Origin of the sequence: Streptomyces sp. R-74717 (genome assembly GCF_047305335.1) — a bacterium.
GTDB lineage: Bacteria > Actinomycetota > Actinomycetes > Streptomycetales > Streptomycetaceae > Streptomyces > Streptomyces atratus.
This window is the reverse complement of sequence record NZ_CP102361.1, coordinates 5,596,718-5,710,448: the sequence shown is the minus strand read 5'-3', so window position 1 is coordinate 5,710,448 and position 113,731 is coordinate 5,596,718. Positions and strand designations below refer to the sequence as shown.

General features: G+C 69.7%; 105 protein-coding genes and 8 pseudogenes (2 of these 113 cut by a window edge). 48 read left to right on the top strand and 65 right to left on the bottom strand.

All coding sequences use genetic code 11. From position 1 onward, the window contains the following. Both NRF20_RS26160 and NRF20_RS26155 read left to right on the top strand, forming a co-directional pair. On the top strand, positions 1–451 hold the 3' portion of the coding sequence (locus NRF20_RS26160; protein ID WP_398632562.1) for a DNA polymerase ligase N-terminal domain-containing protein. 194 nt of this gene lie to the left of the window's left edge; 451 of the gene's 645 nt are visible here — the last part of the coding sequence; its start codon lies off the left edge, out of view; the stop codon is at positions 449–451. Beyond that, the gene (locus NRF20_RS26155) at positions 448–1,134 is read left to right on the top strand and encodes an endonuclease (RefSeq protein ID WP_413753369.1); all 687 of its coding nucleotides are present in this window, start codon (positions 448–450) and stop codon (positions 1,132–1,134) included. The genes NRF20_RS26160 and NRF20_RS26155 overlap by 4 nt, the downstream gene beginning before the upstream one ends. Before the next feature lie 41 nt (positions 1,135–1,175). Here NRF20_RS26155 and NRF20_RS26150 read toward each other — a convergent pair. Further along, positions 1,176–1,340: pseudogene (locus NRF20_RS26150) on the bottom strand (GNAT family N-acetyltransferase); the annotation flags it as partial. Positions 1,341–1,483: 143 nt separating this feature from the next. On the opposite strand from NRF20_RS26150, the gene NRF20_RS26145 reads away from it, so the two are divergent. From NRF20_RS26145 to NRF20_RS26135, 3 genes are read left to right on the top strand one after another with little or no spacing between them, the layout of a single operon-like run. Beyond that, the gene (locus NRF20_RS26145) at positions 1,484–1,969 is read left to right on the top strand and encodes a DUF3995 domain-containing protein (RefSeq protein ID WP_398632560.1); all 486 of its coding nucleotides are present in this window, start codon (positions 1,484–1,486) and stop codon (positions 1,967–1,969) included. After that, the gene (locus NRF20_RS26140) at positions 1,959–2,477 is read left to right on the top strand and encodes an RNA polymerase sigma factor (protein ID WP_398632559.1); all 519 of its coding nucleotides are present in this window, start codon (positions 1,959–1,961) and stop codon (positions 2,475–2,477) included. The genes NRF20_RS26145 and NRF20_RS26140 overlap by 11 nt, the downstream gene beginning before the upstream one ends. Beyond that, positions 2,474–2,956 carry a hypothetical protein gene (locus tag NRF20_RS26135; RefSeq protein ID WP_398632558.1) on the top strand — a complete coding sequence of 161 codons (483 nt, stop codon included), beginning with the start codon at positions 2,474–2,476 and terminating at the stop codon, positions 2,954–2,956. The genes NRF20_RS26140 and NRF20_RS26135 overlap by 4 nt, the downstream gene beginning before the upstream one ends. A gap of 51 nt (positions 2,957–3,007) precedes the next feature. Here the strand turns inward: NRF20_RS26135 and NRF20_RS26130 are convergent, their stop codons facing one another. The 7 genes from NRF20_RS26130 to NRF20_RS26100 form a co-directional block, all read right to left on the bottom strand. After that, on the bottom strand, positions 3,008–4,573 hold the full coding sequence (locus NRF20_RS26130; protein WP_398632557.1) for an APC family permease: 1,566 nt from the start codon (positions 4,571–4,573) through the stop codon (positions 3,008–3,010). Positions 4,574–4,820: 247 nt separating this feature from the next. Continuing rightward, entirely contained in the window at positions 4,821–6,284 is a 1,464-nt protein-coding gene (locus NRF20_RS26125) for an aldehyde dehydrogenase family protein (RefSeq protein ID WP_413753368.1), read from the bottom strand. After that, positions 6,281–8,020, bottom strand: coding sequence for an amidohydrolase family protein (locus NRF20_RS26120; RefSeq protein WP_398632555.1), 1,740 nt, complete (start codon positions 8,018–8,020; stop codon positions 6,281–6,283). The genes NRF20_RS26125 and NRF20_RS26120 overlap by 4 nt, the downstream gene beginning before the upstream one ends. A gap of 280 nt (positions 8,021–8,300) precedes the next feature. Next, positions 8,301–9,428 (bottom strand): LLM class flavin-dependent oxidoreductase, encoded by a 1,128-nt coding sequence (locus NRF20_RS26115; RefSeq protein WP_398632554.1) that lies wholly within the window; start codon positions 9,426–9,428, stop codon positions 8,301–8,303. A 108-nt stretch (positions 9,429–9,536) separates the two neighbouring features. Then, positions 9,537–10,322: an SDR family NAD(P)-dependent oxidoreductase gene (locus tag NRF20_RS26110; protein ID WP_266360721.1), complete on the bottom strand. Its 786-nt coding sequence runs from the start codon at positions 10,320–10,322 to the stop codon at positions 9,537–9,539. 10 nt (positions 10,323–10,332) lie between these two features. Further along, entirely contained in the window at positions 10,333–11,277 is a 945-nt protein-coding gene (locus NRF20_RS26105) for a TIGR03619 family F420-dependent LLM class oxidoreductase (protein WP_398632553.1), read from the bottom strand. Between the two features lie 328 nt (positions 11,278–11,605). Continuing rightward, the gene (locus NRF20_RS26100; RefSeq protein ID WP_413753367.1) at positions 11,606–12,469 is read right to left on the bottom strand and encodes an isocitrate lyase/PEP mutase family protein; all 864 of its coding nucleotides are present in this window, start codon (positions 12,467–12,469) and stop codon (positions 11,606–11,608) included. A 655-nt stretch (positions 12,470–13,124) separates the two neighbouring features. On the opposite strand from NRF20_RS26100, the gene NRF20_RS26095 reads away from it, so the two are divergent. Continuing rightward, positions 13,125–13,616 (top strand): hypothetical protein, encoded by a 492-nt coding sequence (locus NRF20_RS26095; RefSeq protein ID WP_398632657.1) that lies wholly within the window; start codon positions 13,125–13,127, stop codon positions 13,614–13,616. A 155-nt stretch (positions 13,617–13,771) separates the two neighbouring features. On the opposite strand, the gene NRF20_RS26090 is transcribed toward NRF20_RS26095, so the two are convergent. The 3 genes and pseudogenes from NRF20_RS26090 to NRF20_RS26080 all read right to left on the bottom strand — a co-directional run. Next, positions 13,772–14,593, bottom strand: a complete 822-nt coding sequence (locus tag NRF20_RS26090; RefSeq protein WP_398632551.1) for a M23 family metallopeptidase — start codon at positions 14,591–14,593, stop codon at positions 13,772–13,774. Between the two features lie 326 nt (positions 14,594–14,919). Then, entirely contained in the window at positions 14,920–15,072 is a 153-nt protein-coding gene (locus NRF20_RS26085) for a hypothetical protein (RefSeq protein WP_398632550.1), read from the bottom strand. Positions 15,073–16,878: 1,806 nt separating this feature from the next. Next, positions 16,879–17,040, bottom strand: a pseudogene (locus NRF20_RS26080) (SH3 domain-containing protein); the annotation flags it as partial. Between the two features lie 484 nt (positions 17,041–17,524). Between NRF20_RS26080 and NRF20_RS26075 the strand changes: the two are divergent. Then, positions 17,525–18,700 carry a glycosyltransferase gene (locus NRF20_RS26075; protein ID WP_413753366.1) on the top strand — a complete coding sequence of 392 codons (1,176 nt, stop codon included), beginning with the start codon at positions 17,525–17,527 and terminating at the stop codon, positions 18,698–18,700. 85 nt (positions 18,701–18,785) lie between these two features. Here NRF20_RS26075 and NRF20_RS26070 read toward each other — a convergent pair. After that, positions 18,786–19,833 (bottom strand): annotated as a pseudogene (locus NRF20_RS26070) (AMP-dependent synthetase/ligase); the annotation flags it as partial. An 82-nt stretch (positions 19,834–19,915) separates the two neighbouring features. Between NRF20_RS26070 and NRF20_RS26065 the strand changes: the two are divergent. Continuing rightward, positions 19,916–20,467 (top strand): annotated as a pseudogene (locus NRF20_RS26065) (MaoC/PaaZ C-terminal domain-containing protein); the annotation flags it as partial. A 10-nt stretch (positions 20,468–20,477) separates the two neighbouring features. On the opposite strand, the gene NRF20_RS26060 reads toward NRF20_RS26065, so the two are convergent. After that, positions 20,478–21,113, bottom strand: coding sequence for a TetR/AcrR family transcriptional regulator (locus NRF20_RS26060; protein WP_413754605.1), 636 nt, complete (start codon positions 21,111–21,113; stop codon positions 20,478–20,480). 242 nt (positions 21,114–21,355) lie between these two features. Here NRF20_RS26060 and NRF20_RS26055 point away from each other — a divergent pair, with 242 nt between their 5' ends. Together NRF20_RS26055 and NRF20_RS26050 are read left to right on the top strand one after the other, a co-directional pair. Next, positions 21,356–22,552, top strand: a complete 1,197-nt coding sequence (locus NRF20_RS26055) for an alpha/beta hydrolase family protein (RefSeq protein ID WP_413753365.1) — start codon at positions 21,356–21,358, stop codon at positions 22,550–22,552. A gap of 67 nt (positions 22,553–22,619) precedes the next feature. After that, on the top strand, positions 22,620–22,826 hold the full coding sequence (locus tag NRF20_RS26050) for a hypothetical protein (RefSeq protein WP_398633512.1): 207 nt from the start codon (positions 22,620–22,622) through the stop codon (positions 22,824–22,826). Positions 22,827–22,910: 84 nt separating this feature from the next. Here NRF20_RS26050 and NRF20_RS26045 read toward each other — a convergent pair whose 3' ends face one another. The 5 genes from NRF20_RS26045 to NRF20_RS26025 all read right to left on the bottom strand — a co-directional run bounded on the left by NRF20_RS26045 (position 22,911) and on the right by NRF20_RS26025 (position 27,476). Then, positions 22,911–24,266, bottom strand: a complete 1,356-nt coding sequence (locus NRF20_RS26045; RefSeq protein ID WP_398633513.1) for a dicarboxylate/amino acid:cation symporter — start codon at positions 24,264–24,266, stop codon at positions 22,911–22,913. Between the two features lie 412 nt (positions 24,267–24,678). Then, the gene (locus tag NRF20_RS26040) at positions 24,679–24,933 is read right to left on the bottom strand and encodes a DUF4229 domain-containing protein (protein ID WP_266365497.1); all 255 of its coding nucleotides are present in this window, start codon (positions 24,931–24,933) and stop codon (positions 24,679–24,681) included. Between the two features lie 171 nt (positions 24,934–25,104). Continuing rightward, a complete protein-coding gene (locus NRF20_RS26035) occupies positions 25,105–25,644 on the bottom strand; it encodes an N-acetyltransferase family protein (protein ID WP_413753364.1) in 540 nt (179 codons plus the stop codon). Between the two features lie 122 nt (positions 25,645–25,766). Then, complete coding sequence (mqnE, locus tag NRF20_RS26030; protein ID WP_327274613.1) at positions 25,767–26,930, bottom strand: aminofutalosine synthase MqnE; 1,164 nt, start codon at positions 26,928–26,930, stop codon at positions 25,767–25,769. A 90-nt stretch (positions 26,931–27,020) separates the two neighbouring features. Then, positions 27,021–27,476 (bottom strand): Lrp/AsnC family transcriptional regulator, encoded by a 456-nt coding sequence (locus NRF20_RS26025; protein ID WP_266360698.1) that lies wholly within the window; start codon positions 27,474–27,476, stop codon positions 27,021–27,023. A gap of 132 nt (positions 27,477–27,608) precedes the next feature. Between NRF20_RS26025 and NRF20_RS26020 the strand changes: the two genes are divergently transcribed. Further along, positions 27,609–27,743: a hypothetical protein gene (locus tag NRF20_RS26020; RefSeq protein WP_256102855.1), complete on the top strand. Its 135-nt coding sequence runs from the start codon at positions 27,609–27,611 to the stop codon at positions 27,741–27,743. Between the two features lie 8 nt (positions 27,744–27,751). Here NRF20_RS26020 and NRF20_RS26015 read toward each other — a convergent pair whose 3' ends face one another. Beyond that, entirely contained in the window at positions 27,752–28,426 is a 675-nt protein-coding gene (locus NRF20_RS26015; RefSeq protein ID WP_329834155.1) for a UbiX family flavin prenyltransferase, read from the bottom strand. Between the two features lie 124 nt (positions 28,427–28,550). On the opposite strand from NRF20_RS26015, the gene NRF20_RS26010 reads away from it, so the two are divergent. Further along, complete coding sequence (locus tag NRF20_RS26010) at positions 28,551–29,177, top strand: rhomboid family intramembrane serine protease (protein ID WP_114245113.1); 627 nt, start codon at positions 28,551–28,553, stop codon at positions 29,175–29,177. A 12-nt stretch (positions 29,178–29,189) separates the two neighbouring features. Here NRF20_RS26010 and mqnP read toward each other — a convergent pair whose 3' ends face one another. The 8 genes from mqnP to NRF20_RS25970 form a co-directional block, all read right to left on the bottom strand. Beyond that, positions 29,190–30,107: a menaquinone biosynthesis prenyltransferase MqnP gene (gene mqnP / locus NRF20_RS26005; protein ID WP_398633515.1), complete on the bottom strand. Its 918-nt coding sequence runs from the start codon at positions 30,105–30,107 to the stop codon at positions 29,190–29,192. Next, positions 30,104–31,561, bottom strand: coding sequence for a menaquinone biosynthesis decarboxylase (locus NRF20_RS26000; protein WP_266365495.1), 1,458 nt, complete (start codon positions 31,559–31,561; stop codon positions 30,104–30,106). Before NRF20_RS26000 ends, mqnP begins: the two co-directional genes overlap by 4 nt. Positions 31,562–31,619: 58 nt before the next feature. Further along, positions 31,620–32,465 (bottom strand): urease accessory protein UreD, encoded by an 846-nt coding sequence (locus NRF20_RS25995; RefSeq protein ID WP_413753363.1) that lies wholly within the window; start codon positions 32,463–32,465, stop codon positions 31,620–31,622. Continuing rightward, positions 32,462–33,154 carry an urease accessory protein UreG gene (gene ureG / locus NRF20_RS25990; RefSeq protein ID WP_398633517.1) on the bottom strand — a complete coding sequence of 231 codons (693 nt, stop codon included), beginning with the start codon at positions 33,152–33,154 and terminating at the stop codon, positions 32,462–32,464. The genes NRF20_RS25995 and ureG overlap by 4 nt, the downstream gene beginning before the upstream one ends. Before the next feature lie 53 nt (positions 33,155–33,207). After that, complete coding sequence (locus NRF20_RS25985; protein WP_413753362.1) at positions 33,208–33,882, bottom strand: urease accessory protein UreF; 675 nt, start codon at positions 33,880–33,882, stop codon at positions 33,208–33,210. Between the two features lie 65 nt (positions 33,883–33,947). Next, a complete protein-coding gene (locus NRF20_RS25980) occupies positions 33,948–35,885 on the bottom strand; it encodes an urease subunit alpha (protein WP_413753361.1) in 1,938 nt (645 codons plus the stop codon). After that, the gene (locus NRF20_RS25975) at positions 35,878–36,597 is read right to left on the bottom strand and encodes an urease subunit gamma (RefSeq protein ID WP_413753360.1); all 720 of its coding nucleotides are present in this window, start codon (positions 36,595–36,597) and stop codon (positions 35,878–35,880) included. Before NRF20_RS25975 ends, NRF20_RS25980 begins: the two co-directional genes overlap by 8 nt. A 388-nt stretch (positions 36,598–36,985) precedes the next feature. Then, positions 36,986–37,150: a DUF397 domain-containing protein gene (locus tag NRF20_RS25970; RefSeq protein ID WP_398633520.1), complete on the bottom strand. Its 165-nt coding sequence runs from the start codon at positions 37,148–37,150 to the stop codon at positions 36,986–36,988. 398 nt (positions 37,151–37,548) lie between these two features. On the opposite strand from NRF20_RS25970, the gene NRF20_RS25965 reads away from it, so the two are divergent. The 4 genes from NRF20_RS25965 (at position 37,549) to NRF20_RS25950 (ending at position 42,365) form a co-directional block, all read left to right on the top strand. Continuing rightward, positions 37,549–37,953: a PLD nuclease N-terminal domain-containing protein gene (locus tag NRF20_RS25965; protein WP_398633570.1), complete on the top strand. Its 405-nt coding sequence runs from the start codon at positions 37,549–37,551 to the stop codon at positions 37,951–37,953. 126 nt (positions 37,954–38,079) lie between these two features. Then, positions 38,080–38,508, top strand: a complete 429-nt coding sequence (locus NRF20_RS25960; protein WP_398633571.1) for a nucleoside deaminase — start codon at positions 38,080–38,082, stop codon at positions 38,506–38,508. 115 nt (positions 38,509–38,623) lie between these two features. After that, positions 38,624–40,807, top strand: a complete 2,184-nt coding sequence (locus tag NRF20_RS25955; protein WP_398633521.1) for a hypothetical protein — start codon at positions 38,624–38,626, stop codon at positions 40,805–40,807. Continuing rightward, positions 40,800–42,365 (top strand): ABC transporter substrate-binding protein, encoded by a 1,566-nt coding sequence (locus tag NRF20_RS25950; protein ID WP_413753359.1) that lies wholly within the window; start codon positions 40,800–40,802, stop codon positions 42,363–42,365. Before NRF20_RS25955 ends, NRF20_RS25950 begins: the two co-directional genes overlap by 8 nt. A gap of 7 nt (positions 42,366–42,372) precedes the next feature. Here the strand turns inward: NRF20_RS25950 and NRF20_RS25945 are convergent, their stop codons facing one another. From NRF20_RS25945 to hemL, 8 genes are all read right to left on the bottom strand, one after another. Then, positions 42,373–42,900 (bottom strand): SRPBCC domain-containing protein, encoded by a 528-nt coding sequence (locus tag NRF20_RS25945; protein WP_398633523.1) that lies wholly within the window; start codon positions 42,898–42,900, stop codon positions 42,373–42,375. Positions 42,901–42,955: 55 nt separating this feature from the next. Then, on the bottom strand, positions 42,956–44,044 hold the full coding sequence (gene ccsB / locus NRF20_RS25940; protein WP_398633524.1) for a c-type cytochrome biogenesis protein CcsB: 1,089 nt from the start codon (positions 44,042–44,044) through the stop codon (positions 42,956–42,958). Beyond that, complete coding sequence (locus tag NRF20_RS25935) at positions 44,041–45,816, bottom strand: cytochrome c biogenesis protein ResB (RefSeq protein WP_413753358.1); 1,776 nt, start codon at positions 45,814–45,816, stop codon at positions 44,041–44,043. Before NRF20_RS25935 ends, ccsB begins: the two co-directional genes overlap by 4 nt. Before the next feature lie 5 nt (positions 45,817–45,821). Beyond that, positions 45,822–46,586, bottom strand: a complete 765-nt coding sequence (locus NRF20_RS25930) for a cytochrome c biogenesis CcdA family protein (protein WP_398633526.1) — start codon at positions 46,584–46,586, stop codon at positions 45,822–45,824. A 4-nt stretch (positions 46,587–46,590) separates the two neighbouring features. Continuing rightward, positions 46,591–47,202 (bottom strand): TlpA family protein disulfide reductase, encoded by a 612-nt coding sequence (locus NRF20_RS25925; protein ID WP_398633527.1) that lies wholly within the window; start codon positions 47,200–47,202, stop codon positions 46,591–46,593. 67 nt (positions 47,203–47,269) lie between these two features. Continuing rightward, positions 47,270–48,514, bottom strand: a complete 1,245-nt coding sequence (locus NRF20_RS25920) for a hypothetical protein (protein ID WP_398633528.1) — start codon at positions 48,512–48,514, stop codon at positions 47,270–47,272. A gap of 391 nt (positions 48,515–48,905) precedes the next feature. Beyond that, positions 48,906–49,598, bottom strand: coding sequence for a histidine phosphatase family protein (locus NRF20_RS25915; RefSeq protein ID WP_398633529.1), 693 nt, complete (start codon positions 49,596–49,598; stop codon positions 48,906–48,908). Beyond that, positions 49,595–50,911, bottom strand: coding sequence for a glutamate-1-semialdehyde 2,1-aminomutase (gene hemL / locus NRF20_RS25910; RefSeq protein ID WP_398633530.1), 1,317 nt, complete (start codon positions 50,909–50,911; stop codon positions 49,595–49,597). The genes NRF20_RS25915 and hemL overlap by 4 nt, the downstream gene beginning before the upstream one ends. Before the next feature lie 129 nt (positions 50,912–51,040). On the opposite strand from hemL, the gene NRF20_RS25905 reads away from it, so the two are divergent. Then, positions 51,041–51,631 (top strand): hypothetical protein, encoded by a 591-nt coding sequence (locus NRF20_RS25905; RefSeq protein ID WP_266360658.1) that lies wholly within the window; start codon positions 51,041–51,043, stop codon positions 51,629–51,631. Between the two features lie 67 nt (positions 51,632–51,698). Here the strand turns inward: NRF20_RS25905 and NRF20_RS25900 are convergent. From NRF20_RS25900 to NRF20_RS25850, 11 genes and pseudogenes are all read right to left on the bottom strand, one after another. Then, positions 51,699–51,890 (bottom strand): annotated as a pseudogene (locus tag NRF20_RS25900) (site-specific integrase); the annotation flags it as partial. 182 nt (positions 51,891–52,072) lie between these two features. Beyond that, complete coding sequence (locus NRF20_RS25895) at positions 52,073–53,008, bottom strand: L-tyrosine/L-tryptophan isonitrile synthase family protein (RefSeq protein WP_413753357.1); 936 nt, start codon at positions 53,006–53,008, stop codon at positions 52,073–52,075. 130 nt (positions 53,009–53,138) lie between these two features. Beyond that, positions 53,139–54,395, bottom strand: coding sequence for a cytochrome P450 family protein (locus tag NRF20_RS25890; RefSeq protein WP_413753356.1), 1,257 nt, complete (start codon positions 54,393–54,395; stop codon positions 53,139–53,141). A 12-nt stretch (positions 54,396–54,407) separates the two neighbouring features. Beyond that, complete coding sequence (asnB, locus tag NRF20_RS25885; RefSeq protein ID WP_398633533.1) at positions 54,408–56,234, bottom strand: asparagine synthase (glutamine-hydrolyzing); 1,827 nt, start codon at positions 56,232–56,234, stop codon at positions 54,408–54,410. A gap of 15 nt (positions 56,235–56,249) precedes the next feature. Further along, on the bottom strand, positions 56,250–57,650 hold the full coding sequence (locus tag NRF20_RS25880) for an MFS transporter (protein WP_398633534.1): 1,401 nt from the start codon (positions 57,648–57,650) through the stop codon (positions 56,250–56,252). 266 nt (positions 57,651–57,916) lie between these two features. After that, on the bottom strand, positions 57,917–58,732 hold the full coding sequence (locus NRF20_RS25875; RefSeq protein WP_398633535.1) for an ABC transporter ATP-binding protein: 816 nt from the start codon (positions 58,730–58,732) through the stop codon (positions 57,917–57,919). Then, entirely contained in the window at positions 58,729–59,802 is a 1,074-nt protein-coding gene (locus tag NRF20_RS25870; RefSeq protein ID WP_413753355.1) for a FecCD family ABC transporter permease, read from the bottom strand. Before NRF20_RS25870 ends, NRF20_RS25875 begins: the two co-directional genes overlap by 4 nt. A gap of 2 nt (positions 59,803–59,804) precedes the next feature. Beyond that, the gene (locus NRF20_RS25865; RefSeq protein ID WP_398633537.1) at positions 59,805–60,869 is read right to left on the bottom strand and encodes an ABC transporter substrate-binding protein; all 1,065 of its coding nucleotides are present in this window, start codon (positions 60,867–60,869) and stop codon (positions 59,805–59,807) included. A 155-nt stretch (positions 60,870–61,024) separates the two neighbouring features. After that, positions 61,025–61,984 (bottom strand): GlxA family transcriptional regulator, encoded by a 960-nt coding sequence (locus NRF20_RS25860; RefSeq protein WP_413753354.1) that lies wholly within the window; start codon positions 61,982–61,984, stop codon positions 61,025–61,027. Between the two features lie 86 nt (positions 61,985–62,070). Continuing rightward, positions 62,071–62,688: a sigma-70 family RNA polymerase sigma factor gene (locus NRF20_RS25855; RefSeq protein WP_413753353.1), complete on the bottom strand. Its 618-nt coding sequence runs from the start codon at positions 62,686–62,688 to the stop codon at positions 62,071–62,073. A 181-nt stretch (positions 62,689–62,869) separates the two neighbouring features. Beyond that, positions 62,870–63,556 (bottom strand): hypothetical protein, encoded by a 687-nt coding sequence (locus NRF20_RS25850; protein WP_398633539.1) that lies wholly within the window; start codon positions 63,554–63,556, stop codon positions 62,870–62,872. 51 nt (positions 63,557–63,607) lie between these two features. On the opposite strand from NRF20_RS25850, the gene NRF20_RS25845 reads away from it, so the two are divergent. Further along, entirely contained in the window at positions 63,608–63,997 is a 390-nt protein-coding gene (locus NRF20_RS25845; RefSeq protein WP_413753352.1) for a hypothetical protein, read from the top strand. Positions 63,998–64,022: 25 nt separating this feature from the next. Here NRF20_RS25845 and NRF20_RS25840 read toward each other — a convergent pair whose 3' ends face one another. From NRF20_RS25840 to NRF20_RS25810, 7 genes are all read right to left on the bottom strand, one after another. Beyond that, positions 64,023–64,535: a copper chaperone PCu(A)C gene (locus NRF20_RS25840; protein WP_398633541.1), complete on the bottom strand. Its 513-nt coding sequence runs from the start codon at positions 64,533–64,535 to the stop codon at positions 64,023–64,025. Beyond that, the gene (locus NRF20_RS25835; RefSeq protein WP_398633542.1) at positions 64,532–66,784 is read right to left on the bottom strand and encodes a heavy metal translocating P-type ATPase; all 2,253 of its coding nucleotides are present in this window, start codon (positions 66,782–66,784) and stop codon (positions 64,532–64,534) included. Before NRF20_RS25835 ends, NRF20_RS25840 begins: the two co-directional genes overlap by 4 nt. Next, complete coding sequence (locus NRF20_RS25830; protein WP_398633543.1) at positions 66,784–67,056, bottom strand: hypothetical protein; 273 nt, start codon at positions 67,054–67,056, stop codon at positions 66,784–66,786. Before NRF20_RS25830 ends, NRF20_RS25835 begins: the two co-directional genes overlap by 1 nt. A 229-nt stretch (positions 67,057–67,285) precedes the next feature. Next, on the bottom strand, positions 67,286–68,548 hold the full coding sequence (locus tag NRF20_RS25825; RefSeq protein WP_398633544.1) for a mannosyltransferase family protein: 1,263 nt from the start codon (positions 68,546–68,548) through the stop codon (positions 67,286–67,288). A gap of 80 nt (positions 68,549–68,628) precedes the next feature. Next, complete coding sequence (locus NRF20_RS25820) at positions 68,629–69,006, bottom strand: hypothetical protein (RefSeq protein ID WP_398633545.1); 378 nt, start codon at positions 69,004–69,006, stop codon at positions 68,629–68,631. After that, the gene (locus NRF20_RS25815; protein ID WP_398633546.1) at positions 68,999–69,496 is read right to left on the bottom strand and encodes a SigE family RNA polymerase sigma factor; all 498 of its coding nucleotides are present in this window, start codon (positions 69,494–69,496) and stop codon (positions 68,999–69,001) included. Before NRF20_RS25815 ends, NRF20_RS25820 begins: the two co-directional genes overlap by 8 nt. A gap of 471 nt (positions 69,497–69,967) precedes the next feature. Further along, the gene (locus NRF20_RS25810) at positions 69,968–70,528 is read right to left on the bottom strand and encodes an NAD(P)H-dependent oxidoreductase (RefSeq protein ID WP_398633547.1); all 561 of its coding nucleotides are present in this window, start codon (positions 70,526–70,528) and stop codon (positions 69,968–69,970) included. 114 nt (positions 70,529–70,642) lie between these two features. Here NRF20_RS25810 and NRF20_RS25805 point away from each other — a divergent pair, with 114 nt between their 5' ends. Both NRF20_RS25805 and NRF20_RS25800 read left to right on the top strand, forming a co-directional pair. Continuing rightward, positions 70,643–71,296, top strand: a complete 654-nt coding sequence (locus NRF20_RS25805; RefSeq protein WP_413753351.1) for a TetR/AcrR family transcriptional regulator — start codon at positions 70,643–70,645, stop codon at positions 71,294–71,296. Between the two features lie 76 nt (positions 71,297–71,372). Continuing rightward, a pseudogene (locus NRF20_RS25800) lies at positions 71,373–71,543 on the top strand (IS200/IS605 family accessory protein TnpB-related protein); the annotation flags it as partial. Positions 71,544–71,697: 154 nt separating this feature from the next. On the opposite strand, the gene NRF20_RS25795 reads toward NRF20_RS25800, so the two are convergent. Both NRF20_RS25795 and NRF20_RS25790 read right to left on the bottom strand, forming a co-directional pair. Further along, the gene (locus NRF20_RS25795) at positions 71,698–74,205 is read right to left on the bottom strand and encodes a glycoside hydrolase family 65 protein (protein ID WP_413753350.1); all 2,508 of its coding nucleotides are present in this window, start codon (positions 74,203–74,205) and stop codon (positions 71,698–71,700) included. After that, entirely contained in the window at positions 74,205–74,966 is a 762-nt protein-coding gene (locus NRF20_RS25790; RefSeq protein WP_398633555.1) for an HAD family hydrolase, read from the bottom strand. Before NRF20_RS25790 ends, NRF20_RS25795 begins: the two co-directional genes overlap by 1 nt. A 199-nt stretch (positions 74,967–75,165) precedes the next feature. Here NRF20_RS25790 and NRF20_RS25785 point away from each other — a divergent pair, with 199 nt between their 5' ends. The 5 genes from NRF20_RS25785 to NRF20_RS25765 all read left to right on the top strand — a co-directional run bounded on the left by NRF20_RS25785 (position 75,166) and on the right by NRF20_RS25765 (position 80,311). Continuing rightward, entirely contained in the window at positions 75,166–75,627 is a 462-nt protein-coding gene (locus NRF20_RS25785; protein WP_413753349.1) for a cyclic nucleotide-binding domain-containing protein, read from the top strand. Between the two features lie 152 nt (positions 75,628–75,779). Then, the gene (locus NRF20_RS25780) at positions 75,780–76,781 is read left to right on the top strand and encodes an Acg family FMN-binding oxidoreductase (RefSeq protein WP_413753348.1); all 1,002 of its coding nucleotides are present in this window, start codon (positions 75,780–75,782) and stop codon (positions 76,779–76,781) included. 84 nt (positions 76,782–76,865) lie between these two features. Continuing rightward, a complete protein-coding gene (locus NRF20_RS25775; protein WP_398633558.1) occupies positions 76,866–77,759 on the top strand; it encodes a universal stress protein in 894 nt (297 codons plus the stop codon). 284 nt (positions 77,760–78,043) lie between these two features. Further along, positions 78,044–79,204 (top strand): hypothetical protein, encoded by a 1,161-nt coding sequence (locus NRF20_RS25770; protein ID WP_398633559.1) that lies wholly within the window; start codon positions 78,044–78,046, stop codon positions 79,202–79,204. Positions 79,205–79,777: 573 nt separating this feature from the next. Continuing rightward, positions 79,778–80,311, top strand: coding sequence for a GNAT family N-acetyltransferase (locus NRF20_RS25765; protein ID WP_413753347.1), 534 nt, complete (start codon positions 79,778–79,780; stop codon positions 80,309–80,311). Between the two features lie 422 nt (positions 80,312–80,733). On the opposite strand, the gene NRF20_RS25760 is transcribed toward NRF20_RS25765, so the two are convergent. Continuing rightward, positions 80,734–81,171 (bottom strand): GNAT family N-acetyltransferase, encoded by a 438-nt coding sequence (locus tag NRF20_RS25760; protein ID WP_266360634.1) that lies wholly within the window; start codon positions 81,169–81,171, stop codon positions 80,734–80,736. 304 nt (positions 81,172–81,475) lie between these two features. Between NRF20_RS25760 and NRF20_RS25755 the strand changes: the two genes are divergently transcribed. Next, positions 81,476–82,318, top strand: coding sequence for an NAD(P)H-binding protein (locus NRF20_RS25755; protein WP_413753346.1), 843 nt, complete (start codon positions 81,476–81,478; stop codon positions 82,316–82,318). A gap of 61 nt (positions 82,319–82,379) precedes the next feature. Further along, complete coding sequence (locus NRF20_RS25750; RefSeq protein ID WP_398633562.1) at positions 82,380–83,174, top strand: Mut7-C RNAse domain-containing protein; 795 nt, start codon at positions 82,380–82,382, stop codon at positions 83,172–83,174. Here NRF20_RS25750 and NRF20_RS25745 read toward each other — a convergent pair. Beyond that, positions 83,148–83,654, bottom strand: a complete 507-nt coding sequence (locus NRF20_RS25745) for a MarR family winged helix-turn-helix transcriptional regulator (protein WP_398633563.1) — start codon at positions 83,652–83,654, stop codon at positions 83,148–83,150. The two genes, NRF20_RS25750 and NRF20_RS25745, sit on opposite strands and share 27 nt — an antisense overlap. Before the next feature lie 127 nt (positions 83,655–83,781). On the opposite strand from NRF20_RS25745, the pseudogene NRF20_RS25740 reads away from it, so the two are divergent. The 3 genes and pseudogenes from NRF20_RS25740 to NRF20_RS25730 form a co-directional block, all read left to right on the top strand. Next, positions 83,782–84,255, top strand: a pseudogene (locus NRF20_RS25740) (FAD-dependent monooxygenase); the annotation flags it as partial. A 119-nt stretch (positions 84,256–84,374) separates the two neighbouring features. Further along, positions 84,375–84,710: a YnfA family protein gene (locus tag NRF20_RS25735; protein WP_398633564.1), complete on the top strand. Its 336-nt coding sequence runs from the start codon at positions 84,375–84,377 to the stop codon at positions 84,708–84,710. 54 nt (positions 84,711–84,764) lie between these two features. Further along, complete coding sequence (locus NRF20_RS25730) at positions 84,765–85,523, top strand: SDR family NAD(P)-dependent oxidoreductase (protein ID WP_266360625.1); 759 nt, start codon at positions 84,765–84,767, stop codon at positions 85,521–85,523. 155 nt (positions 85,524–85,678) lie between these two features. Here the strand turns inward: NRF20_RS25730 and NRF20_RS25725 are convergent, their stop codons facing one another. After that, positions 85,679–86,872, bottom strand: coding sequence for an RtcB family protein (locus NRF20_RS25725; RefSeq protein ID WP_413753345.1), 1,194 nt, complete (start codon positions 86,870–86,872; stop codon positions 85,679–85,681). Between the two features lie 170 nt (positions 86,873–87,042). Between NRF20_RS25725 and NRF20_RS25720 the strand changes: the two genes are divergently transcribed. From NRF20_RS25720 to NRF20_RS25710, 3 genes are all read left to right on the top strand, one after another. Beyond that, positions 87,043–87,891: a DUF3558 domain-containing protein gene (locus NRF20_RS25720; protein WP_413753344.1), complete on the top strand. Its 849-nt coding sequence runs from the start codon at positions 87,043–87,045 to the stop codon at positions 87,889–87,891. 191 nt (positions 87,892–88,082) lie between these two features. Continuing rightward, positions 88,083–88,898 carry a DUF3558 family protein gene (locus NRF20_RS25715; protein ID WP_413753343.1) on the top strand — a complete coding sequence of 272 codons (816 nt, stop codon included), beginning with the start codon at positions 88,083–88,085 and terminating at the stop codon, positions 88,896–88,898. A gap of 207 nt (positions 88,899–89,105) precedes the next feature. Continuing rightward, positions 89,106–90,443: a DUF2637 domain-containing protein gene (locus NRF20_RS25710; RefSeq protein WP_413753342.1), complete on the top strand. Its 1,338-nt coding sequence runs from the start codon at positions 89,106–89,108 to the stop codon at positions 90,441–90,443. A 93-nt stretch (positions 90,444–90,536) separates the two neighbouring features. On the opposite strand, the gene lysS is transcribed toward NRF20_RS25710, so the two are convergent. Next, positions 90,537–92,297: a lysine--tRNA ligase gene (gene lysS / locus NRF20_RS25705; protein WP_413753341.1), complete on the bottom strand. Its 1,761-nt coding sequence runs from the start codon at positions 92,295–92,297 to the stop codon at positions 90,537–90,539. 157 nt (positions 92,298–92,454) lie between these two features. On the opposite strand from lysS, the gene argS reads away from it, so the two are divergent. Beyond that, positions 92,455–94,227: an arginine--tRNA ligase gene (gene argS / locus NRF20_RS25700; protein WP_398634248.1), complete on the top strand. Its 1,773-nt coding sequence runs from the start codon at positions 92,455–92,457 to the stop codon at positions 94,225–94,227. A gap of 47 nt (positions 94,228–94,274) precedes the next feature. Here the strand turns inward: argS and NRF20_RS25695 are convergent, their stop codons facing one another. Then, the gene (locus NRF20_RS25695) at positions 94,275–95,687 is read right to left on the bottom strand and encodes a helix-turn-helix domain-containing protein (protein ID WP_398634249.1); all 1,413 of its coding nucleotides are present in this window, start codon (positions 95,685–95,687) and stop codon (positions 94,275–94,277) included. A 313-nt stretch (positions 95,688–96,000) separates the two neighbouring features. Between NRF20_RS25695 and NRF20_RS25690 the strand changes: the two genes are divergently transcribed. The 3 genes from NRF20_RS25690 (at position 96,001) to NRF20_RS25680 (ending at position 98,565) form a co-directional block, all read left to right on the top strand. Continuing rightward, positions 96,001–96,738 (top strand): DUF4232 domain-containing protein, encoded by a 738-nt coding sequence (locus NRF20_RS25690; protein ID WP_398634250.1) that lies wholly within the window; start codon positions 96,001–96,003, stop codon positions 96,736–96,738. Between the two features lie 196 nt (positions 96,739–96,934). Then, positions 96,935–97,732, top strand: a complete 798-nt coding sequence (locus tag NRF20_RS25685; RefSeq protein WP_413753340.1) for a HEAT repeat domain-containing protein — start codon at positions 96,935–96,937, stop codon at positions 97,730–97,732. A gap of 116 nt (positions 97,733–97,848) precedes the next feature. Continuing rightward, the gene (locus tag NRF20_RS25680) at positions 97,849–98,565 is read left to right on the top strand and encodes a hypothetical protein (RefSeq protein ID WP_413753339.1); all 717 of its coding nucleotides are present in this window, start codon (positions 97,849–97,851) and stop codon (positions 98,563–98,565) included. Between the two features lie 39 nt (positions 98,566–98,604). Here the strand turns inward: NRF20_RS25680 and NRF20_RS25675 are convergent, their stop codons facing one another. Continuing rightward, entirely contained in the window at positions 98,605–99,015 is a 411-nt protein-coding gene (locus tag NRF20_RS25675; protein WP_398634253.1) for an ATP-binding protein, read from the bottom strand. Positions 99,016–99,127: 112 nt separating this feature from the next. Here NRF20_RS25675 and NRF20_RS25670 point away from each other — a divergent pair, with 112 nt between their 5' ends. From NRF20_RS25670 to NRF20_RS25655, 4 genes are read left to right on the top strand one after another with little or no spacing between them, the layout of a single operon-like run. Next, the gene (locus NRF20_RS25670) at positions 99,128–99,952 is read left to right on the top strand and encodes a helix-turn-helix domain-containing protein (RefSeq protein ID WP_413753338.1); all 825 of its coding nucleotides are present in this window, start codon (positions 99,128–99,130) and stop codon (positions 99,950–99,952) included. Continuing rightward, the gene (locus NRF20_RS25665) at positions 99,949–100,200 is read left to right on the top strand and encodes a DUF397 domain-containing protein (protein ID WP_413753337.1); all 252 of its coding nucleotides are present in this window, start codon (positions 99,949–99,951) and stop codon (positions 100,198–100,200) included. The genes NRF20_RS25670 and NRF20_RS25665 overlap by 4 nt, the downstream gene beginning before the upstream one ends. A 24-nt stretch (positions 100,201–100,224) precedes the next feature. After that, positions 100,225–100,887, top strand: a complete 663-nt coding sequence (locus NRF20_RS25660; protein WP_413753336.1) for a maltokinase N-terminal cap-like domain-containing protein — start codon at positions 100,225–100,227, stop codon at positions 100,885–100,887. Positions 100,888–100,938: 51 nt separating this feature from the next. Continuing rightward, positions 100,939–101,730 carry a DUF4253 domain-containing protein gene (locus tag NRF20_RS25655; protein ID WP_398634256.1) on the top strand — a complete coding sequence of 264 codons (792 nt, stop codon included), beginning with the start codon at positions 100,939–100,941 and terminating at the stop codon, positions 101,728–101,730. A gap of 75 nt (positions 101,731–101,805) precedes the next feature. Here the strand turns inward: NRF20_RS25655 and NRF20_RS25650 are convergent, their stop codons facing one another. Next, the gene (locus NRF20_RS25650; RefSeq protein ID WP_266360597.1) at positions 101,806–102,201 is read right to left on the bottom strand and encodes a VOC family protein; all 396 of its coding nucleotides are present in this window, start codon (positions 102,199–102,201) and stop codon (positions 101,806–101,808) included. Positions 102,202–102,387: 186 nt separating this feature from the next. On the opposite strand from NRF20_RS25650, the gene NRF20_RS25645 reads away from it, so the two are divergent. After that, complete coding sequence (locus NRF20_RS25645) at positions 102,388–102,732, top strand: hypothetical protein (protein WP_413753335.1); 345 nt, start codon at positions 102,388–102,390, stop codon at positions 102,730–102,732. Between the two features lie 44 nt (positions 102,733–102,776). Here the strand turns inward: NRF20_RS25645 and NRF20_RS25640 are convergent, their stop codons facing one another. Beyond that, a complete protein-coding gene (locus NRF20_RS25640) occupies positions 102,777–103,853 on the bottom strand; it encodes a MarR family transcriptional regulator (protein ID WP_413753334.1) in 1,077 nt (358 codons plus the stop codon). Between the two features lie 604 nt (positions 103,854–104,457). On the opposite strand from NRF20_RS25640, the gene NRF20_RS25635 reads away from it, so the two are divergent. From NRF20_RS25635 to NRF20_RS25610, 6 genes are all read left to right on the top strand, one after another. Beyond that, a complete protein-coding gene (locus NRF20_RS25635; protein WP_413753333.1) occupies positions 104,458–105,663 on the top strand; it encodes an NAD(P)/FAD-dependent oxidoreductase in 1,206 nt (401 codons plus the stop codon). Between the two features lie 29 nt (positions 105,664–105,692). Then, the gene (locus tag NRF20_RS25630; RefSeq protein ID WP_398634260.1) at positions 105,693–106,646 is read left to right on the top strand and encodes a sigma-70 family RNA polymerase sigma factor; all 954 of its coding nucleotides are present in this window, start codon (positions 105,693–105,695) and stop codon (positions 106,644–106,646) included. A gap of 592 nt (positions 106,647–107,238) precedes the next feature. Continuing rightward, positions 107,239–107,871, top strand: coding sequence for an HAD family acid phosphatase (locus tag NRF20_RS25625; protein ID WP_413753332.1), 633 nt, complete (start codon positions 107,239–107,241; stop codon positions 107,869–107,871). 260 nt (positions 107,872–108,131) lie between these two features. Further along, a complete protein-coding gene (locus NRF20_RS25620; RefSeq protein ID WP_413753331.1) occupies positions 108,132–108,371 on the top strand; it encodes a hypothetical protein in 240 nt (79 codons plus the stop codon). 44 nt (positions 108,372–108,415) lie between these two features. Continuing rightward, complete coding sequence (locus NRF20_RS25615) at positions 108,416–109,618, top strand: PLP-dependent aminotransferase family protein (RefSeq protein ID WP_413753330.1); 1,203 nt, start codon at positions 108,416–108,418, stop codon at positions 109,616–109,618. A 325-nt stretch (positions 109,619–109,943) separates the two neighbouring features. After that, positions 109,944–110,510, top strand: coding sequence for a GNAT family N-acetyltransferase (locus NRF20_RS25610; protein WP_413753329.1), 567 nt, complete (start codon positions 109,944–109,946; stop codon positions 110,508–110,510). A 77-nt stretch (positions 110,511–110,587) separates the two neighbouring features. Here NRF20_RS25610 and hemB read toward each other — a convergent pair. Then, a pseudogene (gene hemB / locus NRF20_RS25605) lies at positions 110,588–111,268 on the bottom strand (porphobilinogen synthase); the annotation flags it as partial. A gap of 219 nt (positions 111,269–111,487) precedes the next feature. Continuing rightward, positions 111,488–113,731, bottom strand: the 3' portion of a protein-coding gene (locus NRF20_RS25600; RefSeq protein WP_413753328.1) for a type I restriction endonuclease subunit R. Its footprint extends 999 nt past the window's final position; the window shows 2,244 of its 3,243 coding nt (coding positions 1,000–3,243); its start codon lies off the right edge, out of view — the gene reads right to left on this strand; its stop codon occupies positions 111,488–111,490.

The following is a 113,731-nucleotide window of genomic DNA, read 5'->3' as shown; positions in this document are numbered from 1 at the left end:
GGTGCCGCGCGGACCTTCGGAGAACCCGCGCGAGAGGCGGCTGGCCGTCCCCACGGAGGACCATCCGCTGGAGTACCGCACGTTCGAGGGAGTCATCGCGAAGGGCAAGCAGGGCGGCGGCACGGTGATCGTCTGGGACCAGGGCACCTACCGGCCGCTCAGCCACGACCGCTGGGGCGCGCCCGTGCCGTTCGAGCAGTCCCTGGAGGACGGGCACGCGACCTTCTGGCTCGACGGCACCAAGCTGCACGGCGAGTTCGCCCTCACCCGCTTCAAGGGAGGCGGTGCGGACGACGCCCCGGGCGAGGAGATATGGCTGCTGATCAAGGCCAAGGACGGGCGCGCCACCCATGACGGGCCGGACACACCGGACCCGTACCGGGCACGTTCGGCCCGTACGGGGCGCACCCTGCAGCAGGTCGCCGCCGAGGAAGGGGGCGGACTTTCGTGACCGCCCGCAGGACCGTTGAGGTCCTTCTCAGCCGCTACGGCACCACCTACGCCGCCGAGGCCGGCATCCGGCTGCGGAACACACCGCAGCCCCTGTACCAACTCCTCGTGCTCAGCGATCTGTTGAGCGCCCGCATCCGGGCGTCCGTGGCGGTGGCGGCGGCACGCGCGCTGTTCGCCCACGGCATGCGGTCCCCGGACCGGATGATCGGGTCGACATGGCAGCAGCGTGTCGACGCGCTGGGCGAGGGCGGCTACCGGCGCTACGACGAACGCACCGCCACCCAGCTCGGCAACGGGGCAGAGCTCCTGCTGGTCGAGTACGGGGGCGATCTGCGGCGGCTGCGCAAGGAGGCCGACGGCGACCTGGGCATCCTGCGGTCCGGGCTGCGCAGAACCCCGGGCATGGGTCCGGCCGGTGCGGACATCTTCATACGCGAGGTGCAGGCCGTGTGGCCGGAGACGGCACCGTTCCTGGACGGAAAGGCTCTCCAGGGCGCCGAGAAGCTGGGACTGCCCGCCTCGCCGGCGAAGCTCGCACAGCTGGCCGAGCAGGCCGAGCAGGCCGAGCAGGCCGAGCAGGCCGAGCAGGCCGACGACCACGGTCCTGCCGTGCTCGCGGCGGCCCTGGTACGCGCGGCGCTGGACAAGCACGTCGTGGACGACGTCGCAGCGCGGGCCTGAGAGAGCGGCCCACCGCCCCGGCCCCTTCGCCCACTGCGCCCCTACACCCCCGCGGCGGCCGTCCGGCTCAGGAACGCCGGCCGGGCCCGCTTCTCCGGCTTGTCGATCTCCGGGCCGAGTTCGAAGCCCGCCCGGACCATCCGTGCGACGGCCTTCTCGTTGCGGGCGTCCGGCTCGACGACGATCCGCCGGTGCGCCGGGTCGCTGGGCGACCGGGACGCCGTCGCGCACCGGTTCCCGGGGTCTTTGGTCCAACCCGAACGCCAACCCGTCGGAACGAATCGGCGACCCGGCTCCTCTGTGGGGTGACGCAACCCGTCACCACCATCCGCCCCGCAGAGGAGCACCCATGAACCCCACCCGGCGCACACCCACCGCCACCACCGCGGCCGCGGCCGTCGCCACCGTCCTCACCGCCGACGGACTGCTGCACGTCCTCTGGTCCACCGGCACCACCTGGCCCGCGCACGACGCCGCGTCCCTCTCGTACGCCGTACTCGGCATCGACGCACCCTTCACCCCGCCCGTCGTCCTCCCGCTCGCCACCCTGCTGTTCACCGGCGCGGCCCTGGTCACCGCCCGCGCCCGCCTGGGCCGCACCCACCGTCTGGGCCGGCTGCTCCAGGCAGGCACCGTGGCCGTCGCCTGCGGCACCGCGCTGCGCGGCCTCGCCGGGATCGCCTGGGCGTGCGGGCTGCGCACCGGACTGGACGACGGGGCGGGCGACACGTTCCACTGGCTCAACCTGGCGCTCTACACCCCTGTCTGCCTGGTACTCGCGGCCGCCGCACTCCGGGTGGCGGCCGGGGAGGAAGCCCCGACCCGTGTCCGATGACCACAACCTGGATCACGCGCGCACCGTCCGGCTGGTGCGCGCGGCCCAGCGCGGCGACACGATCGCCATGAACGAGCTCCTCGACGTCCTCACCCCGTACGCGGGCCGCATATGCACCCCCATCGCCCTGGCAGACGGGCCGGACGCCGTCCAGGAGACCCTTGTCGCCGTCTTCCGCAGCCTGCGTTCCCTCAAGGAACCTGCGGCGCTGTACGGATGGGTGCGCGCCATCGCCTGCCGGGAGGCGGTCCGCGTCGCCCGCCGCACCGCACGCTCCGTCCCCGCGGACCTCACCACCGTCCCCCAGCGCGGCGACCCGCAGCTGGCCTCCGACATCGGCGACGTCCTCGCCCGCCTCTCCCCCGAACACCGGGCCGTCCTCGTCCTGCGCGACGTCGAGGGCCTCGACGAACAATCCGCCGCCGCACTCCTCGGCCTGCGCGTGGGCACCGTCAAGTCACGGCTGCACCGGGCCCGGGACTCCTTCCGGAAGGCATGGACGTCATGACCGAACCCCCCCTCCACCAGTGGCCCACCACCCCGGAACTCGACCCGGTCCGCCGCCTGCACGCCCTCGCGGCGGGCGTCCGCGGCGCCCGCGTCACCACCCGCGAGATCCCCGCCCCCTACGCCACCGTCCACCCGCTGCTGGCCGACATCGACGGCGAACTGTCCCGGCTGGTCCCCGACATGCGCCGTCTGAAGCTCACCCGCGCGGACGGCGACCGCATCGAGGCCGTGGCCCGCAGCCGCTACGGCATGCACGCCCGCTTCCACGGCGTACGCCGCCCCGGCTGGCTCTGGCTCCAGAGCCGCTTCGTCCTGATCGGCATGGCGGCCACCCCGTCCCCCACCACCCCCGGCCACACGCTGGTCGCCTTCACGGGAGGCGTACGCCTCCCGGGCCGCGCGGCCCTGATCCCGGTCGGAGTGTCCAGCGCAGGCCACCGGGTCCTGAGCCGGCTGGCAGTGCGTGTGGGCGGGTAGCCGTACGCACGGTCCGCAGTTTGTACGGATCTCGGCCAAAAGCCCCGGCCGTCAGTCCTCCACGACCAGCGCCGGAGTCTCCTTCGTCAGCACCTCGCCGCGGAAGAACGCCGGGCTGCGGCGCTGCATCACCAGCATCAGCACCACACCGAGCAGCAGCAGCCCGACACCGATCACGAACACCGAGCCGACCCCGAAGACCGACGAGCCGGAGCCGTATGCCGGATCCCACATGTCGTAGAGGGTCTTGCCGAAGACCGCGGTGAGCAGGATGCCGCCGACGACCGGGAAGAGGCCCTTGAAGACCAGGTCGCGGACGGAGCGGGTCAGGTCGGCGCGGAAGTACCAGGCGCAGGCGAACGCCGTCAGCGCGTAGTAGAAGCAGATCATCAGGCCGAGCGCGTAGATCGTGTCGACCAGGACGTGCTCGCTGACCAGGGTCATGACCGTGTAGAAGACGCCGGTCGCCACGCCCGCCGTGACGGTGGCCTTCCCCGGGGTCCTGAAGCGCGGGTGGACGCGGGCGTACGAGGCGGGCAGGGCCTCGTACGTGGACATCGCCAGGACCGTGCGGGCCACCGGGATGAAGGTGGTCTGCAGGCTCGCGGCGGCGGAGGCGAGCACGGCGATGAAGAGCAGGACGCCGAGGCCCGGGCCCATGACCGGGCCGGCGAGTGCGGCGAAGACGTTGTCGGAGGTGTTCGGGTTGGCGAGGCCGAGGCCCGAGTCGCCGGAGCCGACGGCCATCTGGGCGGCGACACCGGTCGCCAGATAGGAGCCGACGAGCACGACCATCGCGATGAGGGCGGCGCGCCCGGGGGTCTTCTCGCTGCCGACGGTCTCCTCGTTGGCGGTCAGACAGGCGTCCCATCCCCAGAACATGAAGATCGACAGCGACAGGCCGGCCGTGAACGCCGCGAACGACTGCACCGCGAACGGGTTCAGCCAGGACCAGGAGAAGTCCACCGACGAGGCGAACTCCCCGCTGCGTGCCTTCTGCACGGCCATCGCCACGAACAGCGCGAGGACGACGAGCTGAAGGCCCACCAAGGCGTACTGGACGCCCTTGGTGGCCGTCATCCCCCGGTAGCTGATCGCCGTGGCGATCGCGATCAGGGTCAGACAGGTGAGGATGTGGACGGGCTTGCTGTCGTCCAGGGCGGCGATCGAGCCGCTGCCCGTGATCTCGCCCGCGAGGAGCCAGAAGTACGAGGTGGCGACGCCCGCCAGGTTCGACAGGACGATGATCGTCGCAATGACCAGGCCCCAGCCGCACATCCAGCCGAGGCGCGGGCCGAATGCCTTCACGGTCCAGGTGAAGGAGGTGCCGCAGTCCGGCATGGCCTTGTTGAGTTCGCGGTACGCGAATGCGACGAGCAGCATCGGCAGGAAGCCGGCCAGGAAGACGGCGGGCATCTGCACGCCGACCTCGCCCGCGGTGGAGCCGAGGGTGGAGGTGAGGCAGTAGACGGGGGCGACGGTGGAGATGCCGATCACGGCGCTGCCCATCAGGCCGACGGAGTTCCCGCCCAGGCCCTTGCCGCGTACACCGCCGTCGGCCGGGGCTGCGCCCCGTACCGGGTCTCCGGCCTGCGGCCGCGCGTCCAGCTGTGTCATGAAGAGGACGTTATGCGCTGCGATATCCACATTCGGAGGCTGAGACTCCGGAACCTCGCCCTTGAATTTCGGGTGACAGAACGGGCACATGGAAATTAATTGAAGGCAATTAATGATCACGACCTGTTAATGAGAGGTCGACGCTCGATCGCAGCGATGTACGGGAATCGCAGCACTGTCCGTTTTGTGGCGGTTCAAAATTTTCCCGTGGGTGTCCGCTCAGCGGACACCCACGGGGTGTGCCGGTTCAGCCCGGCCAGACGATCGCCTGGAGTTCGCTGTATGCGTGCAGGGCGTACGAGCCGACATCGCGCCCGACACCGCTCTTCTTGAACCCTCCGAACGGGGCCTCCATGTTCCGCCCGATGGTGTTCACACCGACCCCGCCGGCGCGCAGCTGCCGGGCCACCCGGAAGGCGCGTGCCACGTCCGAGGACCAGACGTAGTCGATCAGTCCGTAGTCGCTGTCGTTGGCGAGTGCGATGCCCTCGTCCTCGTCGTCGAAGGGGACGACCACGACTACGGGGCCGAAGATCTCCTCGCGGACGACGCGCATGTCGTTGGTGCAGTCGGCGAGGAGGGTGGGGGCGACGTAGAAGCCCCGGTCGAGTCCGGCCGGGCGTTCGCCGCCCGTGACGGTCCTCGCCCCCTCCTTCCGGCCGAGTTCGATGTACGACTCGATGCGGTCGCGGTGGGCGGCGGAGATGACCGGGCCGACGACCGTGCCCCGGTCCGTCGGGTCGCCCACCTTCAGGTGACCCGCGTACGCGGTGAGTTTCTCGATCAGGGCGTCGTGGGCTGCGCGCTGTACGAGGACGCGGGTCGGGGCCGTACAGATCTGGCCGCTGTAGAAGGAGAACGTGGTGCCGATGCCTGCCGCCGCGGAGTCGAGGTCCGCGTCGTCGAGGACGACGGCGGCCCCCTTCCCGCCCAGCTCCATCAGCTGCCGCTTCATGGAGCGCCCGCACACCTCGGCGATGCGCTGTCCGACGGCGGTGGAGCCGGTGAAGCTGACCATGTCGATGTCCGGTGAGTCGACGGCGGCCTCGCCCGCCCCGGGGCCCGATGCGGTGACCACATTGACGACGCCCGCCGGAACGCCCGCCTCTTCGAGCGCCTCGGCCATCCGGTAGACGGAGAGCGGGTCCTGCGGTGCGGGTTTCACGACGACCGTGTTGCCCATGGCGAGTGCGGGGGCGACCTTGCCGGCCGGGTTGGCCCAGGGGTTGTTGTACGAGGTGATGCAGGTGACGACGCCGACCGGCTGGCGTACGGCGAGCGCCCCGAAGACACCGGCCCGCCCCATCGGCCCGGCCTCGTTGATCTGCGGTGCGATCGGCTCCTCCACCGGTTCCAGTGCACCCCTGGCATACCGGCGGAAGCGGGCGGCGCCGACGGCGGCCTGCATGGCCCTGGCCGTTGACGTGGTGGCGCCGCTCTCCGCCTGGGCGAGTGCGGCGTTGCCGGTGAAGTCGCGCTGCATCAGATCGGCGGCGCGGTCGAGGATCGCGGCGCGCTCCTCGGGGCGGGTTCGGGACCAGGTGGCGAAGGCCTCGCGGGCCGCGGCCGCCGCCGCGTACACCTGCTCGCGGCTCGCCTCGGGTGCGAGGCCGACGACCTCCTCGGTGGCCGGGTTGATCACCTCGTAGTGGCCGTGGTCGGGTTCGATCCACTCGCCGCCGATGAAGAGGCGCAGGTTCCTGTCGCTCATACGGTGCTCACCGTCCGGGTGTCGCGGCCGGAGCGGAGCACCGTACCGGGGACCGCGCCGGTCACCTTGTCGTCGCGCAGGGTCTCCACGCCGTTGACGCGGACGGACACGATGCCGATGGCCTTGGAGTCGAGGCGGGGGCTGTCGCCGGGCAGATCGTGTACGAGCGTGGCGGGCCCGGCGTCGATGCGTTCGGGGTCGAAGAGGACGAGGTCGGCGTGGAAGCCCTCCTCGATGCGGCCGCGGTCGCGGAGCCCGAAGAGCCGGGCGGGGTCGTCGGTGAGCATCTTGACGGCCTGTTCGAGGGGGAGGAGTTTGCGTCGGCGCAGGCAGTCGCCCAGGAAGCGGGTGGTGTACGGGGCGCCGCACATCCGGTCCAGGTGCGCGCCCGCGTCGGAGCCGCCGAGCATGACGTCCTCGTGCTCCCAGGTCTGCCGTCGCAGCGCCCAGGAGTCGGGGTCGTTGTCGGTGGGCATGGGCCACAGCACCGTGCGCAGCCCGTCGTCGGCGCAGATCTCGACGAGGCAGTGGAAGGGGTCCTGCCCGCGTTCGGCGGCTATGTCGCCCACGACGCGGCCGCTCAGCCCTTCGTTGGCCGCGCTGTACGTGTCCCCGATGACGTACCGGCCGAAGTCGGCGAGGCGGCGGAAGACACCGGCCTCCTTGCTGTCGGCGCGGCGGAGCATTTCGGCGCGGGTGCCGGCGTCGCGGAGCCGTTCGATGCGTTCGGGGACGGGGAGGGCGAGGATGTCGCCCCAGCCGGGGATGAGGTTGAGGGCGCAGAAGGTACCGAGCGACATGTTCATGGGAGTGAGGATCGGCATGGTGAGTGCGACGATCCGGCCGCCGGCCCGGCGGGCCCGCTCGCTGGGGACGAGCTGGCGGGGTACGCGTTCGGGGACGGCGGCGTCGATGGTGAGCACGTTCCAGTTCAGCGGGCGGCCGGCGGCGGCGGTCATGTCGACGAGGAGGTCGATCTCGTCGTCGGAGAACTGGTCGAGGCAGCCCGCCACGATCGCTTCGAGCTGGGTGCCTTCGTGTTCACCGACGGCGCGGGAGAGTGCGAGGAGCTCCTCGGGGAGCGCGTGCCGGGAGGCGACGGGCTGTCCGTCGCCGTCGGAGTGGGTGGAGGACTGGGTGGTGGACAGCCCCCAGGCTCCGGCGTCCATCGCGTCGTGGAACAGCGCGAGCATGGCGTCGAGCTGTTCGGGGGTGGGCTGCCCGCCGATCGCGTCGGCGCCCATGACGTGTCTGCGCAGGGCGCAGTGGCCGACCATGAACCCGGCGTTGACGGCGATCCGTCCTTCGAGGGCGTCGAGGTATTCACGGAAGCTGGACCAGGTCCAGTCGACGCCCTCCTCCAGCGCCTTGAGGGCCATGCCCTCCACCCGCGACATCATGCGGCGGGTGTAGTCGGCGTCCTCGGGGCGTTCGGGGTGGAGCGGGGCGAGGGTGAATCCGCAGTTGCCTCCGGCGACGGTGGTGACGCCGTGGTTCATGGAGGGTGTGGCGTACGGGTCCCAGAAGAGCTGGGCGTCGTAGTGGGTGTGGGGGTCGACGAAGCCGGGGGCGAGGACGAGGCCGGTGGCGTCCTCCGTGGTGACGGCTTCCTCGGCGAGCGTGCCCGGTTCGGCGATGACGGCTATGCGGCCGTCGCGGATGCCGATGTCGGCGGGGTACGAGGGTCCGCCGGTGCCGTCCACGACGGTCGCTCCGCGGATGAGGTGGTCGAGCATGACGGGGGTTCCCTTCTGTGTTTCCCGCCGCGGGTACATGGGTGTGCAGCCGGGGTGCGCACGGCCGCGCTACGCACCCCGGCTCCACGGAGCGGCGGTCCGGGAAGACGCCGCTGTTCTCGGCCCCGCCTGCGTTTGAGGCGCGGGGTCCTGGGCGGAGCGAAAACCAGCCCCGCCGGCGATTGAGGCGCGGGGTCCGGGGCAGAGCCCCGGCCAGGGAAGGGGCGGGTAGGGGACAACGCCCGCCGCAGGCGCACCCAACCCGCACCCCGCCCCGCCCCTACGCCCCCGCCGCCCCCCGGAACCGCGAGGTCCGGTGCACCGGGTCCGTGTCGATCTTCGGGATCACGTGCTCACCGATCAGCTTGATCGAGTTCAGCGTGTCCTCGCGGTTCATCCCGATCGGCAGCCCGAAGCTCAGCTGATCCGCCCCCGCCTGTTCCCACCGCTTGCACTGCCGCAGCACCTCGTCCGGATCACCGCAGATCATCAGCTCCTCGGCGATCAACAGCTCGATGATCTCCTCGGAGTACTCCGGCAGCAGCTCGGGCCACTCCGGGATGCCCTCGGGCCGGGGGAACGTGTCGTGGTAGCGGAACAGCAGCGACTGCAGGTAGTTCAGCCCGCCGCCCACCGCGATCTCGACGGCCTTCGCGTGCGTCTCGGCGCAGATGGCGGTGGAGGTGACCATGACGTTGTCGTTGACGAAGTCACCGACGGGTTCGGCCTCCTTGACGGCCGTCTTGTAGGACTCGACGACCCACTCCATGTCGGAGACCTTCTGCACGCTGAAGCCCAGCACGCCGAGCCCCTTCTTGCCCGCCATCGCGTACGAGGACGGCGATCCGGCCGCGTACCACATCGCCGGGTGCGACTTCCCGTACGGCTTGGGCAGGATCTTGCGCGGCGGCAGCGACCAGTGCTTGCCCTGGAAGCCGGCGTACTCGTCCTGGAGCCACATCTTGGGGAACTCGGCGATGGTCTCTTCCCAGAGTTCCTTGGTGTGGTTCATGTCGGTGATGCCCGGCATGAAGCCCAGGATCTCGTGACTGCCGGCCCCGCGCCCGGAGCCGAATTCGAAGCGGCCCTCGGAGAGGTGGTCGAGCATGGCGACCTTCTCGGCCACCTTCACCGGGTGGTTGACGGGGGCGAGCGGGTTGAAGATGCCGGATCCGAGGTGGATGCGGTCGGTGGCGTGTGCGAGGTAGCCCAGGTACACATCGTTGGCCGAGAGATGCGAGTACTCCTCCAGGAAATGATGCTCGGAGGCCCAGGCGTACTTGAAGCCGGACTTGTCCGCCTGGATGACGTACTCGGTCTCCTCCATCAGCGCCTTGTGCTCTGCCCCGGGGTCGGCCTTGGCCCGTGCGGCTGGCACGTACCCCTGTACAAAGAGCCCGAATTCCAAGGGGGTTCACCGTCCTCAGTCATTTCTGACACACCGTCAGATTGCGATGCGTCCGACTGTTCCACCGGCACCTGCACCCGTCAATACCTGACGCATCGTCAGAACAGCTCAGAACAGGCTGACACCAGCCAGCCAGCCCCCGTCGATGACGAACGGCTGCCCCGTGATGTACGAGGAGTCGTCCGAGGTCAGGAAGAGCGCCAGCGCCGCCACCTCCTCCGGTCGCCCGATCCGCCCCAGCGGTACGAGCTTCCGGTACAGCTCGGCCACCGCCGCCCTGGACTCCTCCGGGTCCGCGGTCGGGTCCAGCGCCGCCGGGTTGGTCATCGCGGTGTCCACGGCGCCGGGACAGACGGCGTTGACCCGTATCCCCTTCGCGGCCAGCTCCACCGCCGCCACCTTGGTCAGCCCGAGCACCGCATGCTTGGTGGCGGCGTACGCGCCCACGAACGCCATGCCCGTGAGCCCTGTGTACGAGGCGGTGTTGACGATGGTCCCGCCGCCCGCGGCCTCGATCTCGGGCGCGACGTTCTTGATCCCGAGAAACGCGCCCACCTGGTTGACCTGCACCACCTGCTGGAACTCCTCCAGCGGCGTGGTCACCAGCTCGTTGAAGCGGAGAATCCCCGCGTTGTTGACCAGTCCGTCGATCCTTCCGAAGCTGTCCTTCGCGGCGGCGACGGCGACCTGCCACTCGTCCTCCCGGCTCACATCCAGATGGACGAACCGGGCGACGTCCTCCCCCAGCTCCTTGGCCAGCGCCTCGCCCTGCTCGTCGAGCACATCGGCGATCACCACCCGCGCGCCCTCCGCGGCGAAGAGCCGCGCCTCCTGCTCACCCTGCCCGCGCGCCGCGCCGCTGATCAGCACGACCCGGCCGTCCAGCTTGCCCATGGCCTGACTCCTACCTGTCGAGATGGGGTGCGACCCCGGCGGCGAACGCCGCCATCTGGTCGGTCAGTTCGCTGCGGCTCCGACTGCGGAACCGCACCTGGATCTGGTGGACGCCCATGGCCCCGTACTCGCGCAGCGACTCGGCGAGGACCTCCGGCTTTCCGGTGAGGGTGCGCCGCCCGACGGACCAGTCCGGCTCACCGACGTACAGCGGCTCGGTGATCGCGCCGATGACGATCGGGGCCCCGATCCCGGCCGCCTCGCGCAGCTCCTTCACCCTGGCGATCTGTGCGGGCAGCTTCTCCCGCGGATCGCCCTGCGGCAGCCAGCCGTCCCCCCGCATCGCGGCCCGGCGCACGGCGGCGGGCGAGGAGCCGCCCACCCAGACCGGCACCCGCTCCTGGGCCGGGCGCGGCAGCTGCCCGAGCCCGGCGAAGGAGAACCGTTCCCCCGCGAACTCCGGGTACTCCTCAGGACCGAGCGCCGCCTTCAGTGCGTCGATGGTCTCGTCGAGGACCCCGCCCCGCCCCTCGAAATCCGCCCCGAGCGCCTGGAATTCCTCCGGTACGTGCCCGGCCCCGACCCCGAGGATCAGCCGGCCGCCGCAGAGGTGGTCGAGGGTGGCGTACTGCTTGGCGGTGGCCAGCGGGTGCCGCAGGCCGACGACGGCGACATGGCTCATCAGCAGCACCCGCTCGGTGATACCGGCGAGAAAGGCGAGAGTGGCGACCGGGTCGTACCAGACGGTGCTCATGACCCCGGCGAGCCGCCGCGGGATCGCGACATGGTCGCAGCTCGCGAGGTAGGCGAAGCCGGTACGGTCGGCGGTGCGGGCGATCTCGGCGAGGTCCAAGGGGGTGGCCTCGGTCTCCCACCCCTCCGCGTAGATGGTGCTCTGCGACTGGATCGGCAGCTGCATCCCGTACGACAGCGGCCCGGTGGGCAGTATCGGCACCGGACGGCCTCCTTCCCGAGGGAATCTGACGCATCGTCATATGACGGACGCGGGGGCCATCGTCGTACCTGACGTCACATCAGACAAGAGGCGGGCGCGAACCGGGCGGCCTGCCGGCCGGGTCGAGCAGCGGCGTCCGGCACCGACGAGGCCGTCGGACGGGTGGCATCATCGCCGGCATCGCGGTCCGGTCCGGACACGGCCCGTTTCGCTGCGGTTCGCGCGCGCCAGGGCCCCGATGGCGCGTGGGGGTGCGCCACCGAGGCCCCTGCGTTCGGGATGAACAGTGACGAGGCGGGCGCGGCCCGCTCCCGGCGTACCGTTCGCGTCAGACGGACACGGGCTCACGGACGGTGTGGTGCCTGCTGATGTTCTTCTCCAGCAGTTCCGTCGAACGCCGCACTCCGATTCCGCCGGAGGGTGCGAGCTCGGGGAGCCGCCCGTCGGACTGCTTGAGGTCCGTCAGCGCGGCATCGATGGCGGCATGTGCGGCAAAGAGGCAGGGAGTGCTGTAGATGGCCGCCTGGCACTCCAGCTCGGTCAGTTCGGAGAGCGAGAGCCTGGGCGACTTTCCGCCCGCGATCTGGTTGAAGAGCAGCGGCTTGTCACCGACCACCTTCCGGATGCGCCGGATCCATTCGACGCTGCGCACCCCGTCGACCAGGACGACGTCGGCGTCCGTCCCGGCCAGCGCCTCGGCCCGGCGCAGGATGTCGTCCTCCTCCGTGGCGTCCGTCCGGGCGACGACCACCAGATCCTGCCTGCTCTCCAGTACGAGGTTGAGCTTCTCCAGATACTCCTCCAGCGGAAGCACCTGCTTGCCGTCCGCGTGACCGCACCTGCGGGGGCGCTTCTGGTCCTCCAGGATGACGCCGGAGGCGCCGATCCTCTCCAGCCGCTGCACCACGTGGCAGGCGACCTCGGGATCGACGTAGCCGTCATCGATGTCGACCAGCAGATGGTGGGAGGGGAAGGCCGGCCGCAGCCGCTCCACGAAGGCAACCATGTCCGGCCAGGCGATGAAGCCGATGTCGGGGAGCCCGTAGTGGGAGGCGGCGAAGCCGAATCCGGACACGAAGAATCCGTCGTAGTGCCGGGCCACGACGGACGCCGAATACATGTCGTAAATGCCGATGAGAGGAGTCGTTCCCGGAGATCGGACTTCTTCCCTCAGCGCACTTCCGTATCGCACAGCGTCTCCTTGCCAATGAGTCGTTGACTCGCGAATCGGTGTCCGGCACATCGCCGATGTGTCGAATTTCCGATTCGGTGATTCCATTGCGAGAAAAAGGTGTCGAGCGACGCCTTCTCAGGTGATGCGGAATTCGGCGCCACCGGGACCGGGAGTCACCGAGACACCGGTGACCGAATCAGGGGTATGCGAATCGGCGATTCAGCAATTCACTGATGCGACGAATACGGAAACACCACACGCAGTGCTCACTTGCGGAAGAGGCGACGGCACCCATGCCGCACAGGAAGTGAAGAACTGCCCTCTTCGCGAAGACGCGTATATCTATACAGGCATGACCGTCCCTTTACTTCGGGACACGCCGCGTTTGACCCTGCATACGAAACCGGAGGGTCGTTTTCCTTCGGATCACCGACGCATCGCCGGAAGGACCGTCGACCGCCCGACAGCGACGTCATGTTGGGGCGCTGTGGCGATGACCGCCGATCAGGCGAACCGGCGACAGGCGGGACGGCGTCCACTTCGAAGCGTCCCTTTCACCTGAAGGGTGGATACACAGGTCGTTCGCCGCTGGGCAGGCTTTCCGCGCTTGGAAGCAGCACCGCCAAGCAGCGTTCGAACTCGTAAGACAGACAAGGAGCACGTCTTGAAGCGCATGGGACTTCTGTCCGCCCGCATGGTGATCGCCGCAACCGCTTCGGTCCTGTTGGCGGCCGGCACCGCACAGGCCGCACCGGCGAAGTACGCGCAGCACGCCGATGCCGCCGCCCAGTTGAAGAAGGCGGGCATCACCTGGACGTCCAGCGGAAACTGCTCCGACTGGAACAAGAAGTCGTGTACGTCGTTCACTCAGATCAACAAGGCGACCATCGCGGGCACGATCGCCTTCAAGAAGGTCAGCGGCTGCAAGGTGATCGTCACCGGCGGCACCGAGAAGGGCCACAGCCCCGGCACGTACAGCCACCGGAACGGGTACAAGACAGACATCTCAACCAAGGTCTCGTGCGTCAACAACTACATCACCAGCAAGTTCGCCAAGGCGGGGAAGCGTAGCGACGGGGCCGCTCTGTACAAGTCCCCCGCCGGCAATGTCTACGCGCGGGAAGGCAGCCACTGGGACATCACGCACTACAACAGCAAGGCGTAGCGGAAACTGCCGCCTCCGACGGAGGCTTCCGGCATCGGACAGCGGCACGCATGTGAAGGAAGCAGCCGCCTCCTTCACATGCGGCCGCGACGCCGGATGCCGTTCCCGTCCGTCCTCGACCGGCGGACGGGGGTGGCATCGGCCGGGCGTGCCGGTCAGCAGTCCGGGATCACCGTCCCGTTGTTGTCCCGCGCCTCGTCGTTGCCCCAGCGGGACAGGTAGTACGCCGAGACATACGCGCCGCGCCCGTTCTTGCCCGCGTACACCGTGTCCAGGTCCGTCTTCAGCCACCAGTGGTTGTAGCTGGAGCCGGAGCCGACCTGTGCGCCCCACACCTTGCAGTAGACGTAGTTCGTGCCCGCCTTGAGGACGCCCTGCGCGTCGCCCGTGCCGGCCGTCGCGTAGCCCGTGGCATCGGCGAAGGTGTCGACCCAGTACTTGCCGCCACCGCCACCTCCGCAGCCGTTGTCACTGGTCAGGTACTTGCTGTAGTACGAGCCGGGATACGGGGCGAGTGACTGGCCGTTGATCGCGATGGTCTGGCCGACACCGTTGTACAGCTGCTCGTAGTGGATGTGGGCGCCGCTGCTGTTGCCTGTGGAGCCGGTGACGCCGATCTGCTGGCCCTGGGAGACGGAGGCGCCGTCGGCGACGGAGTACGAGGCGAGGTGGAAGTAGTAGGTCTGCCAGCCGCCGCCATGGTCGATGGCGATGTAGTTGCCCGCACCGCTGGGCTGGGAGTAGCGGTGGGCCGTCCCGCCGGACGAGGCGAGGACGGGGGTGCCGGCCGTGGCACCGCCGTCGGTGCGGACGAAGTCGAGGGCCTGTCTCACTTCCGCCGAGTGATGGCTGTAGGTCCAGGTCTGGCCGCAGGGGAACGGTGCCTTGAAGTTCGGGGCCGCGGCGGCGGGGGTCGCGGTCAGCAGTCCTGCGACGAGGGCCACCAGGCCCAGCAGGGCGATACGTATCGAGCGCATGCGCGGTCAACCTCCGAGTCGAATCCGAGTGGAGTACCGGGGGTACGGGGACAGCAATCCAGGTTGAACGGACCCAAGAGTGCCGGAAGTTCAGCTGTCCCAGTAGACCCGACAGCCCCCGGGAACCCGAGCCGGCCGCTTCGGAGAAGTGCGGCCGGCGCGCGCCGGTGCGATGGCACCGGATGGGAACCCGGGGGCTGTGGAACTCGACGGAAACGACATGGAGCTGCCGCAGCAGAAGACCCTTCATCTGCTGCGGCAGCGATCACAGGGACTGTTCCGAACCCTGAGCGGGTTCCCGTCCATTCCCCTTGAAACTAGTTACCTCACGGTCCAACGTTGCCAGGAATGCAGACCGCGTACGACTGGACGGTCTGCGCGGTGGCGCCGTTGTTGTATGCGGAGACGTGCCAGGTGTTGGTGGCGCTGTCCGGGTAACTCGCGGTCCAGATGATGTCCGGGTTCTGGAACTGGCTCACGGCGCCTCCCCCGGTCAGCACGGTTCCGGCAGGGCACACGGCCACGATGTCCGTGGTGCTGCCCCCAGCGGGCACAGACGCGAAGTTGCTGGTGGCCTGCTGGGACGGGCCAACAGGTCCCGCCGGGCCGGTGGCCCCCGTCGCGCCGGTGGCACCCGTCGCGCCAGTAGCACCGGTGGCACCATCAGCACCGTTGGTACCGGCAGCACCCGTCGCACCCGTCGGACCAACAGGACCCGTCGCACCATCAGCACCGTTGGTACCGGCAGCACCCGTCGCACCCGTCGGACCAACAGGACCCGTCGCACCATCAGCACCATTGGTACCGGCAGCACCCGTCGCACCCGTCGGACCAACAGGACCCGTCGCACCATCAGCACCATTGGTACCGGCAGCACCCGTCGCACCCGTCGGACCAACAGGACCCGTCGCACCATCAGCACCATTGGCACCGGCAGCACCGGTGGCACCCTGCAGACCCGTCGCACCCGTCGGACCAACAGGACCCGTCGCACCATCAGCACCATTGGTACCGGCAGCACCGGTGGCACCCTGCAGACCCGTCGCACCCGTCGGACCAACAGGACCCGTCGCACCCGTCGGACCAACAGGACCCGTCGCACCATCAGCACCATTGGCACCGGCAGCACCGGTGGCACCCTGCAGACCCGTCGCACCCGTCGGACCAACAGGACCCGTCGCACCATCAGCACCATTGGTACCGGCAGCACCGGTGGCACCCTGCAGACCCGTCGCACCCGTCGGACCAACAGGACCCGTCGCACCATCAGCACCATTGGTACCGGCAGCACCGGTGGCACCCTGCAGACCCGTCGCACCCGTCGGACCAACAGGACCCGTCGCACCATCAGCACCATTGGTACCGGCAGCACCCGTCGCACCCGTCGGACCCACAGGACCCGTCGCACCATCAGCACCATTGGTACCGGCAGCACCCGTCGCACCCTGCAGACCCGTCGCACCCGTCGGACCAGCAGGCCCAGTCGCACCGGTGGCACCGTTAGCACCGTTCGCCCCATTGGCACCGGACGCACCCGTGGCACCGGTGACGCCCTGCAGACCCGTCGCACCCGTCGGACCAGTCGCACCGGTCGGACCGTGAGCACCAACAGCACCGGACGCACCCGTGGCACCGGTGGCGCCCTGCAGACCCGTCGCACCCGTCGGACCAGCAGGCCCAGTCGCGCCGGTGGCACCGTTAGCACCGTTCGCGCCATTGGCACCGGACGCACCCGTGGCACCGGTGACGCCCTGCAGACCCGTCGCACCCGTCGCACCAGCAGGCCCAGTCGCACCGGTGGCACCGTTAGCACCGTTCGCACCATTGGCACCCGCCGGACCCGTGGCACCAGTGACGCCCTGCAGACCCGTCGCACCCGTCGCACCAGCAGGCCCAGTCGCACCGGTGGCACCGTTAGCACCGTTCGCACCATTGGCACCCGCCGGACCCGTGGCACCAGTGACGCCCTGCAGACCCGTCGCACCCGTCGCACCAGCAGGCCCAGTCGCACCGGTGGCACCGTTAGCACCGTTCGCACCATTGGCACCCGCCGGACCCGTGGCACCAGTGACGCCCTGCAGACCCGTCGCACCCGTCGCACCAGCAGGCCCAGTCGCACCGGTGGCACCGTTAGTACCCGCCGGACCCGTCGGACCCATGGGTCCCGTCGGGCCGGTGTCGCCCGTGCCCGGGAAGTCGTCACAGAACGGCACTGTGGTCTGCGTCGAGATGAAGCGAGCGGTCATCCAGCCGCTGCCGTTGGACAGCAGGTACCAGTATGGGTTCCCGCCGACGGTCTGGCCGACCACCTGGCAGGCGATGGACACCGTGCCGCCGGACGGCACGGTGCCCACGATCTGCGACTGGGTGGTGGGAGCGCTACGGATGTTCTGAGAGGTCTGGGAGGTGACCGTCCCGGACACGCTGGCCGCCACTCGGCTGGCCATCAATCGGTTGGCCGCCTGCGAACCCGTGGGGCTCGGCGCTCCGTGAGCGATGTCCATGGGGCACAGCGCCAGGGTCACACCCAGCGACATGGCACCCAGGGTTGAACGGGACAGGATGTCCCAGCTTCTCGATTTGTGCATCTCGGATTCCTTACCGGGTCTGCGTTGATCGGAGCCGTGACTGTGACAGCCGCAACAGGGCAAGGGCATATGCGCCACGCCGATGATCTGCCGTCCGAGTGCTGGCAGCTCCCCTTGTGAGTGAGTAAAGCTTCGGCCATCTGCCCCTATTCGCATATTGGTTACGCCCGTTGGACATTTCGGCCCGGCCGGCTACACACCCCGAGAATTCCGTGTCGCGTCGCGGCCACTGGATTCCGGCGCACTAGCGTCGCTTTCCTCGGTGACCGGATCGGCCGATCCCGCACACCGCACCAATTCGCCGTGGAGCGTTACTCCATAGAAGCCAGATTGGGAGATGTATATGACAAATCTGATCGACCGTCCTACCGAAGAACGGCCACCCGCCCTGCACCGCAAGCCGTCGATCTGCCTCTGCATGATTGTCAAGGACGAGGCGAAGGTTATCGAGCGATGCCTGAACTCCGTACGCGACCTGGTGGACACATGGGTCATCTCCGACACCGGCTCCCATGACGGAACACAGGAACTGATCCGCGCCACGATGAAGGGGATTCCGGGAGAACTCCACGAGGACCTCTGGGCCAACTTCGGCCACAACCGCACCCTGAACATCCAGCGCGCACGCGGCAAGGCCGACTATCTCCTGCTCATCGACGCCGACATGGCCGTCCGACGGGAGGGTCCACTGTCCGAACTGTCCGAACTGAGCGCCGATTCCTACATGTTGCGGCATCTCGGTTCCCTCGAATACCGCATCCCCCGGCTGGTCAAGGGGGACATCCCATGGGGCTACGAGGGCGCGACTCACGAATTTCTGACCACCGCCCAGCAGCACACGGTTGCCGATCTCTCGGCCCTCAGCATCGAGCATTTCGCCGACGGCGGCTCGCGCGGGGACAAGTTCACCCGGGATGCCCGCCTGCTGCGCGAGGACCTCAAGCGCAACCCCGACAACCCCCGCACGGTCTTCTACCTCGCGCAGACTCTCCGCGACATGGGTGAGACCCGAGAAGCGATCGCGGCGTACGAACGTCGGTCCGGCATGGGCGGATGGGACGAGGAGGTGTACTACGCCCTGCTGCAAGTGGGAGTGCTCAAAGCCGACTCCGGTGACTGGCCCGGCGGCATGGACGCTCTCACCCGCGCATGGGAGAGCCGGCCGCAGCGGTTGGAAGCCTGCTACGAACTGACCAGCCGGCTGAGGAAGATGGGGCGCTATCAAGCAGCCAACGCAATCGCCGTCGCCGGTCTCAATCGCCCCACCCCCAAGGACTGGCTGTTCATGGAGCCCTGGATCTACAGCTGGGGCCTGCTCTTCGAGCACTCCATCACCTCCTACTGGACCGGCGACGCGCGCGGATCGCTGGCTTCCTGCGACCGCCTCCTCGCCCTGCCGGACCTTCCGGCCGACTACCGCGAACAGACCATCAACAACCGTAAGTTCGCGGCCGACCTTGTCGCAGCACGCTCCAGCCGGTCAGCACCCGCCACCTTTGCCCGCCCGAAGACCGCATGACAGGCGCACGGGGCGGCTGAGGGGGAAACCGGGAGAGGCGCGGAACAGGTCCGGCCTCGGTGACGACGTGCCGCCGCTTGCGCGGTCACTTCCGGTACAACGCCTCGATCTCCTTCTCGAAGTCCCGTGCGATCACATCCCGTTTCAGCTTCAGCGACGGCGTCAGGTGCCCGCTCTCCTCCGTGAAGTCCCCCGGCGGCACAGCAAACTTGCGGATCGATTCGGCGCGCGAGACCAGACGGTTGGCCTCGTCGACCGCACGCTGGAGCGCGCTGCGCAGCTCCTCGTCCGCCACCAATTCGCGGATCGGCACGTCCTGCTTCTTCTTCATCTGCCGCCAGTGGGCGAGCCCGTCCGGCTCCAGGGTGATCAGGGCGGTGATGAACGACCGGTTTTCGCCGACCACCATGCACTGGCTGACCAGCGGGTGGGCACGCAACCAGTCCTCCAGTGGTGCCGGGGTGACGTTCTTGCCGCCGGAGGTGATGATGATGTCCTTCTTGCGGCCGGTGATCGTGAGGTAGCCGTCCTCGTCCAGCGCGCCGAGGTCGCCGGTGGCGAACCAGCCGCCCTCCTGTACGGGCACGGCCTCGCCGCGTTCGGCGTCCCAGTAGCCCTGGAACACCTGGCGGCCGCGGTGGTCTCCGTCAGGCCGTAGCCCTCGAAGATCTCGATGCCGGCGCCCGAGTAGAACGCGGCGAGCCGGCGGCCCAGCGGGGAGCCGCCGCAGATCGCGTACCGGACGTGTCCGCCGAGTGCGGCCCGGATACGACGGTGGACCAGCGGGTCGTACAGCGCACGAGTTGCTCGCAGCCCCCAGCCCGGTCCGGGGCCGGTGCCGTGTTCGGCGGCCTCGACGGCCTGTCCATATCGCTGGGCGATCCTCGCGGCGCGGTCGAACGACGAGGCTCGGCCCATCTTCTCGGCCGTGGCGCGGCCGGTGTTGTAGACCTTCTCCAGTACGTACGGGATGGCCAGCAGGAACGACGGCCTGAACCCGGCCAGGTCGGCCAGGAGGTCCTCGGTCCGGATGGACGGGGCGTGGCCGAGGCGGACCCGGGCGCGCAGACAGCCGATTGCGACCATGCGTCCGAAGACGTGGGAGAGGGGAGGAAGAGGAGCGTGGACGCGGGGTATTCGCGACGGCAGTTGCCACCACCGCAGGACTCGGGGACGTGCACGCGGCGCTGCAGCCCGTCATACGTTCGTCGGCGCCGGGCGGCGCCCGCCACGGATCCGCTCGAACTGACCGTGTACGCAGACGGGTTGACGCCGCACCGCCGTGGCACCGAGGTCACGATGGCGACGGAGGCACGGTCGGGCGGCGAGCTGATCTGGGAGTCGCGCAGCGGCTATCTGTCCCGCCACCCGACCACGACCGCTGTTGCTCCCACCGCTGTCGCCGCAGCCCCTGCCACCGAGCTCCCCGCCGTCGCCGAGTGGCGGCTCCGCGGCGATCTGGGACGTCGCTACGGGGAGGCGTCCGGTGACCGGAACCCCATCCATCTGTACCCGCTGACGGCCCGGTTGTTCGGCTTCCCGAGGGCCATCGCGCACGGCATGTGGACGGTCGCCCGCTGCCTGGCCGAAGCCGACGATCCGGGCCGGATCCGTTCCGTACGCGCCGACTTCAAGGCACCGGTCCTGCTCCCGGCGACGGTGATGTACGCGGCGGACGGATCGGGCTCCGCCTTCCAGCTCCGCAGCGGCAGCCGGGTCCATCTCACGGGGTCGACGACGCGGGACGGCGCAGGAGCGGATTCGTGACCGGCCGCTGCTACCTCTGACCGGCGGACTGGCTCGGTGGCAGCCACGGGCGACCGTGCATGAGGTTCTCCAGACCCGCCCAGGCGAAGTTCATCAGCGTGGCCGCGGCTTCCTTCGCCGAGACGCCCGGGGTGTCGTTGGCCCAGCCGGCGAGCGACTCCGCAGCCCCCACGAGGGCCTGCGCCAGACCCGCCACATCGCGGTCCGGCAGTGCCGGATCATGGTGAGCCTCACGGGCCGCCGCACCGATCAGACCCGTCACGAACGCAACGATCTCGTCGCGCATCACCATGACCTCGGTGGCGAACGGCTCCCCGTGCGTACGCGCCTGCCGGTGCAGTACCGCCCAGCCGTCCGGGTTCTCCGCGGTGTGCGTGAAGAATGCCCGCAGCCCCGCCCACAGTTGCCGATCCGCCGGAAGCTCCGGCTCCACCCCCGACTGAACCGCTGTGACCAGCGCTTTCGCCTCGCGCTGGATGCAGGCGGTGAAGAGCTCTTCCTTGGAATTCAGATACAGATAGACCAGCGGCTTGGACACCCCGGCCAGCTCCGCGATCTCGTCCATCGAAGCGGCCCGGTATCCGCGCTGCCCGAACGTCCGTACCGCGGCGTCCATCATCTGCTGCTCGCGCACGGCACGCGGCATCCGTTTGCTCTTCACAGCACCCACGTCCGACTTTCTCCCGCCCCCACCGTCCTGCTCCTCGGCAAGAGTACGGCGCAGGCCCCTTGCCCGACGTACGGAGAGGGCTTCCGCGGCCACCGAGTGGCCGGTTGTACACCCATCGGAAGTCATGTCTCCCGGGGCCGGGGATCACCCTGTGGTGGGACAGCGGCTCCCCCCTGCGCGCGATGTTCCCGCACGGCCGGATCCGTAGCGTCTTCACCATGATCAGTCCTCGCAGCCGGGCCACGGCCACGGCGATCACCCTGGCCGTCCTGCTCGCCTTACCCACGACCGCCTCAGCCGCCCCGGGTCCCGCAACCCGCCCCGATGCGACCCCTGCGGCGCACGCCGTCACCGGACCGTCACTCGAAGTCCCCCGGCCGACCGGACCCTACGCAACGGGCCGGGACACCCTGCATCTGACCGACCGGAGCCGACCGGACCCCTGGGTCCCGGCGGCGGGCGCCCGGCAGTTGATGGTGTCGGTCCACTACCCGGCCCGGCCCGGCAGCGGCACGACGACCGCGCCGTACATGACCACGGACGAAGCCCGGCTGATGCTGGCGTCCCGCGGTCTGGAGGACGTGGTCCCCGCGACCACGGTCAGCGCCACCCTCACCCACGCCCGCCTGGCCGCCCGCCCGGCACCTGGGCGGTTCCCGCTGGTGGTGCTCTCCCCCGGCTTCGGCACGCCGCGGACAACGCTGACCGGCCTGGCCGAGGACCTGGCCAGCCGTGGATACGTCGTCGCGACGGTCGACCACGCCTACGAGTCCACCGGCACCACCTTCCCCGGTGGGCGTCTGCTCACCTGCGTCGCCTGCGAACGGACCGAGGGCACCGGAAGAGCCGGCCTGGCGGCCGTGTCCAAAGGACGGGCCGCGGACCTCTCCTTCGTCCTGGACCGGCTGACCGGCCGTCACCCGGCCTGGCGTCACGCCCGCATGATCGACCCGGACCGGATCGGCATGGCCGGCCATTCCATCGGCGGCAACGCCACCGCCTCGACGATGGCCGCCGACCACCGTGTGCGCGCCGGGGTCGACATGGACGGCACCTTCTTCGACCCGGTCCCCGCCGGCGGGCTCGACGGCAGACCGTTCCTGATGCTCGGCACCGCCTCCGACCACCATCCCGGCGGTGAGGACGAGAGCTGGGACGAGGGCTGGGCGCGGCTGGACGGCTGGAAGCGCTGGCTGACCGTCACCGGCTCCGGTCACTTCACCTTCACCGATGTCCCCGCGCTGGGAGGACAGTTGGGCATGGTCGACCCCGAGGCGCCGCTCTCCGGCGAACGCTCGATGCGGATCACCCGGGACTATGTCGCGGCCTTCTTCGATCTGCATCTGCGAGGTACGCCGCAGCCGCTCCTGGACGGCCCGACACCGGACAACCCCGAGGTCGGGTTCCAGCACTGATCCGGCCCGGACGGGACGAGGCGCGTCGCGTCACGCACGCACGTGGTGCTCAGAGCCCGAGCGCCACGTGCGTGCGGTAGTGCGGGCACCGGGTGAAGTCGTCGTGCTCGCAGCCCGGCGCGCACTCGACCAGGTCCAGCGAGGCCTGCACGGCAGCGATACGGGTCCGCAGCCGCGCCGCCTCACCGACGAAGCGGTCCAGCGCGCACGCGCTCGAACAGGGCGGCTGTTCCTCGCACTCCCCCTCTTCGTCACCTCGGGCACCGCTCCCTGAGGTGCCGGCCGGAGCCCGCGCAACGGCGAGCGCCCCCGGGCCGTCGACGGACGGACCGGGGGCGCTCGGTGCAGACTGCGGCCGTTACGCGGCGACCGGCACGCGCTGCGGCTCGGCGTCGTGCACTTCGGCGTCGTCGACCGGGGAGGACGAGGCCGAGTTGTACGCGTCGTGGTCGAGGATCTTCTCGCGGGCCGAGACGATCACCGGGACCAGCGCCTGACCCGCCACGTTGGTGGCCGTACGCATCATGTCCAGGATCGGGTCGATGGCCATGAGCAGACCGACGCCCTCCAGCGGGAGGCCCAGCGTCGACAGCGTGAGGGTCAGCATGACCGTCGCACCGGTGAGACCGGCGGTGGCCGCGGAACCGATCACCGAGACGAACGCGATGAGGACGTAGTCACCGACACCCAGCTGGACGTCGAAGATCTGCGCGATGAAGATCGCCGCCAGCGCCGGGTAGATCGCGGCGCAGCCGTCCATCTTGGTGGTCGCGCCGAACGGGACCGAGAAGGAGGCGTACTCCTTCGGGACGCCGAGGCGCTCGGTGACCTTCTGGGTGACCGGCATCGTGCCGACCGAGGAGCGGGAGACGAAGGCCAGCTGGATCGCCGGCCAGGCGCCCTTGAAGAACTGCAGCGGGCTGAGCTTGGCGACGGTGACGAGCAGCAGCGGGTACACGCCGAACAGCACCAGGGCGCAGCCGATGTAGACGTCGGCGGTGAACGTCGCGTACTTGCCGATCAGGTCCCAGCCGTAGTCGGCTATCGCATAGCCGATGAGGCCGATGGTGCCGATGGGGGCGAGTCGGATGACCCACCACAGGGCTTTCTGGAGCAGCTCCAGGACGGACTCGCTGAGGGTGAGGATCGGCTGGGCCTTCTCACCGAGCTGGAGAGCTGCGATACCGGCGACGGCCGCCATGAAGACGATCTGGAGCACGTTCAGCTCGGTGAACGGCGTGATCACGTTGTCCGGGATGATGCCGGTGAGGAAGTCGAGCCAGGAGCCCGCGTGCTCCGGCAGCTTGCCGTCCTTCGGGGTCAGCCCCGTACCGGAACCCGGGTTGGTGATCAGGCCGATCGCGAGGCCGATGGCGACCGCGATCAGCGAGGTGATCATGAACCAGAGCAGGGTACGGGTGGCCAGCCGGGCGGCGTTGTTGACCTTGCGCAGGTTGGTGATCGACACCAGGATCGCGAAGAAGACGAGCGGCGCGACGGCCAGCTTCAGCAGCTGGACGAAGATGTGGCCGACCTTGTCGAGCGTGGTGTAGAGCCAGTTGATGTCGTATGTACGGGCAAGCCACCCGAACACGACACCGAGGACGAGACCGGCGACTATCTGGGCCCAGAACGGGACCTTGGGTATACGGAAACCGGAGCCGGAGCCGGACGGGCTGTCGGTCGCGGCGGCGGACGCGGGATTCGCGGACACGGACACACTCCAGAAGTGACGCATCGGGGCGCACGGGGACGTCGTGCGGGGGGGCGGGGGTGCGGCGCCCGCGTCAGGGGCGGCGCCGCTGCATGGTGCCGGTTCAGACGTTGCGGCAACAGACCGCGGACATACAGCGGCATAGATCGACATGCAGGCGCTCCACGAGCGGGATGCTCGCGGCAGATCGATGGCGCACTGCTGTCTTCATGTCGAACACGTTAACACTTGAACTTTGAGAACCTCAAAGGTCTTCTTTGGGCGGGGATACGGGCCCCGGAGTGCCCGGCACACGTGCGGGAACGACGAAACCCCAGTACAGGAGCGCTCGCTCCGGCACCGGGGTTTCACACGGAAACTGTGCGGGGTGTGAGGAACCTTACGTGGCCCTTACGTCATCCTCACCGGGTCGTCACTGGGTGACGTGGTCCTCGCGGGTCCGGTTCGCTTCGAGCCGCGCCTTCGTGCGGTCGACCGTGGACACGATCTGCGCGGACATCTCGTCACGCTGCTTGCGCAGCAGCACGTAGCTGAGCGGCGCGGACAGAACCAGCGCGAGCAGGATCACCCAGACGAAATTGGAGCCACCCGCCCCCGCGGGAAGCAGACCGAAGTGGACGGCCACAGCTGCGACGGCGAAGCAGCCGACGAAGATACTGAGGCGCATCGCGGTGTACCGAATCGTCGCGCTCGGCCTGGCAGCGGACACAGTTGGCCCCTCTCTCTACGTATGACAGTCCTGCGATCCTGCCCGACCAGTGAAGCATGCCCCGGAATCGATCACTTCGGAGGGCTGCACCAAAGGGGGTCCGACGCGGCCGCCGGCCTGTCCGGCGGATCAGAGCCGAGGACCTCGGCCGAGCGGCAGCAGCATGATGATGTCGTCGCGGTCGTCCCCGTCGGCCACCCGTATCGCGTCGGGCACCCGCCCGACCTCCTTGTACCCGCACGAGGCGTAGAACCGGTCGACACCGGTGCCGCCGCGGCAGGCGAGCCGGATCGCCTCCATCCCCTCCATCCCGCGCGCGGCCTCCGCCACGGCGTCCATCAGGTCACGCCCGTAGCCCTTGCCCTGATGGCGGGGGCGGACCATCACCGTGTAGAGCCAGAGCCAGTGGGTCATCAGCCGGTGTGTGTTGAAGGCCAGGAAGGCCGTGGCCGCGACGGCACCCTCCTCGTCGTAACCGACCAGCAGCCGGGTCCGCCCCTCGGCCATGGCGACCAGGTGCTTGACCAGTTCGGGCCGGACGTCGTCGGCCGTGACGGGCGGTACGAAGCCGACCGCGCCGCCCGCGTTGGAGACATCGGTCCACAGCTCGGCGATGCCGTCCCGCAGGGTGCGGTCGCACTTGGGATCCAGCTCAAAAGTAAGTGCCATAGACGCAGATTAACTATTACCGATCCATCACCTCAAGCCTTGTCCGGTACGCGAGAAAGCCCCGGCCGACGGCCGGGGCTCTCGCACATCCGAACTACTGACGATGCGGCAGGTCGGGCGGGTCAGACGCGCATCGGCTGCGGCGACTCGCGCCGCCCGGCGTCCGGGCCCGGGTACTCGCGGATGATCTCGTACCGGGTGTTCCGCTCGACGGGGCGGAAACCCGCATCCCGGATCAGGTCCAGCAGATCCTCACGGCCGAGCTTGTTCGGCGTGCCGTAGTTGTCCGCATCGTGCGTGATCTTGTACTCGACGACCGAACCGTCCATGTCGTCCGCGCCGTGCTGGAGCGCGAGCTGGGCGGTCTGCACCCCGTGCATCACCCAGAAGACCTTGACGTGCGGGACGTTGTCGAAGAGAAGACGCGAGACGGCGAACGTCTTCAGCGCCTCGGCGCCCGTCGCCATCGTCGTCCGCGCCTGGAGCTTGTTGCGGACCTTGCCATCCTTCATGTCCACGAAGTCGTGCTGGTAGCGCAGCGGGATGAAGACCTGGAAGCCGCCGGTCTCGTCCTGCAGCTCACGCAGTCGCAACACGTGGTCGACTCGGTGACGCGGCTCTTCGATGTGCCCGTACAGCATCGTCGCCGGGGTCTTCAGACCCTTCTCGTGGGCGAGGCGGTGGATGCGCGACCAGTCTTCCCAGTGGGTGTTGTGGTCCACGATGTGCTGGCGGACCTCCCAGTCGAAGATCTCCGCGCCGCCGCCGGTCAGCGACTCCAGACCGGCCTCGATCAGCTCGTCGAGGATCTCGGAGGCCGAGAGCCCGGAGATGGTCTCGAAGTGGTGGATCTCGGTGGCGGTGAACGCCTTGAGGGAGACCTGTGGCAGGGCCTCCTTCAGCGCGCTGAGCGAGCGCGGGTAGTAACGCCACGGCAGGGTGGGGTGCAGCCCGTTGACGATGTGCAGCTCGGTGAGGTTCTCGCCCTCCATCGCCTTCGCCAGCCGGACGGCCTCCTCGATGCGCATGGTGTACGCGTCCTTCTCGCCCGGCTTGCGCTGGAACGAGCAGTACGCGCACGACGCGGTGCACACATTGGTCATGTTGAGGTGCCGGTTGACGTTGAAGTGCACGACGTCGCCGTTCTTGCGTGTACGCACCTCGTGCGCGAGGCCGCCGAGCCAGGCCAGGTCGTCCGACTCGTAGAGGGCGATGCCGTCCTCACGGGTCAGCCGCTCCCCTGCGCGGACCTTCTCCTCCAGCTCGCGCTTGAGCCCAACGTCCATGCGGCTGCCTCCCAGTTGTCGACGCGCTGTACCTTTCCCGGTGATACCGGGCACAACCCCCGGTCACCCGGGGGCTCCACCACGTTACGCCTACGCCTCCTCGGGAAGTCCCCCGACCCGGTTCTCCCACTTGGTGGAGAGCACGATCGTGGTGCGCGTGCGCGAGACACCCTTCGTACCGCTGAGCCGGCGGATGGTCTTCTCCAGGCCGTCCACGTCACCGACCCGCACCTTGAGCATGTACGAGTCGTCGCCCGCGATGAACCAGGCGTCCTCGATCTCCGCGAGGTCCTTCAGCCGGCCCGCCACGTCCTCGTGATCGGCCGCGTCGGAGAGCGAGATACCGATCAGGGCCGTGACCCCGAGCCCCAGGGACGCGGCGTCGACGGTGGCGCGGTAGCCGGTGATGACACCGGCGGTTTCCAGCCGGTTGATGCGGTCGGTGACGCTGGGCCCGGAGAGCCCGACGAGCCGCCCCAGCTCGGCGTACGAGGCCCTGCCGTTCTCCCTGAGGGCCTGGATGAGCTGCCTGTCCACCGCGTCCATGTGACTGAAACCTTCCATTGTTCAGCAGTATCGCGAGTTTACGTGTAGAATCTAAGGCATGCAGGCTTCAGCGCCTGCAAATCTTTCCGAACATCCAAAAAATGCTTTCGAATCTTCAGGAGTGAAAACACCGTGTACACGATCGAGATGGCCTACGCCCGAATGCGCGAGCTGCAGGACCTGGCCAACCGCTCGCGTGCCCACCAGCCCGCCGCCGCGCACCGGGTCGACAGGACCCGCACCCCGCGCGCCAAGAAGAAGCGCTGACCACAGGCTCAGTCCCCGGAGCCGCGAGAGCCGCCACCGAGCTCTCCCTCCCATCGGCGGTACAGGTCGTGCGGCACCCCCGCCGCGTCCAGCACCCGCCCCGCGACGAAGTCCACCAGATCCTGGATGTGCGTCGCACCCGCATAGAACGCCGGAGAGGCGGGCAGCACGACGGCGCCCGCCTCGTCCAGGCTCACCAGATGCTTCAGCGTCTGCCCGTTCAGCGGTGTCTCCCGCACCGCGACGACCAGCTTCCGCCGCTCCTTGAGCGTCACGCTCGCGGCCCGCTGGAGCAGATCCTTCGAGAGTCCGAGCGCCACCCCGGCCACACATGCCGTCGAAGCCGGGACGATCAGCATCCCCTTCGCCGGGTACGACCCCGAGGACGGCCCGGCGGCAAGATCACCGGCCGCCCAGTGCCGTACGCCCTCGACGTCCACATCGAAGGTGTGCGGCTTCCCGTCCGCCCCTCGCGCCAGCCAGCTGCGCAGATCCTCCTGCCAGTGCGCGTCGCGGAACGCGATCCCGGTCTCGTCCAGCAGCGTCAGCCGCGACGCCCGGCTCACCACCAGATCGACGCTCTCCCCCGCGGCCAGCAGACCGCGCAGCACGGCGGCGGCGAATGGGGTGCCCGAAGCGCCTGAAACCCCGACAATCCAAGGCTGTCGCTGGTGCTGACTCACTGAAGTCCCGGAATCCACACAGCCGAGCCTATCCGGCTGCCCGAACCCGGAACCGAGTAAGGTGCCCCAGCCGTTCGAGGGGTGGAACCAGGGGCGACACAGGAGACCGGCAGGGGGGACCGCGATGGCCGCATCGTCCGATCGAATCGCACCGGCGTGGAGCACGGGCGACCGCGCGAAGGCCGCGGCCAAGCTGATGCTGGGCTGGGTGGCGTTCCTCTGGATACTCGAAGTCGTCGACGTGTCGAGTGGCCACTCACTGGACACGTACGGGATCGAGCCGCGCCGGCCCGGCGAACTGCTGGACGTCGTGCCCGCGTCCTTCATCCACTTCGGCTTCGGCCATGTCGCCTCCAACAGCGTGCCACTGCTGGTCTTCGGCTTCCTGGCCGCGCTGGGCGGCATACGCCGGTTCGCGGCCGTGGCCGCGCTGATCATCGTGGTCGACGGTCTCGGGGTCTGGCTGGTCTCGCCGGCCGGCTCCAACACGGCGGGCGCGTCCGGACTGGTCTTCGGCCTCTTCGGCTATCTGCTGGTCCGCGGGTTCGTGGACCGCAGAGTGCTGGACATCGGCGCCGGGCTGGTGATCGGCGCGATATGGGGCTCGTCGATCCTGCTGGGGATCTCCCCCGCCAACACCTCGGTCAGCTGGCAGGGCCACCTGTTCGGACTGGCGGCGGGCGTGGCGGCGGCGTTCGTCTTCCGCCGCCGCCGGAGCACGGCGACACCCGCCCGACCGCTCATGCCGTAAGGCCTGTCCGGCTCAGACCGTCAGACCCCGCACCAGCAGATCCAGCAGCGCGCACGCGAACAGCGCTATTCCGATGAACCCGTTGACCGAGAAGAACGCCCGGTTCAGCCGGGACAGATCGTGCGGCCGCACCACCCGGTGCTCGTACACGAAGGCGACGGCGACGATCACCATGCCGATCCAGTAGAACAGTCCGGCCTCCGTGGCCAGCCCGAACCAGACGAGCAGCCCGGTCGTCACCGCATGGCAGACCCGCGCACCCCAGAGCGCGGCCGGAATCCCGAACCGGGCCGGCACCGACAGCACCCCGTGCGCCCGGTCCGCCTGGACGTCCTGGCAGCCGAAGATCAGGTCGAAGCCACCGATCCAGATCCCGACCGCGAGACCGAGGATCACCGCGTCCCACGACCAGCTGCCGGTCACGGCCAGCCAGGCGCCGATCGGCCCTATGGCCTGCGCGATACCCAGGATGGCGTGCGGGTAGTGGGTGAACCGCTTCCCATACGGATAGACCACCATCGGCACGACGGCGGCCGGTGCGAGCGCCAGACAGAGCGGGTTCAGCAGAGCCGCCGCCCCGAGGAAGACGACAACGGCGACGAGCGCCCCCGTCCACGCCGACTTCACGGACACCGCCCCGGTGACCAGTTCCCGGCTCGCGGTGCGCGGGTTACGGGCGTCGATCTCCCGGTCGATGATCCGGTTGCAGGCCATCGCGAACGTCCTCAGCCCCACCATCGCGATGGTGACGAGCAGCAGCGTGACCCAGTGGATGGACTTGTCCGCCTGGAACATCGCGGTCAGGGCGGCGATGTACGCGAAGGGCAGCGCGAAGACCGAGTGCTCGATCATCACGAGCCGCAGAAACGCCTTGACCTTGCTGTTCGGTTGTACGGGCTCTGAGCCCAGTGCTGCTTCGGCGGCGCTCACAGTCCGTATTCCTTCCACCGGCGGTCGACCTTCGCCGCCGTCCGAGGGTCGGACTCGACCATGTCCGGCCAGCCCCCGTCCCGGGTGTAACCCTCCTCGGGCCACTTCTTCGTCGCGTCGATGCCCGCCTTGCCACCCCAGAACTGCTGGTAGGAAGCATGGTCGAGATGATCGACGGGCCCCTCGGTGACGGTGAGGTCACGCGCGTAGTCCGTATTGCCGAGCGCCCGCCACGCCACCTCGTGCAGATCGTGGACGTCGCAGTCGGAGTCCACGACGACGATCAGCTTGGTCAGCGACATCATGTGCGCACCCCAGATGGCACTCATCACCTTCTGGGCGTGCTTCGGGTACTTCTTGTCGATCGAGACGATCGCACAGTTGTGGAAGCCGCCCGCCTCCGGCAGGTGGTAGTCCACGATGTCCGGCACGATGATCTTGAGGAGCGGCAGGAAGAACCGCTCCGTGGCCCGACCCAGCGGCCCGTCCTCGGTCGGCGGCCGGCCCACCACGATCGACTGCAGCAGCGGACGTTTCCGCATGGTCACGCAGTCGATGGTCAGTGCGGGGAACGGTTCCTGCGGCGTGTAGAAGCCGGTGTGGTCGCCGAACGGCCCCTCGGGAAGCATCTTCCCGGGCTCCAGCCACCCCTCGATGACGACCTCCGCCTGCGCCGGGACCTGCAACGGCACGGTCTTGCAGTCGACCATCTCGATCCGCTTGCCCTGGATGAACCCGGCGAAGAGGTACTCGTCGATGTCCCCCGGCAGCGGCGCGGTGGAGGCGTACGTCACCGCGGGCGGCGCCCCGAACGCGATCGCGACCGGCAGCCGCTCCCCGCGCTTGGCGGCGACCTGGTAGTGGTTGCGGCTGTCCTTGTGGATCTGCCAGTGCATCCCGATGGTGCGCCGGTCGTGACGCTGGAGCCGGTACAGACCCAGGTTCCGCACACCCGTCTCCGGGTGCTTGGTATGGGTGAGCCCCAGATTGAAGAACGATCCGCCGTCCTCGGGCCAGGTGAAGAGCGCGGGCAGCTGATCCAGATCCACGTCGTCGCCGGTGAGCACGACCTCCTGCACGGGCGCGCTCTCGGACTTCACCTTCTTCGGCGGCACATGCACCATCGAGCCGAGCTTCCCGAATGCCTCCCGCACCCCGACGAAGCCGTGCGGCAGCTCCGGCTTGAGCAGCCCGCCGATCTTGTCGCTGATATCGGCGTACGACTTCAGCCCGAGCGCCTTGAGCAGCCGCCTGTCGGTCCCGAAGACATTCATGGCCAGGGGCATCGAGGACCCCTTGACGTTCTCGAAGAGCAACGCGGGCCCGCCCGCCTTGTTCACGCGGTCGACGATCTCGCCGACCTCCAGATACGGGTCGACCTCGGCCTTGATGCGCTTGAGCTCGCCCTCGCGCTCCAGAGCCCGGAGGAGGGAACGAAGATCGTCGTAAGCCATGCCGTCCAGTTTGTCATCACCGTTGGCGATCACCTGGGGTGCCCCACCTCGGCGCCCCTCACGGAACGCGGACGCGCCCGTGTCCGCCCGGGACGGTACGGCGGAAGGTGGCCTGTGCCGTGTCGAGGAGGTGGCGCAGGCGGAGGCCGTCCGGGGCGACGGCGGTGACCAGCGCGGCGGGACCGGCGAGCGGTGTCAGCACGGCCTGGCCGTCTTCCGGGGAGCCGCCGAGCAGTTGAACTTCGAGGGGCGTCTTCTCGAAGACCGGGTCGACGATCAGGAGCTGCCCGGCCGCACGGTGGCCGGCGAGGACGGCGGGGCCGTCCCAGCCGGGTGCACCCGGTCCGTACTCGGCCTGTTGGTCCAGCAGAGTCTGCCCACCACGCCGGACGGTGAGACGGGTCGCCACATGGCCGGGAGATTCGCCCGTGCGTCCGAGGATCTGTTCCTCGCGCAGTACCAGCCGTGCGGTGGGGGCGAGGCCGACGGTCCAGGTCTGGCGCAGATCGCTGCCGCCCGCGCAGATCAACGGCTTGGGGAGCCAGTGGAGCTGCGCGTGCTCCCCTGCGGTCAGATGCACGTCGTACGTGGCGTGCTCGGAGGTCGGGCCCCGCAGGGCGAGGGTCGCGGCGGCGGAGGTGATGTGCAGCGCCGCGCCCTCCTGGGCGGTCGCTTCGATGCGCAGCCGGTCACCGCCGAGAGGGGCACTCATCGCGCCGACGATGCACACCCGCGCCTCACTCCCGTGTGAGCGCAGGCGACGGAGTTCGAAGGGCCCGTCGCCGTCGAGGACGGGCAGCGTGGTGGTGCCGCCGCCGACGGTTGCCGTGATGCGGGCGGTGGCGCGTACGCCCACAGCAGTCCGCCCGGAAGCCGCCGCAGCCGGCGGGGGTACGAGGGTCATGCGGGGCCTGCGGTCCAGTCGGTGAGTCGCTCGCGGACCCAGTCGGCAACCGGCTTCGCACCGTCCTCGGTCTTGAGGCAGGTGAAGGCGACGGGGAGGTGGCCGCGCTGGACCCCGGCATCGCGCGCCATGCTCTCCAGGTCGGAGCCGACGTAGGGCGCGAGGTCGGTCTTGTTGATGACGAGGAGGTCCGAATTGGTGACGCCGGGGCCGCCCTTGCGCGGGATGTCGTCGCCGCCCGCCACATCGATGACGAAGATCTGGGCGTCGACCAGGCCTTTGGAGAAGGTGGCGGTGAGGTTGTCGCCACCCGATTCCACCAGGACGAGGTCGAGGGGGCCGATGGCGTTCTCCAGGTCCTCGACGGCTTCGAGGTTTGCGGAGATGTCGTCGCGGATGGCGGTGTGCGGGCAGGCACCGGTCTCCACCGCGGTGATCCGCTCGGCGGGCAGTACCGCCTCGCGGAGCAGGAATTCGGCGTCTTCGCGCGTGTAGATGTCGTTGGTGACCACGGCGATGGAGAGCTCGTCGCGCAGCACCCGGCACAGGGCTGCGACGGTGGCGGTCTTGCCCGAGCCGACCGGCCCGCCCAGGCCGATCCGAAGGGCACGCCGGGTGCCGTCGGGGCGCCGGGGTTCAGCGCTGTAGGTGTGGCGTTCGGGGAACGTCTCTGCGTGGTCGAGGTGCATACGGGCTCCAGTCCTGCGTGGTGTTCCGTGGTCGTGGGTGTCAGTCGTGGGTGTCAGGAGGCGAAGAGGCGTACCGGCCAGGCGGCGTGCTGCTGCGCGGTGATGTCCAGCAGCGGCGCGGAGGCGGCGGGCAGGGCGTCGAACCCCTCCTCGGGGATGCGCCCGGCGGCCGCGGCCGCCGCGGCGGCGGTCCGGTCGAGGTCGGGGGCGAGGCGGGCGAGGACGGCGGTGGCGTCGAACGGGTCCAGGCTCAGCAGCCGGACCGCCGCCGTGGCCGGCCCGCTGACGGTTTCGTACGCCACCGCATACGCGGCATCCAGCGGTGCCAGCCCGGCCGACCGCGCGGCCAGACCCAGCACCACCGGCTGGTGCGCGCCGCGCGGCCGGGCCGCGGACAGCGCGTCCAGCTCGGCCGACGGCCAGGTCGCGCGGGCTGCCCGCATCATCTGCCGCCCCAGCTTGCGGGCAGTGGTCCGCAGTGCCTGCACCGGAGTACGGGCGTCGGCGGCGTCGTCCAGCGCCAGCGGATCGTGGCCCGCGGCGGCCGCGGCGGCCAGTGCCGCCGCGACCAGACCCGCGGTGTGCAGCCGCCCCCGGCAGAATTCCTCCAGCGAGTCCGCATCCTTGATACGGCCCGCGGCCACGGCCGGCTCGGCTCCTCCGGAGTGCGCGTGCCCTCCGGCGGGGAAGCGGCCGTCGGCCAGGACGAACAGCGCGGCGCGGCTCATTTTCCCAGGTCACCTTTCGTCACTCATCGTCGAAGCTCACGCTTCACAGCTCGCCGCTCGGGATCTCAGAAGAGGAAGTACCGCTGCGCCATGGGGAGTTCACGGGGATAGTTCCGCTCGACGATCTGGCCATCGATGCAGGTCGTCACGTCCTCCACCTTTGCGCCCCCGACGATCACCTCGAAGGTGTCGGGGTCGATCCGGACATCGGGGGTGGCGCTGTTCTCCTTCATGTCCGCCTTGCCGATGTCACGTGTGCTGCTGATGGCCTTGAACTGCTTGCCCAGCGGGAGACGTTCGGGCAACCCATTGTCGATGGCCCGTTGGGTGACGAAGTTGAACGAGGTGGAGCGGGGCGCCAGGCCGGTGGCGCCCCACATGGCGCGGGGCAGGACCGGCTGCGGGGTCGGGATGGACGCGTTGGCGTCGCCCACCTGCGCGTACGCGATCTGCCCGCCCTTGATCACCTGGTGCGGCTTGACCCCGAAGAACTTCGGCTCCCACAGCACCAGGTCGGCCAGCTTGCCGGGCTCCACGGACCCGACCACTGCGTCGATTCCCTGGGCGATCGCCGGGTTGATGGTGTACTTCGCGACGTACCGCCGGGCGCGCCTGTTGTCGGCTCCCACCGGCCGCCCGCCCTCCGGCTCTTCACCCTCCGGCCGCTTGTCACCCTCCAGGAGGCCCCGCCGCGTCTTCATGACGTGCGCGGTCTGCCAGGTACGCATGATCATCTCGCCGATGCGCCCCATGGCCTGAGCGTCCGACGACATGATCGAGATGGCACCGAGGTCGTGCAGGATGTCCTCAGCGGCCATCGTGGAGGGCCGGATGCGGGAGTCCGCGAAGGCCAGGTCCTCCTTGATCTTCGGATTGAGGTGATGGCAGACCATCACCATGTCGAAGTGCTCCTTGACCGTGTTGATGGTCAGTGGCCGGGTGGGGTTGGTGGAGGCGGGCAGCACATTGCCCTCATGCACCATCTTGATCATGTCGGGGGCATGGCCACCTCCCGCGCCCTCGATATGGAAGACATGGATGGAACGGCCATCGATGGCCCGAATGGTGTCGTCGACAAAGCCCGCCTCGTTCAACGAGTCGGCATGGAGCGCGAGTTGGACGCCAGTCTCCTCGCAGACCTTCAGGCACTTCTTGATGACCGCCGGTGTGGCGCCCCAGTCCTCGTGGATCTTGAAACCGATGACGCCCGCGTCCACCTGGTCGTACATCGACTTCTCCGACATGGTGGCGCCCTTGCCGAGCAGCCCGATGTTGACCGGGAAGGAGTCCAGCGCCTCGAATGTCCGGGCGAGATGCCAGGAACCGGGTGTGACGGTGGTGGCGGTGCTGCCCTCCGCCGGTCCCGTACCGCCCCCGATGAGCGTGGTCACGCCCGCGGACAGCGCCTCACCGACCTGCTCGGGGCAGATGAAGTGGACGTGCGTGTCGACCCCGCCCGCGGTGAGGATCTTCCCGTTGCCCGCGATGACCTCGGTATCGGGGCCGATGACGAAGTCCGTGGGAATCGGGCCGACGTCGTTGTGGTTGTCGGCACCCTCGTGGAGGGGGTCCATGGTCTCGTCGTTGTACGCCTTGCCGAGCGCGGTGATACGGCCGTCGCGGATGGCGACATCGGTCTTGACGATGCCCCAGTGGTCCAGGACGACCGCACCGGTGATCACCGTGTCGGGGGGCATGACGGCATCGCCGCCATCGGACTCACCGGAGCCGCCCATCCCGTCGGCGTCGGCCGGGTCGCGCGGCGCGGTGGACTGCCCCATCGACTCGCGGATCACCTTGCCGCCGCCGAAGACCATCTCGTTCCCGCTGCGCCCGGGGCCGCCCGACCAGTCGTCCTCGATCTCGATCCGCAGCTCCGTATCGGCGAGGCGGATGCGGTCGCGGACCGTCGGGCCGAACCGGTCCGCGTACGCGGCGCGGGTCAGGGGGGCGGAGCGTTCGGGGGGCTCCGGGCAGCAAGGACACTCGGCGAAGTCAGTCATCGGACTCGCCCCCACCCTCACCGAACGGACCCTCGGTGTTGTCGAGTGAGCCGTCGATCTTTCCGGGCAGACCGTCGATCCTTTCGCGCAGTCCGTGGACCAGTCGCTCGCCCTCGATGGGTACGAGTTCGACTTCTTCCGTGATGCTGGGCTCGAAGCGTACGGAGCTGCCGGCCGGGACGTGCAGACGCTTGCCCCAAGCGGCCTCGCGGTCGAACTCCAGCCCGGAGTTGGCCTCGGCGAAGTGGTAGTGGGAACCGACCTGGATGGGACGGTCGCACGGGTTCTTGACGGTCAGGGACGTGATCTCACGCCCCTCGTTGAAGCGCACCAACTCGTCCTCCGGCTTCGCGGAGTAATCGATTTTCCCCGGGTGGACCAGCCCCTCTTCTTCGTCGCCCGCCTCCGGGAAGGGGTCGTGGATCGTGACCAGCTTCGTGCCGTCGGGGAACGTGGCCTCCACCTGCACGTTCTTGATCATCTCGGGGATGCCCTCCATGACCTCCCCACGGGACAATAACTTCCGTCCGGAAGACATGAGTTCGGCTACGGTGCGGCCGTCCCGGGCCCCCTCGAGGACATGTACGGTCAACAGCGCCACCGTCTCGGGGTAGTTGAGCCGCACCCCCCGAGCCCGACGCTTCTCGGCGACGTCCGCCGCCAAATGAATCATCAGGCGCTCTTGTTCATGTGGAGTCAGGTGCACAGCCATTCCCCCTGCGTTCGCCCTGCCCAGGGCTTCTGCCGTGGGCGATTGTGTTGGGACCCGGCCATGCGCCATCGGCAGTGCGGGCGGAGTCTCCACGACTTCACGCCCGTGCCGTCAGCGCAGCACGGCTTCCTCGACCATCCCGGCCGCAGCCCCTCGCGGGACCATCATGATCACGCCGACAGAGCCGGAAACGGGCACAGCCCGACCGCCGCCCATATGAGTGGCGGTCGGGCCGATATGCCTGAACCTGAGACTCCCCTGTGGTTTAATCACGGCCGCCTGGTCACCCAGTGGCCATCAACGCTGGGGGTTGGCCCGGCACTTCAGGCAGGACACAGGGTTACGACTACTGGAACTCGCCGTTCACCACACCGCCCTCGAAAACGGTTCACTCGCCCCTGGTGAAGACGAGCGCGGGTCCGTCGCCCCGGTCCTTGCTGTCTCGGGTGGCCACGCGCCCGTCACCGAGGAAGGCGACCTCGACGCAGTTCGCGTCACCGTTGCTGCGGCTGCTCTTGCGCCAGACCGCGCCTGTCAGATCCGCACTGTTCACTTTCTCAGCTCCCTCGCTGCTCGCTCGAGAAGGCTCGTGCTGCCTGCTTCGTCAAGCGCCGAGCCCCAAATCAACTTGAACGCCCCGTCGTAGCGCTCGATCTCGTGGGGCCTATCGAAATGCGCGAGGCCGGCTTCACCGACACCCGGGTATACGGCGTCGAGGGCCCCGCCTGGGCGCTGCTGAAAGCGACCGAGCAGCATACCGGTGAGTCACTCACCGGATCACGGATGTTCACCTCCGCGCTGGCCGCGGCCCGCATGGCGGAGCCGTACTCCGACCTGCTCGCCGCCAGTTCCCACCTGCTCGCCGTGGGACGTAATGGACACCGGCTACTCTGGGCCCGTCACCGGGGCGGGACAAGCCCCGCCAACTCTCCGCAGGGGGATCTTTCCATCATGTTCCGGGCCCTGATCTATCTCCTGCCTCTGGCGCTGACGATCTACGCGTTCATCGACTGCCTGAACACCCCTGAGGACGAGGCGAAGCACCTGCCGAAGATCGCCTGGGTCTTCATCATCCTGCTTTTCTGGATCGTGGGCCCGATCGTCTGGCTGGCCGCGGGCAAGATGCGCACCGTGCCCGCCGGAGGCCGTACGCCGTCCGAATGGCACCGCAATCACCGCTCGCAGTGGGTGGCGCCGGACGACAATCCGGAGTTCCTGAAGGCGCTGAAGGAAGAGAACAAGAAGGACGAGTCGCTCCTCAAGGACTGGGAGGCGGATCTGCGCCGCCGCGAGGAGGAGCTCAAGCGCCGGGAGAGCGGGGCGGGGCCGGAGGAGTCGGCGCCACCCGCTTCGTAATCGCGAAGGGCCGGCCGGCCCTTGTCGGCGGCCCGTACATGTCGTTGGACACGCTGCGGCCGTCGTGGGTGCCGGGAATCCGCTGTCCACACGGTGGAGAGTGGGCGCGTGAACGACTACCGCGCCATGCTCGCCACCGCCCTCGCCGAGGCCCGTGCCGGGCTCGCCGAGGGCGGCATCCCCATCGGTGCCGCACTCTACGGGCCGGACGGCAGCCTCCTCGGCCGCGGCCACAACCGCCGCGTCCAGGACGGCGATCCGTCCATGCATGCGGAGACGGCGGCGTTCCGAGCGGCCGGACGGCAGCGCTCGTACCGGGGCACGACGATGGTGACGACGCTCTCCCCGTGCTGGTACTGCTCCGGCCTCGTGCGGCAGTTCGGGATCTCGCGGGTGGTGATCGGCGAGGCGGAGACCTACCCCGGCCGGCACGACTGGCTGGCCCGGCACGGAGTGGAGATCGTGCTGCTCGACGATGCCGAATGCGTCGCACTCATGCGGGACTTCGTACGGGACCATCCCGACGTGTGGAACGAGGACATCGGCGTTGACTGATTTACCGCCCCGCGCCCCCGATCGTTCGAAAATCTACACCTCGCCCCAACACCCTGCCGATATCCTTGTGTTGACGGTGTGACAGATCGGGTGGGGCGTCGACGCTGGGGGTGCTGTGGAGAGAGAGCTGTACGGGCGCGAGGCGATCTTCGGCAACGACGGACTTGCGGCGCGTCTGACAGGTCTTACTCCGTACGGCTCCGCCCGGGTCGCCTACGAGCACCGTGACGATCCGCCGGTCGCCGTGCTGACCGGCGGCCGCGGCATGGGCAAGACGGCCGCGCTCAAGCAACTGCGCCATCTGTACCGGGAGATCACTCCGGTGGCCCTGGTCGACTGCGAGGCCGTCGCACCGCCCGCGGACCCGGGCCCCGGCTGGACTCCGGTCACCGGGGCGCTGCCGGAGCTCGCCACCCAGCTGACGGCGAAGGTGCGTGCCGCGCGGCCGGTGCAGTTTCCACGGCTGAGCCTCGGGCTCGTGGCGGTCGCCTCGATCTCCTGGACGCGGGAGGACGAGACGCGGGCACAGCGGGATCTGCAGTCGCTCGGCCCGGTACTGGCGACCGTCGACACCCGTGGGGACGCGGCGACGGGCTGGGTCACCAAGGTGCTGACGAAACTGGCCGCGAGTGCCTTCGACTCGGTGGTCCCGCTGGCCGGGATGGTCGCCGAGGCCACGATCGAGACGGTGCTGGAGGAGACGTTCAGCCGGTTCCAGCGGCGTTCGGCGGACTGGTACGGGAGTTATCCGCACGCGGGCGGCAACGGCAGGATCGGGCTGCGGCAGCTGGCGGTCGATTTCGAGCGCGGCGGCGATCTGCGCCGCCGGGCCGAGGACCATCTGGTGCTCGCGCTGGTCACGGATCTGGTGCGGGCGTACGGGGGTCTGGCGCGGGGTGCCCGCCGAGGCCGTCCCGTGCTGCTGCTGGACAACGCGCACACGTTGCTGGGCCGGCAGCTGGTCGAGCCGGTGCTGCGGCAGCGGGCCTCCGGGGTGCGCGATCAGATCGCCCTGTTCGCCTCCTCGCGCGCCCGTGACCACGAGGGGCTGAGCCATGCGGTGCGTCGGCGGCTGCCCGAGGTGGCGCACGGCTCGCACTGGGCCCGCGGTTCGGAGGTGACGTCCGGGATTCTGGCCGTGGAGCTCACCGCGCTGGGCCCGGCGCACGTACAAGCGGCGTTCGACCGGCACGATCCGGTGGGCCGTACCCCGGCCGGGCTGGCACGTGGGGTGCACCGGCTGACGGGTGGGCGCCCGCTGGGTGTGGCGCTGCTGGCGCAGGCGGCGGGCGAGGCGCTGGTGCCGGGGACGCCGCGGCCGGGGTCGTCACAGCCAGGCGCGCCGCAGCCGGGCTCGCTGGTGCCGGGGGCGCTGCTGGACCGCACGGTGGAGCTGCGTGAGGACCGGGCGCCGGTGCGGGTCGCGGACGAGCTGTTGGCTCAGCTGCTGCCGGGGCAGCAGCTCGACGTACTGAGTGTGCTGGCCGCCGCGCACGGAGAGGACTCGGCGCGGCTGCTGGCCACGGCCCGGCTGCGCGGCCGGTCGCTGGACGGCGATGTGGCGCTGCAGGTGCGGGACGTGCTGCGGGCGCAGGACTGGCCGGTCGGTCCCGAGTACTTCGTCGCCGATCCGCTGCTGCGCGCGCTGCTGCTGCACCGGCTGCGGTTCCAGGACGACGACCATCCGTACTACGCGGTGTGGCGTGCGGTGCACGAGACGCTGCGCACGGCGTACGCGCCCGGAGGCCGCTTCCCGAGCGTCCCGCACCGGCTGCACCAGGAGCTGGTGCTGGGCAGGACGAGGGACTGCGTGACGCATCTGCGGGAGCGGTTCACCGACGGGGATGTCACCGCCTGGCTCGGCTCGTTGCAGTTCATCGCCTCGGCGCCGTATCCGCGTCCGCCCGGTTACGGCGGCCCCGATCCGCGGCGGGCGGTCGCGCTCGGCCGCGAGGCGGCCGGTTCGCTGCCGGACGGGGAAACGGGGCTCGCGGGGCTCGGCGAGCGGGCCGTCGAGCTCCAGTTGCAGCTGCGCCGGCTGCTGCACGCCGTATGGCTGCTGTCCGATCCACTGGCTCTGCCGGACGAAGAGGTGATCGACAAGATGGCGCACGAACTGCGACAACTGTCCGGCAGGCATCCGACGGGCAACAGCGTGCTGTGGGATGCGGCGACGCACTGGCCGCAGGACATCAGGGCCTGGCGGCCACTGTCCATGCCGCCGGGATCGTCGGACACGGGCGGACCGGGCACGGGCGGAAGCGGGCAGAGGCGGGGGAACGGTGGCTCGGATGCGTAATCCACTGCGTTATCGCGTCTGGTACACGGCGAGGCAGAAGGTGGTCACCACGGTGGTGGTCGGCGCCCTGGTCGTCACGTCCGGCTGGTACGGCATCGGCCGGCTCACCGCCCCCGAGGACCGCTCCTGCGCGAAGGGGGTCGAGCGGCCGCAGGGCAGCGACGAGTGCATAGGTGTCTCCGGCGACGGCTACGACTTCGGGCGGCCGAAGCTGACCGAGGTCGCCGCGGCCATCGCCCGGGAGAACAGCACCCTGAAGCCCGGCCGGTACGCGACGGTCGCGCTGCTGCTGCCGCTGACGTCGACGGACGAAGCCATGCAGACGAAGATGCAGCGCGAGCTGCAGGGCGCGTTCGCCGAGCAGTACCGGGCCAACCATCTGTCCAACGAGCAGGTGCCGGGGATCCGGCTGGTTCTCGCCAATACGGGGAAGAACAACCTGCTGTGGCAGCCGACGGTGGACCGGCTGAAGAAGATGACCGGGGCCCCGGAGCATCTGCGGGCCGTGTCGGGGGTCGCCACCAGCAGTACGCAGGTCAGGTCGGCGGTCAAGGAGCTGACCGCCGCGCACATCGCGGTCGTCGGTACCACGATCACCGCCGACGACATCGCCAACGGCCCGGGCGGCGACCCGTTCCCCGGTCTGGCGCGGGTGTCACCGACGAACCGGGACGAGGCGCGGGCGCTGGCGCACTTCGGGAAGGTGAAGGCGGACAAGGCGCTGCTGGTGCAGGACACCCGCACCGGGGACCACTACACGGACACGCTGCGGGCGGCGTTCACCTCACTGGTGAAGGGCACGCAGTACGAGCCGCAGCTGTTCACCTCGCGCAAGGACCCCAACGACGAGGGCACCACGGCCAACACGTTCCAGCAGATCACGCACCTCATCTGCGACACGGACGCGGATACGGTGTTCTTCGCCGGCCGCCACACCCAGCTGCGGCAGTTCATCAACGCGCTCGGGGCCCGCGGCTGTCAGAGCCGCCCGTTCACGATCCTTACCGGCGACGAGGGCTCGTACCTCGGCAACGACAAGAAGCTCGACCGGGGCGCGCTGCGCCGCAAGGTGACGGTCCGCTACGCCTCGCTGGCGCACCCGGACGCCTGGGTGGCGGCGAAGGAGCAGGGCGGGGCGGCGACGGGCGGTTCCCCGGCGGACTACCGAAGCTTCCTGGACCTGCTGGCCACGGTGGCGAAGAAGCCCGTGGGCCCGATCGGTCCGACCGGTCACCAGGAGCTGACCGACGGCCAGGTCATCATCGCGCACGACGCGATGTCACTGGCGGTGCACGGCATCAGGCAGGCGACCCCGGTCGGCAAGCAGCTTCCGCAGCCCGCGGACGTGGGTGAGCAGTGGCCGCGGGTGAAGGGTTCGCTGCGGGTGTCGGGGGCCAGTGGCTGGATCTGCCTGGACAACCACGGGAACCCGTACAACAAGGCGGTGCCGGTGGTGGAGCTGGCGCCCGAGGACGCCCGTCAGCGGTTCGTGGCGATCGCCTGGCCGGAGCGCACTGCGCCGGACCCGAAGTGCCTGCCGCCGTCCTCGGCACCGTGACGCCGCGTCACCGCTCGGCCGCCGCGTACTCCTCGCGCAGCCCCGCCCACCGGACCGGGGTCCACTTCGACCAGTCGGCGGGGTATCCGTCGAGCGCGTCGACGAGGTAGCGGAAGTGGTCGTGCCAGCCGGCGAGAGAGTCCAGGCGCAGCTCGTCGTCGCCCCGGAACTCGTTGGTGAAGCGCAGCAGAACATGGTCGCCGCGCGGTGGCTCCAGGTGGAAGCGGATGCGGCCGTGGAGTCCTTCGAGGGTGTATTCGGCGACCCGCTCGATGTCCCAGGCGGTGACGGTGCCGGAGGCGACCGTGGCATGCCCGTCCCGGCCGGTGTTCAGCCAGCGCAGGGTGACAGCCCCGCCGATGCGCGGTTCGAACGGGTCGGCGGAGGCGAGCCAGCCGTGCAGCCCCTCGGAACTGGCAACGGCTGCCCACACCCGTGGGACGGGGTGGGGCAGCCGTAGCGTGAACCGCAGGATGTGCCGGTCACCATGGGTTTCGCTGGTGCCACGCTCGATGACGGGGGTCGCATCGGTCATGGTTCCAGCGTGGCCCGGTGGTGCGGGATCCGCACCCGTACGGGATGGGGGCCGGTCAGACGCCTGCGTAGGAGTGCTTGCCGGTGACGAAGATGTTCACGCCGTAGTAGTTGAAGAGCCAGCAGCCGAACGCGATCAGTGCCAGGTAGGCGGCCTTGCGGCCCTTCCAGCCTGCGGTGGCGCGGGCGTGCAGGTAGCAGGCGTACGCGACCCAGGTGATGAAGGACCAGACCTCCTTGGGGTCCCAGCCCCAGTAGCGGCCCCATGCGTCGCCCGCCCAGATGGCGCCCGCGATGATCGTGAACGTCCACAGCGGGAAGACGGCGGCGTTGATGCGGTACGAGAACTTGTCGAGCGTCGAGGCGGCGGGCAGCCGGGAGAGTACGGACTGGGCGAACGAACCGGGCTGTCCACCGTTCGCGAGCTTGCTCTCGTAGCTGTCGCGGAAGAGGTAGAGCAGGGTGGCGACCGCGCCGATGTAGAAGACGGCGCCGCAGATGATGGCGGTGGAGACGTGGATCCACAGCCAGTACGAGTGCAGTGCGGGCACCAGCTGGTCGCTGGAGGTGTAGAGCACCGTGGTCGCGATGCCGAGGTCCAGCAGGACGGTGGTGACCAGGAGCAGCCCCATCCAGCGGACGTTCTTCTTCAGCGCGAGCAGGGTCAGGTACGCGGCGACCGCCACCGTGGAGAAGGTGATGGAGAACTCGTACATGTTGCCCCAGGGGGCACGCTGCACGGACAGTGCGCGGGCGATGACCCCGCCGGCCTGCACGAGGAAGGCGAGCACGGTCATGGAGATCGCCATGCGTCCGTACAGGTCGCCCTTGAACGTGCCGCCGGCCGCGCCGGGCCCGTCCGGGACGTCACGGGTGCCGGCCGCGGAGCGCGTGATGATCTTCGGGCGGTCCAGTACGGCGGTGCCGCCGCCCTGCTGCGCGACCTGCACCTTCACCGAGGCCCCGACGTCCTGGGCCTCGGCGCCGGTCAGGGCGGCGGCGGTGCGGCCGACCTTGCTGCGGCTGCCGAACACCCATTCCGCAATGTGCGCGAAGAAGGCCAGGGTGTAGACGGCCATCGACGAATAGATCAGCACATTGCTGGTGTGCGCCAGGTTCTCGTTGGTTGCGGCGGCGAGATTCACTTCTCAGCCCCTTCGGCAGGTTCTACGGGGGATTCTTCGACGGAGCCGGAATCGGATCCGGGGTCGGTGTCGGGGCCGGGCGCGGTGGGCGCGACGGCGTTGAGCGTGACCGCGAGATCGGCCAGCTCCTCGGGAAGCTTCGCGGACTCGCTGCGGCCGAGGCCCGCCATTTCGACGACGGTGACACCGTCCGCACCGCGTACGGCCCGTACCCAGATGCGGCGCCGCTGGATGAACAGCGAGCCCGCGAGTCCGGCGATGGCGGCGATGGCGCCGGTGAGCGCCCAGCCGCTGGCGGGCTGCTCGGAGATCTGGAAGCTGGCCCACTCCTCGACGCCCTCGAAGGTGATCGAGCCGGCGCCGTCGGGCAGCTTCATCGTGTCGCCGACCGCCAGGCGCTGCTTGAGCTGGTTGCCCTTGCTGTCCTTGAACTCCGTCATCTTGGACTTGTCCAGCTGGTACACGTTCTGCGGCAGTCCGGAGTCGACGCCGAGGCTGCCGTAGTAGCCGTTGAGGGCGAGCCGCGGATTGTCGGCGGCGGGGAACTGGGAGAACATCGTGCCCTGGTTGTCGCCCGCGAAGGTCGGCACGAAGAAGGCCTGGAAGCCCAGCTGGGTCTTCTTGCCGTTCTTGTCGCGGTAGCCGTCCATCACCTTGATCGCACCGGTCGACGTGACGTTGTTGTCAATGGGCAGCAGCGGCACGGCGGCCTTGTAGACCTCCTTGCCCGTGTCGTCCTTGACGGAGACGACGGGCGCGTAGCCGTGCGCGTTCAGATAGACCTTGGTGCCGTCGACGACCAGCGGCTCGTTGACCTTGATCACGGTCTTCTGCGGCTTGCCGTAGGCGCCCTTTGTGTACGTCACATGGGCCTCGTAGGTCCGGGGCGTACCGATCTGGGGGCCGCTGCGCTCGTACGTACCGATGAACTTGTCGAGCGTGAAGCTGAACGGGGCGAGCGAGTCGGCGTCGAACAGCGAGCCGGACTTGAAGTCGTCGTACTGGGTCTGCGTGTTGGAGAAGCCGTCGCCCTCGACGATCAGCTTGCCGCCCTCGGACTTGAAGAGCTGCCCGAAGGCGAACGCCACCAGCATCACGATCAGCGCGATGTGGAAGATCAGGTTCCCGGCCTCGCGCAGATAGCCCTTCTCGGCGGCGACCGCGTCCCCCGCGGTGTGCGCGCGGTAGCGGCGCTTGCGCATCATCGCGAGCGCGGCCTCGCGGACCTGCTCGGGCTCGGCCTCGGTGCGCCAGGTGGTGTACGCGGGCAGCCGGGTCAGGCGCCCCGGGGCACCCGGCGGGCGGCTGCGCAGCTGGCCGACGAACTGGCCGGTGCGCGGCACGATGCAGCCGATGAGCGAGACGAACAGCAGGATGTAGATCGCGGAGAACCACACCGAGCTGTAGACGTCGAAGAACTGGAGCTTCTCGTAGATCGGGCTGACGGTGGTGTGGGCGTCCTTGAAGGTCTGCACCTTCAGTTCGTCGACGCTGTTCTGCGGGATCAGCGAGCCGGGGATGGCGCCGAGCGACAGCATGAAGAGCAGGATCAGCGCGACCCGCATCGAGGTGAGCTGCCGCCAGAACCAGCGGGCCCAGCCGATGACGCCCATGGCCGGCAGATTGGCCGCGCTCTCCTCGCGCGGGGCGGTGGAGAGCTGGGAGCCGGCCGCACCGAGTTCGCGGGCGTTCTCCCGGTCCTGCTCGTCCCGGATCTCCCGCTCGTCCCGGTGCTCGCGCTCCGGGGCCGGGTTGGACTTGGTGTTGCTCATGGAACTCAGATCCCCACCGTGAAGCCGTTGGACCAGCCCTGCAATTCCTGCATCATGGTGTCCCAGACGCCGGTCAGCAGGAGCAGCCCGGTCGCGATCATCATGACGCCGCCGATCCTCATGACCCATGCGTAGTGGCGCTTGACCCAGCCGAATGCGCCGAGCGCCTTGCGGAAGGCGACCGCCGCGAGCACGAAGGGCAGGCCGAGCCCGAGGCAGTACGCGACGGTCAGTATCGCCCCGCGTCCGGCGGTGCCCTGCTCCATGGCGAGGATGCTCACCGAGCTGAGCGTCGGGCCCAGGCACGGGGTCCAGCCGATCCCGAAGAGGGCGCCCAGCAGTGGTGCGCCCGCCAGCCCGGTCACCGGCCTCTTGTGGATACGGAATTCGCGCTGCGTCATCCACGGCATCAGGCCCATGAAGAAGATCCCCATCAGGATCATCAGCACGCCGAGGATCTTGGTGAGCGTCCCGCTGTGCTCCTGGAGGGTGTCGCCGAAGAAGCCGAAGAGCGCGCCGCCGGAGACGAACACGGCGGTGAAGCCGAGCACGAAGAGCGAGGCGCCCGCGACCATGCGCCCCCGCCTGGCCTGCGCCAGGTCGGTGCCGCTCACGCCCGTGACGTACGAAAGGTAGCCGGGCACGAGCGGCAGCACGCACGGCGAGAAGAACGAGACGAGCCCGCCGAGTACGGCGATGGGCAGGGCGACGATCAGCGCTCCGTGCAGGACGGTCTGGTTCTCGCCCTGGAGCGCGGCAAGGGTGAGCACGGAATCACTTCTCCGCGATCAACGGGTCGATCATCTTGTGCAGCTTGGTGGCGTCGAGCGCGGTCAGGGAACGGGCGGCGATCTTCCCGTCCCGGTCGAGCACCACGGTCGACGGAATGGCCTGCGGACGCAGCGTGCCCTTGGGGAAGCGGAGCATGAGCTTGCCGGTCGGGTCGTAGAGGCTCGGGTAGGGGACGCCGTAGTCCTTCTCGAAGCTGATCGCGGGGCCCTTTTTGGCGTCCCGCGTGTTGATCCCGACGAACTGGACGCCCTTGTCCTTCGTCTCCTTCGCCACCTTCGCGAAGTACTGGGCCTCCAGACGGCAGGGTCCGCACCAGGATCCCCACATGTTCAGTACGACGACCTTGCCCTTGTAGTCGGCGACGTCGAGCTGCTTGCCGTCGAGGGTCTCGCCGTCGAGCTTCGGGGCGGCCTTGCGGTCACCCTTGGCCACGGTGGCGATTCCGCCACTGCCCGTGACGAAGTTCGTATTGCCACCGCCGCCGGCCTTGTTGCCGTCCCCACTGCACGCGGTCAGCGTGAGTGCGAGTGCGACGGCCGCTGCGGGGGCGGCGAGCAGGGTGAAGCGGCGTCGGGGTGCGCGGCCATAGCTCATGTGAAAAGTTTCGCATGGCGGTTCCGGCGATCTCGGGCGCCCCCCTCGGTGCCCGTAAAGCCCGTTGTCAAGCCTGTTTAAAGAAGGCGTTCCAGCCGCCTTCGGGAGACTGTCCGACTCCCAGCGTACGGAGCTTGTCGAGCACGGCCGGGGTCTGGACGTCGAGCCAGTCGACGAACTGCTTGAAGGAGACGAGCCGTACATCCGGCTTCCCCGCGATTTTCTTGAGCGCTTCCTCGACCGCGTCCATATAGATGCCGCCGTTCCACTCCTCGAAGTGGTTTCCGATGTAGAAGGGCGCGCGATTCGTCGTGTACGCACGGTTGAAACCGGCGAGATACGACTGGGTGGCCTGCTTGCGCCAGCCCGGATAACGCGAAGGCATGCCCTTGGTCGAATTCACCGACTGGTTGGCGAGGATGTTGTAGTCCATCGAAAGGACTTCGAAGGAGTGCCCCGGGAACGGCATGCCCTGCAGCGGCAGATCCCACAGGCCCTGACGCTTCTGGGGCCACACCTGGGTGCCACCGGGCGAGCTGGCGTCGTAGCGCCAGCCGAGCTTGCGCGCCGTGGGCAGCAGATTGTCCTGGCCGAGCAGACAGGGAGTGCGGCCGCCGACCAGTTCCTTGCGGTAGTCGAAAGGCAGCGGATCGAGGTCACTCCAGCCGGTGTTGGTGCGCCATTCGGTGACGAAGGAGACCGCCTGATCGATTTCGCTCTGCCACTGGGAGGCCGACCAGTTCGCGACCGATCCGGAACCGCCGCAGAAATGCCCGTTGAAGTGGGTGCCTATCTCATGCCCGTCGAACCAGGCCTGACGGACGCACTTCAGCGTCTCCTTGATGTGGTCATCGGTGAGATAACCGATGTCGGAAGCACCGATCGGGTTGTTGGGCGGCCGGTACTTGGACTTCTTCGACTCGGGCAGCAGATAGAGGCCGGAGAGGAAGAAGGTCATCGACGCTTCATGATCCTTGGCGAGTTCCAGAAAGCGCGGGAAGAGCCCGTTGCCGACCTCGCCCGCCCCGTCCCAGGAAAAGATCACGAACTGCGGTGGCGTCTGCCCGGGTTCGAGCGGAACCGGCGCGGAAGGCTGGTGCGGCTGCTTCCCGGTGTCCGCGGTGGAACCGTCCCCTATCTCGCGGACGTCCTTCTTCGCAGGTCCGGTCCCCCGGGTGTGCCCGTCGGCGCCCTTCTCCCCCGTATCAGCACCCGGCCGGCCCGTATCGGAGGAACCGCACCCCGTCAGACCGATGGCTGCCGCGGTCCCAAGCCCGGCTCCGAGCAGACCCCTTCGGCTGATGTCGCGCATGAGTTCCCCATCTGCGGTCGTTTTGCCTCAAGTCCATACAAACTGGCAACGGCTTAGATGAGGGAAGCAGTACAGGGGTTCCGCCGATTAACATATTTTTCTTTGTACGCCCAGACCTCGACCTCGACCGAACGCGTGGCGAGCGAGCCGGACGCGGTGGGAGCAGGGCTCGACCGTCGACGGTGATCAATCGCTGAAGGGGACTCAGTCCCCGGCCTCGGAGCGCCGGTCCCATGGCAGCAGCAGAACCGCCGGCCTTGGGACGGCAGCAAAAATCGCCGGACGGGCGGAAAATCAAGCCCGTCCGGCGATTGAGGAAAGAACGGCAACCGGACGACCGGGAAGACCGGCAGGCCGGGGTGCCCGGCGCACCCCGCCGGCCCCGGGCCGGCTACGCGCCGAACGCCTTCGACTTCCCCTTCACCGGCTTCGCGCCGGCCCGCAGATGCGCCGGCACCAGATCCCGCGCCGGCTCCGCGTACCCGACCGACACGATCTTGTCGCCCTGGTACGTGAAGCTGGTCAGCGAAGCGAGCGTGCACTGCCGCTTGCGCGGGTCGTGCCACAGCCGCCGCCGCTCCACGAAACTGCGCACGATCCAGATCGGCAGCTGATGGCTGACGCACACCGCCTCGTGCCCGCGCGCCGCGTCACGCGCGGCGTCCAGGGCGCCCATCATCCGTACGACCTGCTCGATGTACGGCTCGCCCCAGGACGGCCGGAACGGATTCGTCAGGTGCTTCCAGTTGTCCGGCTTGCGCAGCGCCCCGTCGCCGACCCCGAAGGTCTTGCCCTCGAAGACGTTGGCGGCCTCGATGAGCCGCTCGTCGGTGGCCAGGTCCAGGCCGTGCGTCTTGGCGATCGGTGTGGCCGTCTCCTGGGCGCGCTCCAGCGGGGAGGCGACGACATGGGTGATGTCGCGGCCTTCCAGGTGCTCGGCGACCCGGTCGGCCATCTGCCGGCCGAGCTCGGAGAGGTGGTAGCCGGGGCGGCGCCCGTAGAGCACGCCCTCCGGGTTGTGCACCTCGCCGTGCCGCATCAGATGGACGACGGTGATGTCCTTGCGGCTTCCGTTCTCGCTCATGCGGTGGCCTCCGATGCGGCGCGGGCAGCGGCGGGCAGGGCGGCGGCGATGCGCTCGACGGCCTGCGTGTCATGGGCGGTGGAGACGAACCAGGACTCGAAGGCGGACGGCGGCAGGTAGACGCCCTGCGACAGCAGCGAGTGGAAGAAGGCGGTGAAGCGGAAAGCTTCCTGCTGCTTCGCGTCCTCGTAGTTCCGCACCGGCCGGTCGGTGAAGAAGACGGAGAACATGTTGCTCGCCGCCTGCACGGTGTGTGCCACACCTTCCTTCGCGAGCGCCTCACCGACCAGGCCGCGGATCTCTGCGGAGACGGCGTCCACCTTCGCGTACGCGGCGTCGTCGAGCAGCCGCAGCTGGGCGAGACCGGCGGCGGTGGCGACCGGGTTACCGGAGAGGGTGCCCGCCTGGTAGACGGGACCGGCCGGGGCGAGGTGCGCCATCACGTCCGCACGCCCGCCGAAGGCCGCGGCCGGGAAGCCACCGCCCATGACCTTGCCGAAGGTCATCAGGTCGGGCCGCACCCCGTCGACGCCGAACCAGCCGGCCTTCGAGGTACGGAACCCGGTCATGACCTCGTCGGAGATGTAGAGCGCACCGCCCGCGGCGCAGATCTCCTTGAGCCCGGCGTTGAAACCGTCCAGCGGCGGTACGACGCCCATGTTGCCCGGCGACGCCTCGGTGATCACACAGGCGATCTCGCCGGGCTGCGCGGCGAACGCCTCCCGCACGGCGTCCAGGTCGTTGTACGGCAGCACGATCGTGTCGCCGGCCTGCGCACCGGTGACCCCCGGGGTGTCCGGAAGGCCGAAGGTCGCGACCCCGGACCCGGCGGCGGCGAGCAGTGCGTCGACGTGGCCGTGGTAGCAGCCGGCGAACTTCACCACCTTGGCCCGGCCGGTGAACCCGCGGGCGAGACGGATCGCGGACATGGTCGCCTCGGTGCCGGACGACACCAGCCGCACCTGCTCCACGGGCTCGACCCGGGCCACGATCTCCTCGGCGAGCGCGACCTCGCCCTCACCGGGCGTACCGAATGAGGTGCCGCGGGCGACAGCCTCCTGGACTGCGGCGATGACCTCGGGGTGGGAGTGGCCGAGGATCATCGGCCCCCACGAGCACACGAGGTCGACATATTCACGGCCGTCGGCATCGGTGAGGTACGGACCGGTACCGGACACCATGAAGCGGGGCGTACCGCCCACGGCCCGGAAGGCACGGACGGGAGAGTTCACGCCGCCGGGCGTCACGAGGGACGCGCGGTCGAAAAGCGTCTGCGAAACTGGGGCGTCATAGGGAAAGCTCACACAAGCCATGGTGTCAGAGCCACGGACGGTCTTGCGGACAGGTGTTTCACCGCACGCCCGTGGGGGAGGTCACTGACACGATGATCGGGTTGCGCGGCGGGGGCTGTGTCTCCTAAGTAGTAGTCGGGTGGATGAGATATGCATCGCGGTGGCGGAGTGGGCGAAGGGACCGACGACCTGGGGCCCGAGCCTGCCCGGCGGGGTCGGCACCGGCGTGAGGCGGAACGCAAGCAGGGCATACAGGCCGGTGGTGCGCAGGGTGTCGGAGCCGGAAGCAGGAGTGGTGGCCGGGTGGGGGTGACCTACAAGTATTTCGGTGCCCCCGACGGGGCGACCGCGGCACGCGTGCCCATTTCGATGCGCCCCGAGGAGCTCGGCGGCGACGAACTGGGCATGGGCGGCATGTTCACCAAGATCAAGCCGGAGACGGTGGCGGCGATGGTCCTCACCGGCATCCAGGGCATACCCCTGCACAAGGTCCCACCGCTGGAACTGGTCGTGCTGCACCCCGACTACGCGGTGGTCAAGCTCCCGATGACGGTCGTCGACCCGCTGCGCGGCGTCGGCGAGGAGTCGGTGGGTGCCGCAGCCTTCATCTGGTCCACGGTCCCGGACCGCGGCGGCCCGCGCGACGCGTTCAACGTCTACCAACTGCTGCACGAGTGGCAGGATTTCAGCCATCGTCTGCATGACGCGGGGCATCAGGCGTACTGCCTGGTCTGGCCCTGACCTGGGGTTTCCTGTTGTGTGGGCGGGGCTTTCGGGTCCCGCCCTCGTCATGTGCGGGGGGCCGTCAGGCAGCCAGGGCGAGCTTCCAGGCGCCCATGTTGAAGACGCTGCGGTTGTAGGCCCGGCCCTTCTCGTCGAAGAGCCGAATCAAAAGCAACCGAACGGTCTTCGCGTCGCCGTCCGGCTCGGCCCAGGGCAGGGTGACAGCGACCGGCGGGAACTTCTCCCTGTGGGCCTTGAGGGCGGCGGCAAGCCGGGCGTGGAACAGAGTCCGTTCGCCGCGATCTCCCAAAGACATCCAGCCACGGCTGACGAGGTCTTTCTCGCCGCTGGCCGGGAGCCGGAAAGTCCCCGAGACTGATCGTCTCCTCACCCGGCATCCGCCGGTCCGGCCGGCCCCGTTCCCGCGCCGCTGTCCGCACGGTCGAAGAGATGGTCCGATCAGGTCTGCTCGAAGTGGCTGGGTCTGTCGTCACAGCTCATCAGGCGACCCAGTTGAGCGGCTTCGGCTCGGGGCATGAGGGTCCATGTGCCATCGGTACGGCGCAGAGCGGCCGAGTGCCAGGGGGTGGTCCAGGCGTCGGGGGCGTCGAGGAGTTGGATGCCGAACTTGGGGGCGCCGATGGGCTGGGGATGGATGGAGAGGCGTACGGCATGGGGGTGGTGCTCGGCGATCAGGTCGCCCCAGGCGCGGCTGCGCTGGATGACACCGTAGGCACGCCTTCGGCACTCGCGTTGCAGGGCGGAGCGGGTGCCCGAGTGGTCGGCGGTGTCCTCGACGAGGAAGCGGGTGATGCCTCGATAGAGGGCGAGGGTCTGGTCCTCTACACGGATTTCGGCACGCAGGGCGTCCAGGGTGGGTGCGTAGTGCTCGTGGACAAGGGCACGTTTCGTGTCGTGCGGGAGATCGCCGAGTACGTCACGCAGATCGAAGACGGACAATCTGCGCAGGCCCAGTTGGCCTATGAGTACGCGTAGTTCGTCAGCGTAGGAGTCGATGTGCTCGTCCGGGACGTGGATGAGGTCGCCGAAGACGTGGCCGTCGGAGCAGACGATCACACGGGCGCCGGGTGGGTAGATCCGCTCGATCTCCGTGCAGAGGGTGTTGAGGAAGGTGAGGGAGAGGCGTTCTCCCTGGTCGGGTAGGTGGCCGAGGACCTTGGCCGGGTTGGGTGACTTACAGGGGAAGCCGGGCAGAGTAAATACGACCGGGGCGCCGACGCGCACGAATTCTGAGATGTGGCGGAGCTGGTGGGGGAACGCCTCCGCAGGGGCGGCAGGAGCGCGGTCGGTCCTGCGGTGGTACGGCAGAAGCAGGTGCAGGATCGCGGCGCTGATGCTCGTGGGGAGGGTTTCCGGCGTGGTCGTCGGCGGCATGGGGTTCCTCCAGAAGGGCATGACGGCATGGCGCCTTGGCGAGCAGGCAAGACGCTGTCGGGCAGGTGGGGTTGGTCGGCCGAGGCCGGGTCGGGCGGGGAGCAGGGACCCGGTCACCCGGGAACCGGTGTCAGCGGCGCAGGTCGTAGCCGACGGGCAGGTGGTTGGTGCCGCGGCCGAGGACGGCCGGGATCCACTCGATGTCCTCGTCCCGGATGGCGAGGTGGAGACCGGGGAGCCGGATGAGCAGGGCGCTCAGGGCGATCTGGAGTTCGGCGCGGGCGAGGGCGGCACCGGGGCAGAAGTGGATGCCGTGACCGAAGGCGAGGTGGGGGTTGGGGCTGCGGTCGAGGTCGAGGGTGTCGGGGTCGGGGAAGCGGCGCGGGTCGCGGTTGGCGGCGCACAGGGAGACGATCACCGAGTCGCCGGCCGGGACCTCGGTGCCGTGCAGATCGCTGTCCTTGCCGAAGAAACGCCAGGTGGTCAGCTCGAAGGCGCTGTCGTAGCGGAGGAGTTCCTCGACCGCGCGGGGCAGGAGATCCGGATCGTCGCACAGGCGGGCCAGCTCGGCCGGGTTGCGGAAGAGTGCGATCAGGGCCGTGGTGATCTGGTTGGTGACCGGCTCCTGGCCGGCGACCAGGAGTTGGAAGATCACCGAGTCCAGCTCCTCCTGGGACAGTTCGCGCTGGTCACGAGCCACGACGAGGCGGCTGAGCAGGTCGTCTTCCCAGTGCTCGCGCTTGTGAGCGACGACGTCGGCTATGTAGCTCTGCAGGCCGTGCAGCCGGGCCTCGTACAGCGGCCGTCCGGGATCAGTGGGGCCGACCGGCTGGACGACCTTGCCCCAGTCCCGGTCGAAGCGGGCCGCCAGCTCCTGCGGGAGGCCGATGACCTCGGCCAGGACCTGGAAGGGGAAGTGAGCGGCGAAGCCGGTGACGAGGTCGGCGGGGCCGGTCTCGGGCAGAGCGTCGATCAGCGCATCCGCCAGTTCCTGGAACCGGGGCCGCAGGCTCTCGATCCGACGTGGAGTGAAGGCGTCGGTGACGAAGCTCCGCATCCGGGTGTGCTTCGGCGGGTCCTGGTGGAGGAGGTGGACCTGGAGCTGGGAGTGCTGGGGCTCGGGCATGATCGAGGCGCGGGCGCGCCAGCGGTCGTTCCCGCGGTCGTGGTTCTTGCCGAGGCGGTCGTCGTTGAGTGCGGCGTGGGCGGCGTCGTAGCCGGTGACGAGCCAGGCTTGTACACCGCTGGGGAAGAGAACGCGGTGGACCGGGCCGGCCTCGCGCATCCGCTCGTACAGGGGGTAAGGGTCGGCCTTGTAGGGGCAGCCCATCAGGGGCACGGGCTTGCTCAGTGCCTCGGTGGCCGTCTCGGGTTCCTGGATGGTCATGAACGAGGCTCCTCAGAGGGCGAGTTCGGGCTGGTAGTGGTCGAGCCACAGGGCGAGGTCGACGACACGTTCGAGGCGCAGCCGGTGGCCCCACTCCAACTGGTCGGGCGGGCTGTCCAGGCAGGGCTTGATGAGGGTCTCGTCGGCCAGAGCGCGGACCTGGCCGATGGCAAGAGCGTCGCGGGCCATGCCCTGCAGGCCGCGGTTGTAGTCGGGGTGGTGGGTGGCCGGGTAGTGGTTCTTGGGCCGGTACAACACCGATTCGGGCGCCAGCCCGGCGCCCGTGGCGCGCAGCAGGCTTTTCTCCCGGCCGTCGAAGCTCTTCAGCGCCCAGGGCGTGGTGAAGGCGTACTCGACGAGGCGGTGGTCGCAGTACGGGACGCGGACCTCCAGGCCCTGGGCCATGCTCAACCTGTCCTTGCGGTGCAGGAGTTGGCGCAGCCATCGAGTCAGGGACAGGTGCTGCATCTCGCGCTGCCGGTGCTCGGTCGCGGTCTCACCGTCCAGGTGCGGTACGGCGGCCAGGGCGCTGCGGTAGGTGTCGTCGCGGAACTCGCCGATACGCAGGTCGAGTTCCGGGTTGAGCGGCATGGCGGCCTCGTCGCCGGTGACCAGCAGCCACGGGAAGGTCTGCGCGGCGAGAGCCTTGGGGTTGTGGAACCAGGGGTAGCCGCCGAACACCTCGTCCGCCGCCTCGCCGGACAGGGCGACGGTCGAGTGCCGCCGTATCTCCCCGAACAGCAGGTACAGCGAGGTGTCCATGTCGCCGACGCCGATCGGCGAGTCGCGGGCCACGACGACCGCCTTGCGGTGCTCGAGGTCGAGCAGGGCGCGCGGGTCGAGTACGACGGTGCTGTGGCCGGTGCCGATGAAGGCGCCGGCCTCGGCGGCGAACGGGGTGTCGTGGCCGGTGCGCAGGACGTCGCCGGTGAACTGTTCGGCTTGGTCGCTGTAGTCGACGGCGTAGGAGCGGATGCGGGCGTCCGGGCCCTCGCGCAGCCGGAGTTCATCGGCTAGCAGGGCAGTCAGGACGGTGGAGTCGAGGCCGCCGGAGAGCAGGCTGCACAGCGGGACATCGGCTTCCAGTTGGCTGCGCGCCGCCGTACCGACCAGCTGACGGATGCGCTCGACGGTCGCGTCCTGGTCGTCGTCGTGGTCGCCGGCCTCCAGCTGCCAGTAACGGCGTTCGCGGATGCCGTCCCGGTCCAGGACGAGCATCCCGCCGGGCTCCACCTCCCGCACGCCGGACCACACCGTCGGCCCGGTGTTGAACAGCAGGCTGTACGCCTCTCGCAGCCCATCGGCGTCCACCCGGGGCCGTATCTCGGGGTGGGCGAACAACGCCTTCGGTTCGGAGGCAAAGGCGAGACCTCCGTCGACGGCCGCCCAGAACAGCGGCTTCACACCGAGCCGGTCGCGCACCAGCACCAGCCGCTGGGCGCGCTCGTCCCAGACGGCAAAGGCGAACATGCCTTCCAGGTGGTCGGCGACGTTCTCGCCCCATTCGGCGTATGCGCGCAGCACGACCTCGGTGTCGCTGCGGGTGTGGAAGTGGTGTCCGCGGGAGCGGAGTTCGGCCCTCAGCGCATGGTGGTTGTAGACCTCGCCGCTGTAGCTGAGCACAGCCGTGGGCTCGTCGGACCGGTCGGTCATCGGCTGCCTGCCGCCTTCGAGGTCGATGACGGCGAGGCGGCGATGGCCGATCGCGGCCCGCTCACCCAGCCAGACGCCTCCGGCGTCCGGGCCTCGTGGGGTGAGGGTGGCGGTCATGGCCTCGATGACGGGGGCCTGGGTTCGGGCGTCGTGGTGGTAGGACGCCCAGCCGGTGATTCCGCACATGGGGGGTCTCCTGGGTCAGGTGTGGGCGGCGTCGGTGGTCTGCTCGGGCACGGGGGCGGGTGGCCGGCCGGGCAGTGCGATGAGAGGTACGGCGAGAGCGGCGGCGGCGGCGGCCAGGGCGAGGCCGGCGTGCACGCCGTTGGCGGAACCGGTGAGGCCCCAGACGGCTGTGGCCAGGGCGGGGCCGAGGGTGAAGCCGAGGCTGCGAGCGAGTTGAACCGTGGAGCCGACGGTGGCGATACGGTCCGGCGGGGCCGTACTCATGACCAGGGCTTGGGTGGGGCCCCCGTTCAGGCCCATGCCGACGCCGGCCAGCGCCAGCCGCCAGGCCACCTGCCACGGTGACCAGCCGGCGTCCAGCGGGACGAGCAGGAGCAACCCGGCGGCGGTGAGCGCGGCGCCGGTCACCGCGACCGGTCGCGCACCGTAGCGGTCGGCCAGACGCCCGCCGAGCGGTCCGGCCAGCCCCATGCCGAGTGGGAAGGCGAGGACGATCAGACCGGTCGTGGTGGCACTGACTCCGTCGTCGCGCTGGAGGTGCAGAGCGACGACGTAATGCATCGCGGCGAAGCCGGCCGCCAGCGCCAGCACCGCCCCGTGCGCCCGAAACAGCCCCGAGGCACCCAGCACGCCCGTCACCGGACGCCCGCCTGGGCCGCGCAGCCACCACCACAGCGGCGGGATCGCGGCGAACACGAGCAGCAGCCACCATGGATCGTCCGAGGCCAGGGTGAGCGTGAGCAGGAGCACCGCCACACCGGTGGCCACCAGCAGGGCATCCGCCAGCGAACGGCGGTCCGGCCGCCGCAGACGAGCGTCGCGCGGCATCGCCACCCATGCCACGAGCAGGGCGAGCAGGCAGAAGGGGAGCTTGACGAGGAAGACGGCATGCCAGCCGAAGTGGTCGAGGAGCAGGCCGCCGACGGCCGGTCCGGTCACCGCACCCAGTGGGCCCAGGGTCGCCGGCACGCTCATCGCCCGCCCCCGTAGCTGGGGGCGCACCGAGCGCATGGCGAGTACGGGCATCAGAACGAAGAGGGCTGCCCCGAACACACCCTGCACGAGCCGGGCTGCGATCAGCCAGGCCGCCCAGGGCGCGGCCGCAGCCAGTGCGCTGGACAGACCGAAGCCGGCGATGGAGACAAGCACGGCGGAACGCATCCCGACGCCGTCCAGCCATCGACCGACGGGCAACAGCAACGCGACAACGGGGAGTTGGTAGCCCAACACGGCCCACTGGGCGGTCGCGGCGGACACGTGCAGCCCGTCGGCGATGTCGGCGAGGGCCACATTGACGATGTTCATGTCGAGCATCGCCACGAACGACAGCAGGCCCGCCACAGCCACCAGCAGCCAGCGATCCTCGCCGAGAGATATGTGACCGGGCTGTTCCGAGCCGGAATCATGATGCGTCATCCATCCGCCCCTCACCGTCGCGGGTGGGCTGCCGGTCGGCAGCCTCGTCCCACAAGTCGGAGGGATGCCGGGATGAGTTCCCGATCCTGTCCAAAAACGCGGCGGGCGAGGGAAGTCACCTGCGTTGGCGGCGGGGTTCACAACTACTGGTCCAGTGAGCGAGATCGTGGTCGCCGCCGTGGCCGCCCGATCAGAGGTCACCCGACAGGCTCGGAGTACGCGAAGAGGCCGGGCAGGACACGTAGCCACCCCGCCCGGCCTCTTCGTCATCCGCCCGCGTGAGTCTCCGCGGCCACGGGCGGCCCCGCCGGGGCCGGTGTCCGGTGGTCGAAGGCGATCAGCGGGTCCCCGGTCAGGGGGTGGTCGACCACTGCCGCCCGCACCCCGAACACCTCTGCCATCAGAGCGGGCGTGAGGACTTCGCGGGGCGGACCGGAAGCCAGCACGGCTCCGGCGTGCAGCACGTGCAGCCGGTCGCACACGGAGGCGGCGGCGTTGAGGTCGTGCAGCGACACGAGTGTCGTACGGCGCTGGGTGCGCAGCAGGGCGAGCAACTCGATCTGGTGGCGGACGTCGAGGTGGTTGGTGGGTTCGTCCAGGACCAGGACGTCGGGGTCCTGCGCGAACGCCCGTGCCAGCAGAACGCGTTGGCGCTCGCCACCGGACAGGTCCGTGAAGCGGCGTCCGGCGTACCCGTCCATGCCGACGTCGGTGAGGGCGCGGGCGACAACGTCACGGTCGGTGGCGTCCTCCCCTGCGAAGGCCCGCTTGTAGGGCGTACGGCCCATGGCGACGACCTCGCGCACGGTCAGCTCGAAATCGCTGCCCCGCTCCTGCGGGAGAGCGGCCACGTGGCGGGCCGACCGGGCCGGGGTCATCTCCCGGATGTCGGTCCCGTCCAGCAGCACCCGCCCGGCCGCCGGCTTCAGATGCCGGTAGACCGTGCGCAGGAGCGTGGACTTGCCGCTGCCGTTGGGCCCGACCAGGCCCGCGATCTCGCCCTCGGCCGCGATCAGGTGGGCGCCGGAGACGACCGTGCGGCCGGCGTAGGCGACGTGCAGGTCCTCGATGTCGATCCTCAACTGCCGCTCCTCAGACGCCGGTCCAGCAGATACAGCAGGGTCGGAGCCCCGATGAGCGAGGTGACCACGCCGACCGGCAGCTCCTGCGTGTCCATTGCCGTACGGCAGACGATGTCGACCACGACCAGCAGCAGGGCACCGAACAGTGCCGAGATGGGCAGCAGGCGGCGGTGGTCGCCGCCGATGACCAGGCGGCAGACATGCGGCACCATCAGCGCGACGAAGGCGATCGCGCCCGAGACCGCGACCAGGACACCGGTCAGCACGCTGGTCACCGTGAACAGTTCGCGGCGCAACCGCGTCACATCGATCCCGACGCCGGCCGCCGTCTCGTCGCCCATCAGCAGGGCGTTCAGGCCGCGGGCGCGGGCCTGGAGCCAGAACCCGGCGGTCACAACCGCGACCGCGGGCACCGCGAGCAGCTCCCAGTTCGCCCCGCTCAGGCTGCCCATGAGCCAGAACAGCACGCTGCGGGTCTGCTGCTCGTCCCCGGCCCGGAGCACCAAGTAGCTGGTGAAGCCGGACAAGAACTGCCCGATCGCCACCCCGGCCAGGACCAGCCGGAGCGGGGCGAAGCCCCCACCGCGGCGGGCGACCGCCCACACCAGCGCGAAGGTGGCCAGTGCGCCCGCAAAGGCGGCACCGGACAGGCCCAGCCCCAGCGCCCCACCCGCCCCCAGGCCGAGCACGATCGCGGCGACCGCCCCGAGGGAGGCACCGTTGGAGATGCCCAGCAGGTAGGGGTCGGCCAGTGGGTTGCGCACCAGCGCCTGCACCGCCGTACCGACCAGCCCGAGTCCTGCACCGACGAGCGCGGCCAACAGGGCACGGGGCACCCGGAGTTGCCACACGATGAGGTCGTCCGTGCCGGGGCGCGGTGTCTCTCCGGACAGCCGACGCCACGCCACGCTCCACACCTCGCCGGGCGGGATGGACGTCGAGCCCCAGGCCACGGCAGCCGTCAGCGCGGCCAGGAGTGCCACACCCAGGACGGCCGCCAGCGGTCCGGCGGGCAGACCGGCACGCGCCTCTACCGTGGCGGCCTTCCGGCGCACCAGCGTGAAGGCCACGGTCAGCCGACCTTGCCCGGGTAGAGCGTCTTGGCGATCATCTCCACGGTGTCGGCGTTCTCGACGCCCGCGATGGTGGTCTGCTCGGAGCCGATGCGCAGGAAATGGCCCTCCTTGACCGCCTTCAGCCCCTTGGTGGCCGCGTTGGACTTCAGCCACTTCTCGGCCTCGTCGAACGCCTTGTCGTTCGCCGCCTCGCTGCCCCGGTTGCGGACCCCGAGCTGGATCCAGTCCGGGTTCTTGGCGATGACGTCCTCCCAGCCGACCTGCTTGTAGTCGCCGTCGCAGTCGGCGAAGACGTTGCGGGCGCCGGCCAGGGTGATGACCGCGTTGGCGACCTGGCGGTTGCAGGTGACGGTGGGCTGCTTGGTGCCGGTGTCGTAGTCGAAGAAGAAGTACGTGGGCCGCGCGCTCTGCGCCGTACCGCCGACCGCCTGCTGGACGGCGTCCGTCTTCTCCTTCATCCCTGCGACGAGTTCCTTGGCCTTGGCGCTGGTGCCGGTGACCGCGCCGAGGGAGGTGATGTCGGCCTCGACCGCCGACAGGTCGGTCACGGCGCTCTTGCTCGTCGCGGCGCAGGCGGTGGACTTGAGGTAGATGTGCCTGATCCCGGCGGCCTTGAACTCCTCCCCCGTCGGCGCGTCCCCCATCCCGCCGCCCATGTTCATGTTGGCGAAGGTGTCGATGTAGAGGTCGGCGCCGGAGCCGAGCAGCTTCTCCTTCGGGATGACGGTGTCGCTGAGCACCTTCACCTTCTGCGCCTGCGCGTCCAGGTCGTCGGGCAGGGTCCCCTTGCCCGGCGGGAAGCCGGTGCCGATCACCTCGTCACCGGCGCCGAGACGGAGCAGCAGCTCCAGGCTGGATGCATTGCTGGTGACGATCTTTTTCGGGGCGCTGGAGAAGGTGGTTTTGGCGCCCATGCAGTCGGTGACGGAGACGGGGTAGTCGCCGGAGACGGCCTTCCCGGCACTCTCGTCCGCCGTGTCCTTCTCCCCGCCGCCGCAGCCGGCTGCCAGCAGGCCGCCCAGTACGACGGCCGCCGTACCGCCCCACACACGAGAACGCATCGAACAACTCCCGGATTCACTCGGCACGCGGGCGAACCTCCGTCACCCGGTCCAGTAGTCGGGGCGAACGTCCTATGAGTTCCCGTCCGGTTGGAGATCGGACTCAGTTGACTGCTCCCCTCCCTGAAGGACTCCGTCGGGGAATCCTCCGGTTATCAGGTGAACCGCTCGCGGTACTCGCGCGGCGAGACACGCAGCACCCGCAGGAAGGCGTGGCGCAGTGTGGCCTCCGTACCGAAGCCGGCCTGCCGCGCTATCGCCTCCTGACTGTCGGCCGTCTCGGTCAGCAGCCGGGACGCGAACGCCACCCGGACCTGCTCCACGAACTCCTTGACCGACATGCCGACCTGCTCGCGGAACAGCTGGGAGAGGCGCCGCTCGGAGAGGCCCGCGTGTTGGGACAGGGTCCGCAGGGTCAGATCGCCCTCCGGGAAATCGAGGACCAGCCGCTGCACCTCGCGCAACGCCGGGCTCCGCGCCTCGCGCGCCCGCAGCTCGGCGAACTGGGCCTGCCCTCCCGGCCTGCTGAGGTAGGTGACGAGGTGGCGGGCGAGGCGCTGAGCGGTCTCCCGGCCCAGGTCCTGCTCCACCAACGCGAGCCCCAGCTCGATGCCGGAGGCGACTCCGCCGGCCGTGGTGACGGGCCCGTCGCGGAGCACAAAGTCGCGTGCGTCGGCCTTTACCTCCGGGTGCCGACGGGCCAGTTCATCGGCGTACTGCCAGTGCGTGGCCACCGTACGCCCGTCGAGGAGCCCGGTCCCGGCGAGGAGGAAGGCACCCGTGCACACCGAAACCAAGCGCCGCGCCCGGGTCACCAGGCCGTTGATCGCGGCGGCGGCCTCCGGACCGACCAGCGGGATGCCGTCCGCCCCCGGCAGGATCACCGTGTCGACGTCGGCCACGTCCGCGAGAGAGGTGTCCGGCAGAAACACGAGCCCGTTGGAGGACCGGACAGGTACGCCACCGTGCGAAGCCGTCAGGACGTCGTACCGGAAGTCCTCCCTGCTCGCGCCGGCGAGGACGTCCGCGGGGCCTGAGAAGGTCAGGCTCCGGACCCCGTCGAAGAGTGGGATCACCACGACGTGCCGCTGTCCGCCCGCATGTGAATGTGTCATCGGCCCTCGCTTCTGGATCAGGTGCTGCCGAGGGTGCCGGTTCCGGCTGCTTCTTGCCGGCGCCGACACCCTCGTACGGGTTGGGCTCAGGCCGCCGCCAGCGCGGCGGGCTCCTCCGCCTCGTCCAGCAGATCCATCAGGGTCGCCCGGGCGCGGGCCACGCGGGAGCGGACCGTGCCGACCGGGCAGTCGCTGACCTCGGCCGCCTCCGCGTAGGGGAGACCGACCAGCTGAGTGAGGATGAACGCCTCCCGACGTTCTTCGGGCAGAGCGGCCAGCAGGTCCAGAAGCGCGATGCCGTCGTCGAAGCCCGGCAGATCCTGGGGCTGGGCCAGTTCGACGGCCAGCTGCCAGTCCGGTGCGTCGGACAGCCGGGGCCGGGCGGCGGCGTACCGGTAGCTGTCGATGACGGCCCGGCGGGCGATGGACAGCAGCCACGCACGCGCCGAGGAACGGCCCTCGAACCGGTGCAGACTGCCGAGCGCGCGCAGGAACGTGTCCTGGGCGAGGTCGTCGACAGCCTGCGGGTCGCCGCACAGGTGGGCGACGAAACGCTGAACGTCGCGCTGCAGGGCGCGCACGAACTGCTCGACGGCGTCCGCGTCACCGCCTCGGGCGGCCAGCGCCCACGCGGTTATCGATTCGTCGACTGATGCCGTTTTATCCGTTTTGCTATGCGAATCAAGCAGGGCAGAGGTGATCACGTGGCGTCCTTCTCGGAATCCGTGATCCGGACTGGGGCGCGCGAGGGCGCGAGCGGTCCGGTGAGTGGGGAGACGGCCCTACAACTCGCAGGCGCGACGGCGTGATGACGCTACGGCGTCTGTGCGGGCGTACGGCCGAGGCCCGAGGTGCGCACGGGCAGCCTCGGGAAACCAGTTGTCTTTAGACGACAACCGTCCCCACAGGAGGACCCCGAGAAGAGATCGCGTAGGCGAGAAGGAGAAGGCTCGGTGCCCGGTTGGAGCGAGGGCACGCAAGGCGGACGCGAGGGCCACCCGGGGCGGCCGGCAGGGCAAGCAGCAGCCGAAGTGGTGCCGCCAGCCATCCGGCCACGGCCCGCAGGATGCGGAAGGCGGCCTTCTCCCCACACGCCAGCCACAAGCCGGTCAGGAGCGCGGCGAGGAGGTGGGCGGCGAGCATCCCGAACGACGACGAGCCGCCGCCGTCCATGGAGTGCCCCATGTGGGTCATGTGATCCATGTGGCCCATGTCCATGTGGGTCATGTCCATGGAGTCCATCTGCATCGACCCCATGTCCATGCTCATGTGCATGGACCCCATGTCGCTCATGTCCATGGAGGCACTGCCCCCGGATGCCGACTGGGCCAGTGAAAACGCCCAGTGCAGCGCCGTCTGAGCGGCGACCACGACGGCCACGACCATCGGCAGCCCGCGCTCACGACCCGCCAGGCACCAGCCGACGGCACCGGTCACGGCAACACCGGCGGCCAGTGCCCACGCGGGCACGTAGGAGCCGGACATCATGACGTGCCCCAGGGCGGCAAGCAGCACGCATACGGCCGCGAACACCGCGGCCCGTATCGTGCGAGAACACCACCCAGCACTCATAGCGCCTCATCCTCGCATCCGGGCATCGCTCGTCATGTGTGGGTAGGGATATTGCCCCGCCCCAGCACTCAACCGACCGGATGTGATCCAAGCCACTTCAGCGCGCTGGAACTGGCCGGCATCCCCATCCGACTTCTCTCGCTGACAAGGTCTGCGGCCGGAGCCCGCACACGCTCCGGTCCAGGCCGTCCGCACGCCTCCCCACTGGGCCAGGACTGCGCCGACGTCACCGCCGCCACCCGCCGCGTCCTCACCCGAGGCAACAGCCCCGACCCAGCACTCCTCACCGCCCAGGCGCAGGCATGCCTGATCGCCTGCCGACGCAGCCACGACCTGTGCGAGCAGCACGCCCGGCAACGCGCGCGTTGCCGCCTCTGCGCCGACGCGACCGGCCGGGCCGCCGATGCGTGCCGGGAGGTGCTGGTGGTCCTCGGTAGCTGACCGACCGGCCTGATATTCAGGAGGCTCAGCCGCTCGGGCGGACCACGACTGCGAGGGTCTTGATCGCCCCGCTGCGCTCGAAGTTGAGTGTGAACGAGACGAGGCTGCCCGCCCGCCACCCCTCCTTGGGCCGCAGCGTGACGGCCGGCCCCTGGGGTGACATGGAGAGCTCACTGCCCGCGCGGACAGTGGCCGAGGCCATGCTTTCCCGGTAGGCGGCTCCGCTTCCTGTCATGCGGTGGCGGCTGAGCTCGATCTCGCCTCCGGTCCCGGAGGACGTCACCCCGACCAGTCGGTCGTCGGCGCCGCCGGTGTTGGTGATGTCGAAGAAGGCCGCGGTCTGCGTGCTGTCGCCATACGGCAGGAAGACCCGCCCGGACGTGACGGCGATGCGGGCCGGGCTGCCCGCCTTCCCGGACGTGGCCCAGGTCGTCAGTCCCCCGAGGGCGAGGCTGAACGCGGCGATGGGCGCGATGGCAGCGCGCAGGCTGTCGATGAGCCGGCGGCGGGTGGGCCGCCAGAGGTTCTGTCCGTTCATCGGGTACGCCTCCGGGCGGGCGAGGGCTGCCAGGCACGCAACCGCAGGCTGTTGGCGACCACCAGCACCGAGCTGGCCGACATCGCCGCCCCTGCGAGCATCGGATTCAGCAGGCCGACCATGGCCAGCGGGACGGTGACGGCGTTGTAGCCGAACGCCCAGACCAGGTTGGCGCGGATCGTGCCCAGTGTGCGCCGGGCGAGACGGACCGCGTCCGCGAGCGCCTCGATGTCACCGCGTACGAGCGTGACGTCGGCGGCCCCGATCGCCACGTCCGTGCCGCTGCCCATGGCGATGCCGAGGTCGGCACCGGCCAGGGCTGCGGCGTCGTTCACGCCGTCGCCGATGACCGCGACCCGGTAGCCCTTCTCCTGGAGATCCCGTACGAGGCCGGCCTTGTCCACCGGGGTGCAGCGGGCGTGCACCTCGTCGATGCGCAGGGCTTTCGCGACGGCCTGGGCAGGTGCCTCCCGGTCGCCAGTGGCCAGCACGGGGCGTACGCCAAGACGCCGCAGCCGGTCGACCGCGCGGTAGCTTCCGGGCCGTACGACGTCTCCGACCTCGATCAGGGCCTCCGTCACGCCGTCCACGCGGACGATCACGGGCGTGTGTGCGGCGGCTTCGGCGACCGCCATCGCGTCGACGAGCGCGGCGGGCAACTCGTCGTCCGGGGCGAGGACTTCGACCAGCCGCCCCTCGACCCGGCCGCGCACGCCTCGCCCTGGCAGCGCACGGAACTCGCCCACATCAGGCAGCTGCTCGTCCGACTCCCGCCGGGCATACGCGGTGATGGCCCGGCCCAACGGGTGTTCCGAGCCCTGCTCGACGGCTCCCGCCAGCCGCAGTACGACATCACGACCGGGCCCGTCCGACACGGCGGTGGCCCGGGCGACGTTCATGTGACCGGAGGTGAGCGTGCCGGTCTTGTCGAGGACCACGGCGTCGAGGTGCTGGAGTCCCTCCAGGGCCTGCGGACCGGTGACGAGCACGCCCAGTTGGGCCCCGCGCCCGGTCGCGGCCATCAGTGCGGTCGGGGTCGCCAGGCCGAGCGCGCACGGACAGGCCACGACCAGGACAGCCACGCACGCGGTGATCGCCGCCTGCGGATCGGCCCCTGCGCCCAGCCAGAACCCGAGCGTCGTGACGGCCAGCGCCAGCACGACGGGCACGAAGACACCGGCCACCGAGTCGGCCAGCCGCTGCGCCCGCGCCTTGCCCGCCTGCGCCTCGGTCACCAGCCGGGTGATCCGGGCCAGCTGCGTGTCCGCGCCGACCGCGGTGGCCCGCACGAGCAGCAGCCCGCCGGCATTCACGGCCCCACCGACCACGGCCGAGCCCGGCCCGACCTCGACGGGTTCGCTCTCCCCGGTGACAAGGGACAGGTCGACCGCTGAACTGCCCTCGGCCACCTGCCCGTCGGTGGCGACCCGCTCCCCGGGACGCACGACGAAGACCTGCCCGACGTCCAACTCCTCAATGGCGATGCGTCGTTCGTGGCCGCTCTCCCGTACGGAGACTTCCTTGGCGGCGAGCCCGGCGAGCGACCGCAGCGCCGCCCCGGTCCCACGCCGGGCCCGTGCCTCCAGAGACCGGCCCGCCAGCACGAACAGCGGTACGCCGACGGCCGCTTCGAGGTAGATGTGCGCGACGCCCTCCGCAGCGGAGGGCACGAGGCTGAACGGCATCCGCATGCCGGGATCGCCGGCCCCGCCGAGGAACAGCGCGTACGCCGACCAGGAGAAGGAGGCGGCCACGCCGAGCGAGACCAGGGTGTCCATGGTGGCCGCCGAGTGCCGCAACCCCCGGACCGCACGCACATGGAAGGGCCAGGCGCCCCACACGGCGACGGGCGCGGCGAGAACGAAGCACAGCCACTGCCAGTTACGGAACTGCAGACCGGTCACCATCGACAGCACGAGCACCGGCAGCGCGAGCAACGCGGTGATCAGCAGCCGGTCGCGCTCCTGCTTGACGTCCTCGGACTCGTCACCGTCCTCGCCCTGTCGCCTCTTGGGCGGCTGGGGGAGCGCGGCCGTGTAGCCGGCCTTCTCCACGGTCTCGACGAGTTCCTGAACGCTGATCTCCGCCGGATGGCTCACCCGGGCGCGCCCGGTGGCGAGATTGACCGTCGCCGTGACGCCGTCCAGCCTGCCGAGCTTCTTCTCGACGCGCTTCACACAGGCCGCACAGGTCATGCCGCCCACGGTCAGGTCGGTCGTCACCGGAGCGGTCACGGATTCCGCGCCCATCAGTGGCCTCCCCCGTGCATGCCGCCCGTGCCGCCCATGTCCATGTCGTCCGTGTCCGCGCCGCCGCCCCCGCCGCCGTCTCCCCGCCCTCCGCCGGTGCTCGTTCCGGTGCCGTGCATGCCGGGCGCCACCGGACCGGCGACCGCCCCGACGGCGTACGACACCGTGAACATCAGCGCCAGCAGCAGGAGGAAGCCGCAGAGCGCGGGCGGGGGCGCGAACCTGTGCAGCACCGCACCCGCGCCGGAAGAGGATTGCCGGGACTCGTCCATCAACCGCGTCTCCAGGTCACGTGGCACGGCGTCGGCCGATTCGAGCCGCGCTGTTCCAGGAGTCGGACGAGGCTGGAGGGAGGTTCCCGGGAACACCATGTGGGGCGCGTCACATGCCACTCCGCGTTCGTGTGCGCACCGAACGGACCGGTGTCCTGCCGGCGGGGGTGCTGCCGCCATGCACGGCCATCGCGGCGTACGGCCGAACGGCATCGAAAGCAGCAGTGGGTCAGCCGGCCCATCGTCCGGAGAGGAAGGTGACGGCGAAGACGGTCATCAGGGGTGCTGCGATGACGAGGTAGGCGGTCTTGACGCGGGCGTTTCGCAGGCTCCAGGCAGCGAGGCCGGTCCACAGGGGCCACCACAGGAGGGTCGCGCGGGGGATGGAGGTGTACCAGTAGGAAGTGCCCAGGGCCCACAGGCTGAGGCCGATGTACACGGCTTCCGGCCAGCGCCGCCGTCGGAGCAGCAGGCCGCACAGGCCGATGCCGACCAGCATGGTGAGGAGTTCCGCCTGGCTCATCAGGGCGTACCCGGTGCTCTGTGAGTGCCCGAAGGCGGCGTGCCAGGTGTTCTGCCAGGCTTCCCAGGGGGCGTGGAAGTCGCGGTACCAGCCGCGTTCCTCGGCGTGTTTCCAGGCCATCCAGTCGCCGGTGTGCGTGTGCAGGTACCAGCTGTAGAGAAACGGCGGGAGGGCGGGCAGGGTCAGCCAGGGAAGCCGTCGCCAGTGGGCGGGGGTGCGGGCGGTGATCAGGAAGTGGACCGCGAGAGCCGCGGCGAGGAAGAGGCCGCTGACACGGACGGTGGTGGCCAGGCACGTCAGGGCGGCTGCGAGCGGCCAGTTGAGGCGCTGGGCGGCCAGCCAGGCCGGCAGCGCCAGGGCGAGGAAGAGCGCTTCGGTGTAGCCGGCGGCCAGGAAGACCGCGCACGGGGAGAGCAGGAAGAACAGGACCGCGCGCTGCCCCGCGTTCTCTTGCGGCAGGTGCAGCCGGGCGATCCGGGCCAGGGCCAGTACGGCGACGCCTCCGGCAACGAGGGAGATCAGCGCACCGGCCGCGGGCCAGCTCGGGATGACGGTGTGGACGGCCCGCAGCACGAGGGGGAAGCCGGGGAAGAAGGCTTCCCTGTTGTCCCAGCCGGATGTCCAGGGGCCGGACTGGCCCGGGAAGTAGCCGTCCTGGGCTATGTGCAGGTAGTGCCACCAGTCCCACCGCTGCCACGGTGAGAAGAACGAGGCGGCGTGGTGGGTCTGGCGGTCGTCGGCGAACAGCCAGCGGGTGCAGTAGGCAATGATCCAGATGCCCGCGCGGGTCAGCAGGTACAGCCACAGCACCTCGCGGTCGGCGGGCTTGAGCCGGAGGAACAGCCGCCGCGGGAACAGCCGGCCGGAGGATGTCGTGCTCGGTGACGGCGTATCGCAGGGCGGGCCGGGAACGGTCCTGGTCCGGGCGGGCAGACGCTCACGCTGCCGATGGGGGGACGAAAGGCTCACAACAGGATCTCCTGCGTCGAATGTGCGCGTGCCGAACAGCCCCGGGCAGGCGTCACCCGCGGGGCGCGGGAGGCGGGCGGTCAGTGGGGTGGGCTGCTCTCACTCCGGCTGGGGCCGGTCGGCGTCCCCGATGCGCTCTGGCCGGGGGACGGGCTGCTCATCGGCGGCAGGCTGGTGCGGGGCGAGGAGGGCAGGGAGGACACAGGAGAGGGCCGGGGGGTGGAAGGGGTGGTGGCCGGGACGGTGGTGCCGGCGCTGTCGGGCAGAAGTGCGGCCACGGCCGCCCCCGTGCCGGAGAAGACCAGGCAGACTCCGACAGCCAGCGCAAGGATCCGGCGCCTGCGCACTTGCGCCGCGCGCTCGGTGATGAATGAGAGCGGAGCGGAACGGGCGCGCAACTGGCCGGTGGCGGCAGCCTCCTTGAACAGGGACCGCAGCGGATCTCGGGATTCAGACACGGGGCCCCTCCTCGGTACGCGGATCCTGCAGACGGTGCGAGAGCGTGGCCCGGCCCCGGGCCAGATGCGTCTTGACGGTGCTGGCCGCCAGACCGGTCTCCGCGGCGATCTGCTCGACAGTCAGATCGCATACGTAGTGCAGGGCCAGCGTGCGGCGCTGCTTGGACGGCAGATCCCGCAGCACTTCCACCAGGGCCACCGACTCCGGGCCAGGAGCCTCCATATGGGGCGGGGCACCACTGCGCTGCCAGGCATCCGCCGTACGGCGCCGCCCGCGCCACCGGCTCACCGCCAGCCGCCAGGCGACCGTGCGGATCCACGCTTCGGGCTGCCCGTCACGGTCGAGCTGACGCCGTCGGCTCCAGCCCTTGACGAAAGCTTCCTGCACCACGTCCTGCGCCTCGTGCTGGTCGCCGAGCATCACAAACAACTGCCCCGTCAGCCGGGCGGCCGTCTGCGCATAGAACTCTTCGAACTCCTCGACGGTCAACAATCAGCTCCTGGATCTCCTCGGTCTCACCGGGCATACGCCCGGCACCCCGCATCCGGACGACATCGAAACCGAAATGATCAGCGTGACGGTCATCACACAGGCCCGACGGTCCGGGGCATCGGATTGCGGTTCGGTCAGCCCGCTCTCACAAATGATCGCCTGTGAGCGTTCCGAGAAGACCCCGGGCCCCGCCCCGTTTCCACAGGTGAGCGCATACAGAAGTCCCCCGGGACTCGCGCGCGTTGCGCGACGGGTTTCCGAGGGACTGCCACCATGGATCCGAGGCCCTGGAAGCCCCCTCCACGCCAGGCACACACCAAAGGGCCGTCGCGTGTTGCGACGGCCCTTTGGTGAGCCAGGGGAGTCCAGCGCTTCCGCCTCGCTGTCGGTCCACACGGCGGCGACGGTGACGCCCCGACCGGCGCGGCCGGCCTTCGCGGGCGCCCCGACGAGGCACGCGCGAGGGGGTCAGACAGCCGTGGAAGTGGCCTGCGCGGTCACCTGCCGGATGACCTCGGTGAGCGCGGTGACGACCTCGGCGTCGTCGGCGGGGTGCGTGTCGGCGAAGCGCGTCACGGAGCCCGGGATGGACAGCTTGACGTCCTCCAGGACCACACCGCCCGCGATCCCGGCGGACTTGCGGGCGTCGTCCTGCGCCCATACGCCGCCGTACTGGCCGAAGGCGGTGCCGACCACGGCGACCGGCTTGCCGGAGATGGCGCCGGCACCGTACGGGCGGGACAGCCAGTCGATGACGTTCTTCAGGACGGCCGGCATGGTGCCGTTGTACTCGGGCGAGAACAGCAGGAACGCGTCGGCCCGGCCCGCCACCTCGCGCAGTCGGGCGGCAGCGGCCGGGACGCTTCCCTCGACGTCGACGTCCTCGTTGTAGAAGGGCACGTCGGCCAGGCCCTCGTACAGCTCGATGTCGACACCCGCGGGGGCGTGCTTGGCGGCGGCTTCGGCGAGCTGACGGTTGTGCGAGCCGGCGCGGAGGCTGCCGACGAGCGCGAGGATGCGTACAGACATGGAGAACTCCCGGAAGGCGGAATCGGCGGAACAAGCGGACCACGGTCCGTTGAAAGTTGTACCACTTAACCGGACTGCGGTCCACTTATGACTTCCGGGCGCTACTCTGAGCCCATGACCGGTCACGTTCCCCCGCCGCTCAGGCCGCCCGACCCCGGCGAGGCGCGGACGAGTCTCCCGCTCGCCCCGACCGGTGAACCGCCGCAGCTACGGGCGGACGCGGCGCGCAATCGCACACGCCTGCTGGACGCCGCTTCCCGGCTTCTGACCGGGTGCGGAGCGACGAACCTGACCATGGAATCGGTGGCCGCCGCCGCAGGGGTGGGCAAAGGCACCGTCTTCCGGCGCTTCGGCGACCGCGCCGGACTCCTGCTCGCGCTCCTGGACCATCGCGAGGAGCAGCTCCAGGCCGCCTTCCTCTCGGGTCCGCCGCCCCTGGGCCCCGGCGCCCCCGCGGCGGAACGTCTGCACGCCTTCGGGCCCGCCGTCCTGCGCCACGAACGCGATCAACACCCCCTGATCCTGGCCAGCCGGACGGACCCGCTGCGCAACTACGCCGTCCCGGCCCGTCATCTGCGGCTCAGTCACATCACGATGCTGCTGCGTCGGGCGGACGTGGCCGGCGACCCGGAACTGCTCGCACACACCCTGCTCGGGTCCATCGACACCGCCCTGGTCCACCACCTCACCGAGGAGCGAGGAATTCCGCTGGAGCGCCTGGAGGAGGGCTGGCACCACCTGGTCACGCGGCTCGGGGCGGCCCGGTAGCCGACGGGCGCAGCGAGGCACGCGTCAAGGCACACACGCCGGCCGAAGCCGGGGGTTGCGAGCTGCTGCCGGTTTGCACGACCTCTCCGGCACCACCGCTCACCGCGACGCCCAGATCCGCCACGCACTGACCCGCCTCATCAACTGGGCCAAGCAGGCCGGTGTCGCCGCGATCGCCATCGAAGACCTCGACTTCACGACCGAGAAGACCCGCGAGAGTCCACGCCGTGGTCACCGCGCACGGCGGCACCATCGAGGTCGACAGCCGTCCCGGGCACACATCCTTCGAGATGACGCTCCCTCACTGACCGCGGGGACGGCCGATGCCGTGCATGACATGGGGCGGCGGGTTCCATCCGTTGATCACCCGCAGCGCGGCCGGGCCGCGCCGCCTTCTTCCTTCACGATCCCCCTGTTCCTCGGCCGGGCGAGGAAGGGCTTCCGTGGGTGGACGAGGCAGGGCTTCCGTGGCCGGGCGGGGTGGCGCCGTGCCCGGCCGGGGGCAGATCGAGCCATCGGGCCGTACCGGGTGTGATCACATGGGTATGGCCTCCGAGGACGACCCGGACGGCCGGGTAGTGCGAGTCCGGTACGGCGATCCGTAGGCGCTGGGCACGGATGCGCAGGTCCACGTCCCAGTGCCGGCGGAATCTGATGCGTACCCCGAGTTTCGAGAGCTGGGGCAGCGTGGCCGGCGCGAGCCACAGTGCGTCGTCGCGGGTCTCCAGCCCCGTCATCCCGCGCTGCACGAAGTCGAGGGTGCCCGCCATCGCCCCCAGATGGATGCCTTCCTCGGTGGTGCCGCCCTGGATGTCGGTCACGTCCCCGGTCAGCGCCTCCTCGCAGTACTTCCACGCCGTCTCGCGGTGTGCGCGCGCCAGCACCCAGGCATGGACCAGGGAGCTGAGCGTGGAGCCGTGGCTCGTACGGGCGAGGTAGTAGTCGACGGTGGCGCGCCAGGTGTCGTCGTCCAGCACATGCCCGAGCTGCCGGAAGAGGCCGGCGAGTTCCTCCGGCGAGAAGAGGTAGCCGAGCATCAGCACATCGGCCTGTTTGGACGCCTGGTAGCGGTTGACTGTGTCGCCCTCGGCCTCCAGGATCCGGTCCAGCCGCCGGATGTTCCCGTACCGCTTCCGGTACCCCTCCCAGTCGAGCTCGGCCAGCTCCCCGTAACCGGCGAACTGGCTGATGACACCCCGGTGATACGGCACATGCAGCCGGTGGGAGATGTCCTCCCACCGTTCCGGTTCATCGTGATCGAGCCGGATCCGGTCGAAGAGCTGCCGGCGTCGTGTCTCGGACAGGGCGCGGTACAGCTCCGTCGAACGTGACAGAACCCAGGCCGCTGTCACGTTCGTGTACGCGTTGTCGTCGAGGCCTGCCGCCTCGGTTCCCGGATAGGCGTCGTGGTACTCGTCCGGTCCGACGACACCGCGGATGCGGTACCGGGCCAGGGACGCGTCCCATTCGGCGCTGTCCGCCCAGAACCTGGCGATCTGCAGCAGCATTTCCGCGCCCTTGGAGTGCAGGTACTCCGTGTCCCCGGTGGCCTGGCAGTACTGCCAGACGTTGTACGCGACGGCCGAGCCGACATGATGCTGCAGCCGGGAGCGGTCGGGCAGCCAGCGCCCCGAGCACGGGTTGAGATGGAGTTCCTGGGTCTCCTCACGTCCGTTGTCGGCGCTCTGCCAGGGGTACATCGCCCCGGCCCTGCCCACCTCGCTCGCCGCTCGGCAGGCTGCGGGCAGCCGCCTGTGGCGGTAGTCGAGAAGTCCTCGGGAGACTTCCGGGAGATGCAGATTCAGGAACGGCAGTACGAACAGCTCGTCCCAGAAGACATGACCCCGGTACGCCTCGCCGTGCAGTCCTCTCGCCGGTACCCCCACATCGAGTCCGGCGGTGTGGGGGGAGAGCGTCTGCAGTACGTGGAAGAGGTGCAGCCGGAGAATGCGGCCCGCTTCGCCCGGGACCTCCAGCCGGACCTGCTGCCACAGATCGGCCCAGGCCCGCTGGTGCGAGGCGAGCAGATGCGAGAAGTCCGGGGCTCTTCGAACCTCGGCCACGGCTGCCCGCAGAGGGCTGCCGATCGCGCGGTCGCGCGAGGTGTACAGCGCCACCGTCTTGTCGACAACGGTGTCGGAGTCCGGGCTCAGCGGGAACATCAGCCGTTGGAAGACCGCCTTCGCCGTGTGCCGGGAACTCGGGCCGACCCGCTGTTCCTTCCCTTCGCCGCCGCACCCGGCCAGTGTGCGGGCCGCCAGCGCGATAGCGATGTCCGACTCCACCGTGCGGCACCTCAGCGACACCGCACCGTCCTCCTCCGTCGCGGTCACCCAGCCGGTCAGGTGCCGGTTCGACAGATCCCGGTACCGCGCGACGCCGGAGTTGCGGACGTCGCCGTCGATCCCCGTCTCCACCTCGATCGCGCCCGCCCATCCCTCCGCCCGGAACACCGTGTGCAGTGCGGCGAGATGCGGATCGCCCATGTGCACCAGGCGGCACTGCTCCACATGCAGCCGCCGGCCCGCCCCGTCCTCGTAGACGGACCGGCGGGTCAGCGTGCCCCCGCGCAGATCGAGTGACTGGCGGTGTTCCACGAGGTGCTCGTGATCCGGGGAGAGCCACGGTCCCGGGGTGGTGCCGGCGGGGTGGATGCGGTAGCGCAGCGGCAGCCAGTTCGGCAGGTTGACCAGGTCCTCGTTCTCCACCTGGCGGCCCCGGACCGAGGAGGTCAGCCGGTTGTAGCAGCCCGCCGCATAGGTGCCGGGGTAGTGCGACCGGCCCTCGGACGTCTCGGATGCGGCTCCGCGAGTGGCGAAGTATCCGTTGCCGAGCGTGCACAGCGCCTCGCGCAGCCGTTCCTCCTGCGGGTCGTACCCCTCGTACGACCAGGTCCAGGCCCGCGCCATCAGTCGTCCCCGGCCGTCAGCAGGTCCCCCGGGTCGGGCACCACGATGTCGGCACCGTGGCGGCGCAGCTCGGCGGCGCCGGCGGGGGTGCCCGTACGGTCCACGCCGACCACGAGTCCGAAGCCGCCGCGTCGCCCGGCCTCGACCCCGGCCAGCGCGTCCTCCACCACGGCGGTGTCCCGGACCGGGGTCCGCAGACGCCTCGCCGCTTCGACGAAGAGCGAGGGGTCCGGTTTCCCGGGCAGCCGCAGCCGGCGCGCCTCGTTTCCGTCGACCACGGCGTCGAACCGGTCGATGAGGCCGGCCCGCGCCAGCAGTTCCGTCGCGTGCCGGGACGCGGAGACGGCGGCACAGGGCACCCGCTCGCCGCGCAGCACGCCGAGGAGACGGACCGTGCCGGGCCAGACGTCGACCGGGTCGGTCCGCAGGCTCTGCGTGAACAGCTCGTCCTTGCGGGCGGCGATCGCCCACACCGTCGCGGTTCCCGGTGGGTCGTCGGGGCTGCCTTCGGGAAGGTCCAGTCCCCTCGATGCCAGGAAGGCCGCCGCACCGTCCTTCCGCGACCGGCCGTCGACGTGGCGCAGATAGTCGTCGGCGGCGTCGAACGGCCGCTGCCCCTCGAAGGCCGACAGACAGGCGTCGAACGCCTTCTTCCAGGCTGCGGCGTGTCTCCGGGCGGAGTCGGTGATCACTCCGTCGGTGTCGAAGACCACGGCCCGCACGGAGCGCAGGCACGGTGCCAGGGACGGTGCGGCTGCCATGACCGGGGCGGTCCCTTCGTCAGGGGCTCCTCTTCATGGCACCACGGTTCCGGCGCACGGGCGCGTCGTGGACTCCGTACGGCATCGCGACCGAGCGTCCCCCCGGAACCGCGCATATCGTTCACAACAGGCAGTCGCGGCCGGGCACGCGCGGCCGCCGCCGCAGCCCTCCAGGGACCCGCCACGGACGGAGGTTTCCATGTCAACGACCAGGAGTCTGCTCGACGCGATCCCGCCCGAGGGCCGGACACGCCTGCTCGACGAGGCGGCCCGCGAAGTACCTCTGGCCCTCGATGAACGCCTCTTCGAAGAAGGCAGACGGGCCGACCACTTCTGGATCATCCGCTCCGGACAGGTCGAGGTCGACATCCGTGTGCCCGGCCGTCGTGCGGCGGTCATCGAGACGCTGGGCCAGGACGATCTGCTGGGCTGGTCCTGGCTGTTCACCCCGCACGTGTGGCACATGGGTGCGCACGTGAGCCGGGCGGGCCAGGCCGTGGAATTCGATGCCACTGCCGTCCGTTCGTTGTGCGAGGCCGATGCGAAGCTGGGCCGGGCGGTGTACAAGTACGTCGCCGAGACGGTGGCGGAGCGCCTGTACGGAACACGGAAAAGACTGCTGCAGCTGTACGGTCCCCGGGGCGCGTCCCTTGCGGACTGAAACGTTCCGAGGCGTGGGACCGTCCGGGCGCGGGGCCCTTCGCGGCGGGACCCTCCGCGGCGTCACCGAGGGACGAAAGGCCCATACCACCCGGTCGGCATCTGGTCCATGCTGAAGAGACCATCGACCGTTCCCGATCTCCGGGAGTTCCGATGCTCAGCCAGACTCTCGACGACGCAACGCTGGCCGGCCTCGTCGCCGATGCCACCGCCGCCCCGTCCATGCACAACGCCCAGCCCTGGCAGTTCCGCTACACACGCGCCGGCCGGACCCTCGCCCTCATGGCGGACCTCGACCGCGCGATGCCGGAGGCCGACCCCGCCACCCGTGCACTGCACGTGGGCTGCGGCGCGGCTCTGCTGAACCTGCGGGTGTCCGCCGCCCACCACGGCCTGGATGCGGTCACCGCGCTGCTGCCCGAACCATCGGCCCCTGCCCTACTGGCCACCGTCCGTCTCGGCATCCGCCCCGACGCTCCACGGGAACCCGCGGATGAAGCGCTCGCCGCTCTCCACCCTGCGATCCGGGACCGGCACACCAGCCGCTATCCGTTCGACGAGCAGGCGATCCCCGAGGACATCCGCGCGCAGTTCGCCGACGCGGCCCGTATCGAGGGCGCGGACTTCGCGTTCCTGGCCCCGCCGCATCTGCAGACCGTGCTCGAACTGATCCGGGACGCCGAGGGGTACAACCGCGGGGATCCGGCACGGGAGGCGGAGCAGGAACACTGGACCCGGGACACGAAGACCGAGGCGCCCGTCGACGGAATCCCGGACTACGCCTTCGGACCCCGCGACGCCTCCGAACGAGCGACCACCCGCGATTTCGCGGGAACCGGCTTCCTCCCGGGCCGGGCACGCGTCCGGTTCGAGACGCGGCCGCAACTGGCCCTGCTGAGCACCCCGGGTGATCACCCCATGGACTGGCTGAGCGCGGGACAGGCGCTGGAGCGCGTACTGCTCACCGCCACGCTCCACCATGTGTCCACCTCGTTCGCGACCCAGCCCATCGAATGGCCGGACCTGCGGTGGCTCCTGCGCGACCCGGTCTTCGGCACGGGGCACGCACAGATGATCGTCCGCCTGGGATACGGGCCCACGGGACCGCGCACGCCACGCCGCCCCTTGGACCAGGTGCTGACGATCGAACCGTAGGAACATACGGGCTCACGCCCGGACACGCGCCCGAGCAATTCGCCCGAGCCCGAGGTGAACCGAGCACGGAAGGCGGTGGGGGCGATGCAGCTCCCCGTAGTCGTCGGAGTGGACGGATCGGAGGGCAGCCTCCGCGCCCTGGACTGGGCAGCGGCGGAAGCGGCACGATCGGGGCGCCCTCTGCGTATCGTCCACGCGTCGCTGTGGGAGCGCTACGAAGGCACGCACTCCCCCTCCGACACCGAGCGTCCCACCGAACAGGTCCTCGCGGAGCGTCTTGTCGCCGACGCCCAGGAACGCGCGCAACGGCTCGGACCCGAGGTGCGCGTGGTGACGTCCGTGGAGCCCGAGGACCCGGTGGCCACGCTTGTCAGGGAGAGTCACGAGGCAGCCCGGGTCGTCCTCGGCTCCCGCGGCCGGGGCCGGATCGCCGGGATGCTCCTGGGGTCCGTCAGCCTCGCGCTCGCGGGCCGGTCCCACTGCCCGGTCGTGGTGGTCCAGGCAACGGCGCCGAGCACCCCGCCGAAGCCCGGCCGCGTAGTCGTCGGGATCGGCAGCGCCGCAGGACCCTCGGCAGCCGCCGCCTTCGCACTCGACCAGGCGGCGTCGCGCCACGGCGAGCTGATCGCCGTACGGGCCTGGCGCTCCCCCGCCCACGAGGCCATGCGCCATCCGCTCCTCGCGGGCTCCCCGGCCTCCGCACACCACCAACAGGCCGAGGAGCACCTCGAAGAGGTACTGGCGGCGCTGGACCGGACCGGTTCCTGCGACGTCACCATCCACAGGTCGGTGGTGCAGGGACCGGCGCACCAAAAACTGATCGAGGCCGCCGCAGGTGCCGAACTGCTGGTCGTCGGTGCCCGGCGGACCGGCGGATGGCACGGATTCCATCTGGGCCCGGTGAACCACGCGATGCTGCACTACGCGCCCTGCCCGGTCGCCGTCGTCCCCGATGCGTACCTTTCGTCCCGATCCTGAGACGTACCGGACCTCACGCCGGTCGGGGAGCGCTGCGGTCGGCAGCCGCCGGAGCCGGCAGCGGGGACACCGATGCCGATCGAAGCAGTCGAAGCAACTGAGGGACGTGCGTCGAAGCCGGCCAGGGCTCGTACGCCGGCACGGTGCTCCACGGCGTGGGTTCGGGGCGCGCGAAGGACCCCATGGGCGCGAGCAACTGTCGGTCCCCGGCCGTACGGTTCTCCTCGTACCGATGCACTCATGTACGAGTCGATGTACTCATGTACGAGGGGGAGGGCCTACCCATGGCCAACGCTGCCGCCGCACGTCTTGTCACCACACTCGCCGCACCACTGCACCGCAAGCAGGACGCTGCGGACGCCCCGCACCTCCTGCGGTGGCCCGCGCATCAGGAGGACATACGGCCCGTATCCGGCGACGAGCAGCCCGCCCCCGGCCGGCGCCTGCTCCTCCAGCGCAGCGACACCGAGTTGGTCGCCGTCGACCCGGACACCGAGGGCGCCCCGGCGGTCCGTTTCCCCGCGCCCTGGCCCCGCCGCTTCGGTACCTGCACGGTGGCGCCGAGCGGTGATCTCGCGGTCTTCGCCGGGGTGCACGCGCTGCGCGCGGTGGACCCGACGGGCGCGGTGCGCTGGGAGGTCCGGCACGGCTGCTGGGACGGCGGCTGCCGCACGCTCCACACGTCGTACGAGGAGTACGCGACCGACCGTTCGCATCTGTACGCGGACAGCGGCTCGGCCGTGTTCTCGGCGGACGGGGCACTGGTGTGGGCCCACATCCGCGGCCCCGTCGCGGCGGCCGGACCCGACCCGGAGGCGCTGGACGAGTGGCTGGTCATCGACGCCGCCGACGGACGGGTGCTCGGCCGGGCGGACGCGGAGACCGTCGCCGCGGGCTCGGATCACGTCCCGCACCCGGACCCCTCCCGGATGGGGCTGAGCGTCGGCGAGGGCCAGGACGGGGTGCCGATGCTGTGGGGCCGGTGGGACGGCGAGAAGCTCTCCGTCGAGCGGTTCTGCGACGACGAGCGGGTCCTGATGGCGGTGAGCCCTTCGGGCGAGCGCTTTCTGACCGTGACTCATTACGAGGAGACACTCGGCGTGCACCGGGTCGACGACGGTTCCGTACTGTCCGAACTCGACACCGAGAACGCCATTCCCCGCCACCCCGAGGCCGATCCCGACGACAGGGACGCCGACGAGACGCTCTGGGACTACGAGTGCGGCTTCCTCGACGAGGAGACCGTCATCGCCGGTACGTCGGAGAGGGACGAGGAGTACGGCGAGGAACGCCACTGGCTGGTGAGCACGGACGCGGCGCAGATGCGGGTGACCGCGCAGATCACGTACCCCTTCCCGATATCGGGCGGAGTCACAGCCCTCGGCGACGGCACCTGGTACACGGTGTCGGAGGCGGGCGACGCCGTGCATGTGTGGAGCCGGTAGGCCGGGCCGGGGCATCGGCCCGGGGCCCCGTCCCCAATCACCCGCATTCGGCCATTCATTGGCCGAAGAATGATCTTCAGCTGACCTGCCGATCCTGCCGATGCAGAAGACATCCAGGTTGTTCCACGCCGTGAGGAGGCCTGTCATGGACGACACTCTGCTGGTCCTGTCCATCCCCGTGCCGGTCTTCGCCGGCGGTATCTACGCGGCGTGCGAGAGCTGGTGGCGGCGTCGGCACCCCGCGCCGCCGTCCCCGTACACGCATCAGGCGGCGCGGCTGGCCGAGCGCGCGATGCTGGTGGACGCCGAGGACATCGTCGACGGCGCCCACGCGAGGCTGGGCGGCCTCTACGACAGCCCGGGTTCGCCGGACACGCACCCTCCGGCCCCCGGCGTCACGCGCCGGGAGGCCGCCGGCCCGGATCCCGGCCGGTCAGCGCCGGCACCTGCTCGAAGGGGCCAGCCCCGTCCGGTACGGGACGGGGCTAGCCGAACACCTTCGCCTCCCGGGCCATCGGCGCCATCGCGCCCAAGCCCCATCCGGCTGTCAGTGCCGCGTCCTACAGTTTTGGCATGGCACGCACCGCTTCGTCATCCGTACGGATCGAGCCCTGGTCGGAAGGCGACCTGGAGCTGCTCCGCCGAGCCAACGCACCGGAGCTGATGGACCATCTGGGCGGCCCCGAGACGGAGGAGCAGCTCATAGCGCGTCACGAGCGCTACGTGGCGATGAGCGCGGACCGGACGGGCGGAGGCAGGATGTTCCGCATCGCCCTGGCCGACGGGGACGAGGCAGTGGGCACGATCGGTTTCTGGGAGCGGACCTGGCAGGGCCGGGAGGTGTACGAGACGGGGTGGGCCGTCCTCCCCGGATACCAGGGCCTGGGCATCGCGACGACCGCCACGACGGCCGTCGCCGAACAGGCCCGCGCCGAGCACAGGCACCGCTGTCTGCACGCCTATCCGTCCGTCGACAACGGTGCGTCGAACGCGGTGTGCCGCAAGGCGGGCTTCACCCTGATCGGCACGTGCGACTTCGAGTACCCGCCCGGCAATGTGCTGCTGACGAACGACTGGCAGTTGAACCTCACCGTTCCTGGGCAGTGAGCAGGAGTGAGTCCTGTCTCACCGGCACGCCCCGAACGGTGTTGGGCGCACTGGTCCTCCGCTTTCACGTCCTGGGCGGCGACGCATATCCCGTGTGCGGTCCGTCCCGGGCGGGCGGAATCCCTACGACCTGGCCATGTGGGGGTGGCCAGAGGCGACGGGGAGGCCCCGAACCATCACTCCGGTGATACGGGGGCCCCGACTGCTGACACCACACCCGGCGTCCCAGATCGCGCCACACACGTCACACACACCCAGTCAGGCACACCCACAGACCGGAACACCGTTCACTCACTCGTGCCCATGTTCGCCAGAACAAGCTACTGGACCAGCAGTTGTGAACCCCGGACGCCCCGGACGCGGGACGCTGAACCTCGGCCCACGCTCAGGCCCACGCCGGGCCCGGGCTCGGACCCTTGAGCTCAGTCCAGATCAAGGACCTTGTCGAAGTTGAACGCGACGATGCTCAGCCGCTCCCGCAGATAGAAGCGGTGGGCGTCGGTGCGCTGCGTGCCCGAGTCCAGGCTGAGGTGCAGACAGCCGGCCTCCCTGGCCCGCCCTTCGAGATGCCCGAGGAGCCGGCGGCCGACGCCGGTGGAACGGGCGCCTTCGGCGGTGACCAGGTCGTCCACGTACAGCATCCGGATCTGACTGGTGTTGTCGACGATGCGCCAGCCGGCCGCGCCCACGCAGGCGCCCTCGTCGTCGTAGGCGGCGCTGAACCGCAGCCCCTGTGCGTGCCCCTTCTCGTACACCTCCCGGAAGAGGTCCTCGGTGAGGTGCGGGCGGAGTTCGCGCAGGACGGGAAGCAGGTCGGCGGCCAGTCGGGCATCGCCGGGTTCGAGGTCGAGGATCTTCATGCGGGAACTGTAGGCGCCGGTGCCGCCCGGGCCCATCCGCTCCCTCCCGCGTCTTGCGCGGACGCCTGACCCATCGATCCAATGGTCAGCCACGCATAAACCATTGGATCGATTGCGGGCGGGCGCATCGCCACGCACTACCGCGTCGTGCCGTAGCCGCCAGGCCCCGCCACGCCCTCCGGAGCCCTGCCCCTCGGCCCGCCCGAAACCGTTTGACGGGCGGGTCCCCCTCCAGGATATTTATCTGCGTCGCACAGCTTATGTGCATCGCAGATAAAAAATGGTCAGAGGAGGCTCCACCCCCATGCTCACTCTCGTCACCGGATGCCGAGGCCGTATCGGCTCCACGCTCGTCTCACTCCTGCACCGGGACGGCCATGCCGTACGTGCCGCCTCGCGCAACCCCGAGACGCTCACCACCCTGCCCGCCGACGTACCGGTCGTGGCCTGCGATCTCGGCGATCCCACCACCTTCGCGACCGCTCTCGACGGGGTCGGCTCCGTCTTCCTCTACGCCGAGGCGTCCGGCATCGACGCCTTCCTCTCCGCGGCCGAGACCGCCGGAGTCGGCCACATCGTGCTGCTGTCCTCCAGCTCGGTCCTCGGCCCGGACGCCCACAGCAACCCGATCGCCGCCTCCCACCACGCGGTGGAACAGGCCCTGATCGCCTCGCCCCTCACCACGACGCTGCTCCGCCCCGGCGCCTTCGCGAGCAACGCGTACCAGTGGGCGGAGTCGGTACGAACCCACGGCTCCGTCGCCCTTCCCCACCCCCGCAGCCACACCAGCCCGATCCATGGGACGGACATCGCCGAGGCCGCCCTCGCCGTTCTCACCGACCCTCCGCTGCAGGGCGCGGCGTACCACCTGACCGGCCCCGAATCGCTCACCGCCGCCGAACAGGTCGGCCTGCTGGCGGCGGCAGCCGGGCGCCCCATCACCGTCGACACCGTGACCGGGGAGGCCTGGAAGAAATCCGTGGCCCCCTTCGTTCCCGAGCCGATCGCCGACGCACTGCTCGCCCACTCGGCCGCCACGGACGGCTCACCGGCCGAGGTGACCGGCGACACGGAGAAGCTGACCGGCCACCCGGCCCGCGCCTTCGCCACCTGGGCCGAGGAACACACTGCCGCCTTTCGCCCCTGAGCCCTGCACCCGGCGCCGAAACCCCTGGCTGACACACCCCGCGCGATGACATCCTGACGAGGTGAACGGACCGGAGATCCACCTCGAAGTCGACCCCGAACTGCGGCTCTTCGTCGCCCATGAACGCCGCAGGGGACGCTCTGCCGTGACCACCGACGGCTCCTCCACCCTCGGCCATGTCGTGGAGTCGCTCGGCATTCCGCTCACCGAGGCCGGACAGCTCCTGGTCGACGGCCGCCCCGTACCCGTCTCACACATCCCGGGGGCGGGCGAGCTGGTCGAGGTACGCGCCGTGGAACGCCCCCAGCGCGTCCCGGGCGCGCCCCTGCGGTTCCTGCTCGACGTCCACCTCGGCACGCTCGCCCGGCGGCTTCGGCTGCTGGGTGTCGATGCGGCGTACGAGAGCGAGGACATCGGTGATGCCGCGCTGGCCGCCCGGTCGGCGGACGAACGCCGCGTACTGCTCTCCCGGGACCGCGGGCTTCTGCACCGGCGGGAGATCTGGGCCGGGGCGTACGTCTACAGCGACCGGCCGGAGGACCAACTGCGCGACGTGCTGGAGCGGTTCACGCCGCATCTGGCCCCCTGGACCAGATGCACCGCCTGCAACGGCCCGCTGAAGGCGGCCGACAAGGACTCCGTCAGCGAGCATCTGGAGCACGGCACCCGGCGCTCGTACGACGTCTTCGCGCAGTGCACGAAGTGCGACCGCGTCTACTGGCGGGGTGCCCACCACTCCCGCCTGGACGCGATCGTCACGAAGGCACTCGACGACTTCGCGCCCACTCCCCCGGACGACACCGAGGAGAACGACCACGACCGGGCGCCGTCAAGCCCGTCCGGGGCCGGAGACTGACGGGGCACCCTCCCGCAACGCCGTGACCTGCAGTGCACTCAGCTCGACCGTCCGCCGCATATGGGCAATGAGCAGAGCCACTTCGTCATCGTCGTATGTCTCGAACATCGTCGCCCATGCCCCGTTCAGCCGCTCCCACACCGCACCGATCTCCGCCATCCGCTCCGGGACGGTCGTGACGAGCACCCGCCGCCGGTCGGCCGTGTCACGCTCGCGCGTCACATAGCCGCCCCGCTCCAGCCGGTCGACCAGCCGGGTCGCCGACCCCGTGGTGAGCCCGGTCAGCTCCGCGATGCGGCCCGTGGTGACCGGCACCGTCTCCAGGCTGAGCAGATTGAGGCACTGCAGATCGGTCGGGTGGAGCCGCAGATGGTCCGCGACGGCCTGGTTGAAGAGGGCGTACGCGGCCATGTAGCGGCGCGACTCGACGGTCAGCTCGGCCATCAGCGCACTGCGGTGGGCCCGGGACTTCTGCGGCATGCAGAGAGTGTACGAAGCAGACAACGGCCCTCGCGGCTGCGTTACGGCCGCTCGGCGGTCAGATAGCGCTGAACGGTGGGCGCGAGCCAGGCGATCACCTCCTCGCGCGGCATCGAAGCAGCGGGCGCGCCTGCTGGAGCGCCGCGCCCGCACCGCGGGCGTCCGATTCCGGTACGGCACGGAGCTGACCGCACTCCACCAGAGCGGCACATCGGACACCGTCACCGCCGAACCGCGCGAGGCGGACGGCAGCCTGACCACGCTCGACGCCCGCTACCTCGTCGGTACCGACGGAGTACGCAGCCGGGTGCGTCAGGCGCTCGGCCTCCCCTTCCCCGGCGAATCCGTGATCCGGTCGATCGTCCTCGCCGACGTCCGGCTCACCGAGGAGCCCCCCGGCCTCCTGACGGTCAACGGCGTGGGGGACGCCTTCGCCTTCATCGCCCCCTTCGGCGACGGTTGGTACCGCGTGATGGGCGGGAACCGCGCACACCAGGCCGCCGACAGCGACCCCGTCGACCTCGACGAACTGCGCGAGATCACCCGTCGCGCCCTCGGCACCGACTACGGCATGCACGAGGCGCGCTGGATCTCCCGCTTCCAGGAGGGTCGCCTCCACCAACTGCTGCGCGACGGCAGGTTCGTCCTCGTCACCGCCGACCCGGCGGCCCTGCAGGCCGCACTCACCCGATGAGCACGCGCCCATGACACGCTGATCCCATGGTCGTCGCCCGCTCTGTCGCTCTGTTCGTCATCGCCGCACTCTTCGAGATCGGCGGCGCCTGGCTCGTGTGGCAGGGCTTGCGTGAGCACCGGGGCTGGATCTGGATAGGCGCGGGCGTCATCGCACTGGGTGCCTACGGTTGCGTCGCCACGCTCCAGCCGGACGGCGAGTTCGGCCGCATCCTCGCCGCGTACGGCGGTGTCTTCGTCGCGGGCTCGATCGCCTGGGGCATGGTCGCCGATGGCTACCGCCCCGACCGCTGGGACGTGATCGGCGCGCTGATCTGCCTGGCCGGCATGGCCGTGATCATGTACGCCCCGCGCAACCACTGACCACATGCCTGCCTATCCTGGCCCCGTACCGATCAGCTGCCCGAGGAGTCCGCCATGGCCGCCGTCCCGATCGCCGTCATCACCGGAGCGAGCAGCGGCATCGGCGCCGCGACCGCCCGACAGCTGGCCGCCGCCGGTTACCGCGTAGTCCTGACCGCCCGTCGCAAGGACCGCATCGAGGCGCTTGCCGCCGAGATCAACGAGGCGGGCCACCAGGCAACGGCCTACGCCCTGGATGTCACCGACCGCAATGCGGTGGACGAGTTCGCCACGGCGTTCCGCACCCTCGCCGTCCTCGTCAACAACGCCGGCGGCGCACTCGGCGCCGACCCCGTCGCCACCGGCGACCCCGCCGACTGGCGCCAGATGTACGAGACGAACGTCATCGGCACGCTCAACGTCACCCAGGCCCTGCTCCCCGCCCTCACCGAGAGCGGGGACGGCACGGTCGTGATCCTCTCCTCCACCGCGGGCCTCGCCACCTACGAGGGCGGCGGCGGCTACGTGGCTGCCAAGCACGGCGAACACGTCCTGGCCGAGACCCTCCGCCTGGAGATCGTCGGCACCCCGGTCCGCGTCATCGAGGTCGCCCCCGGCATGGTCAAGACGGAGGAGTTCGCCACGACCCGCTTCCGCGGTGACACCGAGAAGGCGGCAAAGGTGTACGCGGGCGTCGAGGCCCCCCTCACCGCCGACGACGTGGCCGACACCATCACCTGGGCCGTCACCCGCCCCAGCCACGTCAACATCGACCTCCTGGTGGTCCGCCCCCGCGCCCAGGCCTCCAACGCCAAGGTCCACCGCACCGCCTGACCCGCACCACCTGGCCCGCACCGCCTGAGCCCGGCGAAGACCCGAAAGAGCCCGGAGACCAGAAGGAGCCCCGGACACACCACCCGCGTCCGGGGCTCCTCCGTTCAGAGGTCCTTCCGTGCGGAGGCCCTCCGTTCAGTCGCGCGCAAAAGGCCTCAGCCCTTCACACACACAACCTGCTTGAGCTTGGCGACGACCTCCACCAGGTCCCGCTGCTGCTCGATGACCTGCTCGATCGGCTTGTACGCGGCCGGAATCTCATCCACGACGCCGGAGTCCTTGCGGCACTCCACGCCCCGCGTCTGATCCTCCAGGTCCCGCGTCGAGAAGCGCCGCTTCGCAGCGTTCCGGCTCATCTTCCGGCCGGCGCCGTGCGAGGCCGAGTTGAAGGACTTCTCGTTCCCGAGGCCCTTCACGATGTACGAGCCTGTGCCCATCGAGCCCGGGATGATCCCGAAGTCCCCGGAACCCGCACGGATCGCCCCCTTCCGCGTGACCAGCAGGTCCATGCCCTCGTACCGCTCCTCCGCCACATAGTTGTGGTGGCAGGAGATGACCGGATCGAAGGTGACCTTGGCCTTCTTGAACTCCTTGCGGACCACGTTCTGGAAGAGCGCCATCATGATGGCGCGGTTGTGCTTCGCGTACTCCTGCGCCCAGAACAGGTCGTTCCGGTACGCCGCCATCTGCGGGGTGTCGGCGATGAATACGGCCAGATCGCGGTCGATCAGGTCCTGGTTGTGCGGCAGCTTCTGCGCCTGCCCGATGTGGAAGTCGGCCAGTTCCTTGCCGATGTTCCGCGATCCGGAGTGCAGCATCAGCCAGACCGAACCCGACTCGTCGAGGCAGAACTCGATGAAGTGGTTGCCCGAACCGAGCGTTCCCATCTGCTTCGTGGCACGTTCCTGACGGAACTTGACCGCATCGGCAATCCCGTCGAACCGCCCCCAGAAGTCGTCCCAGCCCGGCGCCCGGAAGCCGTACAGCCGGTCCGGCTCCACGGCCTCGTCATGCATGCCGCGGCCCACCGGAATCGCCTGCTCGATCTTCGACCGCAGCCGGGACAGGTCACCCGGCAGGTCATTGGCCGTCAGGGACGTCTTCACCGCGGACATTCCGCAGCCGATGTCCACGCCGACCGCCGCCGGACAGACCGCACCGTGCATCGCGATCACCGAACCGACCGTCGCCCCCTTGCCGAAGTGGACGTCCGGCATGACGGCGAGACCCTTGATCCAGGGCAGGGTGGCCACGTTGCGCAGCTGCTGCATCGCGACGTCCTCGACCGAGGCCGGATCGGCCCACATGCGGATGGGAACCTTCGCGCCCGGCACCTCTACATACGGCATAGTTCCTCGATTCCCCCGAAAAGCCTGAAAGCGCAAAACCGGTGCCAAGGTCGGCAAATGAGTCGGTCGACCGGCATTCACAGCGGCGCGTGCGATACACATTGTGTCCACCGGTCGCCGTCGAGCGGCAACCGTTTTTCGCACGAAGGGAGCCCAGGACCGTGCGACGAATGGCGTACGTACCCGGCACCGCGCTACTGGCAGCACTTGTCGTCGGCTGCAGTGGCGGCACCGGAACGGGTAGCTCCGCCCCCGACAGCAAGCCCGGCGAGGCGACCGTCGCCGCGGCGGCCCCCGGCAAGTACCGCACCCTCCCCGACCCTTGCCGCGCCGTTGCGCCGTCCGCGCTGAAGGACCTGCTCCCGGGCGCCGCCGAACTACCCGAGGACCAGCAGAAGAAGGTGTACGAGGGCACGGCCACCGTCACCTACAACACCGACCGCAAGGTCGGCTGCCGCTGGAAGTCCGAGGCCCCCGACTCCTCGCACACCCTCTTCGTCGACTTCGAGCGTGTCGTCTCCTACGACCCGTCGGTGAGCGACGACGACCGTGCCCGCGAGGTGTACGCGAAGAAGGAGACCGCCGCCGGCCTGTCCTCGCCCTCCGCCACACCCAGCAGCACGAAGGACGCGGAGAAACAGACACCCTCCTCCTCGAACTCCGCCTCGCACGCCTTGTCCGGCCCGGCCTCCGAAGACGGGACCGCGGGCGGGAGCGCCGACGGGAACGGCAGCGAAGGCAGCGACACCGACGGCAGCGCAGGCAGCGCCGACGAGAACCTTCTGCCACGCACCCTCGACAACCTCGGGGACGGTGCATTTCTGGACGATCTACTCACTCGGGCAGGTTCCACCGCAAAGAACCGCACGGTGAGCGTGGTGTTCCGCACATCGAACGTCATCGTGACCGTCGAGTACACCGAGCAGCCGACCGTCTCCACCGTGCTCCCCGACAGCAAGGAACTGCAGGACAGGGCCCAGTCACTGGCCCGGAAGCTGGTCGACAAGTTCAGCGAATGACCCAGCCCGGGGCACCCCGGACCGGTGTCGGCCAAGCCCGCCGAGTGCCCGACCGAGGCGGCATCCGGTCGCCGTCCGTCGTACCGTTGCCCTCCGGAACACCCGCCGAACCACCCACCGACCGCCGACGCCCGACCGCCCGCGCCGACCGCCTGGCAGCCCGCCCGCCGCGCCACCCGAGTGAAGGAACCATGCACCGTTCAGCCCCGCGACTCTCCCGCATACTCGCCTGCGCCGCCGTTCCGGTGATGCTCGTCGTCGCCGGCTGCTCGTCGGACTCCGGCGACAAGAAGGACTCGGGTTCGTCCTCGTCGTCCGCCGCGCCGAGCGCGAAGAAGTCGGAAGCGAGCGTCGAGCCGGCGAAGTTCGCCGCGCTGCCCGACCCGTGCAAGTCGATCAGCACGAAGACGGTCACCTCCCTGGTCCCCAAGGCGAAGTCCAAGGGCGGCACGGCTGCCAACTCCAGCGACACCGCGTACCGCGCGGGCTGCTCCTGGAACGGCCTCGACGACAACGGCGTGAAGGGGTCCCAGTACCGCTGGCTCGACGTCGGCTTCACCCGCTTCGACTCGGACCAGTCCCTGGGCAGCGGCGCCAAGCGCGCGCAGCAGGACTACGCGAAGCAGGTCGCCAAGGCCAAGGCGACCGAGGGTGCGAAGAAGGTCGCCGAGGCGCCCGTCTCCGGCATCGGCGAGCAGGCCACCAAGATCACGTATGACCTCGCCAAGACGAGTGAGGACTTCAAGTACGCAACAGTCGTGGCCCGTACGGAGAACGTCGTCGTCACCCTCACCTACAACGGCGCGGGTTACGCGGGCGCGAAGGCTCCGTCCGCCGCCGACATCCTGAAGGGTGCCGAGAAGGCGGCCAAGGAGGCAGTGGCCTCGGTCGCCGCCCCCGACACGAAGTCGGACACGCCGAGCGGGTCGGCCAAGCCGAGCGGGTCGACCAAGCCCAGCGGGTCGGCCAAGCCCAGCGACAAGGCCACGGAAAAGAAGAAGAGCTAGCCGACGCGGCAGGGCCTGCCCCAACGCCCATGCCCAGAAGCAGTTTTACGAAGCCCGGTCCTCCTTCGAGTACCGGGCTTCGCCCCTCCCCGCGCAACACGCCGTTCCCTCATGTGCCAGGCTGTGCCCGCCGGAAGTCGGAACAGGACGTCGAAGCAGAGCTTCAGGGCAGCACGTCGGACAAGGGAAACGGGGAGGGGAACGCGGGTGGCCGCGATGCAGCTGACACGCACCCACCGGATACTCATCGGGCTCGTGGTCGCCGGTGCGGTGCTCATCGCCGCGATCGGTTTCGCGGGTTCGTACGCGGCGGTGCGCGAGCTCGCCCTGCAGAAGGGCTTCGGGAACTTCTCGCTGGTCTTCCCGATCGGCATCGACGCGGGCATCTGTGTCCTGCTCGCCCTGGACCTGCTGCTGACCTGGCTGCGCATCCCGTTCCCGCTGCTGCGCCAGACGGCATGGCTGCTGACCGCCGCGACGATCGCCTTCAACGGCGCCGCGGCCTGGCCCGACCCGCTCGGCGTCGGCATGCACGCGGTCATCCCGGTGCTGTTCGTGGTCTCCGTCGAGGCCGCCCGGCACGCCGTGGGCCGGATTGCCGACATCACGGCCGACAAGCACATGGAGGGCGTGCGGCTCACCCGCTGGCTGCTCTCCCCCGTGCCGACGTTCCGGCTGTGGCGGCGGATGAAGCTCTGGGAGCTCCGGTCGTACGAGCAGGTCATCAAGCTCGAACAGGACCGGCTCATCTACCAGGCCCGTCTCCAGGCCCGCTTCGGCCGCAACTGGCGCCGCAAGGCACCCGTCGAGTCCCTGATGCCGCTGCGCCTGGCGAAGTACGGCGTTCCGCTGGCCGAGACCGGTCCGGCCGGCCTCGCCGCCGCAGGCATCGAACCGGCCCTGCTGCCCCCGGCCCCGGCCCTGGTCGAACCGGGCGAGTTCCAGCCCGAGTTGCCGTACGCCGAGCCCCACCCCCAGCAGCAGTACGAGCAACAGCAGCAGCACACCCGCCCCTCCGACCCGGCCGCCGCCGAGGAGTGGCCCCAGGAGGGCCCCGGCTCGCACGAGAGCCCGTGGTTCGCGGCGCCCCAGGTGCCGGACGACGCGTACGAGAGTGCGTACAACCCGACGTACGTCGAGGGCCTGGAGCCCACCCCGGTCATGGTCCCGTCGGGCCCCGGCGGCCGCACCCGCCCCCTGGGCAACGTGGGCACCATCGGCGCCGTCCCGGCCCCCCGCGCCGCGGAGCCCCAGCCGGAGCCCCGGGTCGAGGAGCCGGAGCCGGAACCCCGGCCCGTGCAGCAGCAGGAACCCGACCCTTCCGAATGGGCCGAGGCCGAAGTCGAGTTCAGCAAGATCGCGTACGAGGTGTTCACCGCGTACACGCACGCGCACCAGGACTACCCGAGTGCGGAGGTCCTCGACATACACCTCTCGGACGGCCACAACGTCAGGCACCCCCGCAGCGCGGCCCTGCTCCGCCGACTCCTGCCGGGGTTCAAGCAGCGCTTCGACAACGAGATGGCGGAGAACCACATCGCGTAGGACCCCGCCCGTCCTGCGTTCGAGGACGGAACCGGCAACGACAAAGGGCCGTCACCCGAATCACCGGGTGACGGCCCTCCGTATCGAGTACTGCTACGCGCCCAGCAGCCTCCGCACCCGGTCCGCCCCCACGGCCAGCAGCAGCGTGGGCAGCCGCGGCCCCGTTTCCCGGCTGACCAGCAGCCGGTACAGCAGCGCGAAGAACGACCGCTGCGCGGCCTTCAGCTCCGGTGTCGGCTTGGCGTCCGGCTCCAGGCCCGCCAGGGTCTTCGGCACGCCGTAGACGAGCGTGGTGAGCCCGTCCAGCGACCAGTGCGACTCCAGTCCTTCCAGGAGCAGCCGCAGCGACTCACGGCCCTGCTCGTCCAGCGAGCCGAGCAGTTCCTTGTCCGGCTCGCCGCGGACGATCGTGCGGGCCTCGGCCGGGACCTGGCTGGTGATCCAGTTCTCGGCCCGGTCGAGCCGGGGCCGGGCCTCGTCCAGCGAGGTCAGCGGGTTCTCCGGGTCCAGCTCGCTCAGGATGCGCAGCGTCTGCTCGTCGTGCCCGGCCGTGATGTCGACGACCGAAGCGAGCGTGCGATACGGCAGCGGGCGCGGCGTACGCGGCAGCTCACCGGCGGCCGTGCCGATGGCCCTCGCGTACGCGGCGGCGTCGGCCGACAGCACCGAGCCGTCCGCGACCTTGCGCGCCAGCGAGTCCCACTCGTCGTAGAGCCGCTGGATCTCCTGGTCGAAGGCGATCTTGAAGGACTGGTTGGGCTTGCGGCGCGCGTACAGCCAGCGCAGCAGCGGCGCCTCCATGATCTTCAGCGCGTCGGCCGGGGTCGGCACGCCGCCCTTGCTGGAGGACATCTTCGCCATGCCGGAGATGCCGACGAAGGCGTACATCGGGCCGATCGGCTGTACGCCGTCGAAGACCTCTCGGACGATCTGGCCGCCGACCACGAACGAGGAGCCCGGCGAGGAGTGGTCCACACCGCTCGGCTCGAAGATCACGCCTTCGTACGCCCAGCGCATCGGCCAGTCGACCTTCCAGACCAGCTTGCCGCGGTTGAACTCGCTCAGCCGGACGGTCTCGGCGAAGCCGCAGGAGGTGCAGGTGTAGTTCAGCTCGGTGCTGTCGTCGTCGTACGACGTGACGGTCGTGAGGTCCTTCTCGCAGTTGCCGCAGTAGGGCTTGTACGGGAAGTAGCCGGCCGAGCCGCCGCTGCCGTCGTCCTCGCCGGCCGCGCCGGAGCCCGCCTCGGCCTCCAGCTCGGCCTCGTCGGCCTTCTTCTGCTGCTGCGGCTTCTTGCCCTTGCCCGCGGCCGCCGGGTCCTTCTTCGTCCGGTACCGGTCGAGGACGGCGTCGATGTCGGCGCGGTGCTTCATCGCGTGCAGGATCTGCTCGCGGTACGCGCCCACCGTGTACTGCTCGGTCTGGCTGATGCCGTCGTACTCGACGCCCAGCTCGTCCAGCGCGGCGGTCATGGCGGCCTTGAAGTGCTCGGCCCAGTTCGGGTACGTGGACCCGGCCGGGGCGGGCACCGAGGTCAGCGGCTTGCCGATGTGCTCGGCCCAGGACTCGTCGACACCCGGGACACCGCCCGGAACCTTGCGGTAGCGGTCGTAGTCGTCCCAGGAGATCAGGTGCCGGACGGTGTAACCCCGGCGACGGATCTCGTCGGCGACCAGGTGCGGGGTCATGACCTCGCGGAGGTTGCCCAGGTGGATCGGGCCCGACGGGGAGAGACCGGACGCGACGACGACCGGTTTGCCAGGCGCACGACGCTCCGATTCGGCGATGACATCGTCCGCGAAGCGGGAGACCCAGTCGGTCTCGGTGCTGCTCTGACTCTGAGCCACGGTCTGCACGTCCTTCTCTCTTGTAGGACTCGTAGGAACACCCTTGTGGGACTCGTAGGGGCACCGCCCATTCTCCCAGGTCCCACCGGCAGCGCGAAAACGGCTTTACAGTGCGTGGGATACTGGGCGTGATCCCTTGTACCCCTACGGAAACGGCAGCCAGCCCATGGCCTCGGTCAATTCCCTCGCTTCCACGCTCCAGCAGCAGCTGGCGGACGCCCTGACGGCAGCGCTGCCGGATGCCGGCACCGCGGACCCGCTGCTGCGACGAAGCGACCGGGCCGACTTCCAGGCCAACGGCATCCTGGCCCTCGCCAAGAAGCTCAAGGGCAACCCGCGCGAGCTGGCGTCCCAGGTCACGGCCGCGATCCCGGCGGGCGGCCTGATCAAGGAGATCGAGGTCTCCGGCCCCGGCTTCCTGAATGTGACGCTCTCCGACAGGGCGATCATCGAGACCCTCGCCGCGCGTGACGCGGACGACGAGGGCCGGCTCGGCGTGCCGTACAACAGCGCCGCAGGCACCACGGTCATCGACTACGCGCAGCCGAACGTGGCCAAGGAGATGCACGTCGGCCACCTCCGTTCCGCGGTGATCGGTGCCGCGATGGTGCAGATCCTGGAGTTCACGGGTGAGACCGTGGTCCGGCGGCACCACATCGGCGACTGGGGCACCCAGTTCGGCATGCTCATCCAGTACCTGATCGAGCACCCGGGCGAGCTGAACCACGAGACCGGCGGCGGCGCGGCGGACGGCGAAGCCGCCATGTCCTCCCTGAACCGGCTCTACAAGGCCTCGCGGGCTCTCTTCGACTCCGACGAGGAGTTCAAGGCCCGCTCCCGGGACCGGGTCGTGGCGCTCCAGGCCGGTGACGAGGAAACCCTCTCCATGTGGCAGCGCTTCGTCGACGAGTCGAAGATCTACTTCTACTCGGTCTTCAACAAGCTCGACATGGAGATCCGCGACCCCGACATCGTCGGCGAGTCCGGCTACAACGACATGCTGGCGGAGACCTGCCGCATCCTGGAGGAGTCGGGCGTCGCCGTCCGCTCCGAGGGTGCGCTGTGCGTGTTCTTCGACGATGTGAAGGGCCCGGACGGCAACCCGGTGCCACTGATCGTCAAGAAGTCGAACGGCGGCTACGGCTACGCGGCGACAGACCTCTCCGCGATCCGCGACCGGGTCCAGAACCTCAAGGCGTCCACCCTGCTGTACGTGGTGGACGCGCGGCAGTCCCTGCACTTCAAGATGGTCTTCGAGACGGCCCGCCGCGCCGGCTGGCTGAACGAGGACGTCAAGGCCGTACAGCTCGCCTTCGGCACGGTGCTCGGCAAGGACGGCAAGCCGTTCAAGACCCGTGAGGGCGAGACGGTCCGGCTGAAGGACCTGCTGGACGAGGCGATCGACCGGGCGTCCACCGTCGTGCGCGAAAAGGCGAAGGACCTCACCGACGAGGAGATCACCGAGCGCGCCACGCAGGTCGGTATCGGCGCGGTGAAGTACGCGGACCTGTCGACGTCGGCCGCCCGCGACTACAAGTTCGACCTGGACCAGATGGTGTCGCTGACCGGCGACACGAGCGTGTACATCCAGTACGCGCACGCCCGGTCCCGCTCCATCAAGCGCAAGGCGGGCGAGCTGAAGTCCCAGCCGCACCCGGAGCTGGAGCTGGCCCCGGCCGAGCGCGCGCTGGGCCTGCACCTGGACCAGTTCGCCGAGGTCGTGGCCGAGGTCGCCGCCGCGTACGAGCCGCACAAGCTGGCCTCGTACCTCTACCAGCTGTCGTCGCTCTTCACGACGTTCTACGACCAGTGCCCGGTGCTGAAGCCCGAGGTTCCGGGCGATGTGGCCGAGAACCGCCTCTTCCTCTCGGACCTCACCGCCCGCACCCTGCACCAGGGCATGGAGCTGCTCGGCATCAGGACGCCCGAGCGCCTCTGACCGGGACGTCAGTCAGCCCGTACGCACCGGCCCGGTGGCCGTGACCGCTAGTCCCACTCCTTGGTCACCCACTGGGCCGTGTCGTACCGGTACATGTACTTCGGCCGCGCCTGGATGCTGCTGGTACGGAACGGCTTCCCGCCGTCGTCGATGCGCAGCGTCCCCTTCCGGCCGCCGCTGCTCCACTCCAGCTCCAGGTACCAGCTGACGTCGTGCCCTTCGACATGGGCCTTGAGGTCGAACACCTCCACATCGGTGGAGGACACCCGGAACGGGAAGTTCTTCGGCGGCACCCGCACGTCCCCCTGCTGCCCCGCCACCGGGGTGAGGGTCGGCCGGCTGTCGTCGAGGTCGATGTCGAAGGACTGCGGGGTGATGCCGCTCCCGCAGCCCTCGCCCATCGAGTACGCCGACCACGCCAGCGGCACCTTCCGGGACAGCGTCCGCACATGCAGTCCTTTCAGCACGACGGCCTGCCCCGACTTCCCCTGCACGGTGAGTTCGAGCTGCATGCTGCCGCCGTCCACCCCTCCGAGCGCCCTGGCCCAGCCGCGGGTGTCCTGCGGTGCGGGCGGCGGAGGCACGTCGTCCGGCTTCTGGTCCAGCACGTAGTGCTGACCGCAGGGCTCTTCCCAGTTGTACGAGCTGATGGTGGCGCTCAGGGGTACGCCCCCACCCGTCTGCGCACCCGGCCCCGCTCCCGCTCCCGCGCCGTGCCCGGTGGACGCGGAAGCGGAAGCGGCGCCCGACCCCACGGACGGGGTGGTCGCGGCACCGGACTTGCCGGGCTTTCCGGGCTTGCCGGGCTTGCCCGACGGCTCCAGCATGCCGGGCGACGCGCTCTCGTCGTCGTCGGGCAGTGCGGATACGTCGTGCACGACGGGAGCATCGCTGAGGCCGCCGGTGTCCGTGCCCGAGAGATTGCTGACGACGATCGTGGTGGGCACGGTGAGCGCGACGACGGCGACGGCCGCGAGCAGGACGCGCGCCCGCGGGGAGGACCAGAGCCGCCGGGGCCGGCTCGCCCCGGCGTTCACGACCGCGGGCGCGGTCGCGTCGTCGTCCTTGTCCTCGCCTCCGACCCGGTCCTCGGGCGAAGCCACAGCCTCAGCCGCGGCTGCCGGCTCGGGAACGGACTCGGAATCAGAAACGGGAGCAGTAACAGGAGCAGCAGGCGGAGCCGGAACGGAATCGGGAACGGAAGCAGGACGCCGTCTCGCCGCATCGGCCACGATCCACCGCCGGTGCAGCTCCACCAGCTCGTCCGGGCTCGCCCCGCACAGCCGCCCCAGCCGCTCCACCGGCGCGTACTCATTGGGTACGGCGTCACCGTTGCAGTACCGGTGGAGCGTCGATGTGCTGACGTGCAGTCTTCTGGCGAGAACTCCGTAGCTGTGCCCCGAACGGTCCTTCAGTTCCTTCAGCAGAACCGCGAATTCCTCGGCCTCCGGCGTAGCCACTGCGGCGTTCCCCCTCCTGGTTCGTCCCGGAACACCGTTCCAGGGACGTGGAATCTGCCCAGGTCACAGTACGCGCAAGCATTCCAGCTTCCCCAATGGTCCGTTCGGCGTTGCGGCCGGAATCCGCCGTCCCGCAGTCTGTGACCACACCGCACAGACCACCGGGACGACACAGTGCGAACCCGTTTCCGCATCGAGCTGATCGATGCCGTGGCAATCGGCGTAGTGATCGTGTCGACCGCGGTCGTCATGGTCCTGATCTGCCATCACTGACTGAACAACCTCGCCAACACATACGGGGAGTACCACCACCATGCGCAGCAACCGCGTCCGCACCACCGCCCTCGCCGCGACCGCCCTCCTGGCCGCCCTCTCGCTCACCGCCTGCAGCGACAACAGCAGCGGTGACAACGGCAAGGCGGGAGCGGCGGCTCCGGCAGGGAGCACCACCGACCAGCGGTCCCCTGCCGCCACCGCGCCGGACTCGGGCAAGGACGCCAAGGACACCGACAGCACGTCCAACGCCCCTGCCGAGAACACGGCGGCCAACTCCAAGGGCTCCACCTCCGGCACGGGCGGCCAAAAGAGCAACACCGGCGCCACCGGCAACAAGGGCACCGGCAACAGCTCCCCCGTCACCTGCACCGGCTCGAACACCAAGGTCACCGTCAGCAAGGTGAGCCGCCCCATCAACCACCTGCTGCTCACGGCGACCAACACCGGCTCCGTACCCTGCTACGCGTACCACGCGCCGGCGCTCGGCTTCGACGACGCCCAGGCCGCCTTCCCGGTCCTCCGCGACAGCATCCCGCAGGCCGTGGTCACCCTTGCGCCGGGCCAGTCCGCCTACGCCTCCATCGGGCTGTCCGGTGAGCCGGACGGACAGGAACTGCACAAGGGCACCCACCTCACGGTGCACTTCACCGGCAAGAGCAACCAGGGCTCCACGGGCGCCCCCGCCGAGCTGACGCTCCCGGCCGGCACCCAGTGGGGGGACAACGGCTTCGTCACCTACTGGCAGAGCGACATGGCCGACGCCCTCACCTACTGACCTCTCACGCATCGAAGCACCAACTCGCCGTCCCCCGAGGGCAGTAGATCGCAGAATCCTCGATCGAAACCTGAAGGGGGCGACGTGCGTACGAACACGGATGTCGGCCGACCGCATCGGGCCTTCCGTCCGGATCAGGCCTGGCCCAACCACCGCAGGAACCCCGGCAGGCCCGCCCCCGGTTAGCATCGGCCGCATGGCGATGTTCGTGCACCTGACACCCACAGCGAACGCGGGGCGCATACGCCGGTCCGGGATACGGGCCACCAGCCACGGCCGCGACGGCTCACGCGGCCTCTACTGCTTCCCCGTCCTCCCCTCGTACACCCTCACCCACCAGTGGCTGCGCGAACTGGCCCGGCACGGCGGCCCACGCGGTCTCATCGCCGTACACATACGACTGCCCGACGACGAACCCGTCACCTTGGGCCGCTACAACGGCCGCCCCGCAGCCACCACAGCCGCCGAGGCCGTCCGCCGCACAGCCGCCCTGGACGACCCGCGCGGCTGGGAAGTGTTCGTCCCCCGCGCGGTCACCAAACACGAAGTGCACCGCCTCCGCGCCGTCAGACAGGTCACCGGCTGGCGATACTTCCCCGACTCCAACGGCAAGACGCCCTGCACCTGCTTCGGTTGCAGAGTGCGCGGAGAGTACGGCTCACAGCGCCTGCGCCGACGCCGGCCGCACCCCCTCGACGGCCCGGCACCCGCAACCCCGGTCCTCCTCCGCCGGATCGCCGCAGCGGGCACCCTCGGCGAACCCACGGAACTCGCCGAAACCCTCCGCTGGTTCGGCATGCGCCGACGCGGACCGCTCGACCAACTGGCCCACCTCGCGGACCACCCGGACCCACGCGTCCGCCAGGCTCTTGTCTGGGCCGTCGCCAACTGGTCGACACCGGGCGTCGGGGAACTCCTCCACCGCCTCTCCCAGGACCCGGACGCGGATGTCCGGGAGGCCGTCGAGTTCACCGCGCCCGAGGAACAGCCCTAATACCATCTGACCGGCGCGGCCTGCCAAGGTGGGTCGCGCACCGCACCACGCGCACCGCACCACGCGCGCCGTCCGACCGTGCACCCAGCACAGACCGCACCACCGGAGGGGACACCATGGGCAAACAGCGCATCACCGTCTGCCTGCCGCCCGTCGGCCCCGACGGGCTGAAGCAGGCGATCGGGCAGGCCATGGCCCCCTTCTGGTATGACCGTGAGGACCGCCCTCACCCGGACTGGGTGGGCGAGTGGAGCTACTGGTTCGTCTCCGGGGCGGGCTGTCTCTTCGACGTACTGCCCGGCCACGAGGACGACCCCCGGCTCGTGCGATACGACGACTGGACCGAACTCCCCGAGGACCTGCCGCCGTCCCGCTGCCACGGCGGCCCGCGCGGCATTCTCGACCTCGACACGCCGCGCGCCGCCGAGGCCCGCCGGGCGGCCGGCACCTGGACGGCGTACCGTGCCTTCGCCGACCGCTACCCGCCCGCGCTGCCCTTCCACCACTTCGCCGAGCGGGCCAGGAACCTGGAGCCGGAGCACGCCAGGGAGGCGGCCGTCGCCGCCTTCCGTGAACAGCCCCTGATCCAGGCGATCGAGGCCGACCCCGCCCTGGAGGAGCGGTTCACCTTCGACCCCGTCCGCCACTTCGACGAGGACCGGGAGACCTACGTGACCCGCCATGTGGCCGCCGTGCTGCCCACCCCCGCCCTGCTCACCCTCGACGGGCGGTGGGTGGAGGGCGGCGGCCCCGACTACAAGCGGATGTTCAACACCTGCCTGGACGGCCTGTCCGGCGACACGATGGTCGTGCGGGTGCTCTACCACTCGTGACGCAGTGGTATTCCAGCCTGGCTTCTTCATCAGCGCTGGTCAACGGCTGGAGTACCAACCGAACTCGCACCACACCACCTTGCCCGGGTCCCGCTCCCCCACCCCCCACACATCCGCCAACGCCGCCACGATCACCAGCCCGCGCCCCGACTCCCCGTCCGGCTCCCGCACGCCCGGCTGCCCGTCCCCGCTGTCGTGGACCTCGACCCGCATCAACTTCCCCTCCTCACGCAGCAGCAGCCGCACCAGATACCCCCGCCCCGGCGGCACCCCGTGCACCAGCGCATTCGTGGCCAGCTCGCTCACACACAGCAGTACGTCATCCAGCCGCGCACCGAGCCCCCAGTCGGTGACAGCTCCTCGTACGAACTCCCTCGTGGCAGGCACCGACCGGCGCTCACGTCGGTAGAACCGCTCACGCAGCAGCGAGAGTTGCATCGTCTCGTTCATGGGACGAGAGTCACACTCTGTTACTACGCTGCCGCAGTATGCGCACCCGTACAGATTTCTTGTACGGGCCGTGCGCGCGTGACGTACGCATGTAGGTGGGAGTTCGATCCGTATGCACCCCAGGAAGCGGCAGCGCAAGAACGCGTCGGCAATGAAACTCGTGGGCAAACTGGTCGGCGTGTTCCGCGTCGCGGCCGGCCTGACCCAGGCCCAGCTCGCGGACCGGGTGGGCCACCAGGTGGAGACGATCGCCTCGATCGAGCAGGGCCGACGCGCGCTGCTGCCGGAACTGGCCCGCCAGTTGGACCAGTTACTGGAGACGAAGAAAGCGCTGGAGACAGCGGTGGAGAACATGCCGGAGATCGACTTGATCCCGGCATGGGCGGAGCAGTACATGGACCTGGAGCATGCGGCCCTCGCTCTGTCCTGGTACGAGAACCAGGTACTGCCCGGCCTGCTCCAGACGAAGAACTACGCGCGAGCGGTCTTTCGCACTGACGTCCCGACTTTGGGCGAAGAGGACATCGAGCAACGAATCGCGGCAAGGCTCGAACGGCAAGAGATCCTGCTTCGAAAGCCGCCATCGACCGCAAGCTTCATCTTCTCCGAGGCAATCCTGATCGACCGACTCGGCGGGAACGACGTGCATTCCGAGATGTTGCAGCACGTGCGTTCCTGTACGGAGATCCCCGGGATCACTATCCAGGTAATGCCGCTCGGCCGCCGAACACATGCCGGGCTCTCTGGCCCCTTCATTCTCCTGGAGACACCCGACCACCAGCGTCTCGCCTATACGGAGACGCAGCGCGGCAGCCAGCTCATCTCCACTCCGGACGAAGTAAGCATCCTGGAACGCAAATATGCGATGCTGCGAACGCAGGCCCTCAACACCGAAGCGACGAGGGACCTGTTGGACCGGCTGCTAGGAGAGCAATGAGCACCGCACGTGAGTGGTTCAAGTCGAGCTACAGCAGCGAGCAGGGCGGCGCCTGCCTCGAAGTCGCATACACCTGGCGCAAGTCGAGCTACAGCGGCAGCGAGGGCGGCGAGTGCGTCGAAATCGCCGCGCACCCCACCGCCATCCACATCCGAGACTCCAAGAACCCCGACGGCCCCACCCTCACTGTCGCGCCCACCACCTGGACGGCCTTCGCCGGTTTCGCCGCCGACCGGCGACTCGTCTGAGCCCACGGGAGGAATACCACCGCCATGGCTGTCATCCATCACACCACCCTGACGCCCACCAAGCTGGAACTCCTCGCCTCCTGGCTGCCCGCACAGCCCTGGTACCGCGGCAAGTCGGGGCAGCAGCCCGAGTTGGTCAAGTCCGGCGGATTCCGGCTGGACGACCCGGAGGGCGAGGTCGGGATCGAGTTCATGGCGGCCACCGACACCTCGGGAGACCAACCGGTCACGTACCACGTACCGTTCAGCTACCGAGGCGCACCGATCGCGGGTGCCGACCAAGCGCTCATCGGCACGACCGAGCACGGGGTGCTGGGGCAGCGGTGGGTGTACGACGGGACGCGTGACCCGGTCCTCGTCGCCCAGTTGCTCGCGTTGATCCTCGGCGAGGCCGAGCCGCAGATGCAGGGCACGAGCGACACCCCCGACCCGTCCGTCACCGGTTGGTTCGCGGAGACCGGCGCCACGGCGGCGATCGCCTCCACGACCGTGACCGACGACCCGAGCGGTACGGACATCCTGGTGGAGACGGCCGACGGACGCCGGCTGACCATCCACATCAACCGCGTTCTCCAGCCCGGCCAGGACACCGGGGGGCAGGCACTCGGTCACGTCACCGCGGACGTGCCGCTGCCCGACGGCACCACCGCTCGCACCGCGTTCGTCGTCGTCCGCGCGCACCCGTAGTCCAAGGCCCGCGCCCCACCGCTGTCAGTGGCCGCGTCTAGAGTCGCGGTCATGGCTACGCTCCCGAACCCGCTCCCGTCCCTGGCCACTTCAGGGCTTCAACTCCCGCCCGGCTCACTGGTGGACGCCACGGTCGACGGCACGTGGCACGAACCGCTGCTCTGGTACGCCGACGAGCCCGCGTCCCCCGGGACGTGGGCCGAGCTGCGTGAGGCGGGCCGGCCGGTCGGACTCATTCCCGTCCTGATCGACGGCGGGACGCGCGACCAGTGGCCCGACACCTGGGACCTCGCCCCGGACAGGACGTCGTACCCGGGTGATCACGACGCCGAGGAGGTGCTCGGCGAGTACTGGGCGGACTGCGCGCCCGACGAGCTCGACGCCGCCGCCGACGAGTGGCCGGGGCTGGCGCCCTCCCCGGCCGCCGACGGGCCCGACAACCCGGACGACCTGGCGGCCGAGATCGCGGACGAGGGCACCGGCCCGGGCGACTGGTTCCCCGGTGCGCGGGCGGCGCTCGTCCCGGCCCGGCGCAGTGCGGACATCCCGGCGGCGATCGGCTGGTCGGGCCCGGTCAACTACGAGGACGACGTGGCCCGGCTCTGCGCAGTCCTCCGCTCCTGGGAGGACCGCTTCGGCATACGAGTCGTAGTGATCGGCTTCGACACCCTGACCGTATCCGTGGGACGACCGCCCACCACCCTGGCGGAGGCGCGGGCGCTCGCCGCCGAGCACTTCGCGTTCTGCCCGGACAACATCAACCAGAACCCGCCGTACGACCTGGACGTCTACGCCGAGAAGATGCTGCTGAACCAGGAGACCTGGTCCTTCTGGTGGGACTAGCCGGCTGGGCAGCTGTCCGGCGGATCACTGAGGTCTTCTCGGCAACGTGACGGGGTGTGGGTGCCCGCTCGCGGCTTAGTTCTGCGGTGCCAGGGTGCGCAGGACGTCGAACTCGTTGCCCTCGGGGTCTGCCATGACCACCCAGTTTCGGTCTGAGCCTTGGCCCACATCCGTCTTGGTGGCACCGAGGCCGAGCAATCTGGTCACCTCGTCCTCGGTGCTGCCGTCGATCGGGCTGACGTCGAGGTGAAGCCGGTTCTTCACGGTCTTGCCCTCGGGCACCTGGATGAACAGCAGGGTGGGCGGCATCTGGCGGGCCCGGACATCCTCAACCGTCGGCACCCAGGAGCCGATCTCGACCTTTCCCTCGCTCCGGTCGATCACCTTGAAGTCCAGGACCTCGCACCAGAAGGCCGCAAGCCTCTCCGGGTCGTGGCAGTCAACGGCCAACTCGGTGAACCTACTTGTCATGGCTCTCCCAGATAGTGCGGACGGGATCCAGAGTATTGGCCCGTGCCGCCCGTCCGACAGATCCGGGATCTTCCTGACCAGGGACACCACAACCAGGGACACCGCACAATGCGTCACGCCCCGCAGCCCGGCAGATGAGTACGACGACTCATGTGCCGTATGCGAGAGCCCGATTGAATCGCACGCATGCCCGACAACGTCATGGACAGCCGCCCCCGGCGCACCTGGATCGCGTCAATGATCTCCACGATCGTGACGCTCCCGCTCGCGTTCTTCGCCCTGGTCTTCGGCGGGCTCTCGCCGATGGCCTGCGGCTCCTGCTCGGAAGCCGATTCCGACCGGTTCGACGCGAGCTTCGGTTCCGCCTGGACGGTGCTCTGCTGCGGCCTGGTGCTGGCGCTGGGTGTGCTGGTCGCGAGCTGGGTGTTCAGCAGGCGCAGGCCACCGGCCGGTCTCGCCCTCGCCGTACTCGCACCCGGCACGGTGTTCGTCGCGTGGGTAACGTTCATGGCCCTGGTCGACTGGCCCTGAGCCTCCGGAGGCGTGCCGCTGCCGCTCGGACAGCGGCGTCGGCTTCAGGGGACCTTGAGCAGGTCGCGGAGTTCGCTCACGTAGGCGCGGACATCACGTTCGATGGCGGGCTCGGTGACGGCATCCGGGGTGACGGCTGAGCCGTGGGCGGCCTGGCGGCAGGGTCGGCAGAGGCCGTCGGGGAGCGCATCGGGGCGGCCGGGGGTGCGGCACTGGGTGCACTCGACCATGACGCGACCGGCGAGGACGACTGGGGCTTTCGGGGCGGGGGGCAAGGCGGGTGGGATCTTGTCGTTGAGCCGACGGCGCAGGAAGCCGACAGGCGAGTCGACCCGGGTGGGAAGTCCGGCGGTGAGGGCCTGGGTGAGATAGTCCGTGTTCACACCGCGTGCAAGCCATTCGGCGGCGCGCCCCTCCAGCGCCTCGCAGTCGGCAGCAGAGAGGGCCAACCTGTGGTCCAGGCGCCCGAGTTGCGCCAGGGCCAGGTACGCGGGCGACGAATACGCGGACGAGGGGCATCCCGAGTCCGGCTGTGGGAGCGCGGCAGGTTCGGCGGGCGCGGGCCCCGCTTCGGGCTGGGACGCTGTGACCGGCACGAGAACCGGAAGCGACTCGTCGGCAGCGGCCCCAGGTGCCGGAACCGGGGACTCCGTGGGCGCCCAGGCCGGCGGGGATGTGACCGTCGGCGGTTCGGGCTCAGCCCCGGCCCCGGCCCGGTTGTCCTCGGCGGCGAGGTAGTCGGCCCACCATTCGTTGTCGCGCGCGGTGCGGGACCAGAACATGCGGAAGACCCACCGAACCTGGTCGCCCTCGCCCACCAGGCGACGCACACGACGCAGGTGACCGGCCACCGACAGGGCGGTCAGGGCACTGCTGACGGCTTGCTGCCCGTAGAGCGGCAGTTGCTTGGCCAGGGCCTTCACATTCATCGCCGCACCGTCGGGCAGGTGGTCGACGAACCCGGCGACATACCGCTCCCGCTCGGGCAGCAACGCGAAGTCGTCGGCGCGACGGGGATGTTGGTCCGGGGCGGACCGCTTGCCGTAACCGGGCTTGGCCATCGGGTACGAAGCCGAGGATGCGGGCGCGCACAGGGCAGAGCTAAAGTTCTGGGTAGCCACAGGATCGCTTTCTTCGATCTTGAGGTGAGACCCCGGCTCGGTGCGCTTACACCGCGTCGGGGTCGTTTCGTTGTCGGCACGGTAAGCAGTCGCAACGCCATGCTGCAAGTCGGTCACGATTAGTCATACTTGCTGGCCGTGACGGGTCAGGGAGGTGGGGAGGTTTTCCCAACCCCCCTTATCTATCTACCGGTTCACAGAAGCCGCTCGAATCCCGGGACCCGACTCCCGGAGCTCGCATCCCGACGCCCGGATCTCGAAGCTCAACGCTCGACCGCCGCCCCGACTCGTACCCCGCATGAGTGAATCAGTGGGCCCGATACTCGGCTCCCGAGCCTCGAATCCCGAAGCCCGGGTTTCGAGCGACGGGGACGTCCAGCCACCCGTCGGCTCGACACACGGGCAGGGCCCCGGAGTCCTAGCGGCGATCGGCATCAGATCACCTCGTTCAGCTCGGCCTGCATCTGCGCCGCCTCGGCGTCGCGAGCATCGCCTGGCGGCGCTCCTGCCGCTCTGTGACCCATGCCACATGCAGTTCCTGTCAGCAATCGGGGCGCTGTTCCGCTCAACTCACCGGGAGCAAGCGAACCGACAGGAGCATCACATGAAGCACCGCATCGTCGTCCTCGGCGCCGGCTATGCCGGGGCCTACGTGGCCGGGACCCTGGCCCGCCGGCTGTCCCCGGAGGACACCGAGATCACCGTGGTCAACGCCGAGCCGGACTTCGTCCAGCGGCTGCGGCTGCACCAGCTCGCGGCCGGCCGGGAGATCGAGGCTCCACAGCTCGCCGACGTCTTCGTGGGCACGGGGATACGGCTGCGCCTGGCCCGTGTCACCGCCGTCGACCCCGAGCGCCAGGTCGTCGCCGTGGCCGACGCCGACGCCGACGGCGACGGCGAGCTCGGCTACGACACGCTTCTCTACGCGCTCGGCAGCCACGTCGCCGACCACGGCGTCCCCGGCATGGCCGAGCACGCCTTCGACGTCACCGGCCGGCCCTCCGCGCTGCGCCTGCGCGAGCGCCTGGACAGCCTGGGCAGGCGGGACGAAGGCGGGAGTGTGCTGGTCGTCGGCGACGGGTTGACCGGCATCGAGACCGCCACCGAGATCGCCGAATCCCGGCCCGGCCTGTCGGTGACGCTGGTCGCCCGCGGAGAGCTGGGCGCCCAGCTCTCCGCCGGAGCCCGCAGCCACCTGCGCCAGGCCTGCGACCGGCTGGGCATCACAGTCCTGGAGCACACCGAGGTCGAAGCCGTCGAAGCGGCGCGGGTGCTGTGCGCCGACGGCACCGCCCTGGCGTCCGACGCAACCGTGTGGACGGCCGGGTTCGCGGTCAGCCCCATCGCCGCCACCGGCGGGCTGGAGGTCACCGAGAACGGTCGGATCGTCGTCGATCGCACCATGCAGTCGGTCTCGCACCCGAACGTCTACGCCGCCGGCGACAGCGCCTACGCCATCGGCGACAACGGCCGGCCGCTGCCGATGTCCTGCGCGTCGGCCGGTTACACCGGCATGCAGGCCACGGCCGCGATCGTGGGATGCCTGACCGGCCGCCAGATCGCGAACACCAAGCTGGAGTACCTGGGCAACCACATCAGCCTCGGGCGGCGGGACGGGATTCTGCAGATGGTCGATGCCGAAGGGCAGGCAAAGCCGAAGTATGTGGGCGGTTGGAAGGCCGCGCGGATCAAGGCGGGCATCCTCAAGATGTCACTGTGGGCCAACTCGCACCCGACCTTCGGCCTGCCCAAGCGCAAGCGCCGCCTGGCCGCCGCGCCGGACGCGTCCGGCGAGAAGGCGGTCGCGTAGCCGCCCAGGGTCCGCCTAGGGTGGTCCGCGTGGACAGAACCGCCACTGATCGCTTCGACACCAGCCGGTTCGAGGCCGGCCGGAACCGGCTGGCCTCGCTGGCGTACCGGCTGCTGGGCTCCGCCACCGACGCCGAGGACGCCGTACAGGACGCGTTCCTGCACTGGCAGGCCGCGGACCGGCAGCGGATCAAGGTGCCGGAAGCATGGCTGACCAAGGTCGTCACCAACCTGTGCCTCGACCGGCTCCGCTCGGCACAAGCCCGCCGCGAACGCACCGCCGGCGCCTGGCTGCCCGAACCGCTCCTCGACGGCGACCCGATGCTCGGCCCGGCCGACACGTTCGAGCAGCGCGAATCGGTCTCCCTGGCCGTGCTGACTCTCATGGAGCGCCTGTCACCCATCGAGCGGGCCGTCTACGTCCTGCGCGAAGCGTTCTCCTACAGCCACGCCGAGATCGCCGAGATCCTCGACATCACCGAGTCCGCAAGCCAGCAGCACCTCCACCGGGCCCGGCGCCGCATCACCGCCGCGCGCCGCCGCGGCGGCGAAGTCGACCCGGCGTCCGCCCGCAGGATCGTCGAGGAATTCCTCGCCGCTGCCTCCTCGGGCCGCACCGAACGGCTGGTGGCGCTGCTCACCGACGACGCGACCGCGATCTCCGACGGCGCCGGCCTGACCGAGAGGCTGCTGCAGTTCGACACTGCGCAGCGCATCGCCGCCGTCGTACGGGCCGGCTTCAAACCCACACCCGCGAAACGGCGACTTGCCGGCGGCACGCCCGCCATCCACTACGCGCTCGTCAACGGCGCCCCCGCCCTCCTCTTCGTGGTCGGCGACCAGGTCATCGGCGCCGTGACGTTCGACATCACAGGCGGCAAGATCGCAACCGTGCGCGGCATCGCCGCCCCCACCCGCCTCGTCCGCCTCACCGAAGCCTGGCAGCAGCACGGACCGGACACGCCGCTCATCACCCGGTGGTGACCCGACGCCGACCGCGGCCAGGCGCAGCGCCCGCGTTTCATAGGTGGTCGCTCGTGAAACAGTCGACCGCCCTGCGGCCCACCTGCGGCGATCATGTTTCATGAGTTGTCGCAAACGGCTGAACTTCTGAAACACCCTCATGAAACAGTCCGGGGTCGTGAGCGACGACTTCAAGCACGTGGAATCGCACGACTGCCCGATGTCCACCTGTGCCGCCCCAGCGGGCTCCCCGTGCCGGACCGGCAAGGGGAAGATGGCCATCCAGTACCACACCGCCCGCTTCCGCCTCGTGCCCCAACTCGCCAAGGTGCTCAACGTGCCACCGTCATGCGGATGCTGCGCGAACACGACGAGCAGGCCGCCACGGCGGCGAGCGCGTGATCACCCCGCTGCTTTGCGGCTGGTGTCTGATCCAGGACGCCGGGGCCGGCAGCGCGGGTCCGGCCCCACCACGCCCACGCGGGGACCGGGCAACGGGGCTCGCAATACAGGGAGTTCGGTCAATGACCGACCGGACTCTACCCATCGGTAACCAACGGTTGGCACGATGCGTGCGACGCAACAGTCTCACCCCTCACCCAAGGAGACCGACATGGCGGCACTCGGCCGAGTCAGAAGCATCGCCACAACAGCACTTCTCACCGCGACACTTGCAACGGGCACCGCCCTTCCGGCACTGGCCGCGACCCCCGCCTCGGCGGCCACCGCGACCACCACGGCGGCGGCGAAGAAGGCGGACTACGCAACCTGGCAGGCCGACATCGCCGCCGTCCTGGACCAGGCGGACACGTACGTCGACGGACGCACCGCCTCACTGCCCGCCGGGGAGAAGCCCGCCATCGTCCTGGACATCGACAACACCTCGCTGGAAACCGACTACTCGTGGGCCTTCCCGACCCCGGCGATCCGCCGGACCCTCGCCCTGGCGAACTTCGCGCACGCCCGGGGCGTCAAGATCTTCTTCGTATCGGCCCGTCCGGACTTCATCGAGTCGATCACCCGGTACAACCTGAAGTCGGTCGGCTACCCGGTCGACGGCCTGTACGGCCGGTCGATAGGCGACCTGTTCTCCGAGGTGAGTGCGTTCAAGACAGCCCAGCGGGCGGAGATCGAGAAGAACGGCTACACGATCATCGCCAACATCGGCAACAACACCACCGACCTGACCGGCGGCCACGCCGAACGCACCTTCAAACTCCCCGACTACGACGGCCAGCTCTCCTGAGCAGCGCCCCCACCACGTCCTCACGGACACCCGGAGAGCTCTCCCGTACACGGTAGGGCTCTTGACCCGCTGACGTGTGCGCCCCGCCTGGTTGTGATCACGACAAGGCGGGGTCGTAGCACAGAGGTAGTGCGCCTGCACAGCATGGAGGAGGACGGGCCGAAGCCCCGAAAGCCGAACCTTGGAGTCGACCACGCCCGGTCGGCGGTCGGAGAGCCGGCTTTGCGGTGTCGGCACTCCGGCCGACACCGTGCAGCAACGTGTCGACCACGCGTGCGGCGAGCACTTCCACCCGCCTTCTGCGCCCACCGGAACAGAAGGCCGCACTGGGCAAGCACATCGTCATGCACCTGCGCCACTTCCGGGTCCTCCGGCGTGCTCCTGCTCATCGCGAACCCCCAGCCGGCCTTGACCCGGAGAACGTCGGCGGTCACCTGGTGAAGGGCGACGGCCGGCGGGGCGGTGTCGAGGTGGGCCGCCGCACGGCGACCGCATCGTGAGAACTCCCTCGACGGCGGACCGAGGCTTCGTAAGGTGGGCAGACATGACAACCACAGCCGATATCGGCGCCGCCGCCGTCCCCGCTCTTGCCGCTCGCACCGCCGACGTGGGCGGGTCGCCCGTCCGGGAGATCCTTGCGCTGACCGCCCGCCCCGAGGTCATCTCGTTCGCGGGCGGCCTCCCCGCCCCCGAGCTCTTCGACGCGGAGGGCATCCGCGCGGCCTACGACGCGGTGCTGCGCGAGTCGCCGCGGCAGGTGCTGCAGTACTCGACCACCGAGGGCGACCCGTCGCTGCGTACAGCCGTCGCCGCCCGGCTCACCACGCGCGGCCTGCCGACCGACCCCGCCGACCTGCTGATCACCGGCGGCTCGCAGCAGGGCCTGTCGCTGCTGGCCTCGGCCCTGTTGGAGCCCGGCGACACCGTTCTGGTCGAGGACCCCAGCTATCTCGCCGCGCTGCAGTGCTTCGGACTCGCCGCCGCGCGGATCATCCCCGTCCCCACCGATGAGGACGGCATCATGCCGGACGCGCTGGACGCGCTCGTCGCGGCGGAACGGCCCAAGCTGCTGTATCTGGTGCCCAACTTCCAGAATCCGACCGGCCGGACGCTGTCGCTCGCACGCCGGCAAGCGGTCGCGGAGGTGGCGGCACGGCGCGGGCTGTGGATCGTCGAGGACGACCCGTACGGCGAACTGCGCTTCAACGGCGAACCGGTGCAGTGGATCGCGGGCTGCGCCGGGGCAGAGGACCGCACAGTGCTGCTGAGCAGCTTCTCCAAGGTGATGGCCCCCGGGCTACGGCTCGGCTGGCTGCGCGCCCCGGCCGCACTCCGGCGCGCCTGCGTCATCGCCAAGCAGGCCGCCGACCTGCACACGTCGACCATCGACCAGGCCGCCGCAGCCCGCTACCTCGCCGACTCCGACCTGGACGCCCACCTCGCCACCGTCCGCGACGCCTACCGCGAGCGCCGTGACGCCCTGCTCGCCGGACTGGCGGACGCGTTGCCCGCCGGAAGCAGTTGGAACCGTCCGGACGGCGGCATGTTCCTCTGGGCCCGTCTCCCCTCCGGCCGCGACGCGACCGTCCTGCTCCGGCAAGCGGTCGCCCACAACGTGGCCTACGTCCCCGGCGCCCCCTTCTTCGCAGGTGCCCCGGACCCGGCGACGCTGCGCCTGTCGTTCACCACCCACACCCCGTCCGAGATCGCGGACGGCCTGAACCGCCTGGCCAAGGCCCTCCGCTGACCCCAGCCCCGCCAGGCGCAGCCCGCCCCGTCCCGCATCGCAGAGCGTCGGCAACTCCACGATGGCGGGACGCGGCGGCTGCGCCCTGACACGACGACGCTGCGGTTGACCCTGAAGCATGGGCCGGCCCATGTCCGCGTCGACGACATCGCGGAGGCCGCAGGCGTCTCACCCCGCACCTGCAATTCGAGTGGTCCGTCCAGCCCTCGCGCGTCCGGGGGCGTCGACAGTGGACCGGTCGCAAGGCGGTACGGGCCGGTCGCAGGGCGGCGTGCGCCGGGCATGGCCGGCATCAGATGGCAACGTCGCTGTATACGATCAACCGATGAACGCCGCCGCCACACTGCATGTGGGCGCAACGCCGTCCGCCCCCGCTCTCGTTCTTCGGCCCTGGCGCATGGAGGACGTCGCCACACTGGTCGAGGTGTGCAAGGACTCCGCCGTGCGCCACTGGACGAGCATTGCCCTGAACAGTGGTGCTGACGGGGCGCAGTGGGTGCAGGCCCAGCAAGAGGGTTGGGCAGCAGGGCACCGGTTCGGCTTCGCCGTCCTTGAGGCACAACCCGACATGGTTCACGGACAATTGGCGGGCAACGTGATCCTGAAGGAAGTCGCGCCCGGCAAACCCTCAGCCGAGGTGGGCTACTGGACAGCGGCACACGCTCGGGGGCGGGGTGTGGCCCCTCGCGCCCTGGAGACCCTCACCAACTGGGCCTTCGGCACCTTCGGCGCGAACGGGCTGAAGCGTCTCGAACTCCTTCACCAGGAGGACAACCTGGCATCGTGCCGTGTTGCGCAGAAGAGCGGATACGAGTTCGACAGAGTCCTGCCCGCAGCGCCGCCCGCCTTCCCTCTCGATGGCCATCTGCACATACGGCACACGGATTCCTGAGATCCACTCGCCTTCTACTTCTACGGACCGATCAAGGCCGTCCACCCCCGCGACAGCCGCCCGGTACAGGCCGAGCCCTACCCGCGGCCCAGCCGCCGCGCGACCTCCGTCGCCCAGTACGTCAGGATCATCTGCGCACCGGCCCGCCGGATCCCGGTCAGGCTCTCCATGATCGCCGCGTCCCGGTCGATCCAGCCCTTCTCCGCGGCGGCCTCGATCATCGCGTACTCACCACTGATCTGGTACGCGGCGACCGGCACGTCCACCGAGTCGGCGACCTTCGCGAGGATGTCCAGGTACGGTCCGGCCGGCTTGACCATGACCATGTCTGCGCCCTCTTCGAGGTCGAGCGCCAGCTCGCGCAGGGACTCACGGGCGTTCGCCGGGTCCTGCTGGTACGTCTTGCGGTCGCCCTTGAGCGAGGAGCCGACGGCCTCACGGAACGGCCCGTAGAACGCCGACGAGTACTTCACCGTGTAGGCGAGAATCGAGACGTCCTCGTGGCCCGTCTGGTCGAGCGCGTCGCGGATGACGCCGACCTGGCCGTCCATCATGCCGCTGGGGCCGACCACATGGGCGCCCGCGTCGGCCTGGACCTGGGCCATCTCGGCGTACCGCTCCAGCGTCGCGTCGTTGTCGACGCGGCCGTCAGCGGTCAGCACGCCGCAGTGGCCGTGGTCGGTGGACTCGTCCAGGCACAGGTCCGACATGACGACGAGATCGTCACCGACCTCCTCGCGCACCGCGCGCAGACCGAGCGACGCCCGTACCGACGTACTGCGCACCCTCACCCGGGACCCAGTCCTCGACAGAGCGGCCTCCCGCATCCTCGCGGAGTGGGGCCGCCCCCGGACGCCCAAGGAGAATCGCGCGGCTGGCGGAAGCACCAAGCGAAGTCGGGGACGAGGGGGCGGCCTTGGCGCCAGGTCCCATCGCTCAGAGCCAGAGACTCGGGACCGGAGTGACGAAGCAGCTGATCACGCCATCGACTCAGCCAGGTCCTCCGCCTGTTTCAGCACGCGCTCGATCGCCGCAGGCTGCTTGTCCGGCGGATAGCCGTACTTGCGGAGGAGCCGGAGCACCCGGGCCATGATCCGGTCTCTGGCCTGCTCCTTGAGCTTCCAGTCGACGGTGACGTCTTTACTGATCTGCTCGTACAGCTCGTGGGCGATCCGAGCGAGGAGCGTATCTTCCATCTGCTCGACGGCCGAGGGGTCGGCGGCCAGCGCGTCGTAAAAGGCAAGCTCGTCCTCCGTCAGCCCAAGCTTCTTCGCCCGGCCGCGGTCGGCCGACACCTCCCGCGCCAGCTCCACCAGGAACTTCATGAACTCGGCCGCTGTGAGCAGCCCGTTCGTGTACCTGTTCATCGCGGCCTTCATCCGGTTGGTAAAGGTCTCCTGGCGGGTGAGGTTGCGGGGGTGGGCGTCCTTGACCTCCTTGAGCAGCGCCCGCCGCAGTGCCTCGATGGTGAGGTTTGGGTGCCGGGACGTCTGGAGGCTCCGCAGCATCGATTCGTCCAGATGCGACAGGTCCGGCTTGGTCAGCCCGGCCGTGTCGTAGATGTCCACGACGCCGTCGGCCGCGACGACCGAGGCATTGAGCTGAGCGACCAGCAACATGTCCGCTGCAGTGGCAGTGCCCTGCCGTTCCCTCTCCTCGGCGGTGTACTTCTCCCGCGACTTGGCCACGCTCTCGATGAACCGGATATCCGGCAGCAGGTCCTGCACGCGTGGATCGGTCGGACAGAGCGAGAACGCCTGACGGAGCAGGTTGGCCTGGAACATGAACCGCTGCCTACGCGTCGCCTGACCGGCGTCGAGTCCTGGCTCAGGCGTGATCAGGAACTCCAGAACCTCGGTCAGCGCCTCCCGGTAGGCGCGCGGCCCGCCCGCGGCGAGAATCCGCCGCCAGGGGCAGCCGTGCAGAACGTCCGTGATCTGCTGATGGCTCTCGCGCACCAGCTGGACCGCACCCGCGAGATCGGCGCCGAGCATGGGTTCCGCCTGATCCTGTTCGGAGTACTCCGCGAGCGCCTCCTTGATCTCCCGTATGACGCCCTGGAAGTCGACGACCAGACCTGACGGCTTCCCCGGCCAGGTCCGGTTGACGCGGGCGATGGCCTGCATGAGCGCGGCCCCCCGCATCCGCTTGTCCAGGTAGAGGGTGTGCAGCGGCGGGGCGTCGAATCCGGTGAGCCAGAGCGACTGAACGATGACCAGTTCCAGTCCGTCGTCCGCGTCGACCACTCGCTCCTGAATCTTCTTCAACTGTCCGGGCGTACGGACATAGTCGGCGGTCTCCTCCGTCTCCCTGGCCGCATTGCCGGTGAATACGACACGGACCTTGCCAGTGGTGTCGGTCAGCAGCTGCGACTTCGGGTCACACTCACCGGCCCACTCCGGCCGACGACGGATCACCTCCTCGAACAGTCGCGCGGCGATCGCCCGGGAGGCGCAGACGACCATGCCCTTGCCGCGATGGCCGGTCAGCTTCTTCATTTCCTTGCTGCGGGCGTCCCAGTGATCCAGCAGATGCCCGGCCAGTTCCCGGATGCGTGCGGGCGAGCCGATCAGGTCCTCGTACCGCCCGAACTGAGCACGCGCGGCCCGCTTCTCCTCCTCGGACAGCCCCTCGATCAGGCCCTCCGCGCGGGCGTCAAGATCGTCGAGGTCGGCATCCTTGATGAGGTCGACCTGGACGAGGTGCGCTTCGTAGAAGACGGGCACGGTCGCACCGTCGTCCACGGCCTGGGTCAGGTCGTAGGTATGGATGTTCTCTCCGAAGACGCCACGCGTGCTGCCCGTGCGGTTGTTGATGGGCGTACCCGTGAAGGCGATGAAGGTGGCGTTCGGGAGGGCGTCGCGCAGATTGCGGGCGTAGCCGTCGATGAAGTCGTAGTGACTGCGGTGCGCCTCGTCGACGACGACGATCACATCGCGGCGCGGGGAGATCTGCGGGTGCCGGACCCCGGCCTTGCGCTCGGCCTCGGTGAGCCGGAACTTCTGCAGCGTGGCGAAGACGACTCCGCCGTTGCTCTTCGGACTGTTCAGCAACTCGCGCAGCTGTCCCGCGTCATCAGCTGTCGCCGGTGCGCCTTTGATCCGCTTGCGGAGCGTGTGGCTGGCGGCGAACGTCCTGTACAGCTGGTCGTCGAGGTCGATCCGGTCGGTAAGCATGACGAACGTCGGACTGGACAGCTCGGGGGCCGATGCCGCCTTCCC

Coding starts and splice junctions, on each gene's coding strand:
- NRF20_RS25755 (WP_413753346.1), top strand. CDS start 81,476: ATGCTCACTCTCGTCACCGGATGCCGAGGCCGTATCGGCTCCACGCTC.
- NRF20_RS25980 (WP_413753361.1), bottom strand. CDS start 35,885: ATGACTGACTTCGCCGAGTGTCCTTGCTGCCCGGAGCCCCCCGAACGC.
- NRF20_RS25985 (WP_413753362.1), bottom strand. CDS start 33,882: ATGAGCCGCGCCGCGCTGTTCGTCCTGGCCGACGGCCGCTTCCCCGCC.
- NRF20_RS25950 (WP_413753359.1), top strand. CDS start 40,800: ATGCGTAATCCACTGCGTTATCGCGTCTGGTACACGGCGAGGCAGAAG.
- NRF20_RS25655 (WP_398634256.1), top strand. CDS start 100,939: ATGGCTACGCTCCCGAACCCGCTCCCGTCCCTGGCCACTTCAGGGCTT.
- NRF20_RS25715 (WP_413753343.1), top strand. CDS start 88,083: ATGCACCGTTCAGCCCCGCGACTCTCCCGCATACTCGCCTGCGCCGCC.
- NRF20_RS25935 (WP_413753358.1), bottom strand. CDS start 45,816: ATGAGCAACACCAAGTCCAACCCGGCCCCGGAGCGCGAGCACCGGGAC.
- NRF20_RS25775 (WP_398633558.1), top strand. CDS start 76,866: ATGCAGCTCCCCGTAGTCGTCGGAGTGGACGGATCGGAGGGCAGCCTC.
- NRF20_RS25975 (WP_413753360.1), bottom strand. CDS start 36,597: ATGGCTGTGCACCTGACTCCACATGAACAAGAGCGCCTGATGATTCAT.
- NRF20_RS25785 (WP_413753349.1), top strand. CDS start 75,166: ATGTCAACGACCAGGAGTCTGCTCGACGCGATCCCGCCCGAGGGCCGG.
- NRF20_RS25770 (WP_398633559.1), top strand. CDS start 78,044: ATGGCCAACGCTGCCGCCGCACGTCTTGTCACCACACTCGCCGCACCA.
- NRF20_RS25720 (WP_413753344.1), top strand. CDS start 87,043: ATGGCGTACGTACCCGGCACCGCGCTACTGGCAGCACTTGTCGTCGGC.
- NRF20_RS25615 (WP_413753330.1), top strand. CDS start 108,416: ATGACAACCACAGCCGATATCGGCGCCGCCGCCGTCCCCGCTCTTGCC.
- hemL (WP_398633530.1), bottom strand. CDS start 50,911: ATGGCTTGTGTGAGCTTTCCCTATGACGCCCCAGTTTCGCAGACGCTT.
- NRF20_RS25920 (WP_398633528.1), bottom strand. CDS start 48,514: ATGCGCGACATCAGCCGAAGGGGTCTGCTCGGAGCCGGGCTTGGGACC.
- NRF20_RS25685 (WP_413753340.1), top strand. CDS start 96,935: ATGGCGATGTTCGTGCACCTGACACCCACAGCGAACGCGGGGCGCATA.
- NRF20_RS26095 (WP_398632657.1), top strand. CDS start 13,125: ATGGGACTTCTGTCCGCCCGCATGGTGATCGCCGCAACCGCTTCGGTC.
- NRF20_RS25960 (WP_398633571.1), top strand. CDS start 38,080: ATGCTCGCCACCGCCCTCGCCGAGGCCCGTGCCGGGCTCGCCGAGGGC.
- NRF20_RS25925 (WP_398633527.1), bottom strand. CDS start 47,202: ATGAGCTATGGCCGCGCACCCCGACGCCGCTTCACCCTGCTCGCCGCC.
- NRF20_RS25765 (WP_413753347.1), top strand. CDS start 79,778: ATGGCACGCACCGCTTCGTCATCCGTACGGATCGAGCCCTGGTCGGAA.
- NRF20_RS25790 (WP_398633555.1), bottom strand. CDS start 74,966: ATGGCAGCCGCACCGTCCCTGGCACCGTGCCTGCGCTCCGTGCGGGCC.
- NRF20_RS25690 (WP_398634250.1), top strand. CDS start 96,001: ATGCGCAGCAACCGCGTCCGCACCACCGCCCTCGCCGCGACCGCCCTC.
- NRF20_RS26010 (WP_114245113.1), top strand. CDS start 28,551: ATGGCCGCATCGTCCGATCGAATCGCACCGGCGTGGAGCACGGGCGAC.
- NRF20_RS25850 (WP_398633539.1), bottom strand. CDS start 63,556: ATGAGTGCTGGGTGGTGTTCTCGCACGATACGGGCCGCGGTGTTCGCG.
- NRF20_RS26110 (WP_266360721.1), bottom strand. CDS start 10,322: ATGGGCAAGCTGGACGGCCGGGTCGTGCTGATCAGCGGCGCGGCGCGC.
- NRF20_RS26055 (WP_413753365.1), top strand. CDS start 21,356: ATGATCAGTCCTCGCAGCCGGGCCACGGCCACGGCGATCACCCTGGCC.
- NRF20_RS25945 (WP_398633523.1), bottom strand. CDS start 42,900: ATGACCGATGCGACCCCCGTCATCGAGCGTGGCACCAGCGAAACCCAT.
- NRF20_RS26120 (WP_398632555.1), bottom strand. CDS start 8,020: ATGCTCGACCACCTCATCCGCGGAGCGACCGTCGTGGACGGCACCGGC.
- NRF20_RS25745 (WP_398633563.1), bottom strand. CDS start 83,654: ATGCCGCAGAAGTCCCGGGCCCACCGCAGTGCGCTGATGGCCGAGCTG.
- NRF20_RS25890 (WP_413753356.1), bottom strand. CDS start 54,395: ATGACCATCCAGGAACCCGAGACGGCCACCGAGGCACTGAGCAAGCCC.
- NRF20_RS25795 (WP_413753350.1), bottom strand. CDS start 74,205: ATGGCGCGGGCCTGGACCTGGTCGTACGAGGGGTACGACCCGCAGGAG.
- NRF20_RS26090 (WP_398632551.1), bottom strand. CDS start 14,593: ATGCGCTCGATACGTATCGCCCTGCTGGGCCTGGTGGCCCTCGTCGCA.
- NRF20_RS25810 (WP_398633547.1), bottom strand. CDS start 70,528: ATGTCTGTACGCATCCTCGCGCTCGTCGGCAGCCTCCGCGCCGGCTCG.
- NRF20_RS26025 (WP_266360698.1), bottom strand. CDS start 27,476: ATGGACGCGGTGGACAGGCAGCTCATCCAGGCCCTCAGGGAGAACGGC.
- NRF20_RS25730 (WP_266360625.1), top strand. CDS start 84,765: ATGGCCGCCGTCCCGATCGCCGTCATCACCGGAGCGAGCAGCGGCATC.
- mqnE (WP_327274613.1), bottom strand. CDS start 26,930: ATGGACGTTGGGCTCAAGCGCGAGCTGGAGGAGAAGGTCCGCGCAGGG.
- ureG (WP_398633517.1), bottom strand. CDS start 33,154: ATGCACCTCGACCACGCAGAGACGTTCCCCGAACGCCACACCTACAGC.
- NRF20_RS25670 (WP_413753338.1), top strand. CDS start 99,128: ATGCACCCCAGGAAGCGGCAGCGCAAGAACGCGTCGGCAATGAAACTC.
- NRF20_RS25915 (WP_398633529.1), bottom strand. CDS start 49,598: ATGAGCGAGAACGGAAGCCGCAAGGACATCACCGTCGTCCATCTGATG.
- NRF20_RS26135 (WP_398632558.1), top strand. CDS start 2,474: ATGACCGAACCCCCCCTCCACCAGTGGCCCACCACCCCGGAACTCGAC.
- NRF20_RS25610 (WP_413753329.1), top strand. CDS start 109,944: ATGAACGCCGCCGCCACACTGCATGTGGGCGCAACGCCGTCCGCCCCC.
- NRF20_RS26060 (WP_413754605.1), bottom strand. CDS start 21,113: ATGCCGCGTGCCGTGCGCGAGCAGCAGATGATGGACGCCGCGGTACGG.
- NRF20_RS25840 (WP_398633541.1), bottom strand. CDS start 64,535: ATGAACGGACAGAACCTCTGGCGGCCCACCCGCCGCCGGCTCATCGAC.
- NRF20_RS25625 (WP_413753332.1), top strand. CDS start 107,239: ATGGCGGCACTCGGCCGAGTCAGAAGCATCGCCACAACAGCACTTCTC.
- NRF20_RS25880 (WP_398633534.1), bottom strand. CDS start 57,650: ATGACGCATCATGATTCCGGCTCGGAACAGCCCGGTCACATATCTCTC.
- NRF20_RS25650 (WP_266360597.1), bottom strand. CDS start 102,201: ATGACAAGTAGGTTCACCGAGTTGGCCGTTGACTGCCACGACCCGGAG.
- NRF20_RS25865 (WP_398633537.1), bottom strand. CDS start 60,869: ATGCGTTCTCGTGTGTGGGGCGGTACGGCGGCCGTCGTACTGGGCGGC.
- NRF20_RS26040 (WP_266365497.1), bottom strand. CDS start 24,933: ATGCGCCTCAGTATCTTCGTCGGCTGCTTCGCCGTCGCAGCTGTGGCC.
- asnB (WP_398633533.1), bottom strand. CDS start 56,234: ATGTGCGGAATCACCGGCTGGGCGTCCTACCACCACGACGCCCGAACC.
- NRF20_RS25830 (WP_398633543.1), bottom strand. CDS start 67,056: ATGGACGAGTCCCGGCAATCCTCTTCCGGCGCGGGTGCGGTGCTGCAC.
- NRF20_RS26130 (WP_398632557.1), bottom strand. CDS start 4,573: ATGACACAGCTGGACGCGCGGCCGCAGGCCGGAGACCCGGTACGGGGC.
- NRF20_RS25735 (WP_398633564.1), top strand. CDS start 84,375: ATGGTCGTCGCCCGCTCTGTCGCTCTGTTCGTCATCGCCGCACTCTTC.
- NRF20_RS25805 (WP_413753351.1), top strand. CDS start 70,643: ATGACCGGTCACGTTCCCCCGCCGCTCAGGCCGCCCGACCCCGGCGAG.
- NRF20_RS26145 (WP_398632560.1), top strand. CDS start 1,484: ATGAACCCCACCCGGCGCACACCCACCGCCACCACCGCGGCCGCGGCC.
- NRF20_RS25905 (WP_266360658.1), top strand. CDS start 51,041: ATGCATCGCGGTGGCGGAGTGGGCGAAGGGACCGACGACCTGGGGCCC.
- NRF20_RS26075 (WP_413753366.1), top strand. CDS start 17,525: ATGACAAATCTGATCGACCGTCCTACCGAAGAACGGCCACCCGCCCTG.
- NRF20_RS25725 (WP_413753345.1), bottom strand. CDS start 86,872: ATGCCGTATGTAGAGGTGCCGGGCGCGAAGGTTCCCATCCGCATGTGG.
- NRF20_RS25895 (WP_413753357.1), bottom strand. CDS start 53,008: ATGCCGCCGACGACCACGCCGGAAACCCTCCCCACGAGCATCAGCGCC.
- NRF20_RS26035 (WP_413753364.1), bottom strand. CDS start 25,644: ATGGCACTTACTTTTGAGCTGGATCCCAAGTGCGACCGCACCCTGCGG.
- NRF20_RS26000 (WP_266365495.1), bottom strand. CDS start 31,561: ATGGCTTACGACGATCTTCGTTCCCTCCTCCGGGCTCTGGAGCGCGAG.
- NRF20_RS25645 (WP_413753335.1), top strand. CDS start 102,388: ATGCCCGACAACGTCATGGACAGCCGCCCCCGGCGCACCTGGATCGCG.
- NRF20_RS25660 (WP_413753336.1), top strand. CDS start 100,225: ATGGCTGTCATCCATCACACCACCCTGACGCCCACCAAGCTGGAACTC.
- NRF20_RS25860 (WP_413753354.1), bottom strand. CDS start 61,984: ATGACACATTCACATGCGGGCGGACAGCGGCACGTCGTGGTGATCCCA.
- NRF20_RS25780 (WP_413753348.1), top strand. CDS start 75,780: ATGCTCAGCCAGACTCTCGACGACGCAACGCTGGCCGGCCTCGTCGCC.
- NRF20_RS25965 (WP_398633570.1), top strand. CDS start 37,549: ATGTTCCGGGCCCTGATCTATCTCCTGCCTCTGGCGCTGACGATCTAC.
- argS (WP_398634248.1), top strand. CDS start 92,455: ATGGCCTCGGTCAATTCCCTCGCTTCCACGCTCCAGCAGCAGCTGGCG.
- NRF20_RS25665 (WP_413753337.1), top strand. CDS start 99,949: ATGAGCACCGCACGTGAGTGGTTCAAGTCGAGCTACAGCAGCGAGCAG.
- NRF20_RS25760 (WP_266360634.1), bottom strand. CDS start 81,171: ATGAAGATCCTCGACCTCGAACCCGGCGATGCCCGACTGGCCGCCGAC.
- NRF20_RS25995 (WP_413753363.1), bottom strand. CDS start 32,465: ATGACCCTCGTACCCCCGCCGGCTGCGGCGGCTTCCGGGCGGACTGCT.
- NRF20_RS25635 (WP_413753333.1), top strand. CDS start 104,458: ATGAAGCACCGCATCGTCGTCCTCGGCGCCGGCTATGCCGGGGCCTAC.
- NRF20_RS25680 (WP_413753339.1), top strand. CDS start 97,849: ATGGGCAAACAGCGCATCACCGTCTGCCTGCCGCCCGTCGGCCCCGAC.
- NRF20_RS25835 (WP_398633542.1), bottom strand. CDS start 66,784: ATGGGCGCGGAATCCGTGACCGCTCCGGTGACGACCGACCTGACCGTG.
- NRF20_RS26125 (WP_413753368.1), bottom strand. CDS start 6,284: ATGAGCGACAGGAACCTGCGCCTCTTCATCGGCGGCGAGTGGATCGAA.
- NRF20_RS25675 (WP_398634253.1), bottom strand. CDS start 99,015: ATGAACGAGACGATGCAACTCTCGCTGCTGCGTGAGCGGTTCTACCGA.